The following is a 94,981-nucleotide window of genomic DNA, read 5'->3' as shown; positions in this document are numbered from 1 at the left end:
ATAGTATTTGGTGTCAGCTAAACTCACTTGTCTTTTTCGTGCTGTAGCCATGAGAGAATTGCCTATCTTTTAAGCTGAATTTAAAAGATAGGTGATGAATGAAAAACAGTCAATTTAGAATGGGTGTCCGTTTAAATTATTCCCAAGTGCGCACCGTTTTATACATGGCAATGATGTCAGCTATCCAATCTAACCCTGTTTTTAAATCAACCTATCAGCGATTAGTTACTGCTGGGAAACCGAAAAAAGTAGCGCTTATTGCGTGTGTCAGGAAGATGATTGTGATCTTAAATTCGATGCCCAGAGACGGTGTTATGTGGGAAGCGCCAAAAACTTAAAATTAGCTATTGACGCCATAGTCTCTTGTTAGTTGCTCGGGTTCACTCTCGATTTTCTTAAACTTGCTGTGTGATAATAACCACCACCGTATGAGCGTCCTAGGTATAAAAACAGGACACACGTACTGATGCTAATACCAACAACAACCACGTAAAACCAATCAACTGGCTTAGCGAAAGAAAATTCGGGAAGTGAGTAGATTAGCAAAGCACACCATAACACTGTCACATATAAGCTAATTAATTGATTTATCTTTGAAACCGACAGTGGAGAAGGTCCGGTTAATAAATTTCGAACTTTATCAGCTTTAGTCCCATCAGGGTTCCTTGATAATACCACTTTGTACAAAGGGCCTGTGACTTCATCTTCTAATACATCAACGTGTTTTTCCCAGTTCTCTTGCCAATATTTGCTTCCTCGATTCACGCAAAACCATGCAAAGGAAAAGACGACACCAAGACAACTCAAAATTACTGACATGTCAGCTTTATTTACCGAAGATGACGATTGTATAGCTATAAAACCAGCAAATGTCGCCGCAATAAATGCCCAAAAATAAGTTGCCCGTTTCCAATAGAGATCAATTTCAAATTTTCGTATATCTAAAGCTTGAGCTAATGCCTGCTGCTCTTTCCCTTCAAACAATTGCTTGTGTCTATCTGGGCTTAAAGTCTCTGTTGTACTGTTATTAGACAAAATTCACCTTTCTAATTCGATATTAAAGTAGAGCAACTAACGAGCCTGTAGAATTACTCGTTTTAATTTATTTTTTATTGATGCCTCAACCATAGCCGAGTTCCTATTTTAGTTCAATCGTTTAGAGGCTTTTCACTTTGATTTTCATTATGTGCTTTGAGGTGGATTTTATCGATCTTAACAGCGGGCCTTTGTGGCTTTATTTTGGTTAAAATGGCTCTACTCTTCTTAATGTATCCTGTTTTGTAGCTTTTCTATATTGTGTACCAGACAATACAGCTGCCATTGCGCGTTCACTTTCGTTTGTCCTCGTAAGATCAGTTTATTCATCCCTTTATTCACTGTGATATTTCGCTTTTTACCTAAAGGAAAACAGGCTCGATACACCCCAAACTTATACCATTTTTTATAATAAGTTGTTGTCTTTGGGGCTGTCTATTTTGACTTTCATTTTATCCATGTAGCTTCGCTTTTTACGCGAGTCATTATTTTTAAACTGCACTTGTCTGCCTGTTTTTATCGGCGGTTTTCGCATACATTGTTGTTGCAGGGGGCAGACTTTACAATCTTTTAAGTAACCGCAGAATCGTGTGTATTGTTGATGATGACTTTTTACATTTATGCCGCTTCGCCACATCTCGTTACCTGCGGGGCAGCGGCAGGTTTGAGTTGTTTCATTATAATAAAAGTCGTCTGAGGTAAATAAACGGGGCTTGCCATTACGTCGCTTTAGTCGCCGTTTTTCTTGCTCCGTTTCGTATGTTTCGCTGGCTTTAAACAGCGGATTTCGTTTTCTAAACTGATTATCCGCAATATAGGTATCGAATCCACTTTGCGCCATAAATTCGAGATTTTCTTCGCTGTTAAACCCGCTGTCTGCGGTGAACTTAGTATGTTGTTTAGTTAACTGAGGGTTCTGACTAACCTGAGCCAATTGTTGTTTTAATTGTGCCACCGCAGGTTGTAAGGTTTGTTGCTCTCCTACTGAACCCCATACTTGTGCTTGCAGTATAATTTGGTGTTTATCATCATTAATCGCGATACCATTATAGCCTTGGATGGTGCCTTTTGAGGTCGTCATTTTTGCACTGTCTGGGTCGGTGATGTTGCTTTTGACTGGCTTGCCTTTGCTACCTGTTTTTTCTTGGTGTGTGGCAAGAAACTGTGTGATTTTATCGGCACTTTTATCTAGCTTTTCTTTTTGCTTTAAATCTTGATTAACCTGCTCTTTGCTTAGATTATCTTGTGATTGGTGCCGCTCGAGAATGCGTTTACTCGCGCGCTCTAATTTGGCTTTCTTACGCCCAAGCTCATCAAATGTACCGCTCATTATTCGTATCATCCTGATACTCACCCTTTCAGGGCCAGCTTCGCTGTTCAAATTTATTCCCGATAAATTTGTCTTTACTCGCATTGGACTTTAATTTACACCCATCAATGGCAAACATGTTACGGCCAATTAACCCTTCTTCATCACATATCATCAGCACTTGGGTAAACAAGGGTTCAATTTGCTCATGCATTTTTGCCACAAACGCCGCGATTGAGGTGTAATGCGGCTGCACATCGCCCGATACACTCATGAACAAAATATTGTTTTCACAGGCCTTGGCGATACGGCGACTACTGATCAACCCATGTGCATAACCGAGTAAAACTATCTTTAACATCACCGCTGGCGAATACGCCGCAGCGCCCGTTTTATCATTGTTATACCATACATCAAACCCCGATAAGTCGAGCTTATTTTCAACAATATAACAAAGCGCGTACTCAAATGTACCTGGCAAAATTTGCTCAGCGAAATTGATAGGAATGAATTTATTTTGGCAGGATAAGTCAGGCTTGTAGTTAGCCATAACAATTTACCGTGGGTGAATAATATCTATTAGATCACAGTAAAACAGTCGATTCAAGGCTAAAAAGCAAACAAGTCTATCAGTGTAAGATCAGTTCCTGAAACAAGTAATTCTACAGCCTCAACGCCTTACTAAACGGTGAAACATAGTAGGCTAAAATAAGTGAGGCACGAACAAAAAGCCAACTGTAATTTGTCCGACTTGAAAACCCTTGTTAGGCGACTAGTTAGTTACAAGCTCAATTCTTTCTTGAATGAAACTAGCTATTTTTTCTTCTGAAAATATATTGGCATCTAAATACCCATCAATAGATAAAACCCCGCTTACGTCAGCATCGTCAAAACGAATAAACATAATTCTATCGTTATCCTTACTTTTAATGATATCCCTTATTGATCGCCACTCTAAACCACACCATTCCTTTTCTGTGTATTCCTTACATAGAAAGACAACGACTAAATCAGAGTTATTTCTATATATATTTTGTAATAATGTATCCAAGTCTGGTTTAGCGAGCTGTGATTGATAATCAAAATCATAAAAAACTTGATCATTACCCAATGCGGATCTTAGTTGGTCGGCTACTTTAGCAACATACTTTCTTTTTTCACCAGGAAACGACAATGCCACTTTAAAATTTATATCTTCAACTTTTTTCATTGATTTATCTACTTTATCTACCTTAGGGTTTTCATACAAATCTTCCAGAGCCAACAAAGATAATGTAAAAGGATCTGGCTCTATTCTTGTTGCTCTTACTTTTTCAGGAGTTACCTTGGAAATATAGTAAAGAAGGTAATTTAACCAAATTGCTAACTCATTATTGTTTGTAGCCATAACTGGCTTAACTTTACCGGCAGTATTTGCTTTTTCAAACTCTTCTGATAGCTTGGATTTAATTAGGTCTGCTTCTTTAGCATTAAAAACACCTCCAGCCCTTTTAGCCATTCTTGCAAATAGGTTACAGGTTTCTCCTTCTACAACTGCAAAAGTTGAAAATTCGGCACCTTTTAATCCCCATTTAAAATCACTATTCTTCATATCCTGATATAACTGCTCTATATCGTCAGTATTATCTAAATTTCCATAATATTGCCAAAGCATAATAGTGTGATTTGGGGATTCGAATTTTCTAAATTCTGATGCAGTTTCTTGAGTGATATAAAATGTACTGAACTTAATATCATGGAATTTATCTGCTTCTCTTTCAAAAGCTGATATAAGGCGCTCTATTTCCTTTTTTTTCTTTCTAATTGACACCGAAACTCCTGTAATACAGCTTTGTTGCCTAACGAGCCTGTAGAATTACTCGTTTTAATTTATTTTTTATTGATGCCTCAACCATAGCCGAGTTCCTATTTTGATTCAATCGTTTAGTGACTTTCTACTTTGATTTTCATTATGTGCTTTGAGGGGGATTTTATCGGTCTTAACAGCGGGCTTTTGTGGCTTTATTTTGGTTAAAGTGGCCCTACTCTTCTTAAGGAATCAATGGGGTCGTAGTCGTTGATTTGCATATAAGAAACCGATAGAAACGGAAATAAATGGAGGCGTTGCTTGCCCCTCAATCACATTTTATACCTGTTTCATTTCATTCAATGTCATTCAATGTCATTCAATGTCATTCAGGGGGAGGAAATCTAAGTCGGACGACATCAAGTACGAACTGCTTTATACATGGCGATAATGTCAACAATACAATCTAACGCCGTTTTTAAATACACACTATGAGAAGTTAATCTCAGCCAAGAAACCAAAAGCTTACAAATAGCTATTAACGCCATAGTCTCTGATTACGGCTGTAACTCTAAAACCATGAGCTTTGCATTATGACCATAGCTTGGACAAATGACCGCATTAGGGATATTTATAAACCCAAACTTACTCCAGAAACCACCTGAATTTTGCACCGCGACCAATAGTATTTTATTAAACCCTTGTGCTTTGGCTATATCAACTAGGTTTGTCACCAACTTCTTTGCTACCCCTTTGCCTCTTGATTCTCTCGCTAAAGCTAGGTCGTGTAAGTACAAATTTGAACTAGCTGTTATAGCGCATTCTTCATGTAATTTAGGAGGTATTTCACTGGGCCACGGGTGTGCTAATAAGTAGGCAGAAATCGTGTCGCCTTCTTGATACACTGCACAAGTTGTGGGTGATAAAAGCCACTTACTTTTGAGAATATTGACATCTTCGGGCTCAATTTCTACATAAGCCTCTGCTTGAATTTTTAAAATATCAACCCAAGCGTTTTCAGTTATTGAATTAATAGACATACTTCTTCCTCTGAGATATAACACCGCCATCATCCGACAACCAGAGCCCTTTTCGGCCAAACTGGCACTTCCGCCAAGCACAAAAAGCGAGTCGGAAGGCGGTCAGTTTGATGGCTTTGCTATGGTTTTATTATGTACTTATTACGACAACCCAAGTATTGACAGTAACCCAAAAGCCAACAAAGTACACGCGATGAGTGATAGCAGTGACCCACTACGTACCATAATCTTAACCGTCAATTCGGTCGTCACGGTTGCTGAAAATCCCGCACCAGCAATTGGAAGGGCTTTACTTGCACCTGTTACAGATGCAACCGTTATTCCCAGCCAAATAAGTATGAATCCCAATGCTGATCCATACGCCACAAAGGCTTCTAAAAATAAAGGCAGCACAACCTGCGCCCAGATAAGACCAAAGATTGCCAGCGCCATCCCGCACTGAACCGCAGTCATATGACCAGAAAGCGCCATTCGGGAATTTTTTACTGTTGGTATCAACGCACCTTGTATTAAACCGACAAGGAAAAAGACGACGCCAATAAAGATGAGTTGTGCACCTATTTGTGTAAGTTCTATCATGATGTTCCTTATGGTCGCATAACGCTAGGTGCTGTGGCGCTAGGTGCTTTACAGACGTTGCCAATGTAAAGCGCGGAACTTTGTTCATATTGGCTTTTAAAGTTTTGTAAGGTATTCATTGTTAATCTCCATTGAAAAAACACATGGTAAACAACGAAATACTAAACTTCATTCACCTAGATTCATTTTTTAGTTTACTCAATGTCTGAGGAGCCACACCAAGATAAGAAGCTATATGATAAGACTTAACTTGTTTAAAAATAAAAGGGTACTCGTTAAGTAAACGATCATATCTTTGGGCAGCAGTCTCTGACATGAGAGAAAGAACACGTTTGTATGTTGCAGAATAATAGGTGTCATGTATCCATATTTTCGCTAAACGCTCCCATTTTTTTTCTTGTGATATAAACTTATTAAGCGCTTCCAGAGACGTTACATAAAAAACTGAATCTTCAAGAGTTTCAAAATTAAGCATTGACCCTGTTTTTTCAGAAAAGCTGACACTATCGTCCATAAAGTGGTTTAAACCATGTTTACTTTTTCCGCGAAAATAAAGTTGCCAAGTATGCTCTTTGCCATTCATGTCACTTAAATATGATCTGGCTAAGCCACTTTTAATAAACCATATCTCACTAAACACGTCACCTGCGTGATGTACAATCGTGCCTTTTTTGACATGTTTTATGTCAAATATTCCGCAGGCATAAGCCCACTCATCATCATTGACAGGAATATAATGCTCAATCATTTTTCTAAAATATTTCATAGAATTACAGTTATTGGGATTGATTTAGCCAAATGAGTTTTTAGTATCCATGCTGGTGATAAGCATGGCAAGTGTAAGTTTTGAAAAGCTATCATGTGCAACAATCTATGAGCTGAAGTAACACCACTTCCATCTTCTATAAACCCTAAGTGACAAGTAAAGCGTTTTTTTACCCCGTTAGGATTATTTTGTTTGACATACAAGGCGTGTCCACCACCAATAGAGCAGTAGTCGTTGATTCAAAATGAGTCCCGATGACCAAATTATCTTGAGCAATTTGGAACAGCGAAGCTGATTGACGAAAGGCAGGAAACCTGAATTCATATCAGTACTTTAGCAGACGACATGCCGTGCTTCACGCGAGGTATTAACTCACTAAAATTCCAGTAAAAAACAGTGAACCTTTTAGGGTACACCACAGCTAAATGTATTAATAAATATGCTCATAAATCGTAGGCAAAATATCGGAGCTATATGATTACACGCTGTATTTCAATTAATACATTGGTATTAATACAAATGTATTGAATCAATTGATTTACCTAGTCCTTTCTATAAAGTAGACAGCGCTGGTGCAGCTAGGCACCAGAAATTTAATTAATGTATGCTTAAAGGAGTTATGTTGTGAATTACATTAAAACAATGGTTCGTTCTGTATTATCTATTTCTGTTTTGACCGCATGTTTAAGTCAAGCAAGTGATTTGTCTTATACCTTTACAGATATTGGGTCGTTAGGTGGGCCACAAACCGCTGCATTTGACATCAATAACGCAGGGCAGATTGTAGGTTGGTCAACGCGAAGCAAACAAAAAGCGTGTGTCAAAATATCAGGCGATCCGGTGACATGTCGTTTTGCATTTGTTTATCAAGCTGGCATGATGACTGACTTAGGATCATCTCACCCAGATTCCATCGAAAGTACGGCTGTTGCCATTAATAAGCACGGTGACATCGTTGGCAATGAGCATTTTATCGGTAATATTAATGGGATGCGTCACTCAAGCTATCACGCTTTTTTTGTTGAGCAAGGCCAAGTTGTCCCTTTGCCATTTAGCTCAACCAAACAGTCACCTTCAAGTCAAGCGTTTGATATTAATGATCATGGCTATATTGTAGGTTGGATTGAAAACAATGATGATAAAGATGTCATGGTTGAGTGGCAAAATACACACAGTGACGCGCAAATAAAACACGAGCATAAAGCGTTTTTTCGCAGAGCCTCTGCCACCAATAATTTAGGTGATGTGGTTGGTATGGAATATGAACGCTATTCTTACAAACCAAATCGCGCCTTTATTCAAACAAGTAAAGGTGTGTCGTTATTATTAAAATCAGATTCTATTTGGACTGAAGCCAATGAGATCAACGATTATGGTATGATCGCAGGCGCTCAAGCCCCAAAAGCATTTAGACCTTCTCAAGCGACAATTTGGTATCCGTCGATCACCGGTGGTCTTGCAGCTCATGTGGTCGGTGGTATCGGCGACAGTGAACGAGAACTCTCTGCATTTAAAGATATAAACAAACGAGGAACAGCCGTTGGCATGTCATCAAACCCTGACCGAGGTTCATTGGCCATCGTGTATTATAAAGGCGAGCTCATCGATTTAAATACAGTCACAGATGTACCAGGAACATTACTTGAAGCCACGGCAATCAATGACCATGGTGACATTGTGGGCTTATACCGTGATGTAAATAATCACACGCGTGGCTTTGTCCTTAAGCAACGATGATCACTTCATTTAGTTAGGCCATAAATATAGGCTAACTGACGAATTTGCTATACACCTTCATATTATAAAAGTATGGAGGTGTTATAAAAGATACACCGTCAATCCTGTATAATTTTGCAACTGCTAAATAAGGTATGATCTAAACTCTTTGCTTAGCCAGATGATTAATAATTAACCTCAGGTTGGGATAAGGGTTTTGGAATAGGAAATATTTTGTAAACAAACTTACGTACAATCCAATGATGATATTTTATTCAATATCAAGGCGCTTTTATGCAGTAATAGCGGGCTATTACAAATGAAAGCAACGCCGAGAGTGAGAAAAATAGCTTTATTGGGCAAATTCGCTCATCCAGAGCTGAGGTTAATTAGTAACACTCAGCCTGTGTTACCTTTTTTAACGCCTCTAAATCTACCCCGATGTTTTGTAAAACCCTGATTGCCGTTCCATACTGCATAGATAATACCACTTCAATCACGTGTATACTCTTAAGCGGTGTCTTCCTCATTTTGTTATTCTCGTAGAGTTTTTTCATAACCATTTGGCCTGAAGGCTTAGTATCATATAATGCAATGCTAGGGTTAGTCTCTTTGGGCATATCACTTGCAAGGTTTATCGCTTCGCTCTCAACCCCCATACTCGCTAACACACTATTATGTTGCGCTTTCAATGCTTCTTTTACATCAATATGATTAACGCCTAGTTTTGCCAATACTTTTTGCGCTGAGCCATCTTGTAAATCTAAGCTCGCCAACAAAAAATGTTCTGCCCCCGGTTTGCTTTCTCCATACTGTTGTGCATATTGCTCAGCGCCTAGACATAATTGACTGATCGTTTTCATATCTTGAATTTTCATTTTTATATTTCTAAAAAAAGAACTGATCATGCTACGTCTCCTTTTTATTGATAAATGCGGCATGGCGTTTGTGTGCCGCTTGCCGCGTTATATCAAGTGCTTGTGCTATTTGCGCCCATGTCCAGCCCTGCGCTACCGCCTCTTCTACAGCTCGTCGTTCGAGCTGATCGGCAAGTAACCGCAAAGACGTTACGGCAGCCAGTGCCTCTTCAGGGTTGTTTGGGTTAGGAAGTGATTTTATATCTGTCATGTGTCAAATTTAATTGACAAGCAGTATTTTGTCAAATTTAATTGACAAAATACATAGAAAGAATACTGATTGTTATGCAACAGCGATTCATTTGCAGCGAAAGCATTGTTGATATTGACAATTTCATGAGAGTCACTTTTATGGCTTGTGACTTCATTGGCGGTTGTGCTACTTATATAAAGGCAGTAAGTAGCAACGATTTTTAATAATGACATTAAGGGAATTTACGTACTAACTCCCATCTGCTATCACTCTGATCTCCCTTTGCCTACTCATTGAATTGTGTGTACAAGAGCCGCGCGATGGCATTCGATTGAACGTCGCTACAGGTTCATTACCAATGGCTATTTCAACTTCAAAGTGAAATGGCTGGGTATTTTCTGGTGCGTAATTTTCTTTTGAGAAAAAATAGCAAGGATCGCCACCGGCTCCCCAACGCACTCCTTTTTTTATTAAATAGGACGCGCCAGGTATATCTGTCCATTGACGTCCAGGCTGCAAATATTGGTATCTCTGCCTAACCTCTATCGTTCTGCCCATCATCAGTGGTCGTCTCACTATATAATCGGGATTAAAGGTTGAATGATCGTCCCGGATCACTGTGCCCTGAGAGCCATTTGGTGGCTGTACAAAGCTTTGCTGAACGCGACTTAATAATTGATTAAAGGGTGGATCATACGCTCTTGCTGTTGGATACCATATATGTTCACGCGTTAGGCAATGATTGAAGGTGTTATCATCCCCATTGGTACTTTCAAAACTAAATTGATGTTTAAACATATATCGGGCGTTATCAATACGAGTCATACCGTGAGTCTGATGACGAAATTGCCACCATTGTAATTCAAAACCAGAAAATCGCATTGTGTAGTTTGTCGGTCGAGCATAACTATCGATATTTAATAACGTCCCTATGTACATCAAAGCTAGCCGATATCTTTGTAATTTATCCACAGGTAAAATGTGAATTTGCGCTTCAATATTCATTGCGGTGCGGTTATTGATATTGCGTATATCAGGGCTATTTTGCGCATTACCCCCTAGCAGTATGATGATGTTGTTCAGTGAAGAGACTGATTGTCGAAAGCCTCCATGCGCTCCCTCAACCAATGTCATAAAGTTTCTCATTGAAATACTTGGCATAATTAGCTGTCCATAATTCAGTAGCCCACAAATGTGAAGCCGATCACATTTGTTACAATAATTTAACTTACAAACTAAATGAGAATAAAATATGAAGCAACTAAAATAGTTTTAAAAAAACCTAAATAGCGTGAAATTCCTACACAACTTAATAAGAAAAGTAAAAATATTTATCAATCACAATAAAATTTATGTGCTTTGTCCTTTTTTCATTAACATAGCCACTTTTTCAATGCCATGCGCTGGAGTCCACGTTTTAAAGACTATAAAACCCTGTTTACGATATAAATTAATGGCTGGCGTATTCACTGCAGCCGTTTCTACAATGGCTTCAGGTCGCTGATATGTACTAATAATAAAATTCAGTAACTTATGAGCAATGCCTTTGCGGAAAAAGTGGGGGGAAACCGTTAAACTCTCAATGTTTAATAACGTGTCGGTTACCGAAATTTCAATCACAGCGGCAAGCACATTGGCTTCAAAATAACCATAAAATAACGTCGTTGCCGATTCTATGTTTTGTACACTACGAGACAGTGGCGGGAAATGTATCGTGCCAATCAGCGCCGCTTCAATTTTATAAGAATCTTGAAAAACACCGTATATTTGGCTCGCGACTGAGTGTTGTGAATTATTAAGCTGTTCTATCATTAAATTTCATGAACCTTCTAATCTGGGCTGCTTTACCTCTGTATTCCAACCTGACGCTACTCTTAATTTAAACAAAGTGATAAAACGCCATCGTTAGTATACAGTCCTTCATTTTTAACTTAAGTGATATTAACGGGATCCAAAGCTGTATTCCTCAAACCCCTTTGTCAAAATATGACCTTGATACAAACATGGCAGTGATGAAAACAAAAAAGCATAGCTTGCACTATGCTTTTTATCATACAACTCACTGGAAAAATGGTACGCTGCTTATAAGCGAATACCACCATCAATTTCTATCACACGGCCTGTGAAAAAGTCATTTTCAATAATGTACTTCGCAGTATGCGCAATTTCTTGCGCCTCACCAAGTCGACCGACAGGCTTCATTTTAACCAGTCGCTCTTTCGCTTCTGGTTTCATCGCATCAGTCATTTGCGTACGAATAACGCCTGGAGCAATTGCACCTACACGTATACCAAAACGGCCCAGTTCTTTTGCCCACGTTGTAGTCAATGCTACTACGCCAGTTTTAGCGGCAGAATAGTTAGTTTGGCCCATATTACCGGCACGTGCCACACTCGACATATTAACGATCACACCACCTTCACCACCTTCAACCATTTTCACTGCCGCTTCTCGACCACACAAGAAAACACCCGTCAGGTTCACATCAATCACTGATTGAAATTGCGATAAAGACATTTTATCAATAATCTTGCCTTCTTTTGCTTTAAGTAATAAACCGTCACGTAAAATGCCAGCATTATTAATTAAAACGTCAATACGACCAAAATCATTTGCGATACTGTTAAATACGTTTTCAACATCCGCTTCAACACTGACATTGGCCACGTAAGTGCTAACCGTTGTACCTAACTTGCTTAACTCAGCAGATGCCGACGCCAAAACGTCATCTTGCATATCGATCAATGCCAAATTTGCGCCTAGCTCAGCCATTTGTGTGGCCATCGCAAACCCTAAGCCTTGCGCACCACCTGTGATCACTACCGTTTTATCTCTAATATCCATAATGAATCTTATTTTTCGCTAAAAAGTTTAAAAATCGCGCTAAAATCTTCTGAGCCTTTGCCTTGATTTTGCATCAAGTTGTACAAATTCTTCGCAAGTGCGCCCATCGGCGTTGCCGAATTGGTCTGTTGTGCAGCTTGCTGTGCTAAGCCTAAGTCTTTAGCCATTAAGTCAACCATAAAGCCCGGCTTATAATCATTAGAGCTCGGGGCATTCTCAAGTACATCTGGACATGGATTATATAATTCTAATGTCCAATTTCGACCAGAACTGTTGAGCATGATCTCACTCAATACTTTGGGGTCTAAACCATGATCAATCCCCATCTGCAATGCTTCACTGGTCCCTGCCATTAATATACTTAGCAGCATATTATTACAGATCTTCGCGACTTGACCCGCGCCAATTTCACCCGCATGAAAAATATTTTTACCCATATCAGGGAGCACTTTATTGGCGCCATCAAAATCGTTTTGGCTACCACCAACAATAAAGGTCAGTGTCCCAGCCGCAGCACCTGCGACTCCGCCCGACACTGGTGCATCAACAAAACTCACGTCAGCATCACCCAGTGCCTTACCTACAAACTGCGCAGATTCCGCGTCTATGGTTGAACAATCGATAACCAGTGTGTCGGTGCTTAAATGATTAATTAACCCATTCTCACCACAATAAATAGCGCGCACATGCTTGCCAGCAGGCAACATACTGATCACATAATCTGCACCATCACATACCTGTGTTACATCACTTGCTGTGGACGCGCCTTGCTCCGCAAGATGTGCCATTGCATCATCACTTAAATCAAATACCGTTACCGTATGTCCTGCTTTTACTAAATTGCAGGCCATTGGGCCACCCATGTTTCCTAAGCCAATAAATCCAATCTTTGCCATGTTGTTCTGCTCCCTACATATTTGCTAACGGGTGTGCGTCGTCACTCCAACGCGCGCTCGTAAATGCTGATACAGTCTCATCTGATACTGAACTTATTGCATCAAACTGCCATTGTGGCGCACCATCTTTATCAATGAGTAATGCGCGAACTCCTTCTTGAAACTCACCCGCTTCACCCGCTTGTACAGACATACCCAGCTCAAGTAAAAAACATTCTTTTAAAGATTTGCCTTTACCAAGCTTGAGCTGCTCACTCACCAACACCGCACTTAATGGTGAGCCATGTTTTAACGACTTTTGCGCTCGACTTAACCATTTATTATCATCGCTTGGAATTGATAAAATATAGTCAACTTGCGCTTGCAGATCATGACAATTATTCACGTGCGAAATTTGCTCTATATTCGCCTGAATCTCACTTTTTGGGGGCTCACCTGAAATGTTAGTCAATTCGGTTAGCATATTTGTTAGCATGTTATGGTTTGAACTGGTAGTTGTTCCCCACTCTATTCCCAATAAGCCAGCCAATAACTCACCATACTTTTCAGCATCAATAAAGTGATCTGCCAAACCAACAAATTGTGCATCAGCAGCATTGATCGATGCACCCGTTAGTCCTAAAAACAACCCAACACCTTCTGGCATTTTATTCAAAAAGTAGCTACCGCCGACATCTGGGTATAAGCCTATGGTGATCTCCGGCATTGCAATGCGTGCTGTTTCAGTCACTACCCTATGACTTGCGCCTGCCATTAACCCTAATCCACCACCCATGGTGATGCCATTGCCCCACAATAAAATTGGTTTTTCATAAGTATGAATTTGGTAATCTAAGCGGTACTCTTCGCTGAAAAATGTTTCAATGTAAGTATTTTTATCATTGGCAGCCATTGCATTATAAAGGCTCACCACATCACCGCCGGCGCAGAATGCTTTCTCTCCTTCGCCTTTCATAACAACCATAGCTATTTGGTCATCTTGTGCCCAAACATCTAATTGCTTCGCTAACAAACGGATCATGTCTAAATTAAGTGCATTTAAAGCTTTCGGTACGTTCAGCGTCGCGAAGGCCACTTGCATACCATTGTCGCTTTGCGCGAGTTCAAATACAACGGGCGCATCAGCTTGGTTTAATAACTGCAGCTTTGCCATTAGCCATTCACCCAATTTGCTTTACGCTTTTCTAAAAATGCATTAACGCCTTCTTTTTGATCTTGCGTATCAAATAAAGTAACAAATAACTCTCGTTCTAACGGTAACGCACTATTAATGCTCCCTGTACGCCCTTTTTGGATCAATGCTTTACATGCTGTCACAGCAACAGGGCTCTGATCAGCTACTTTGGTAGCCAAAGCAATGGCAGCTTCTAAAGACGTACCTGTCGCCACAACTTCTTCTAATAACCCTATCTCAAGTGCTTTGTCTGCTTTAAGGCGCTCGCCACATAAAATCATGCGTTTTGCCCAGCCTTCACCCACTAACCACGACAGGTTTTGTGTGCCACCTGCACAAGGTAATAAACCCACTTTCGCTTCTGGCAATGCCATTTGTGCTTGCTCTTCACCAATGCGAATATCACATGCCAGTGCGACTTCTAAACCACCACCCATTGCAAATCCGTTAATCGCGGCAATCGATACCCCCCTAAAGTCACTCAAAGTTTCAAAAGCTTCGCCGAATACACGAGACATATCCGCCGCAACACCTTTGTCACCACTTGCAAACACATTTAAATCAGCGCCTGCTGAGAAAAACTTCTCACCTTCACCTGTAATAACCAGCGCGTAAATATCTTTGTCTTGATTAAGATCTATAACCAGTTCTTTTAAGCCCACTAATGTGTCACGAGTCCAAGTGTTCGCTGGGGGATTGCTCATCGTGATTACGGCTGTATTACCTTGCTTTTCAAGTTTAAGTTGTGCTGTCATGGGAACTCCTTACAATACGCTCGCAGCGCCTTGGGCTAAAATTCGGCGTGCTATAATGACACGCATGATTTCATTAGTACCTTCGAGAATTTGGTGTACACGAACATCACGTACGTGTCGCTCTAGTGGGTATTCTTTTATATAACCATAACCACCATGGATCTGTAATGCATCATCACACACTTTAAAGCCAACATCAGTTGCAAAGCGTTTTGCCATGGCACAGTATGTGGTTTTTTCACTATCATTAGTGTCTAACTTAAAGGCTGCCAAACGTACCATTTGACGCGCAGCGACAAGCTCGGTATTCATATCAGCAATCTTAAATTGCAATGCTTGAAATGCTGCTAACGGCTTACCGAACTGTTCTCGTTCTTGCATATATTCTTTTGCCGTATTCAATGCTTGTTGTGCAGTACCAATGGAACAGGTCGCAATATTGATACGCCCACCATCTAAGCCTTGCATAGCGAATGTAAACCCTTCCCCTTCTTGACCGAGTAAATAGCTCGCAGGAATACGTACATTTTCAAAGCTAACTAATCGAGTAGGTTGCGCATTCCAGCCCATTTTCTCTTCGGCTTTACCATATTCAACACCAGCTGCATCAGCAGGTACTAAAAATGCAGAAATGCCTTTAGGACCGGCTTCACCAGTGCGAGCCATTACCACCAACACATCGGTTTCGCCCGCACCTGAGATAAACATTTTTGAACCATTGAGTACGTATTCATCACCGTCTAACACTGCTTTAGTTTTAAGTGATGCCGCATCTGAACCAGCTCCTGGTTCTGTCAAACAATATGATGCCAGTAACTCACCCATTACTAATTGGTCAATGAAAGTGTCTTTTACGGTATCAGTGCCGAAACTGGCAATCATCCAAGTTGCCATATTATGAATGGTTAGCATCGCCGTTGTGGCGGTACAGCCCATAGCCAGTTGTTCAAAAATAATACTAGAGTCTAAACGTGATAAGCCTAAACCACCTGCGTCTTCTGGGGTGTATAAACCACAAAAGCCCAGTTCGCCGGCTTTTTTGATAACTTCTTTTGGAAATATATGTTCGCGATCCCATAATGCTGCATTGGGTGCGAGTTCACTCATTGCAAATTGGTGGGCGGTTTCGGCGAATGCCTGTTGATCTTCGTTCAGATTAAAGTCCATAGAGACCTCTTTTGTTGTCTAATGCAAGCCCACCTAACGTAGGCTTGATTGTTTTAATTATTGATGCGCTAACCTGAAATCAGGTTAGGCTACTACTTAGTTTCTGCAACTCTATGTGGTTACTTGTTTGATAACTAAATAAATTATTTAAGGTTAATACTCATATTCGGACCAGATACAGCGCCATCTTCAAACCAGCGAGATGTTATGGTTTTAGTTTCAGTGTAAAAACGTACACCTTGTTTGCCATAGGTATGTTGGTCACCATAGAAAGACCCTTTCCAACCGGTGAATGAGAAAAATGGCAATGGCACAGGGATCGGTACATTGATACCCACTTGACCAACTTCAATATGATGCTGGAACTTACGTGCTGCTGCACCACTTGATGTAAATAATGAGGTACCGTTACCATATGGGCTATTGTTGATCAGTTCGATCGCTTCTTCTAATGTATCTACAAACATACACGCGAGCACAGGACCAAATATTTCTTCTTTATATAAGTCCATCTCAGGTGTTACATCAGTAAATAAGGTTGGACCAACCCAGTTGCCATTTTCATAGCCTTCAACGGTAAAATCTGAACCGTCAAGTAAACACGTCGCACCTTGTTGTTTTGCCCCCTCAATGAGAGATAAAATACGTGCTTTTGCCGCGCCGGTTGTTTGTGGACCATATGCAGCTTCAGGATCATTCCACACACCCGGGCGTACTTTGGTAAACGCTTCTTTTAAATCAGCAACCCACTCTTTAGAATCACCCACAAAGACCGCAACTGAAATACCCATACAACGTTGCCCTGCAGCGCCAACAGACGAACCAACCAAATTATTGATCAGCTGCTCTTTTTTAGAGTCTGGCATGATCACCATATGGTTTTTAGCGCCTACACATGCTTGAACACGTTTTAAGTTTTGCGTGCCTTTTGAGTAAATATATTGACCTACACCACACGACCCAACAAATGAAATAGCGCGTACTTCTGGTGCTTCTAAAATTTGATCTACTTGCGCTTTGGTGCCATGTACAACTTGAAGTACCCCTTTAGGTGCTCCTGCCTCTTCAAACAGTTCAACCAAACGCATCGGCGTGAGTGGATCTTGTTCTGATGGTTTTAAAATAAACGTGTTACCACACACGATTGCAAGCGGAAACATCCACAATGGGATCATTGCTGGGAAATTAAATGGGGTAATACCTGCACACACACCCAATGGTTGCATATAAGAGTAGGTATCAATATTACGTGCAACGTTACCAACCGTTTCACCCATCATCATAGAAGGTGCATTTGCAGCTTGTTCTACAACTTCAATACCACGCCATACGTCACCTTTGGCATCTTCAAAAGTTTTGCCTAACTCATGACAAATAATCGTCGCTATTTCATCATGATGCTCTTTAAGTAACGCAGCATAACGCATCATCACCCGCGCACGTTCCGAAATAGGCACTTCTTTCCACGTTTTAAAGGTTTCCTGTGCTGAGGTAATTGCAGCTTGAACTTCCGCCTCGGTAGCACACGGAACTTTTGCCAATACTTCTTGATTGGCAGGGTTAACTACGTCAATCCAAGTGTCAGATGATGATTGTGAAAATTCGCCGTTGATGTATAAAGGTACTTGGTGCATGACGCACTCCTCCCCAGAGTAAATGAGATAAGGCACCGCTGGTTAGTAATATTTTTTATACCAGTTATTCGATGCCCGAATTTTTTAAATTAATGTCAAGTAAGCGTTACACTTCGACTGCCAATGCAACCGCCTCACCGCCACCAATACACAAAGAAGCAATACCTTTTGATAAGCCTCTATTACGTAGTGCGTGAATAAGTGTCACTAAGATACGTGCACCACTTGCGCCAATTGGGTGACCCAGTGCACATGCACCGCCATTCACGTTTACTTTGTTGGTGTCTAAGCCCATTTCATTGATAGCAAGCATAGTAACCATCGCAAACGCTTCGTTAATTTCCCAAAGGTCGACGTCTGTTTTGCTCCAGCCGGTGCGTTCAAGTAACGTATTCATTGCACCAACGGGGGCTAATGTAAATTCTTCAGGTGCTTGTGAATGTGTTGCATGTGCCGCAATTTTACACAAAGGCGTTAAACCTTGACGTTGGGCTTCTGACTCACTCATTAAAATTAATGCCGCTGCACCATCCGAAATGGATGATGAATTCGCCGCGGTAATGGTGCCGTCTTTTTTAAATGCAGGGCGTAAGCTTGGGATCTTGTCAGGGCGTGCATTGCCTGGTTGCTCATCAATGCTAATTTCAACGTCGCCCTTGCGAGTGCTAATGATGTGCGCTGCAACTTCCGCGCTAAAGCTACCGTTTTCAATTGCTGCGTTGGCTTTACTTAATGAACCCAATGCAAATTCATCCATATGCTCACGCGTAATACCATATTGGTCAGCGGTATCTTGCGCAAAACAGCCCATCGCTTTGTTATCGTAGGCATCTTCTAAGCCATCTGACATCATGTGATCTTTAATTTCACCATGTCCCATGCGCATGCCACCACGGGCCTTCGGGATAAAATACGGTGAATTTGTCATGCTCTCCATGCCACCGGCAATTGCAGAGGAAATGCTGCCAGCTTTAATTAAATCATGAGCTAGCATGGCTGCTTTTAAACCTGAGCCACACACTTTGTTGATTGTTGTTGCGCCTGTTGAACGCGCAAGTCCGCCGTGCAACATTGCTTGACGTGCTGGTGCTTGACCTAATCCTGCTGGCAGTACACATCCCATGATAACTTCATCAATAGATGCATCTGACAAACCCGTTTCAGACATCACACTTTTAATCGCAGTTGCGCCCAGTTCGGTGGCACTTGCACCAGATAAAGCGCCCATAAAGCCACCCATAGGGGTACGTTTTGCGGCTACGATGACAACAGCATCATTACTCATTTTTTGCTCCTATTCACAAGCGATTTAGCTTGAACAATAAATTTTATGTTTCGAGCATACATAATATTTACGTTTACGCCAACGTAAATCTAAAATCAAACAAACTTCGTTGGCCTAATTTGTAAAGTTATGCTGCACACAATCCTTGCCAAACACGTAATTTCCTTATTGCAGCCTCGCTTTTCATATCTAGAATGGCTATTTACAACTGCGACCAAAGTATGATTTAAATGTTCAGCTTTACCTTTACGTAAACTTCACTTATATTGGTCTAATCAGTCACAGAAGTAAATGTGTAAACACCATGCAAGATAACAATAACGAACCTACTTTTTCTATTAGTGATTTAGCTAAGGAATTTGACATTACCACGCGAAGTATTCGCTTTTATGAAGATCAAGGATTACTTTCTCCTGAACGCCATGGACAGACTCGAATTTATTCCAAACGTGACAAAGTTCGTCTCAAGCTCATTCTGCGTGGCAAACGTTTAGGATTTACGCTAGCCGAAACAGGTCGTTTGTTTGAGCTATACGACGCAGATAAGTCTAGCGCAAAACAGTTAGTTACCATGTTGAATTTAATTGAAGAGAAAAAAGCCGATTTAAGTCAACAGATGGACGATATAAAAGTTGTATTGATGGAATTAGTGACCGCAGAACGTCGCTGCCGCGATACCTTAGGTAATTTAGAAGAATAACTCTCACAGGATTATTATTATGAGCACCGTATCTTTATACAAAGAAATGAATTTTGGATTAGGCGAAACTGCGGACATGATCCGCGATCATGTGAATGGCTTTGCTACCGCTGAAATTGCCCCCTTGGCTGAGAAAACAGACTTAGACAACAGCTTCCCAAATCAGCTTTGGCCTCAGTTTGGCGAAATGGGACTGTTAGGTATCACCGTGCCAGAAGAATTCGGTGGTGCAGGCATGGGTTATCTTGAGCATGTTATTGCAATGGAAGAGATCAGCCGAGCGAGTGCATCAATTGGTCTTAGTTACGGCGCGCATTCGAATCTCTGTGTGAACCAAATTAATCGTAATGGTAATGATGCCCAAAAACGCAAATACCTACCTAAGCTAATCAGTGGTGAGCACATTGGCGCATTGGCGATGAGTGAACCTAACGCCGGTTCAGATGTTGTTTCAATGAAATTGAAAGCACAAAAGAAAGGCGATAAATATATCCTCAATGGTAATAAGATGTGGATCACCAATGGACCTGATGCAGATGTATTGGTGATATATGCAAAAACAGACTTAGACGCCGGTTCAAAAGGCATTACCGCATTCTTAGTAGAAAAAGATTTCCCCGGTTTCTCAACTGCGCAAAAGCTTGATAAATTGGGCATGCGTGGCTCAAACACCTGTGAGTTAGTTTTTGAAGATTGTGAAGTGCCTGAAGAAAATATTTTAGGTGGCTTAAACGAAGGCGTAAAGGTGCTTATGAGTGGCCTAGATTACGAACGCGTGGTATTAGCTGCCGGCCCATTAGGCATTATGCAAGCCTGTATGGATATCGTCACGCCTTACATTCACGAGCGTAAGCAATTTAATAAATCAATTGGTGAGTTTCAGCTTATTCAAGGCAAGGTCGCTGATATGTATACACAAATGAATGCAGCGCGTTCATATGTATATACCGTTGCACGCTCATGTGATCGTGGCGAAACCACGCGTAAAGACGCTGCGGGTGCAATTTTATATGCCGCAGAGCTTGCGACAAAAATGGCACTCGATGCCATACAAATTCTCGGTGGAAATGGGTATATCAATGAATATGCAACAGGCCGGCTACTACGCGATGCTAAATTATACGAAATTGGGGCCGGGACATCTGAAATTCGCCGCATGCTAATTGGTCGCGAATTATTCACTGAAAGCCGTTAAGGATATAATTATGACTGTACTTAACTCTTCTGTTAATCCCCACGACAGTCAGTTTAAAGCGAACAGCGATGCGATGGCATCGCTGGTTAAAGATTTAAACGACAAAGTCAGCATTCTTTCTCAAGGTGGCGGTGATGCCCTTATTGCACGCCACCAAGGTCGTGGTAAGTTATTTGTACGCGACCGAATTGATACACTTATTGATGAAGGTTCGCCATTTTTAGAGATTTCCCAATTCGCAGCCTTTGGCGTGTACGAGCAAGATATTCCATGTGCAGGCGTTGTGGCTGGTATCGGTCGAGTTAAAGGCGTCGAATGTATGATTGTCGCCAACGATGCGACTGTAAAAGGCGGAACCTATTTTCCAATAACGGTGAAAAAACATTTACGTGCACAAGAAATCGCCGAACGTTGTCACTTACCTTGTATTTATTTGGTTGACTCAGGTGGTGCAAATTTACCCGAACAAGATGAGGTATTCCCAGACAAGTTACATTTCGGCCGAATTTTCTATAATCAAGCACGTATGTCAGCAAAAGGGATCCCACAAATTGCAGTGGTTATGGGCCTATGTACAGCTGGTGGCGCATATGTACCAGCAATGGCTGATGAAAGTATTATCGTAAAAGAACAAGGGACCATCTTCTTAGCGGGCCCACCTTTAGTAAAAGCGGCCACCGGCGAAGAAGTCAGCGCGGAAGATTTAGGTGGCGCTGATGTGCACTGTAAAACTTCTGGTGTGGCAGATCATTATGCAGAAAATGATGAGCATGCACTTTCGATTGCACGTCAATGTATCCAACGTACTAACCACCAGCGACCAACAAAGCCCATTTTGAAAGATGTGAAACCACCTCGCTATGATATTCGCGAGGTATACGGCATAGTTGGTACTGACCTGAAAAAGCCATTTGATGTACGAGAAGTCATTGCACGCGTAGTTGATGATTCACAATTTGATGAATTTAAACGTTATTTTGGAGAAACCCTCGTCACTGGCTTCGCGCAAATATACGGGCACCCTGTTGGCATCGTCGCAAACAACGGCATTTTATTTTCGGAGTCAGCACAAAAAGGCGCCCACTTTATTCAGCTATGTGCACAACGCGATATCCCCCTGCTATTTTTGCAAAACATCACTGGGTTCATGGTAGGTCAAAAATATGAGGCTGAAGGTATCGCCAAACACGGTGCTAAAATGGTAACTGCGGTATCTTGTGCAGATGTGCCAAAATTCACGGTATTGATCGGGGGCTCATATGGCGCAGGTAACTATGGTATGTGTGGCAGAGCTTACGAGCCAACGATGATGTGGATGTGGCCCAATGCCCGTATTTCAGTCATGGGTGGAGAACAAGCGGCAGGCGTACTAACCCAAGTTCGCCAAGATGGTTTAGCCCGTAAAGGTCAAAGTATGAACGACCATGAAGTTGCTGAGTTTAAAAAACCCATTATCGAGCAGTACGAAAAACAAGGCCATCCTTATTACGCCAGTGCACGCTTGTGGGACGATGGCATTATCGACCCTGCTGATACACGCACTGTGTTAGGTTTGGCACTCGATGCTGCGGCTAACGCGCCAAGCAAAGAATCTAAGTTCGGTATTTTCAGAATGTAACGGGAGCACACTATGTCTGTCACTTTAACCATAACAAAAACAAAAGTGGCGATTTTAGAATTAAGTCGCCCTGAAAAACATAATGCGTTCGATGATGCTGTGATAGCCGAGCTCATTAAGTGTATTGAGCATGCGAACTCGTTAGATATTCGTGCTTTAGTCTTAAAAACTGACGGAAAACACTTTTCTGCTGGTGCTGACCTTGGTTGGATGAAATCAATGGCTGGCAATAACTTTGATGAAAACGTGGCGGATTCAAAGCAGCTTGCAAAACTTATGTCGGTATTGGCCAATTGCCCACACCCAACGCTTTGCCTTGTGCAAGGCGCAGCATTTGGTGGCGCACTTGGGTTAATTGCTTGCTGCGACATTGCGGTCGCTACTGAAAACGCGAAATTCTGTCTAAGCGAAGTAAAGCTTGGCTTGATCCCAGCTGTTATTAGCCCTTATGTGATCAAAGCAATTGGTGAGCGCCAAGCCAGACGTTACTTCCTCACTGCTGAAGTATTCACGGCAAATACTGCCCTTGATCTAGGACTTATACACGAAATTAGCGATGACTTAGTCCATAGCCAAGCTCAGTTCATAGAGCTTCTGTTAAATAATGGCCCAAGTGCAGTTCGCTCTGCCAAGACACTTATCAATGAAGTGGCAGGTAATCCAATTGACGAGACGCTCATTCATCATACCGCTCAGCGTATCGCACAAATAAGAGTTAGCCCTGAAGGGCAAGAAGGCCTCAGCGCTTTTTTTGATAAGCGTGCGCCAAACTGGCAACACGCCGCTAAACAGTAAGGGATCACCATGCTTAAAAAAATCCTTATCGCCAACCGAGGCGAAATCGCATGTAGAATTATAAAAACAGCGAAACGTCTTGGTTTAAAAACCGTAGCGGTGTATTCCGATGCCGACGAAAATGCACTTCATGTGCGCTCTGCCGATGAGGCATATCATATCGGCCCAGCTCCAAGTAAAAATTCTTATTTAGTGGCTGAAAAAATACTCGATGTTGCTAAACAAGCAAACGCAGACTGCATTCACCCAGGATATGGTTTCTTATCAGAGAATGATCAATTTGCGAATGCGTGCGAACAAGCTGACATTGTGTTTATTGGTCCATTAGCAAGCTCTATTGAAGCTATGGGTTCTAAAACCCGTGCCAAAGAGATTATGGCACAAGCCAATGTACCGTTAGTGCCCGGCTATTACGGCCAAAAACAAGCCACCGATTTTTTAGCCAGTGAAGCAAATAAAATTGGCTACCCTGTTTTAATTAAAGCCGCCTACGGTGGAGGTGGTAAGGGCATGCGCGTGGTTCGACAAGCCCAAGAATTTATTAGTGCATTAGAGGGAGCACAACGTGAGGCACTTGCTGGGTTTGGTAATGACTTGGTGTTACTTGAACGTTATGTAGACACCCCACGTCACGTTGAAGTACAAGTGTTTGCTGACAATCACGGTAACTGTGTATACCTTGGAGACAGAGATTGTTCTTTACAACGTCGTCACCAGAAAGTCATTGAAGAAGCGCCTGCGCCCGGTTTGAGTGATGAATTACGTCAAGCAATGGGAGAAGCCGCGGTACGATGTGCCCAAGCAATCAATTACCGAGGTGCTGGAACAGTCGAATTTCTGCTGTGTGGCGACGAATTCTTCTTCATGGAAATGAACACACGTTTGCAAGTAGAACACCCCGTAACAGAAATGGTGACTGGCCTCGATTTAGTCGAATGGCAAATTCGCGTTGCCAACAATCAAGCATTACCACTACAACAAGAGCAAGTGACTTTAACTGGTCATAGTTTTGAAGCGCGTATTTACGCTGAAGATCCAACTGAAAACTTTATGCCCTACTCCGGCACCTTAACACATTTGACTTTTCCACAATTAAATGAGGGTCTGCGAGTTGATACAGGTGTCGTGGCTGGCAGTGAAATTAGTTCTTTCTATGATCCTATGATTGCCAAACTCATCGTTCATGCACCCGATCGCTCAATCGCATTACTTAAATTGCATCACGCTTTAGAAGAAGTTCATTTGGCTGGCGTGAAAAGTAACATTGCATTTTTACATCATTTATCGGGTCATCCAACATTTACAGCTGGCGCACCAGATACACACTTTATAGACAGTCAAACTGACACACTCACACAACAGGAATTGCCTGAAACTGAGTTACTTGCGCTAGCTGCCCTAGCCTACACAAAACATAAAAATGCAAGTAATGCAGCAACACCATGGCAATCAGAAACTGCATTTAGATTGAATCAACGTAATAGTATGAAGGCCCCCTTTACTGAGCATAATGTCTCCGTGACGCTTAACGACTCACATCATACATTGCATATCGATGATGACATATTAGCCGGCTCAGCAACTTTGCTAAACAATCAGCTAACTGCACAAATTAATGGTAAGCAATATACTGCCAGCGTATTAATTACCGAGGATGCAATTACGGTAATGTATGGTGCGATTGCACACCGATTTGAGCTCAAATCTAAGCATTTTATTAGTGAACACGAACATGAAGCAGCACCTTTAGCCGCACCACTTAATGGGACCGTTGTAAAACATTTACAAAAAGTGGGTAGCCAAGTTGAAAAAGGCGACCCTGTGGTTATCATCGAAGCCATGAAGATGGAATACACTCTGAACGCACCTTTTACAGGAACGTTGAGTAGTTATTGTTTTGATGAAGGCGAACTTGTCAGTCATGGTGCAATGCTTGCCATTGTTGACGCTGTGGAGGGTTAAGTGATGCCATATCCAGCACACGTAAAAATTGTAGAAGTAGGCGCACGAGACGGACTACAAAATGAATCAACTGTTTCAAGCGAAGATAAAATACAACTCATCAACGCATTGAGTGTCGCAGGGCTCAAACATATTGAAGCTGGTGCGTTTGTATCGCCAAAATGGGTACCGCAAATGGCTGACTCTCTGGATGTCATTAACGGCGTGTCTGTTGCTCCAGATGTCGTGCTAAGCGCATTAACACCGAATTTGCGAGGAGCACAAGCCGCACTCTCAGCCAATGTTAAAGAGTTTGCAATATTCACTGCAGCAAGCGAAACTTTCACACAAAAAAACATTAACTGCTCTATTGAGCAAAGCATTGAGCGCTTTAAAGATGTGGTCCAACTAGCACAACAACATGGGATCAAAGTGCGTGGTTATGTAAGTTGTGTGCTTGGATGCCCTTATGAAGGCGATATTGAGCCTGAAGCTGTTTTAAAGGTTTGTAAACAATTGTTGGCTCTTGGGTGCTATGAAATTAGCTTAGGTGATACTGTCGGCGTGGGTACCCCAAACAAGGTTAGATCAGTGATTTCTTTATTGCTGCAACATATCCCCATAGACAAGCTGGCCGTGCACTTTCACGATACTTATGGCCAAGCTTTAGCGAACATTCACAGTGCCCTTGAATTAGGTATTGCCACCATCGATAGTGCTGTTGCCGGTTTAGGTGGGTGTCCTTATGCACAAGGTGCGTCAGGAAATGTTGCCACAGAGGATGTAATTTACTTACTGCAAGGGCTTGGCATTGACCCCCAAATTGATTTAGAAAGGCTAGCAAAAGCTGGATGGGCAATTTGTGACGCACTCAATAAGTCACCTGTAAGTAAGGTTTCTTTAGCATTACAAGCAAAATGCGCATCGTAATAACAACCCAGTGTTGATACACACTAATGCTAATTTTAGTATGTGTGTCACACTGAAGATAAAACAACAATGAGGAGTGGGCTAATGGCCGGTTTCGATAAAGTAGTGACAAGCTACGCCGAAGCGATGGAAGGCATCAAAGATGGTGATACCATCATTGCAGGCGGTTTTGGACTGTGTGGGATCCCTGAAGGTTTAATTAATGAAATTAAACGCAAGCAAACCAAAGAACTTACTGTTGTGTCAAATAACTGCGGCGTTGATGATTTTGGTTTGGGTATTTTACTACACGATCGTCAAATTAAAAAAATTGTTGCATCATATGTTGGCGAGAATGCTTTGTTTGAACAACAATTGCTTGACGGCATTATTGACGTGGAACTTACTCCACAAGGAACCTTGGCCGAGAAGATGCGTGCAGGCGGAGCCGGTATTCCAGGTTTTTATACTGCTACTGGCTATGGCACACCGGTTGCTGAAGGTAAGGAAGTCAAAGAATTTAATGGTCGCCCATACATCCTTGAAGAATCAATAACCGGCGAGTTTGCGATTATCAAAGCTTGGAAAGCCGATCGTTATGGTAACTTGGTATTTCGCCATACAGCCATGAACTTCAATCCAATGGCTGCCACTGCAGGTAAAATGACCGTGGTTGAAGTTGAAGAAATTGTTGAACCCGGTGAATTACAACCAAGTGAAATTCATACCCCTGGTATCTATGTAAATCGCGTAATCAAAGGTAACTTTGAAAAACGCATTGAACGTGTCACGACGAGTAAGTAAGGAGAATTAAAATGGCTTTATCACGTGAACAAGTTGCAATGCGTGTTGCGCAAGAGTTGAAAGATGGCTACTACGTCAATCTAGGAATTGGGATTCCTACCCTAGTCGCTAATTTTGTGCCTGCCGGCATCGAAGTTATGTTGCAGTCAGAAAACGGGCTTTTAGGTATGGGACCGTACCCAAATGAAGACCAAGTTGACGCAGATATGATCAATGCGGGTAAAGAAACCGTGACAGCTGCGACAGGTGCGGCTATTTTTAATAGTGCTGAAAGTTTTGCCATGATACGTGGTGGTCATGTAGACTTGACGGTTCTAGGTGCATTTGAAGTAGATCAACAAGGCAATATTGCGTCTTGGATGATCCCGAAAAAGTTAATCAAAGGCATGGGGGGTGCAATGGACCTTGTTGCAGGCGCACAAAATATTATTGTGACAATGACCCATGCCAGTAAGCACGGCGACTCTAAGTTACTAGAAGCATGTACACTTCCCCTAACTGGAGTGAATTGCGTTAAGAAAATAGTGACTGATTTAGCCGTACTTGAAGTGAAAGATGGCGCGTTTTATTTATTAGAACGTGCGCCAAATGTAAGTGTTGACGAAATTATTAGTAAAACAGCTGGTAAGCTCATCGTTGAAGGTGACATCCCAGAAATGCAGTTTACGGATTAATTGTCATATTACATAGTAGTTTAAAATGTACCGACCTCATTCCCAGTGCTTAGGCACTGAGTTACCCAAAACCCCTCGTTAGAGGGGTTTTTTTTATCTTTAGTATCGAGCCCTAACTGCTTTTAATTGGTAAAGAACCAACGTAAAAAAGTCATATAGCGAAGGGAGAAGCACCGCTAAAAACCACTCATTGGGCGGCAACAAAATCTAACACTGTTGCATTTATGCAATAACGGTCTGTACCATTTGGCCCTTCATTTGCAAATACATGCCCCAAATGAATTCCGCTTGATTTCGAACGTATTTCCGTGCGCGTCATACCAAAACTTGTATCTTCATGATAAGTCACACTGCCCTTAACTGGATATTTAAACGATAGCCAACCAGTACCTGAATTAAAACGATCTTTGGTATCAAACAACGATGCACCACTTAACTTATCAATAAACATCCCTTCTGGGGTGTTTTTGAAAATATCGTATTCTTTGCAAAATGGACGTTGTGTTCCCTTTTGAAACGCGACTGAGTACGCTTCACTGTCCCCTAGTTTAAAAGCACCTAATGCTTTGTAAAAGCGAGTTTTATCCATAAACCCTTGATGACCAAATACTTCTTTACCATTCTCAAGAAACAAAATTGTTGGGGTCGCCCATGTTGCTGACTTTATTTCTAAGTTATGTAGTTCATCTGCATATCTAAAGTGTAAGCGGACATCGCCTTGATAATCATTGAGAACTGTCTTTTTTAACTTTTCACAGTATGGGCAATAGTTTTTCGAATCGATAACAACAATGTGCTTACCAGATAATAAAACATCATTGTTTTTCTCTTGCGTATTTACTGGTTTGAAAACAACGCCTGTTGAATGATCAGGGCAATACCCATTAGGATTTTTAACAAGGTAATTCTGATGATACTCTTCAGCCGGATAAAACTTTTTTAGCGGCTTTATAATGGTTTTAATGTCGCCATAACCTTTCGCTGATAACAGTATTTGATACTGCGCTTTTAAATCAAAAGCAATATCCCGCTGAGTTTGTTCACTGAATAAAATAGTAGAACGATATTGCGTGCCAATATCATTGCCTTGGCGATTCTTTTGCGTTGGGTCATGACTTTCAAAATAGCGCTGTAATAAAGTATCGGTAGTCAAAATATTTGCGTTATATGTGACTTTTACTACTTCAGCAAAATTACGTTCATCAAAGCGCCGGCTGCGTTTAATGATCTCTTGATAACTGGCTTTGAAACCCGTGCCATCTGCGTACCCTGACTCAGCGTCAATGACGCCGCGCATTGCTTCATACCGTTTCTCTGCCCCCCAAAAACAACCAGACCCTAAAACAAGTGTTTTAACATGCATACTGGCTTGCTCTGGCTTGGGCATCGGCATATCAGTGGCATTCACGTTCAATGAACTGACCACAACCACAGCCGTCAAAAGCGTTCTTTTCAAACTATTCGACATGTAATATGTACCCTTATTTGTTTCGCGTTTGGCTACCCTCTCCAATACGCTTTATATTATTACTATGCTTGAATAGACCTTCTGACGGCGTTTTTGATTTCAGTTAATGCAATAAATTTATACTACGAAGTAATAAAAACAAACCATACTAAACGCTCATACTGCTTAAAGGTTGGTGGTAATTTAACTGTAATAACTGGCGATTCAACGACTATTAGTTACTACCTTTACTTTTTTCAGGTAAAAGCTATTTTGATTTTTTACTTAGGATTTATCATGAAACTATCTTTTTCTTTGAGTGCTCTATCATTCGCTGTATTAAGCTCAGCAAGTGCTTTTGCTGCTGACTTTAATTTTACATCTCATTTAGTTAAAGGTGATGCACTTGTCGTTTTTCAAAATTCAGATGGTAATGCCAATCTTAAGTTTTTAGATAGCAACACACGAAAGCAATTAGAGCGTGCAACAAAAGCTGATGCATTTACAGGTGAGTATGGTAAAACCGTTGAAGTTATTGCGCCTATTGATAGTAAGTACAGTCGTATACTCATTGTTGGTCTTGGTAAGAAAGAGACATTAACCAACGCCAAAATGGCTAAGCTAGGTGGTAACATCCATGCGAAATTAGAGTCGAAAAAAGTAGTCTCTGCTTCACTCGCACTCGCATCTATCGGCAACGGTAAAGACAATAGCGAATTGGCTGCACAATTCGCCCACGGCGCAAACTTGCGTGACTATACGTTCGAAGTTTATAAAAAAGAGCCACAAACATTTAATGTTAGCTATAACATTCATGTCGCTAACGATACACGTACTCGTGAACAATATCAGCAGCTTGCGCACGTTGAGCAAGGTGTTTTTTTAGCCCGAGATTTAACTTCTGAAGTGGCAACAGAAATGACCCCAGTTGATTTTGCTAAAGCGGCAAAAGATCTAGAGCAATATGGTGTTAAAGTAACTATTTTAAAGCCTGCACAATTGAAAGAGCTTGGAATGGGTGCCCTCGAAGGGGTTGGTCGAGGTAGTAAAGAAGGTGCACGCCTAGTCGTTGCACATTATGAAGGCAACTCAGACACACCAATTGCACTTATCGGCAAAGGAATAACGTTTGACTCTGGTGGTTACAGCATAAAAAAAGGTGCCTCAATAGCTCGAATGAAATCCGATATGGCAGGTGCAGCAGCTGTACTGGGTACCATTAAAGCAATGGCACTAAATAAAGCAGACATGAACGTTGTCGCTGTTATGGGCATGGCAGCAAACATGGTATCACAATATGCCATCGCGCCTGGGGATGTATTACGTACAGCTGAAGGGTTAAGTGTTGAAGTGGTCAATACAGACGCAGAAGGGCGCCTCGTATTAAGCGATGCCATGTGGTATGCCCGTAAGCACTTCAAGCCAGAGATAATGGTTGATGTTGCCACCTTAACTGGATCAAAGATTCGTGCTGTCGGGAATCGATATTCAGCAATTTTCTCAGATGATGATCAGCTGATAAATGAATTTACACTCGCTGGCAAGCAGGTTAACGAACAAGTTTGGCGCTTACCCCTAGGTTACAAAGATACCCTGTCTTCTGATATTGCCGACTTTAAAAATATTGGTTCTAGTGGCCCTGGAGCAACAACCGCAGCGACTTTCTTGCAACAGTTTGCAGGTGAAACACGTTGGGTTCATATCGACATTGCAGGTAATGCACTCTCTAGCTCAGCAAAAGGAGAAATTCCTCTAGGTGGAACAGGTTATGGCGTACGTTTATTAAGTGAGTGGCTGTTAAAAACACAATAGAGCGATACATCAAACGATGTGAATTAACACTCTGAGTTAAAAAAGCCATGCATTGTGTGGCTTTTTTGTATCTGCAAGTAACAAATTCGATATACTATCGACAATAATAACAATGATATGGAAACGCAATGACTGATAAGCATTGTTACCTGCTTGGGGAGCATACAATTGTATTTACACTTACTACCCAAAGCCCTGCCCGTAATGCGCAACGCCGTTTATTTGCACTGACAGCAAAATTATTGCAAAGTGACGCATTTTTTGAAGTGGTACCCGCTAAGGCTTCAGTCACTGTCTACCTCAAAAACCCGCAAGATCACCCTCTTTGGATAGCAAAGATCAATGCCCTATGGGACGAGTGTGAAGTGACCAGCTATACACCGACCACTCACACGTTAACTGTAAAGTATGGCCGCAATTTTGGCCCTGATCTGACCGCATTGGCAAATACGTTACAAATAACTGAAAAACAAATTGTCGAACTTCATTCATCCATACTGTACCAAGTTGAGTTTATAGGGTTTTTACCTGGTTTTGCGTACTTGGGGACACTCCCGAAAGCGTTACAATTACCGCGGAAAGAAACCCCTAGAACTCATGTACCTAAAGGTTCTGTGGCTATAGCACAAGAACTCACCGCCGTTTATCCCAGTGCTTCTCCTGGTGGATGGCACTTATTGGGGCAATGCGATACTCCCTTGTTTGACCCTCTGCGCGCACAGCCTAGTGTGCTCATGCCTGGAGACCAAGTTAAGTTCATGCCGTCAAAGGAAGGATTATGTTAAACATCATTAAGTCTGGCGTGTTGTCCTCAATTCAAGACTTAGGCCGTGTAGGTTATAGGCATCTAGGTGTGAGTCAATGCGGTGCACTCGACCCAATTGCATTCCAGCTAGCAAATTTACTTGTCAACAATGCACAAAATACTCCCGTGATTGAAATAACCATTGGCCTCGCTCAATTTCAATTCACCGCGCCTGTTAATTTCGCCATAACTGGGGGAGACTTATCAGCCAAATTGAATGGTCAGCCTTTATATTCAGGGTGGCGTTATTTCGCCAATACTGACGACACTCTCACTTTTTCAACCAGTAAAAGTGCTCAAAGAGCTTATTTAGCTATTCAAGGCGGTATCGAAATTTCCGAAGTACTCGGTGCCAAATCTACCGATATACAAGCAAATTTTGGCGGATTTAATGGTAGAGCTTTAAATGCCAATGACCAACTTACTTTTACGCCTTGCCCTACGCCGCTTTCTCGCATAGGCGCACAACAGCCAGCATACACCAATGAGGTAAGAGTACTTAAAGGGCCTCACTGTGATAAGCTGCCAGACGGTGCTTTTGAGCATTTATTGACAACCGCTTGGTATGTCAGTGAGCTAAATAACCGTATGGGTTCCCGACTTACAGCAAAAAATACCGTACAACACAACACAACGATAGCCAGCCAAGGGGTACATCCTGGCGTGATCCAACTGCCACCAAACGGAGAGCCTATAGTGCTGTTGAATGACTGTCAAACTACAGGGGGGTATCCAATTATCGCCACCGTAATTAACGCCGACCTTCGTTTATTTAGTCAATTAGGTACACAACAAACAGTCCAATTTGTGCAATCTACTGTTTCACAAGCATATAGTGCAAGTGAAAAGCAATCAGCTCACTTAGCGCAATTTACGCTAGCAAAAAATAATAAATAGAGTGATAAATATGACAGACTTAAACCTATTACCACTAAGTGGAATCGCAATCGTAGTGCTAGGCTTTGCACTGCGATTTAACCCGCTACTGGTGGTCACCGCCGCAGGTATCGTCACCGGTTGGGCGGTCGATATGAACTTCTTGGCACTGATTGAAACGTTTGGTGAGAAATTCATGAATTCTCGTCAACTTGCAAGTTTTCTCCTGATTTTACCTGTGATCGCATTGCTTGAACGCTATGGTTTGCAACAACGTGCACAAAGCTGGATTGCGAGTATAAAAAGTGCAACGACTGCACGCATTTTATCCGTCTATTTCGTAGTACGAGAATGCTCTTCTGCGCTAGGCTTACTGAGTCTAGCGGGACAACCTCAAACGGTTAGGCCCTTATTAGCACCGATGGCATTAGGCGCTGCGACAAACCTACATGGCGAATTACCTAAAGAAGTCAAAGATATGATCAGTGCACATGCGGCCGCATGTGATAATATTGCTATGTTTTTTGGAGAAGATATCTTCATCGCTTTTGGCGCGGTGTTACTCATGGATGCTTTCCTAAAAGAAAATGGTATTACTGGTATTGAACCGCTCCATATTGGCTTATGGGCCATTCCCACAGCAATCGCCGCTTTACTCGTTCATTTATTTAGATTGGCTAGGCTCGAAGCAAAAATTAGTCGTGAGATTGCTTTTTATAAGAATCAACCTCAGACTAGGTTAACGGAGGAGCTATCATGAGTGCTCCGTCAAATGTTGTAAATACACCTCCCGCTATCATATCAATCGAAAACATATATTTACTTATTGGCTTTGTTGTTATGTTTTTAGTAATGAGAACGTTACAAGATAAAGGCCATCCGAAAAAATACAGTACCGCACTCTTTTGGCTATTATTTGGTAATGTGTTTTTATTTGGTGATCTTTCAATTTCACTGCTTGGTAAAGCCATTACTTATCAGTGGGTTGGTGTGAGTGTTATGGTCATTGCACTACTCGCTGGGTTTGGGCGTGTATCGATGGGCACTTATGACACACCATCAGATGAGGCTAAATCACATAGTGCAGAAACAATTGGCAATAAACTATTTATGCCAGCAGTTATGATCCCTATCGTCACCGTCATTTGTACCTTACTTCTCGGAGACTTAAATATCGATGGCTGGTACATATTCGACCAGCGTCATCTTACATTAGCTTCTTTAACCCTAGCGTGTGGTGTTGCCTTGTTAATTGGCTGGAAATTTACTTCTGGCAGCCCAATACGCGCACTCACTGAATCTCGTCGATTAGTAGATTCTATCGGGTGGGCTGCTATTTTACCGCAAATGTTAGCGATGCTCGGTGGTGTATTCATAGTGGCTCAAACTGGCACCGCCATCCAAGATCTCGTCACGTTATTTATTTCACCCGATAACCGCTTCATGTTAGTTGTTTTGTATTGTGTTGGTATGGCGTTATTTACCATGATCATGGGTAATGCTTTTGCTGCATTTCCGGTCATGACAGCAGGCATTGCCGTGCCTTTCTTAATTCAAGGGCATGGTGCCTCTGCCGCACCACTCGTTGCAATTGGTATGTATTCAGGTTATTGCGGCACACTAATGACACCAATGGCTGCAAATTTCAATATTGTCCCTGCCGCATTGTTAGATTTAAAAGATAAATATCAAGTTATCAAGGTGCAAATCCCAACCGCATTAACTTTGCTCGCAATTAATATTTTACTAATGTATGGAGTAATATTTAATGACTAACTCACACAAACCTTGTGTTCTTATCACTGGCTTCGCTCCTTTTGGCGGTGAGTTAATTAATCCTTCATGGCTAGCGGTACAAGCGTTAGAAGGAATCGCTATTGACGGGTTAACTATCCGCACCAAAGAGCTCCCATGTGAATTCGATACATCTTTAGATGTACTACGTGGTGCAATTAATAAATATTCTCCACAGTTAGTATTATGTGTCGGTCAGGCCGGGGGGCGAGCCGACATATCACTAGAACGAATTGCAATTAATGTGAACGATGCCCGTATTGCAGATAACGCGGGTAATCAGCCAATTGATACACCTGTCATTCCACTGGGGCCCGCCGCCTATTTCACCAACTTACCAATTAAGCGTATTTTACTTGCCCTGCACAAATCGGATATTCCCGCCGCCGTTTCAAATACTGCTGGGACATATGTATGTAATCATGTGATGTATGGATTAATGCATGAAATTACGCTGCACCACTACAATATAAAAGGTGGCTTTATACATATCCCCTATTTACCATCCCAAGCAGTGCATCACAATGGTGCATCAAGCATGGCTCAAGAAACGGTCATGTCAGCAATTAAAGTCATTATTGCGGCCGCGATCAGCAATGAGTCTGATTTAAAAGTTGCAGCTGGCACAACGCACTAAACCACCTTCCATATTGGTGCAATATCCTCATTTATTGCACCAATATAGTCATTAAACTCCCTTTAAAAAACCCACTTAACTGTGTGACTTCTCTATGTATTTCTGGTAAATCTATAATAAGGAAAACACGGTATTAAACCGTCGTTCTTCATCAACAAAATAAATAATTAGCACTTTAGCTAACCAACGCAGGAATGAGGTATTTTATGTGTTCTATTTTTGGGGTATTAGAATTAAAATCTGATCCAATACAATTACGAGGTCAAGCAATAGAGATGTCAAAAACGCTCCGACATCGAGGCCCTGATTGGTCTGGTGTATATGCGACAGATAAAGCAATATTGGTACACGAGCGGTTAGCTATTGTCGGCGTATCAAGTGGGGCACAGCCACTATATAACCCCGAAAAAACCAACATACTTGCAGTCAATGGAGAAATATATAACCATAAAGAACTCGCTCAAAGCCTCACCACTGATTTTTCTTTTCAAACTGAATCTGACTGCGAAATTATTCTCGCGCTATATAAACAAAAAGGCCCGGAATTTTTGGATGACTTGAACGGTATTTTTGCATTTTGTTTATATGACGAAACGCAAGACAGTTATTTAATAGGCCGAGATCACATTGGTATTATCCCTCTTTATACGGGCCGAGATCAGCATGGTAACTTTTACGTTGCCAGTGAAATGAAAGCACTAACACCGATTTGCACCTCAATAGAGGAATTTCCTCCTGGGCATTACTTATATTCTAAAGAAGGAACGTTACGCCCTTACTATCAACGTGATTGGCAATCTTATGACGCCGTAAAAACTAATTCAGCGAACCCGTTGGATGTTAAAAATGCACTAGAAGCGGCAGTAAAACGCCAACTCATGTGTGACGTTCCGTATGGAGTGTTATTGTCTGGCGGCTTAGATTCATCCGTTATTTCGGCAATTACTCAAAAGTTTGCAGCTAAACGTATAGAAGACAATGATGCATCTGATGCATGGTGGCCAAAGTTGCACTCCTTTTCTATTGGTTTAGCTGGGTCACCTGACCTTGCTGCTGCACAAGTTGTGGCCGATGAAATAGGCACTGTCCACCACCCTATAGTTTTTACGGTCCAACAAGGTATTGATGCATTAAGAGAAGTTGTTTATCACTTAGAAACTTATGATGTCACCACAATTAGGGCATCAACGCCGATGTATTTAATGTCTAGACAAATAAAAGCAATGGGTATAAAAATGGTACTTTCTGGCGAAGGCGCTGATGAATTATTTGGCGGCTACCTTTATTTCCACAAAGCCCCGAATGCAAAAGAGTTTCATGAAGAACTGAATCGAAAAGTATCTAAGTTACACATGTTTGATTGCCTTCGGGCTAATAAATCCATGGCCGCTTGGGGTGTAGAAGCGCGAGTGCCTTTCTTAGACAAAGAGTTTGTTGATATCGCGATGCGCAGTAACCCCGACTATAAAATGTGTAAAGATGGTCGTATTGAAAAGCATATTCTACGCGAAGCGTTTGATGGTTACTTACCTGACAGCGTACTTTGGAGACAAAAAGAGCAATTCTCTGATGGAGTTGGATATAGTTGGATCGATTCATTAAAAGCCCATGTCAACGATCAGGTATCAGATCAAGACTTAGCCAATGCTAAATACCGCTTTCCAATCAATACTCCAGACAGTAAAGAGGCTTACTTTTACCGAGTAATATTTGAAGAACATTTCCCGGGCGATGCTGCCGCAAATTGTGTACCTCATGGTAAATCAGTTGCATGTTCAACACCAGAAGCGCTTGCATGGGATGCTTCATTTCAAAACAATGCAGATCCATCTGGTCGTGCTGCCAATGTGCATAACGAAGCTTATGAATAAACGCGAATACCTATAAATATTAAAAAGGGCCTAAGGCCCTTTTTAATATAATCTTTTCGCTCGATAAAGTCAGACTAGATAAACTTCTTAATAATAAAATCAACCTTCACGCGTTTAGCTTGACCAAGTAACTTTCGAACCGGTAATGGATAATCATTTAATGATTCAATATCATCTGGGCCAGTAAGCAAACGACATTTATCTAAAATTGCCTGTTTTTCTTGCTCAATACCCGGTAATACCTGTTTTTGCGGGTCTTCAATCAAAATGCCATTTTCAATATCAAGCCCCCAAGCTCTAGGGTTCAAATTATGCCCACTTAGCAAATGTGTATGATTATCTTTGCAAATTCCCTTTAAATGGAATGAGTTTACCCCATCTTTCCACAAATAGACTTTTAATTGACCCGAAGTAATGTGACGCTTTTGGCTTTTGAGAAACTTCTGTAAAATCGTCTCATATAAATAAGGTAAAGCACCAATTCGGCTAAAGGGTTGTTCTGGGCAAATATAAAAGTCATTTGCCGTTTTATCACCCACCACCACTGTTACCTGCTTTCCTTGCTTTAATAATCGCCTGAGTGAACGTAAAAGAGGCGCCGGAAAGTTAAAATAGGGTGTGTATAAAATAAGCTCCTGTTCTGTTGTATCAAATAGGTTTTTAATTAAACGATTAAGCTTATTTGTACGACGACCAAACCCTAAAAACGCACGAATGTTAAGACCATTTTGATTGCTTGCTTCAGACAAATCATATTTGGCTTTTTTCAATTCTCGCATTAATTTTTTTTGTGCTAATTTGATATCACTAAATATAGGCAGTGGTCGACTATCTATTCTAGGTACACCCTCACTGCTGATCAAATATCGATCTGTAAAATCACAGAAACTATCGGCAAGTTGAGACTGATTTATTAAAAAATAACGATCTAAGCGATATTTTGAATCTTTGTGTAAATACACATCATTTAGACTTGCACCGCTGTACATAACGGTGTCATCCATTACAAACCCTTTTAAGTGCAAAACACCAAAAAGTTCTTTTGCTTTAACAGGCACGCCATATACTTTGACATTACTTTGCAAGTCACTCAATGCTTGGCAATATAAACTCGCATTGCCATCTGATTTTTGTGCGCCAATCAATCCGCGCTGTGCACGATGAAAATCGACTAATACATTGACTTTGAGATCTGGATTTGCAAGGGATGCATCATGTAGTGCAGTTAAGATCTCTCTCCCTGCTTCATCATCTTGAAGATAAAGTGCCGTGATATAAATACGACGCTGTGCACCCTTTATCAACTGTAACAATTGCCCATGATACTGCTTTGCATCTGTCAGAATTTGAATGTTTTTAGCCTCTAATTCAAACCCTGGAGTTTCCTGCCAAAAAGCCATAAATACCTATAGTTGAGAGTCAATCCAAGCGGACTAACGAAATATACTTCTTTAAAACATATCAAAAAAAACCTACTTGGTCATGAATAAGCGTTCATTTTCGTGCCAATGGCGCAAAAAACGCTCAAGTACAGTATTTTTGACATCTTCCTGATTTATCAAAAAATGAAATGTTGATTTTATTTTACATCTTGCTTGAATTTCTTAGAATCAACCTCATTCAATCAGAGTATATAACATTTTAGGAAATCATAATGAGTGATGGTAAACATTGTAAACTGCTTATTTTAGGATCTGGCCCAGCGGGCTATACCGCGGCAGTTTATGCGGCACGTGCAAATTTAAACCCAGTGCTGATCACAGGCATGCAACAAGGTGGACAATTAACCACGACAACAGAAGTTGAAAACTGGCCTGGTGATGCACATGGTCTGACTGGTCCTGCATTAATGGATCGCATGAAAGAGCACGCTGAACGATTTGAGACTGAAATAATTTTTGATCATATTAACAAAGTAGATGTTTCAAAACGTCCATTCACTTTAACAGGTGATCAAGGTACCTACACTTGTGATGCATTGATCATTGCCACTGGCGCATCGGCAAAATATCTAGGTCTTGAGTCTGAAACCGCTTTCCAAGGTCGTGGTGTATCCGCTTGTGCGACCTGTGATGGTTTCTTCTACAAAGGCCAAAAAGTGGCGGTTGTTGGTGGCGGTAATACCGCTGTTGAAGAAGCGCTTTACCTATCAAATATTGCAGATGAAGTACATGTTATTCACCGTCGCGATTCATTTCGTAGCGAAAAGATCCTTGCAGACCGTTTAATGGATAAAGCTAAAAATGGTAACGTTACACTGCACTTAAACCGTAACCTAGATGAAGTACTCGGCGATGACATGGGCGTAACAGGCATTCGTATCAAAGAAACAAATTCAGAAAAAACGGAAGATCTTGACCTAGCAGGTGTCTTTATTGCAATAGGTCATAAGCCAAACACCGATATGTTTGAAGGACAATTGGAAATGAAGGATGGTTACTTGGTTGTCCAGTCTGGATTACACGGTAATGCTACTCAGACGAGCGTTGAAGGTGTTTTCGCAGCTGGTGATGTATCTGACCATATTTACCGCCAAGCAATCACATCAGCCGGTACAGGCTGTATGGCTGCATTAGATGCTGAGCGTTACTTAGATAATCTATAAGTTACATTGAGTGGGGGCCTCTCCCCCATTTGATTTTTTTTGAATTTGCGTTATTTTATTTCCAATTTTACAATTACCGTAATTCGTAACTTTTACTATGACGCAGCAAATTATTCATTTATCCAGTGATAACTGTCAGTTTCCCCCATGTAACCTAGCACTCACAAATCCAGATGGCTTATTGGCCGTAGGTGGGTGTCTCTCATTAACTCGACTTCGCACAGCCTATAGCAAAGGAATTTTCCCATGGTTCAATGAACGAGAGCCAATTATGTGGTGGTCGCCAAGTGAGCGTGGCGTCATTGAGTTAGATGAGTTTCATATTAGTAAATCACTGCGAAAAGCGATGCGTCGAATAAAACCTAAGGTTACAATTAATCGCGCTTTTTCTGATGTTATTACAGCATGCCGTACTCAGCGTCTAAACAGTGAAGGGACTTGGATAAATAGCCAAATACTTCAAGCGTATATGGATGCGCATCACGCCGGTTTTGCACATAGCCTTGAGCTATGGAATGAAGAACACCTGATTGGTGGCTTATATGGCATTATGCAATCTGGCGTATTCTGCGGTGAATCCATGTTTTTTAATCAACCTAACGCTTCAAAACTCGCTATGTGGGCATTGGTTAATTGGTTGAAGCGACACAATGCGCATTTCATTGACTGCCAGTTAGAGAATCCTTATTTAAACACGCTCGGTGCAAAAGTTATCCCACGGACTGAATTTTTGACTAAACTTAACAAAGCAAACGCGTTCGATATGCCTGCCAACATGTGGCTAACACAAACCTTGGAAAACATATATGACTGAACACTTTCCATCAAAAATTGGTTTAAGTCAGCAATTTAGTTGTAGTTATTTACCTGAGCAGCAAGAACAATTACTCGTTATTTTAGATCACAATTGTTATACACCAGAGCGTTTTGAAGGTTTATTAGAATTAGGGTTCCGACGCAGTGGTGACCAAATATATCGCCCGCACTGCCCCAAATGTAATGCATGTCAATCACTGCGACTGCCCACCTATGATTTTATGCAATCTAAGTCACAAAAACGTAAGTGGAACAAACTAAATAATGAATTTAGTATTGTAGAAAGTCATGAAGAACGTCCTAACTACTACCCACTGTACGAAAAGTATATTTCACTACGGCATCAAGATGGCAGCATGTTTCCACCTAACCATTTACAATATGAAAGTTTTTTGTTCTGCCGTTGGTTACCCATCACTTTCATTGAGCTTTGGCACTTTGATAAACTGGTCGCGGTTGCCGTAACCGATACGATGCCAAATTCTCTCTCTGCCATTTACACTTTTTTTGATCCTGATTACGAATCATATAGCCTTGGAACTGTCATGATATTAGCGCAGATAGATTATGCGCAGAGGGCGAAAAAGCAATATCTCTATTTAGGGTACCAAATTGATAGCTGCAAAAAGATGAAATACAAGTCGCACTATAAACCTGCACAACGTTTTATCAATGATATTTGGGTTAACAGCGATACCAACACGACGAAAAAGACAGCAAAGAAATAACCCGTTCATTATCGCTATTCGTTAAATTTCGTACCAAAAAAGTCATTTTACTACTTTAATCGGCATCATAGGCTAATAAAATAACAATTTTTTGACCCTTTCCTTTACTTATTGCAAGCTTTTGGGCAAAATCTCCTGCGTTTAAATATTCAAAGAGGTGTTACGCTACACATGGCGAAAGAAGACGTAATTGAAATGCAAGGCACAGTCCTTGATACTTTACCAAATACAATGTTCCGCGTTGAGTTAGAAAATGGTCACGTGGTTGTTGCTCATATTTCTGGAAAAATGCGCAAGAACTACATCCGTATTCTTACAGGTGACAAAGTAACGGTTGAAATGACCCCTTACGACCTAACCAAAGGACGCATTGTCTTCCGTGCTCGTTAATCGAACCGTGTAGAACTGTTCTTGGAACAGGTTGTAATACGTCGCTCATAGACGTGTTTAATCAACCTACTCAATGGTTGTTATAAAAAGTCTATTGAGCAGGGCTTATATAGCCCAAAACAAAAAGCCTAGCATTGCTAGGCTTTTTGACATTAGTTACATAATGAATGCTTATGCAGAAACAAGCGCGTTTTCATAAGTAAATGCAATTTTGTTATCCTTAATACACACTTTAACTGATCCGCCATCGACTAACTCACCAAATAGTATTTCGTTAGCCAAAGGCTTTTTAAGCTGCTCTTGAATAACACGTGCCATTGGACGTGCCCCCATCGCCTTATCGTAGCCTAAATCTGCCAACCAAGACCGTGCTGCCGATGTGAGCTCTAAGTTCACAGACTTACGATCAAGCTGCGCCTGTAACTCAACAATAAACTTATCGACTACTTGTAACGTCACTTCTTTATCAAGATGATTAAACCAAATAATATTATCTAAACGATTTCTAAACTCTGGTGTAAACACTTTATTGATTTCAGATAACGCATCATGCGAGTGATCTTGTTCCTGAAAACCAATAGACTGACGAACGGTTTCCTGAACACCAGCATTAGTTGTCATAACTAATACAACATTTCTAAAATCCGCTTTTCGGCCGTTGTTATCTGTCAACGTACCGTGATCCATAACTTGAAGTAAGATGTTGTAGATATCCGGGTGAGCTTTTTCTATTTCATCTAGTAAAACCACTGAATGAGGATGCTTTATCACAGCATCAGTTAACAATCCGCCTTGTTCATAGCCTACATAACCAGGAGGCGCACCAATTAATCGGCTCACAGCATGGCGTTCAGAATACTCTGACATATCGAAGCGTATAAATTCGACCCCCATACATTTGCCGAGCTGCTTCGTCACTTCTGTTTTACCAACTCCGGTTGGTCCCGCGAACAAAAACGAGCCTATTGGCTTATCTTCATTTGCAAGTCCTGAACGAGACAATCTAATCGCTGACGTAAGTGCATCGATTGACTGGTCTTGTCCAAAAACCAACATTTTCAAATTGCGGTCCAAGTTTTTGAGGGTGTCTTTGTCGCTTGAAGAAACACTTTGCTGTGGGATCCTCGCAATTTTTGACACAATCATTTCAATATCAGATACACCAATGGTCTTTTTACGGCGTGACACAGGAAGTAAACGTTGATTCGCTCCCGCCTCATCAATAACATCAATTGCTTTATCTGGTAGCTGGCGTTCATTTATATACTTTGCACTTAACTCAGCGGCAGCGCGCAGCGCTTTTTGTGTATAACGAATGCCATGATGTTCTTCATAACGCTCTTTCAGCCCATATAGAATTTTTGTTGTATCTGCCACACTTGGTTCCACAACATCAATTTTTTGGAAACGGCGAACCAATGCTCTGTCTTTTTCAAAGATATTTTTAAACTCGTTGTATGTTGTCGAACCCATACAGCGCAATTGGCCACTCGATAACAGCGGTTTAATTAAATTAGAGGCATCCATGACTCCGCCAGATGCTGCACCCGCCCCTATTATTGTGTGAATTTCATCAATGAATAAAATAGCATGAGGTTTTGCTTGCAACTCTTTCAGTAGTGCTTTGAAACGTTTTTCAAAGTCTCCTCGGTATTTCGTACCCGCTAACAAAGCCCCCATGTCTAACGAATAAACAACTGCATCCTCAATAACATCTGGCACTTGGTTGTTTACAATTCGATATGCCAACCCTTCAGCTATCGCTGTTTTACCAACACCAGCTTCACCCACAAGCAAAGGGTTATTCTTTTTACGACGACATAGCACCTGAACCGTTCGTTCGACTTCTTCATCACGGCCCACTAATGGGTCGATCTGACCAGCTTGCGCCATTACATTAAGATTCGCAGTGAAGTTTTCTAATTTAGATTTCTCTTCATTTTGGATGTCATTTGATTCTTCATGTATTTCTTCATGATCGTCATGATCCGACTCATCATCGTCTGACTTAGCGATACCATGGGATATAAAGTTAACAATATCTAACCGACTAATATCACTTTTCTTAAGCAAATATACAGCTTGACTCTCTTGCTCTGAAAAAATAGCCACAAGTACATTTACACCTGTAACTTCACTACGCCCTGACGATTGAACATGGAACACAGCACGCTGTAACACTCGCTGAAACCCAAGTGTAGGCTGAGTCTCTCTATCTTCTTCTAAATCTGGTAAGACCGGCGTTGTCTCATCTATAAACTCTGACAGCTCTCGCTTTAGAGTCTCAGTATTAACACCACAGGCGCCTAACGCTTCTCCTGCAGATGGATTATCAATAAGCGCCAAAAGTAAGTGCTCTACTGTCATAAATTCATGACGGCGTGTACGAGCTTCACGAAATGCGGCGTTTAAGGTTATTTCTAGATCTTTGTTTAGCATTGGCAACCCCCAAACGAGAATTAAAAAGGTTATTCTTGCTCACAACTACAAAGCAACGGGTGTTCATTGTCGCGAGCGTAACGATTGACCTGCTCAGCCTTTGTGTGCGCTATATCGGCAGGATATATTCCACATACAGCCTTCCCTTCGTGATGAATTTGTAACATCACATCAGTTGCTCTTTCGCTATCCATATTAAAAAATGTCACTAAAATTTCGATTACAAAATCCATTGGAGTGTAATCGTCATTGTTTAAAATGACCTTGTACTTACGCGGAGGGCTAAGCTTTTGCTTCTCACTTTCACGTACCGTGTCTATAACACCTGAATCTTTTGTCCCACTCATAATTAAATATAGTCTTGTCTTGGTAACTCAAGCAAACTTGAATTAGAAAATAAATAAAATGTTAAAAAAAATAGTAAATAACTTGACTGACTGCCTATTTAAACTACAGTCGTACTAGATTGCTTTATATGGGCAGTCTAGCAAATTATAAAGTTTAGATTAACTAAATTTAGTCACTTATAGAAGGATGTAGAAGTATGGCTTGCGGAAAAGTCAAGTGGTTCAATAACGCCAAAGGGTTTGGTTTCATCGTAGAAGACGGCAGCGAGGAAGATATCTTTGCCCATTACTCGACGATTGTAATGGATGGATACAAAACACTTAAAGCTGGTCAAGGTGTAACATTCGAGCTGCAAGAAGGCCCGAAAGGGTTACACGCTACCAACATCGCGCCAAGCGGTGAATTGTTAGTGTAACAGCAGCGATGACTATATAAAGCGAGTCGCATTCGCTGCTCGCTTCATTTTCTAAAACTTCCTTATATTTTTTCATTCTGGAACTTTAATTTTTTGAATTAGCCCCAATATGTAATGATTGATACAATTGCTACGTCTATTAGGTGGGTTAGATATTATTATTTTACCTAAAGTAAAAATATCTAACAAACTTGCTATACCCTTTTGCCTTAGGCAACATAGCGTTCCCTTTGCATTGTTGAATGGCTTTTAGAGGCCACAAATTCTAGGAATGATGATGACATCAAAAATTATTTACACTAAAACAGATGAAGCTCCAGCTTTAGCAACTTACTCTTTACTCCCTATTATTCAGGCGTACACTAACGTAGCCGGTGTAGAAGTCGAGACTCGAGATATTTCATTAGCTGGCCGTATCATTGCTAATTTCCCTGACTTTTTAACTGAAGAGCAACGTATCGGTGATGCACTTGCTGAACTTGGTGAGCTGGCTAAAACGCCTGAAGCAAATATCATCAAACTGCCTAACATCAGTGCATCTGTACCACAATTACACGCAACCATTAAAGAACTTCAAGCAAAAGGCTATGCACTTCCTGATTACCCAGCTGAGCCACAAGATGAAAAGCAAGCTGCGATTAAAGCAACTTACGATAAAATCAAAGGCAGCGCAGTAAACCCAGTACTTCGTGAAGGTAACTCTGACCGCCGCGCACCAGCATCAGTAAAAGCATATGCACGTAAAAACCCACACTCAATGGGCGCATGGGCTAAAGATTCACAGTCTTATGTTGCAAGCATGACTGATGGCGATTTCTTCGGTTCAGAGCAGTCAACTACGGTTGAGCAAGCCACCAATGTGCGCATTGAGCATATTGCAAGTAATGGTGATGTAACTACGCTTAAAGCAAGCACTGCATTGTTAGCAGGCGAAATTATTGATGCTTCGCGTATGAGTGTTTCTGCATTGCAAGACTTCCTTGCCGCGGAGATTGCATCAGCAAAAGATAAAGGCGTACTATTCTCATTGCATATGAAAGCAACAATGATGAAAGTATCTGATCCAATCATTTTTGGCCATGCTGTTAAAGTATTCTATAAAGACGTATTCACTAAGCATGCTGCACTATTTGCAGAGCTAGGTGTTGACGTAAACAACGGTTTAGGTGATGTATATACAAAAATACAACAACTAGATGACGCAAAACGTGCTGAAGTAGAAGCTGATATCGCAGCCGTATATGAAAGTAGCCCAAGCATTGCAATGGTTGATTCCGATCGTGGTATCACAAACCTACACGTCCCAAGTGACGTGATCATTGATGCGTCAATGCCAGCAGCTATTCGTACAAGCGGTCAAATGTGGAACACAGCAGGTAAGCAGCAAGATACCAGCTTTGTTATTCCTGACCGTTGTTATTCTGGCGTTTACCAAGCAACTATCGACTTCTGTAAAGAACACGGTGCGTTTGATCCTCGTACAATGGGTACTATCCCGAACGTGGGCCTAATGGCACAAAAAGCAGAAGAGTATGGTTCTCATGATAAAACATTTGAAGCACCATCAGCAGGTACAATTCGCGTTGTAGATGCAAATGATACCGTGCTACTTCAACATGATGTTGAGCAAGGCGATATCTGGCGCATGTGTCAGGTAAAAGATGCACCAATTAAAGATTGGGTTAAACTTGCTGTAAACCGTGCTCGCGCAACCGGTGTTCCAGCTGTATTCTGGTTAGATGCAAACCGAGCTCACGACGCTCAGCTTATTGAAAAAGTAAACACATACCTTGCAGATCATGACACTGCTGGTTTAGAGCTGCTGATCAAAGCACCTGTTGCAGCAACAGAGTACTCTTTAGCGCGCATGAAAGAAGGAAAAGATACCATTTCAGTTACAGGTAACGTACTACGTGACTACTTGACTGATTTATTCCCAATTCTTGAGCTAGGTACCAGCGCAAAAATGCTGTCTATCGTGCCACTAATGAATGGTGGTGGCCTATTTGAAACTGGCGCGGGTGGTTCAGCACCTAAGCATGTGCAACAATTTGAAAAAGAAAACCATTTACGTTGGGACTCGTTAGGTGAGTTTTTAGCGCTAGCGGCGTCACTTGAGCACCTGAGTCAAACTACTGGTAATGCCAAAGCACAAGTACTTGCTGATACGCTTGATCAAGCAACAGGCAAATTCTTAGATGAAAATAAATCACCTTCTCGCCGTGTAAATGAGCTGGATAACCGAGGTAGTCATTTCTTCTTGTCACTTTATTGGGCTCAGTCTTTGGCGGCTCAAACAACTGATACTGAACTTCAAACTACATTCGCTGCTTACGCTGAAACACTAACAGCACAGGCACAAACAATTGTTGACGAGCTAAACAATGCTCAAGGCGTGGCTAAAGACGTTGGCGGTTACTTCCAGCCTAATGACGATATTGCCTATGCAGCAATGCGTCCGAGCAAAACATTTAACGATATCTTGGCAACCCTTGTATAATTGTTAATGTTTCTAATTTAAAGGGTAGCCATTGCTACCCTTTTTCTTTAATAGACTACACGCCTTCAACAAGTCATATTTTACCTGTAAAAATTAAATCTGCGACCAAAGTCACAAAATGTGGGCACTCTTGCACGTCAATTGATATAATCTTGCTCCTCGACTTTCACGCTCGGTTATAACATGGTATACAAAGCACGTTCATCTTCTCGAAACACACCAAAATCCTCACGACCAAGTCACCGAAAAACAACAAAACCAAGTATTGCGCCAGAAGATGTCAAAATTGTTTTGTTCAATAAGCCGTTCGATGTGTTGTGTCAGTTCACTGATGATCAAAACCGTGAAACACTTGCACAATATGTGAAAGAGAAAGGAGTGTATGCTGCTGGCCGACTGGATAGAGATAGCGAAGGGTTATTGCTACTCACAAATTGTGGTAAATTACAGCACAAGCTCACCGACCCAAAGAAAAAAACCGACAAAACATACTGGGTTCAAGTTGAAGGAGTTCCTGAGCAAAAAGATATTGATGCGTTATGTTCTGGCGTCGAGCTCAAAGATGGTTTAACACGCCCTGCGAAAGTAAAAATAATTCCCGAACCGAGTATTTGGCCACGTAACCCACCAATAAGAGAACGAGCAAATATCCCAACGACTTGGTTAAGCGTCACCATTAATGAGGGAAAGAATAGGCAAGTTCGCAGAATGACCGCACATATTGGCCACCCAACACTACGACTAATTCGCTCCCAGATCGGTAAATTTACGCTCGATGGATTAAAAAACGGCCAATATAAAGTACTAAATAACCGATGATATTCATCTCGACTTTTAGCCACACACATTTGCGTGCTATAATCACGGCCTTTAAAAATCACATAGATTTACAGCAAAAATTATGAGCGATAATAGTCACATTAAAGTCATCGTTGGTATGTCCGGCGGTGTTGATTCTTCAGTTTCAGCTTACCTCTTAAAAGAACAGGGCTACCAAGTAGAAGGCCTATTCATGAAAAACTGGGAAGAAGATGATAATGATGAATATTGCGCTGCTGCTGAAGACTTAAAAGATGCCCAAGCAGTATGTGATAAGTTAAATATTGAACTCCACACTGTTAATTTTGCCGCAGAGTATTGGGACAATGTATTTGAATACTTCCTCGCTGAATATAAAGCAGGCCGTACACCAAATCCTGATATTATGTGTAACAAAGAAATTAAATTTAAAGCCTTTTTAGAGTTTGCCGCACAAGCACTTGGTGCCGATTATATTGCCACAGGGCATTATGTACAGCGTGAAGAACGTGACGGTAAATTTGTTATGTGTCGTGGACTCGATGATAACAAAGATCAAAGCTACTTCTTATACACATTAAGTCATGAACATATCGCACAAACCCTTTTTCCGGTCGGCGAAATAGAAAAACCAGAAGTGCGCCGCATTGCTGAAGAACAAGATTTAATTACCCATGACAAAAAAGACAGTACCGGTATTTGCTTCATTGGTGAGCGCAAGTTTAAAGACTTTTTGCAAAAATTCTTACCAGCACAACCGGGTAAGATAGAAGACACGGATGGACTAACCGTCGGCGATCATGAAGGTCTTATGTACCATACCCTTGGTCAACGAAAAGGCTTATTAATTGGCGGCATGAAAGAAGGTAACGGTGAGCCATGGTATGTGGTAGATAAAGACATTGAACGCAACGTTTTAGTGGTTGGCCAAGGTAAAGACCACCCTCGCCTATTCAGCAACGGTTTAAATGCTGACCAGTTACATTGGGTCGATAGAGTTGGCCCACAAGGCACACTACGCTGCACGGTAAAAACTCGCTACCGCCAAACCGATATTGCATGTACCTTACTCGTTGGTCAAGATGGGTTGGCGCGTGTGTTATTCGACGCGCCTCAAAAAGCTGTCACACCAGGCCAATCAGCCGTTTTCTACTTAAATGACGTATGCTTAGGTGGCGGCATTATAGACTCGGTGATTAAATAATGGCAGCAGAATATGTCATGCCGCTTGCGGCTATGTGTCAAATTACCAAGCTAGTTCAAAAGGTCTCTAAATATGGACAGTTTGCTGAAACAGATGTTGCAAGCTTTTTAAAAAGTATTGTAAATCTTTCCCCAGAAAAACCTTCCGATGTCTATGAAGACAGCTTTGCTCTGAAGTCTGGTTTACGGACTTTGGTTGAGCAATTAACCCCAGCTGGTGAAAAAGACGTTGAAATGGTCAAATATGTTGGTGGGCTAATGCAATTAGAAAGAGCGCTTGCTAATAACCCTCAAGCGCTAAGTGAGCTGGCTCGTCGTTTAAAAGATGTAGAGCGTCAATTACAACACTTTGAAGTGTGTGATAGTACTATCATCGCCGCATTTGCTGACATATATAGTGAAGTATTGAGTCCGTTAGGACAAAAAATTCAAATCTTTGGCAAACCAGAGATTTTGAAGCAACCTGGCACTCAACAAAAAATTAGAGCGCTGCTCCTTGCAGGGATCCGCAGCGCAGTACTTTGGCGACAACTAGGTGGCAAACGCCGTCAGTTTTTCTTTGGTAAAAAGAAAATTATCGCAGAAGCACAAAATAGAATTTAAATATCGTTCAAAACCAATTAGTTTAGGAGAAATTATGGAGCTTTCAGCGTTAACCGCTATCTCTCCAGTAGATGGTCGCTACGGCAGTAAAACTGCTGAGCTTAGAAGCATCTTCAGTGAGTTTGGCTTAATTAAATACCGTGTAACGGTTGAAGTACGCTGGTTGCAAGCTTTAGCGAAAGCTGAAGGCATTGCAGAAGTGCCTGCATTTAGTGATGAAGCAAATGCGCTTCTAGACAGCATAGTGACCAATTTTAGTGAAGCCGATGCTGCACGCGTAAAAGAAATTGAAAGCACAACGAACCACGATGTTAAAGCCGTTGAGTATTTACTAAAAGAAAAAGTTGCTAATAACGCTGAGTTACACGCTGTAAACGAATTCATTCATTTCGCTTGTACCTCTGAAGATATCAACAATCTATCTCACGGCCTAATGCTAACAGAAGCGCGTGATGAAGTATTGTTACCTTATTGCGACAAATTGCTTGCTGCAATCAAAGAAAAAGCGATTGAATACCGCTCAATTCCAATGATGACTCGTACGCATGGCCAACCTGCGTCTCCATCAACTATGGGTAAAGAGTTTGCAAACGTGTATGTACGCTTACAACGTCAGCGTAATCAAATTGCGGCAGTTTCTATTCTTGGTAAAGCCAATGGTGCTGTAGGTAACTACAACGCACACCTAAGTGCATACCCTGACTATAACTGGCATCAACATGCAGAACAGTTTGTGACAAGCCTCGGTTTGACTTGGAATGCATTCACAACTCAAATTGAACCGCATGACTATATTGCCGAGCTTTTTGATGCAGTAGCCCGCTTTAACACGATTTTACTCGATTTTGATCGTGATGCATGGGGTTACATAGCACTAAATCACTTTAAGCAGAAAACCATTGCTGGTGAAATTGGTTCATCAACTATGCCGCATAAAGTAAACCCAATTGACTTCGAAAACTCAGAAGGTAACTTAGGACTAGCTAATGCGATTTTCTCGCACCTAGCACAAAAGTTACCTGTGTCTCGCTGGCAACGTGACTTAACGGATTCTACCGTGTTACGTAACCTAGGTGTCGGTATGGGTTATACGCTCATTGCATACCAAGCCACCCTTAAAGGTGTGAGCAAGCTTGAAGTAAACGCTGATCGTTTACTCGAAGAGCTAGACCAAAACTGGGAGCTACTTGCAGAGCCAATTCAAACTGTGATGCGTAAATACGGTATTGAAAAGCCATATGAAAAGCTAAAAGAACTGACCCGTGGTAAGCGTGTTAATCAAGAGATCATGGCTGAGTTTATAGACGGTTTGGAACTGCCTGATCACGCTAAAGCTGAAATGAAATTAATGACACCAGCAAACTACATTGGTCGTGCTGAAGCATTTATCGACGAACTAGTATAACTCGCTCGTAAGTTAAATTTTAAAGCGAAAGAGCTCCTCTTTCGCTTTTTTTATGGAATAACCATGTACGAATTGACAATAAACCAATTAAGCCAAGCTGAGTTTCTCTCACAATATTGGCAAAAACGTCCTTTACTGATCAAAGGTGGCTTTACTGAATTTGAAGACCCTATCGAGCCTGAAGAGCTTGCGGGGCTTGCGATGGAAGAAAGTATAGAGTCACGTTTAATCACTAATCATAATAACGATTGGCAATCGTTCCATGGGCCATTCGAAGATTTTGCTAAACTTACAGACCAGCATAGCACGTTACTTGTTCAAGCCGTTGATCATTGGCACCCAGTTGCTGCGCAACTACTTGAACCGTTTCGCTTTATACCTAACTGGCGCATAGATGATTTAATGGTCAGCTACTCTACACCTCACGGTGGTGTGGGACCACACTTAGATCAATATGACGTGTTTATAATTCAAGGACAAGGGAAACGCCACTGGCGTGTAGGTTTACCTGATACAAGCCTAAAGCAATTTGCACAAAACAAAAGCCTACTTCAAGTTGAGCAGTTTAATGCCACTATTGATGCTGTGTTAGAGCCCGGCGATATTTTATATATACCACCAGGATGTCCCCATGAAGGCTATGCGGTAGAAAATGCACTTAACTACTCTGTTGGTTTTAGAGCACCGGACCAGAAAGATTTTTTATCCGGCTTTGCCGACCACCTCATTGACTCTGAAACTGGAAATACGCGGTATTCCGATCCTATGTTGTCTCTTCGTGATTCAAAGGGTGAATTGAGTTCACAAGAAGTAGCCGGTATTCAGGCACTTATGCAAGATGCCCTGAACGACCCTGACCAGCTAAAACATTGGCTTGGTGCTATGCTCAGCCAACCTAAGCATGATATGGACTTGGCACCACTTGACCCCCCCCTACAACACACAGAGCTGGAAAGTTACATTACACCGAATGACATAATAGAACGTGCTGGTGGCGTCAGAGCAATTTATCAAAAACTAGCTCACTCTATCGTTTTAAGTGTTAACGGAGAAACCTTTAACCTAGCACTAAAGCACTTAGAGGCAATTAAGTTACTGACTGATTTTCCTTGCTTTTCAGCTTCTATGTTGGAAGAATCATTAAATTGCATTGAATTTGCACAAATGTTAACTAAACTAATAAATGAGGGAACGTATTTCTTACAAGAAGATGACTGATCTCGTATTACCTTACTGTATACGGATCACAGGTTTCCCCTGCTTTTTTAAGTTTAACTTATTCATCATTATGAATAAGTGTGGCTGTTTGCACTTAGTTAGCAGGTTAAAGCCATGGTTTTGTGCTTTGCGGAGGAATCATGAATTACCACGTCGACAGAGTCAATTGGCAACAAACTCAAAAACAGTTAAAGCAAATAAGAGAGCGTGTCTTTGTCTATGAATTCCATATGCCTATGGAAGTCGAATTTGATGGATTAGACTCACATTCAGAACATGTAATAATCAGCGATGAAAAACATGAACCCGTTGGCACTGGCCGGTTGTGTCCTGACGGACTGATCAGCCGTATTGCAGTGATACAGGCCCATCGAAATCGCTCTGCGTACAGCTCTCTCCTTAACTTCCTTGTGTACATCGCAAAAGAGAGAGGTTTAAATGATATCTTTGTGAATTGTATACTGCAAGAAGTGCCCAACTTCATTGAAAATGGGTTTTTAAAGCAAGGTTGTGTTTTTATGGAAGCAGGGATCCCAAGACAAAAGCTCAAGTGCCCTATTTCTTCATTTAAAACGGACCCTTTTACGATGCTTCATTAGCCCATAATTGGTCATTATCGGCCACATCATATAAGCCATGGGCACGGCTAATTAGCAAGTTTGCAAACTCAACTTGAGATGGATCGTGCCCAGCATTCGCCATTATTGAATCCGCTTTTATTTGCCATTGGTATGAAAAGTGTTTCATCACCGCACGTGCCGACGTCGCAGCTGTTACTTCAACATGATCTGTAGGTAACCTGCCCGTGATCACCCAATATGTTTTACCATTTTGTGCTTTCATTTTCCATACGGCACACAGTGGTGCTAAAAAGCGACTGTCTTTGTCTATAACAGCATTGGGAATAATACCTTTTTCGGCTAGATGTTTTTGGGCATTTTGAAAACACTCTCTTTGCCATTGAATTTCTCTTTGTTGTTTTTGTTCTTTTGTTAGCTCAGGTTGCTGCTGTTCACTCATATTATTACTTCTTAATACTAATTTAATGACATTAATGTAAGGGTTTGCCTAGCTACTTGCAACCAAAATGGTGCCATATATTTATCAGAGTTTCACTTTTGACAATATTTATACGCCACAAAACCTAGTTTTCAGTAAATAACCTGAGCCAAAACGAGGCTAAAATCATAATAAGTACGTTATATTCAGCATATAGCAGCATTATATTGGTTCTTATCCCAATTCACATTAATGCGTTAAATTAAATACACAATCGCCAGCATCATAGTATCGGACATTTATGTCATCAAAACGGATAGCAGCTTTTGGTTTATAACCATACAAATAGCTCAAAGTGGCCTCGCTTTCAAAGCACTATTCAGTAGCGTTACCATCTACTAGCTTGTCGGTATATGAGTAAACTTATCAGCACGTAATCCAAACCTTAACAAGCCTACTAGTATCACTAACCGCTTGAACACAGAATATAGCAAACTCAAAATTCCCATTCATTCGTTAGCAATACCGTCAGAAATAAGCATCTTCTGCTTGTTTTTAATTCTATTGTCGCGCCAATAAAAACGTAACATATACCCGAGGCAGCATGCCATAAAATCACCTCCAAAGGCAGTGTTTATACGAGCTCGTAGCAGCTGAGTTATAAGTAAACTCCTCAGCCTAATCCACGCTTTAGCCGTTGCCTAATACAGAGGCAGGTGCTGTTTTAGTTGCTTGCCAAGCGGGATAAACACTCGCCAGTAATGCCAAAATAAAAGTTACTCCTAACGTGACTAAAATATCAGACCAAATCAATTTAGACGGTAAAAATTCAACAAAATAGACCCCTGCCAACGGGTTATTATCAGTTTGAGTGAATATGGCATTGAATAAGTCAGGCAGATTAATCGCCAGTAATACCCCTAAGATAGTGCCAAACAGGGCACCAATTACTGCATAGCCAACTCCTTGTAAGGCAAATGTTGCAAATATCGTTCGATCTTTGGCGCCCATCGTTTTAAGTATCGCTATACTTGCTTGTTTTTCTTTCACTTCCATCACCATTGAGGAAACAATATTAAAACTCGCAACCGCAATAATCAAAAATACCACCAAAAAAACGATGGTGCGTACCATTTGAATATCTTGATATAAGCTCCCTTGGGTTCTAAACCAGCTATTCACATACACTAAATCAGGCAAACTACTACCAGCCGCCATGGCTATTTGATGTGCATTGAACACGTCTTGTACTTTCGCCCTTAGCCCTGTTGTTTGGTTCGGTTCCAAACCCAATGCGCTCTGTAAATCAGCCAAATTGACCAATGCAATAGATTCATCGATTGGACCACCCATTTTAACCAACCCAATAAGCGTGACACCAATACGCTTTGGTGCTGAAAGTGGCTGCTCTGCCTGTTTATTGGCGACCAGTAACGTTACTTTATCGCCAAGTGTCAAATTCAAGCTCGCTGCAATACGACTACCTAAAATCAGCGTGCCCGCAGCTAATTCATCTAAGTTACGTCCCTCAATATAACGCGATACTGAGGAAACCTTTGCATGAATATTCGGCTCCACACCTTTGACTTTTGCGGCTTTAAGTTGCCCTTTAAATTGCACCATAGCCGTTAAGTTGATTTCAGGCGCCGCAGCCGAAATAGCCTGATGCTGATTTAATAACTCGACTTTAGCGTGCCAATCATTAATGGGATCATAGGGTGCTTCGTAACTAACATGGGGCACAACAGACAATAATCGTTCTTCTAGTTGTTGTTCAAAGCCGTTGATAACCGACAATGCAATGATCAGTACCGCAACCCCCAGCATCACACCTAACGTTGATGCTTTACTTAACAAACTAACAAACCCAGTTTTTCGCTTAGATTGACGAAACCGCTTACTTAAATAAAGACTAAGCATGCTTAACTCCGGGTTTAACCGCAGCCTCTGACAGTACTCCATCATCCAGCTGTACACTTCGGCCTAACTTTGCCGCTAATTCCAAATCATGCGTCACCACCACAAAACTGGTTTGTAATTCACGATTCAATTGTGATAAAAGCTCGTATATTTTCATCGCGTTATGCTTGTCTAAATTGCCAGTGGGCTCATCCGCTAATACTAAAGCCGGTTTAGTCACTAAAGCACGTGCAATCGCAACCCGTTGGCGCTCACCACCTGAGAGTTCCGATGGTTTATGATCCGCCCTGTGCGCTAGTCCTACCTTATCTAGCATCTCATTTGCGCTGAGTTGTGCTTGTTGCTTTTTTATCCCTTGGATCAGAAGCGGCATCGCCACATTTTCTAACGCAGTAAATTCCATCAGTAAATGATGAAACTGATAAATAAAACCTAAATATTGATTTCTAAATTCAGCTTGATTGTTGCGAGATAAGGCAGCTACTTCTTGCCCCTTAATTTTCACGTTGCCACTTGATGCTTTATCTAAAGTACCCAAAATATGTAAAAGTGTACTTTTACCAGACCCAGAGCTGCCCACAATTGCCAACATTTCACCTTGTGTCACTGATAAGTTAACGCCTTTTAAAACCTCAACTTGATTTTTCCCATCTTGATACGACTTACCCAACTGCTTACATTCAATTACCAAATTACTCATATCTCAAAACCTCAGCGGGTAATACGTTAGCTGCTTTTTTAGCAGGATATAGCGTTGCAATAAAGCTCATTGTAACGCTGGCGGTCGCCATTGAAATCAGTCCTATTGGCGAAAATAATACCGGAAGCTTAGCGCCACCTAATAAAGACAAGCCTAAAATATCCAACACTTCGTTGATATTACTTGCAACTATCAGTCCCAAGATCAAACCAATTACAGTCCCTACTAAACCATTATAAAGGCCTTGTACCATAAAGACTCTCCCAATCATGTTGGGTGTAAATCCAAGCGTTTGCAATATTGCAACTTCTCCTTGTTTCTCTCGAACCATCATAGATAGCGCTGATAATATATTAAATACTGCGACAATGACGATTAAGCCCAATAACATTGACATGACGCGTTTTTCCATCGCAACAGCTGCAAACAAAGCCCCTTGCTGAGTCTGCCAATCATCCTTTTCATACCGGCTCAATAAGTCCGTAACTGAAGCATAAAAAGGTACTAATGCAAATGCATCTTTTAACGTGATGCTTATATCCATGTCACTGTTATCGGCTCGCCTCATCAATCGCCTCAAGCTTTTGCCATCTGAAAATGCCAAATGCATATCAGCTTCACTTTTTGAATTATATAAAGCGGCTACTGTAAATAAACGCTGCATCGGCACTCGACCTAATGGCGTATAACTGGTTACTTCGGGTAAAATTACCCGAACCTTGTCGCCGACACCAATACCAAGCTTATTCGCCAAATATCGACTCAGCACCAATTGATACTTTTTTTTATCGAGTGTTTGTAATTTACCCAATTCAATATGCTTACTTACTGCATTATCATATCCGCTAAATAGTCCCTGTAATCTAACTCCCATTAATTCTTGGTTGGTTTGTAAAATCACATCAGACGTAATATAGGGTTGCGCACGCTCTACCATTGCATGTGTGTTTAATCGCGATAAGACTTGTTCTATTTGTGCATTCTCAGCATTATCTGCTTTTAATTGCACATGAGGAATGAGATCTAACATTGCACTTTTTAACGACTGCTCAAAACCATTCATAACTGAGCTAACCGTGATCAGAGACATTAAACCTAACGCAATTCCTGCGATAGAAAAAAAAGAAATGAAAGAAATGAAAGCATTTCCCTTCGCTGCTTTGGCATATCTTAACCCAACAAATAGGCTAACTGGTTGAAACATGGTTGATTATGTCTACATTCAAGGCTAATAGTAAGCGATACTACCACAAAGCAATATGGCTTGGGTACGCGGCAAATTGTAAAAAAATATTGAAGTTCTGATAGTTAAAGGGACAATTTAGTGTAAAATGCGTGAAATCTCGCGGTATGGAAGTCCAATGTTGTCTTTATCTCGATTTAAGCACATGAATTTAAAGGGAGATTTATTCGGTGGTGTAACCACTGCGATAATTTCTCTACCTCTGGCCCTAGCATTTGGTGTTGCCTCAGGTGCTGGCGCTGAAGCCGGTATGTGGGGAGCGATCCTCGTAGGCCTATTTGCTGCCTTATTTGGCGGCTCCACTTCTTTGATCTCAGAACCAACAGGTCCGATGACGGTTATTATGACCGCGGTGCTCACAACCATGATGGCCACCTATCCTGAAAATGGCTTGGCAATGGGTTTCACTGTGGTCATGATGGCTGGCGCATTTCAAATACTGCTCGGTACGCTCAAACTTGGTAAGTATGTAACATTAATGCCCTATAGTGTTATTTCAGGATTCATGTCAGGTATTGGCGTAATACTTATCATCTTACAACTAGCGCCATTATTAGGCCATAAAGCGCCTATGGGCGGTGTGATTGGCACCCTTGAAGCACTTCCAAGTTTACTGTTAGATTTACATTTTTCTGAATTGTTTCTCGGTATCCTAACCTTAGGGATTCTGTTTTACTTACCGCAGAAATACCGTCAGTATGTACCTGCTCAACTGGTAGCCCTCGTTGCTATTACTTTAGTCTCGATTATCTTATTTGATACTGAAAGTATCCGTAGAATTGGCGAAATCCCCAGTGGACTACCCTCTATCGTTTGGCCAACTTTTACCGCCGACTTGTTTACTGAGATGGTGATTGATGCGTTGGTCTTAGGTACATTGGGGTGCATTGATACCCTATTAACCGCCGTTATTGGCGATAGCTTAACGCGTACCGAACACGACTCAGATAAAGAACTTCGCGGTCAAGGTATTGCAAATATGATATCCGGTTTGTGTGGTGCACTCCCAGGCGCAGGCGCAACCATGGGCACCGTCGTTAATGTACAAGTTGGCGCACGTTCTCCACTGGCTGGGATTTTTCGTGCGTTAATTTTAATGGCTGTTGTCTTTGTTGCTGGTAGTTTAACCGAACCCATTCCGATGGCCGTACTCGCAGGTATTGCCGTGTACGTTGGTTTCAATATCTTAGATTGGAGCTTTATCCAACGTGCCCACAAACTTAGTCTAATGCAAATGGCTATTATGTACGGTGTCATGCTATTGACCGTTTTCGTTGACTTAATTGTCGCAGTTGGTCTCGGTGTGTTTATATCAAACATTCTGGTGATCGAGCGCTTAAGTCAAGTACAAGCCGAGCAAGTGAAAGCCATTAGTGATACCGACGACGATGTGCCAATGACTGAACTAGAGCGCAACTTATTTGAACAAGCCAAAGGACAATTGCTCTATTTTTATCTCTCTGGCCCCATGATTTTTAGTGTCTCTAAAGCGATTGCACGCCAACATCGTGATATCAACAAATACCAGGCTATGGTACTTGATTTAAGTGATGTTGCGATGCTTGATGTCACCGTAAGCTTAGCACTTGAGAATGCAATTAAGGATGCACTCGATGCCAATTGTAAAGTCTTTATTTTCTCACCAAACAAAGAGACTTGCGATCGCCTTCATCGATTTAACATTCGTGAAAAACTCGGTAGCGATGCTTTTTGTGATAGCCGTGAAGATGCGCTCAATCAAGCCCTCTCTGCGATGGAGTTTGCGGGTCAAAATGTGCAGCCAAATAATCCAGCAGCAAGCGTAAGCTAGTCGGCATATATTGTCTGGGCGGATAAACCGCCCAGATCCCTTCACGCTTTGGTTTAAAGTTTGGTAATATCTCTATCAGCTGCTTGTTTTCTAATGCTTTTTCGACATAGTAATGTGGCAGCTGGACTAACCCTAAATCTTTACACGCAGCATCGAGCAAAGCCCAACCACTATTACAGCTCAACGGTCCGCTGACTTTAATATTTCGCTCTTTATTCTTATCAAAAAAACGCCAATAACTGCTATTTCCCACTAAACAAGCATGTTCCGCCAATTCATTCAAGCTATGCGGTTGCCCATGATGATTCAAATACTCAGGTGACGCACAAACTAACGTATTTCGCCACGAAAGCCGCCTTGCTTTCAAGCTTGAGTCTTTCAAATGACCCAAACGAATTGCAATATCAAAGCCCATAGCCACTAAGTCTAGTTGCTCATTCGACAGTAACATTTCCACTTTTACCTTAGGGTAACTTGTCATAAAGTCATGAACAATCGGCATTATATAGTGTTCACCATACATTACAGGCGCGGTCAGTTTAAGTGTGCCTGTTGGTTGCTGGTCTCTTTGGCGCAGTGCCAATGTGGCATCATCATATGCATGCTGTAAATGTCTCGCATGCGTTAGAAACACTTCACCCTCTTGCGTTAATGCCAATTTTCGAGTTGTTCTTGTCAGTAGCTGATGATCTAATTGCTGCTCTAGCTCTTTTACCCGTCGACTCACTTGTGCAACCGAAGTATCTAGGATCTTGGCCGCCTGTGTAAATGAACCACTTGTTGCAACCGCAACGAATTCATCAATACCAATCCATCTATCCATTATTACAAATCTGTAAAAGTATTTTTTATAATTAAAGATTATCAAAAATAATAAAGTAATTATACTGTTTACAAAATCAATGTAGATGGAAGTAATTATGTCTGAGTTTATAAAATCTAAAGCCGCTATTGCCTGGGGTCCGGGTCAACCACTGAGTATCGAAGAAGTGGATGTTATGATGCCTAAAAAAGGGGAAGTATTGGTTAAAATTATGGCTACGGGTGTATGTCATACTGACGCATTCACCTTATCAGGTGAAGATCCTGAAGGCATATTCCCAGCCATTCTAGGGCATGAAGGTGCGGGCATTGTCGAAGCCGTTGGTGAAGGTGTAACCAGTGTTGCGATTGGCGACCATGTTATCCCTCTATACACGCCAGAATGTGGTGAATGTAAGTTCTGTACCTCTGGTAAAACTAACTTATGCCAGCAAATCCGTGAAACGCAAGGTAAGGGCCTAATGCCTGATGGAACAACCCGCTTTTTTAAAGATGGTGAACCAATTTACCATTATATGGGCACATCCACCTTCTCTGAATTTACGGTATTGCCTGAAATTTCATTAGCAAAAGTAAACCCAGAAGCGCCATTAGAAGAAATCTGCTTGCTTGGATGTGGTGTAACCACAGGTATGGGTGCGGTTATGAACACCGCCAAAGTACAAAATGGCGACACCGTTGCTATTTTTGGCTTAGGTGGCATTGGCTTATCAGCCATCATTGGCGCAACAATGGCTGGGGCTAAACGTATCATTGGTGTTGATATCAATGAAGATAAATTTGAGCTGGCAACCAAACTTGGCGCAACCGATCTTATCAATCCTAAAAACTACGATAAACCAATTCAAGATGTAATCGTAGAAATGACGGATGGTGGCGTTGATTTCTCGTTTGAATGTATTGGTAATGTAGATGTGATGCGCTCAGCACTAGAGTGTTGCCATAAAGGTTGGGGCGAATCTGTTGTTATTGGTGTTGCAGGAGCTGGCAAAGAAATTTCTACTCGCCCATTTCAACTTGTTACTGGCCGAGTATGGCGCGGCAGCGCATTCGGTGGCGTTAAAGGCCGTTCAGAGTTACCTGAAATAGTCGAACGCTACATGGCTGGTGAATTTAAACTGAATGATTTTATCACTCACACCATGAAACTTGAAGGGATCAACGATGCATTTGATTTAATGCATGAAGGCAAAAGCATTCGTTCAGTCATCCACTTTTAGAGGGATAAGTTATGGAACTAGTCGCCAGCAATAAAGTCGTTGGCGGCTGGCATAAGCGATATCGCCACGCCAGCCAAACAACGCAATGTGATATGACCTTTGCCATATTTTTGCCAGAAACTGCGAACTCTGGTAAACAGCTCCCCGTTTTATATTGGTTATCAGGATTAACCTGCACCGATGAAAACTTTATGCAAAAAGCGGGGGCGTTTAAAGTTGCCAATGAGCTCGGTATCGCTATTGTCGCGCCAGATACCAGCCCTAGAGGCGAAAGTGTGCCAGATGACGAACATACGGCCTACGATTTTGGGTTAGGTGCGGGATTTTATCTGAATGCTACACAGCCTCCTTATCATACCCATTACCAAATGTATGATTATGTGGTTAAAGAACTCCCTAACCTCATTGAAAATCATTTCCCAGTCAGTAAAGCGCGCGCAATTAGCGGCCATTCAATGGGCGGCCATGGAGCATTAACATTAGGGCTTAAGAACGCAACGCGTTACAGCAGTATTTCAGCTTTTAGCCCGATAGTTCACCCTTCAGTGTGCCCTTGGGGCATCAAAGCGCTGTCCGGTTATTTGGGAGATGATAAAACTCACTGGCAAAACCACGATGCGGTTTTACTCATAAAGAATAAGCAATATGCGCGCCCTCTCCCCATGTTAGTCAGTCAGGGGACCGCCGATAACTTTTTAGATGAACAATTACAGCCTTGGCATTTGCAAAAAGTGGCCACAGAGCAAAATTACCCTCTGCAACTAGAAATGTGTGACGGGTATGATCATAGTTATTTCTTTATTGCCAGTTATATTGAAAAACACCTAAAATTTCACGCTAAACACTTTTAATAAAAACCAAGAGTAAGAGCATTTGTCATCAATGCTCTTATTTTTAGAATCTATCATTACGCCACGCCTGCCCTCTTAATATTTTTTATTAATATCTGTGCTATTATATAAGTCCTTTTACCTTAAAGCTTTTTGCTTCTTTAGACTCTACAAACTCGCAACAGAGTCTGTCAGTAATACACATGGGGAACACTATGTCCGAACATGGCGTCAAAGCAAAGTTGAATCCACCGGTTTTCTACTGCGCGTCTGGTTTGATCATTTTCTTGGTCATCTTTACGGCATTTATGCCAAAAACCGCAGATACCTTATTTCAATCTTTACAAGCCAGTATTGTCCATACTGCCAGCTGGTTTTACGTTCTTACTGTCGCCATTATTCTTATTACAGTGGCGTACTTGGGGTTATCTAGGTTTGGCAACATCAAACTTGGGCCCGATCACTCAACCCCTGATTACAGTCATACAACCTGGTTTGCCATGCTATTTTCAGCCGGTATGGGGATTGGTCTGATGTTCTTCGGCGTTGCTGAACCTGTTATGCACTTCCTCTCTCCTCCAGTGGCGGAGTCTGGCAGTGTCGAAGCGGCGAGAGAAGCAATGAAAATAACCTTCTTTCACTGGGGTCTGCACGCATGGGCAATTTACGCCATTGTGGCACTGATCCTCGCGTTCTTTAGCTACCGACATGGCTTACCACTGACGCTTCGTTCGGCACTTTATCCTCTGATCGGCGATAAGATCTATGGCCCAATTGGTCATGCGGTCGATATTTTTGCTGTAATTGGCACTGTATTTGGGGTTGCAACTTCTCTGGGTTACGGTGTTCTACAAGTCAATTCCGGTCTAAATTACTTATTTGATGTGCCTGTGGGCTTGACAACTCAGGTTGTCTTAATTGCCGTAGTGACTGGTTTAGCCATTTTGTCAGTTACCACGGGTCTAGATAAAGGGATCCGTCGTTTATCAGAACTCAATATGGGTTTAGCTGTGCTCATGTTGCTATTTGTGCTCATACTGGGCCCTACTATTTATTTACTACAGGCATTTGTCCAAAATGTAGGCGCCTATACAGCTGACATAGTGCGTAACACCTTTAATTTGTTCGCTTATGAAAAAACTGAGTGGCTAGGTGGCTGGACAATCTTATATTGGGGTTGGTGGATGTCTTGGGCACCCTTTGTGGGACTTTTTATTGCCCGGGTGTCTCGCGGTCGAACTATCCGTGAATTTGCCATGGGTGTGCTCTTCATTCCAACAGGCTTCACGCTCATGTGGATGACCTTTTTTGGTAACTCAGCCATTGATTTAATAATAAATAAAGGCGTGACAAGTTTAGGCGATGCCGTTTCAAAAGACGTAGCCGTCTCTATTTTTGTATTTCTTGAACAATTTCCCATGTCAGGAGTACTTTCATTTGTCGCAACGTTAATGGTGATTATATTCTTCGTAACGTCATCTGACTCTGGTTCAATGGTTGTAGATATGCTGTGTTCAAACGGTAACGACAATACGCCTATTTGGCAGAGAATTTATTGGGCTGGTGGTGAAGGCGTTGTTGCTGCAGTACTGTTAATTGCCGGGGGTCTTGGTGCATTGCAAACAATGACAATCGCCAGTGCTCTGCCCTTCGCTGTCATTCTACTTATTGCCACATGGGGCTTAATTAAAGCACTCAGAGTTGATGTCGCCAAACGTGAAAGTTTACAGCTTAACATTGCTCAGCTAACACCTGCTAACGGTAATACCGCAACCAGTTGGCAAGAGCGATTAGGTAACATCGTAGATTTTCCAAGTAAGCCCAACGTTAACAAGTTTATCAATAATGCTGCTTTAGCGGCCATTAACTCCGTGGCAAGTGAGTTAAAACAACATAATATTGAAACGCAAATAGAACAAGATGAAAAGCTTGGCCGAATTAGCTTATTAGTACTACTTGGCGAAGAGCTTGATTTCAAATATGAAGTACGTAGAAGATCGTCAGATAAACCAAGCTACGTTGAGGAAGATGATGATGATAGCGAAGATAAATATTATCGTGCCGAAGTACACTTACGTGAAGGTGGGCAAGACTACGATATTATGGGTTGGTCAAAAGAGGCCGTTATTAACGACATTTTAGATCAGTACCATAAACATATGCATTTTTTACATACCGTACGTTAACGCGCATGAACTTTAATAAGCAAAAAGGCGCTCATTGTGAGCGCCCTGCTTTGCTTAACATAGTTCTTCAAAGGTTACTTTAAATCACCATATTGATTATTTACATTGAGCTTCACTGCCTTACTAAAGCCCGGAAGTGTTAATTCATTAGCTTCTATCTTGAGTGCTGTTTCATCCAGCATACCATTGCCGAACTTATAAATAAGTTCGTATTGACCTAAATCAGCAGCTTGTTGATACTGAACTTGCTGTGCGTGTGTTTGCGTTACTTTATCGCTATAACGCTCCCAAGTACTTTTATCATAACGTTTACTTAACAGCTTTTTAGTCTGAGTCGGCGAAAATATGGTTGCAGTGGCATTATTACCACCAAACCCTTTTGAATTAACAAATGCAATGTCCATGGGATCACACTCATAATGGGCGGTGCGAATATCTAAGTGCTTAGCGTGCACATCATCAGCTACTTTACTGATTGTGGTAATTCCCGGCATAATATTATGACTGAAGACTCCTAATGCCATCGCTAATTGGTCACCACTTGCTGGGGCTATTGTATGGCCAACGAACGCTTTTGGTGCAGCCAGCTTCCAACCATTAATAGAAAATGCTTCAGCAACCTTATGGTAAATCATAGACTCAGTCACACGGTTTTGTGGGGTACTTGAACCATGCGCTAAAATAAAGCTGCGCTCTCGCAATGCTTCTGGTCCAGCTATTTGCTCTGCCAACGCGACCGATTTTGCCATCGTAATATAATTGCCAGGCCCTGGAGCCGTAATGGATTTTTTTACACCGTCTGCATTAACGAATACATCAACAACCGATCCCATTATGTCTGCGCCCAATTCAAGCGCCAACGCATCATCCATTAAAATAACAACTTGTGCACCTTCTCCAATCGTAAAGCCGCAATTATCTCCAAATGGGCGACTGGTTCTACGATGGTCAGCAGTATCTGTATTATCAAGTTTACGTAAGCCTTCTTCATTCGCCAACGCGCCCATCGTACCAAAGCCTTCAATAACTTCAGGGGTCAGCGCGCATTCAACACTGGCTACCACTGCAACTCGAGTACGCCCTGCTTGAATATCATTAACCGCAGCACGCAAATTATATAAAAATGTTGCACAGGCACCTGACGCTGTAAATGTGGTACCCACACTACCGGTTACATACGCATTAATAAAATCAGTCGACATTGTATTTAAACCCAGTGCCAACTGTTTAGTACTAACACGCTCTCCTTTCATACGGCTGCGAACCAAGCCACCAAACCCTTCATCATTCATTTGTCCGGCGATCGACCCCGAATACGTGCCGACCTTGTCTGGCTCAACACTATTCATAACTGTTTGCCAATCTAATCCTGTTGAGCGAATTGCATCTGTCGCTGCAAAAATGGTCGCCTGTAATCCTCGCGGTTGATAACGACTGTTGTACATAATTGCTGGATCGAACCCTGTCGGAAATTGACCTGCTGCTTTAATAGGGTTGTCTCGATAGCTATCATGCTTAACATCGAGTTGATCAGGCACGACCACATTTGCAGTCTTTTTGTCTATTTCAGTCACTTGCCATGACGTTGGAATTGGATTTGGTAAGTCTTTAATGCGGCACGTAAAACGTAAACCTTCGTCGCTATTAACTTTAATTGCCAATTTTTGCTGCCAATGGGTCGCATCAACATCAAAATGGTTTTTTTCTATTTTTCGAATCAACGTGCCAGCTTTAATTTGTTCACCGAGTACTCTCTCGATATCGGCAACGGCTATTACCTCACCATCAGGCGTTACAAGTTGGTCATTTTCATATTTTACTAGGTTCATCAAAGTCGCCAAACCTAAAAAGGTCTCTTGACGGGCTTTTTGGCCTAATTTATCTAAAACAATACGTCTGAACCCTTGATGGAAAGATGTTCGGCCTGCAGCGTTGATACCGCCCATGCCTACAATAATTGGTAATGCTGTCATGATATTCTTGTCTTAATAACCGCTAATAACTTGATTCTAGTTGGAAGAGAATAAAAAATTTTATAATATAAGCCAAATAACGTGCAATACTCGCCAAACTTAAGTGGTCAGTCCAGATGAAACAGTCAATAAATATCGCATTTACACTATATGAACATATGTTGTTCACAAGTGTCACACTTCCAGCCGAAATGCTCCGAGCTGGAGAAGCCTATGCTAAGCGGCATTTAGGCCCCAAATTTAGACCTTTAAAACTCAATTGGCTTGCGCAACACGACACAGCAATTGAAAATAATTTAGGAATGCAGCTCAGTCCAAATGGTGATTTAAACATGCTGGCTGAGCAAGATTATGTCATCGTGCCAAGTATTTGGCGTAACCCAAGACCCGTACTTAGGCGCCATAATGACATTGCAATACAACTGGCATCAACATGGCAACAAGGTGGAACCATTATTGGCGTTGGTACCGGAGTATGCTTTTTAGCTGAATCTGGACTGTTGAACAACCACCCAGCGACGACTCACTGGCATTACGCAACGCAATTTGAACGTAACTACCCACTAGTTAACTTAAAACCCGATTTTTTCATTACACAGTCTGAACGTATATACACCGTTGCCAGCCTAAATGCATTAGCAGATGTGATTGTTCATTTAATTTCACAGCTCTATGGTGTGGCTGCAGCCAACCACGTACAACAAAACTTCTCTCATGAAATTCGCAAGCCTTATGAAGAACAACGCTATTTAGAAGGTGCCGTTGATAAACATCCTGATGAACAAATCGCAGCCATTCAATTTTGGCTGAAACACAATTTCGCCAGCGATATACTTCTGGCCGACGTAGCCAAACAATTTGATATGAGTTACAGAACCTTTAATCGTCGCTTTAAAGCAGCCACAGGGCAAACGGCTGCTGATTATTTACAAGTACTACGATTAGAAAATGCCAAAGAGCTGCTTGCCAATAGCAATCTTTCAATTCAAGACGTTGCAATCTCTGTTGGATTTAATGCGCAAGGGCTATTAACACGTGTGTTCAAAGCTCGACTTCAGCAAACACCAAGCGAATACAGAAAAATAGTCAGAAAAAAATTGTTCTTCTAACCGATAAGCACTCCTTTTTAGGTCAACGTACGATCACAAGATTGAATTCATGTGCTTATTACTTCAAGAACATACCCTTGGTATAGCGTGTTGCTCATGTCTTTCTTACCGAATGCATTTTTGACTGTTTGCAGCTCAAAAGTGCAAGGGTAATACGTCGGCGTGTACCGCCTGTTATTTTTCGAAGTAATCATCGTTATATATAGCTCACTTAATTACAACGTGAATAGGAAGGAAACCATGAAGCGGTTAACAATAGCACTCGCTATTTTGAGTCTGATCAGTACATTCAATATCTGGGCAACCCCATCGGAAAGAGCCATTTACAACCCATATATTGACTTTGAGTGGGGCAATTGCCCCACTCAATTTAAAAGTTACGACAATAGAAACTTATGTAGTTTGGCTGAAGTCCCCTTAGACTGGGAAGCGCCCAATGCTAAAAAAATAGATATTCTAGTATCTAAATACCCTGCAAAATCTGGTAATAGCCAAGGTCAAATTTGGTTTTTACAAGGCGGGCCTGGTGCCTCAGCAAGTTTTTACGTTAAAGAGTTTGAAACTAACCTCAACCATTTCACCCAAGACTACGACTTATATGTCATTGAGCATCGTGGTGTTGGGTGGTCAACACACTTAGCGTGCACAACTCCACCCTCCGCTGATTACGCGGCGTATTCACAAGCCTGCTTTAACGATCTCCATCAGCAATGGGGTGAAGGCCTTTACAAATTCACCACGACCTCTGCTGCAAAAGATCTTGATTATGTGATCTCCAAAAGTAAAACGATTGATTGGCTGCCCAGTTACGTTTATGGCGCTTCATACGGTACGTTGTGGGCACAAAGGTTTAGTCAAATCGCACCAACAGGCGCACAGGGGATCATTTTAGACTCAGTCGTACCGAGTGAAAAATTTGGTCTTGATTCATGGGATGAAAACTTCAATGATATTTTCGCCGATATGTTTACATATTGCCAAAGTGACGACTTTTGTCGCTCACAATTAAGTCTCAATTCACTCGATGAGCTCAAAACGTTAGTCAACAAAGTTTATTCAGGTCAACACTGCCCCGCGACAAATTTTAAGCGCTTTGAACTGCAAGCTATATCCCTGATTGCATTAAGTCGCTCTGTTGAGCAAATACTCATCCCGATGTATCACAGACTAGCTCGATGTAACACGAACGACGTGATTGCACTCAATAACCTACATCGCTTTATGTTTACAGGTACAGGCAAGCAATTTATTGAATTGGCTGCCAAAGACCCATTTGACTCTTCCCCAATCGTATCGAAACTTATTGTACAAAATGAAATCAACTACAACGAACGTGATATTCATACAAAGCTTGAATATTGTAAGGATGCGATTTCATGTATTCCAGAATATATTCTTTACCAAAGACATATTGATAAACAAGTATGGGGAAATCGCTATATCGACCCCTATGCCTACCAGCCAACACAGCACTATATGCCGACACTGGTGCTCAATGGTGATTTAGACCCACAAACGCCTCATTACTATATACCCATTGTCCAAAGTGCGTTTACCAGCGGTAATCAGCGCTATGTTGAATTACCAGAAACAGAGCATGGGGTGATCTTTGTATCACATAGCACCAAAGAAAATGCCAATACTTGTGGTGTAGATATTATGCAAAGCTTTATCAATCACTTGTGGTCACAACCAGACACCAGTTGTATCAAAGACCTACAAGGCTTAAATTTTAAAGCGTCACAATTTGAAAGCCAAGTCATCTTTGGCAGCTCAGAGGCATTTAACGGTAACGCTATCACGCAATCATTACATGATTTAAACGTATTAAAAAACAGTAACCCGAATATCTATATACAAGCACGCGATACATTTTTACGACTGGCCGATTTTTAATTAAATCAATCAACTTACCTTTATGGGCTCTTCTCATTATCGGATCAGATGAGCTCAATCAGCTACATGACCTTATAAGTCTTCAGCAATCACTTTATAGCGTACTAAAAATCCTCTGTAACACTTTTTTCAGAAATCATAACACCCGTTGAAACTTAACTAGGATATAATCATGCCGCGTTTAAACCATACTATTGAACTAACTGGCAGCATATGTACGAAACTATTAAATTAAATCTGAACAATCTAAAAAACAACAAAATATTTGAGCTCACCGTTGTTGCAGTGATCATCATTTCCGCACTAGAGATTGGCGCAAAAACTTTTTCATTACCCAATACTGCAATTTCAATCACCCATGTACTCGATATTTTTATCACCCTCTTTTTTCTTTTCGAGATCTCTGTCCGCTTTATTGCTGATGACGATAAAAAGCGCTTTTTCAAAAAAGGCTGGAATGTTTTTGATACTCTGGTCGTTGCCATCAGCTTAGTGCCTATCAACGACAGCGAAATGGCCTTATTGGCAAGGTTGATCAGAGTATTCCGCGTACTCAGAATGGTTTCTGTGGTCCCCGAGCTAAGAATTCTTATAAATTCATTGATAAAAGCACTGCCACAATTAGGGTATGTGATCTTATTGATGTTCATCATTTTCTACATATACGCAGCAATTGGTAGCTTTATATTCAATGACATAAACCCTAAGTTATGGGGCGATATAGCGATATCTATGTTAACGCTGTTCAGAATAATGACATTCGAAGACTGGACTGATATTCAGTATGAAACAATGGAAGTCTATCCAATGTCTTGGGTATTTTATTTATCATTTATCTTCTTTACCGCATTTGCATTTTTGAATATGGTCATCGGCATTGTGGTCAATGTAATGGAAGATGAACGTGCAAAAATGCGCCAAGAAAAAGAGTCAGCTAAAAATATCCCCACCATTGAAGACCTGCACAGTGAAATTCAGGAGTTGAAAAAGCTGATCCAGCAGCAATCCGAAAATCGCAAAGATACGTAGATAAACGAATGCAAAGAGCGCAGGTGTACACCTCGCTCTTTTTGCAATCGTAGCTTGAGAGCAAATTTCCGCCATCATCATAAAAATGTACTGTTTAACTCGCCATACTACCTTTAGGGTGATTTCCCCTATTAGCAGCTTGCCTTATTTGCGTTGCTAGTGGTTTTTCAAAGAATCGATATGATACATACGCCGCACAAATACTTAATACTAAAGACACCAGTAATTTCATTTCCACCGATAACGTAAATTGATCCACCTTTACAATAATAGGCATATGCAATAAATATAATGAGTAAGATATTTTCCCCAAAAAATCCCCCAATTTATTTGCTAACAATATATTGTTATTCGGAACCAAAAAGACAATACAAAAAAACACCGTGCTCATCACAAACAAAACTTCATAGCTCAGCCACATTCTTCTTTTTGCATCAGAAGAAACAAATGAAAACTCAGGATACATAAGTGGAATCAGGCCTAGAACCAGTATAAAACCATGCTTTCTTAAATAGTCTGGAACCTTAAAGGAGTGATAATGCATGCCGAAAATCACTCCTACGAAAAAGTAAGGTAAGGATCTCAATACATTAAAGATATTATAAGGAATCTCATAGATCTCACCATACAACCTTGGAAAGTTGGTAAGAAATAATAAAACCATTACACCAACAATAGATGCATAAATATATCCACTTCTTTGTTTCGCGAAAAACCAAAAGATCAAAAAAATAAAATAAAACTGAATTTCAGCGGGTATTGACCAAAATACACTTTCACCATAGACCAAGAGCAAATGGCCTACTAGCGAATTGAAGTCCGGTATATGGTATAAACTATCATTACCAGATACCGTTAGAAAATACGCGCTAAGGACAACCACAAAATAGAGCGGTAATACCCGCGCAAAGCGTGCGAATAAATAGTGCTTTATGTTTGACTTTGTAAAAGCTTTATTTAAATACAAATAAGACATCAAAAAGCCACTAAGTAAAAAAAACAGCATGACACCATATGCACCAGCGCCACCACCTAAAGCCCCATCAAGCCAATGCGTTATATCACTAAAGTGAGTAAAAAAAACAATCAGTGCCGCGAGTCCTCGAAGCGTATTTAATTTCCTGATCTCCATATCTGATACCTTCAAACGACTTTAATTTGCGACAGTGAATCCACTTGGATATGGGTTTGAAAATAATATTTTTCAGTAAGCTTACCATTCGATACAAAGTATATTTTCACCCGTTTTGCCTCTCCAGTAACTAATATGGTTTTATTAATAAAGTAGCTTTCAGGGTGAGCACCAAATTTCGCAATAAAGTCACGTATGACTTTTGGGTGAAGTGACACAGAGATATTTCTTCTGTCTCGATAATCTAATTCAGTATTTAAATAAGTCGTGCGATGTTGCGTTCCCGATGCTTTTATAGGGAGCTGAAATGTCCCTTTTAGCCCATCTGGTGTGTTTCCTTCACTCAAAGCTATAATGTCCATCACATTGGTAAAGTACACATTTTTAGAAACATTAGGCGTGCTGCATGCACTGAGAAAAAAAACAGCGATAAATAGTAAATACTTCAATTGTATAATTTCCTTATTAGTATATTTAATGAGCACAACAAAGCCCATTCTCACATTGATTTTTAACACCCCAATATTAATTCATTTATGATTTATAATCAAAAAGTTAGATTAAAAAGCAGCACTCATAAAAAATAAAGGCACATTTATGTGCCCTTATTTACTTATTTTGTGACACGGCATAATTCTACACTGGGTGCGCCCTTAAACGGGCCGAGAAGCTAATCATTTTTTCCGTCAATAGGTAATTTACCGGCACCAAAATTAAGGTAATGAGTGTGGCGAAAATAATGCCGAACCCAAGAGATACCGCCATGGGTATTAAAAACTGAGCTTGTGTTTGCTGCTCGAATAATAGCGGCATCAAACCACAAAAAGTGGTGATACTGGTCAACATAACAGGTCTAAACCGAGCGGCGCCCGCATTCAGTACCGCAGTCATTGTATCAAGTCCTCGCTGACGTTGCTTATTGATGTAATCCACCAGTACCAATGAATCATTCACGACAACGCCTATCAGTGCCAACATACCTAATAAACTCATAATCGTTAGCTCCATTCCCATGATCCAATGACCTACCACCGCGCCTATCATGCCGAAAGGGATGACACTCATTACAATAAGAGGCTGCAAGTAAGATTTAAATGGGATAGCCAACAGCGTGTAAATTACAAAAAATACAAACAGTAACGCCCAGCCTAATGAGCTAAACGACTCTCGCTGCTCTTTTGCTTCGCCTTCTAATGAATGACTGACACCTGGGTACTGGAGCACCAATTGATCTAAGTACACTTTCAGTTCCTCTTGCAGCACGGTCATATTGGTATTTTCTTTTTCAATGTCTGCCGTCACGTTCACGGTTCTATATCTGTCGATTCTATAAATGCTTGAAGGGCTTTGCCCCGGCGTTAGCTTGGCGATATGGCTAAGCGGAACAGTTTGTCCATTTGGTGTATTAATGAGAATATCATTGAGGGTGGTTAAGTTACTGCGCTCAGTTAAGGGTAACCTCACCATCACGCGCACATCATCTCGACCACGCTGAATTCGCTGTACCTGTGCACCAAAAAATGCACTTCGGATCTGGCGTGACACATCTGTGCGAGTTAACCCAAGCGCTTTCCCCTGTTCAGTCAAATCAATTTGTAACTCTTCTTTACCATCGCTCAAGCTGTCAACAATATCGAACACTGTGGGATAAGTATTGAGATTTTCCTTCACTTTATTTGCCGCTTCTTTCAACACAATTAAAGAAGTCCCCGTTAACTGAACGTCAATTGGATCACTTGAACGACCAATCTCAGCTCTAAATGTCAAGCTTTCTGCCCCTGGGATTTGACCGATGAGCTGCCGCCATTCGCTGACTAATGCGCGTGAGCCAATATTCAATGCACGTGTCTCTGGTGGTGTGATCTCAAAACGTACTCTACCCACATTACCAGCGCCGCCGCGTCCCCCTGTGGTTGCCAAAATATGCGTTATTACACTCTCCCCGGTCTCAGGATCTCTATATTTATCTTTTAATATCTGCGCCTTATCAGACATTAAATCAATATATTTTGCCGTTACTTCAAAGGGGGTTCCCGTTGGCAAGGTCAAATTTGCCCTGACGGTTTCACTGGGGATCCGCGGGAAAAATATAAACTTAGTCCAACCACTGCTGATCAGCGCAATAATAATGAAAAAGACCCCAATAAAGGCGCTTAATGTTACGCCTTTATTGGAGACCGCGCGCTTTAAAAGCGGGTGGTAATACTTTAAGATTCCACGTTCAAACCCATCTGCAAAATTTTGTTGAAATTGACTAAAGCGACTTACTTTTCCCTTTTCTTTTCTTAACTTAAGATATTTCAGATGAGCAGGTAAAACAAACTTAGATTCAACCAAAGACATCAACAAGACGGGAATAACCACAACAGGAATTTGCGCAAACAAAGCACCTCTTGCTCCGTCAATAAAAGCCAACGGTAAAAATGCCGCCACGGTGGTTAAAATACCAAAAGTCACCGGAGTGGCCACCTCAGTCGTACCACGGATGGCGGCTTGCTCACCTGATTCAGCACTATTAAGGTGGGTATAAATATTTTCTCCGGTTACAATTGCATCGTCTACGACGATACCTAACACCAGAATAAATCCAAATAAACTCATTATATTCAGTGTGATACCAAAGAATGGCATCGCTAAGAAAGCCCCCATAAAAGACACCGGTATACCAATAAAAACCCAAAAAGCAATCGCAGGTCTCAAGAACAAGGTTAATAAAGCCAATACCAAAATCCCACCTTGCATTGCATTAGAGGTCAAAGTTGAGATACGATTTTTCACAATGGTAGAATCATCATCCCAATAGCTTAACTCATAGCCATAAGGCAAAGTATCTTGACGGCTTTCAATATAAGCCTTTATTTTATCCGCGACTTCAATGGCACTTTGCTGGCCAATTCTATATACCTCAATAAATGCAGCTTGTTTACCATTAAAGCGTGTTCTGACTGGTGTTTCTTCAAAATCATCGAAAATGGTAGCAATATCATCTAAACGTATCACTGAGCCATCTGCATTGGTTTTAATGGCTATTTGGGCAAATTCGTCTTTACGATACGCTTGTCCTTTCGAACGCAATAAAATATCTCCCCCCGATGACTTCAAATTACCGGCCGATACATCTGCACTAGAACTCGCGATCAGGTTAGAAACCTGATTTATGGTTAAATTGTATTGGCGGAGTTTGTCTTGGCTGACTTCAATGGCAATTTCATAGTCTCTCACACCATCCAGTTCTATTTGTGTCACGCCATCAATACGCAACAAATCATCTCTGACTTGCTCAGCAAACTCTCGAGTTTCTTTCTCGCTATAGTCTCCCGAAACCGTTACCGTAATAACGTCTCGCTTGCGTTGTGCCAACGAGATCACCGGTTTCTCCGCATCTGCGGGAAAGGTATTTATCGCATCTACTCGACTTTTTATATCTGCCAACATGTCTCTGGCATCGTAGCCGGTATCCACTTCTATTGTAACGGACGCAGAGCCTTCTGCTGAGCGACTCGATATTTTTTTAATACCCTCTAAGTCTTGTACAGCTTCTTCAATACGAATAGCAACGCCCTGTTCAACATCTTCAGGGGTGGCGCCACGAAGCGACATATTGACACTAATTCGATCCGTTTCAAATGAAGGAAACACCTCTAATGGTATTTGTGTTGAGACTGAGAACAACCCTCCAAGCAAAACTGAAATCATCAGCAAATTAGCCGCCACATGATTTCGTGTAAACCATGCAATCATAAGTCAGCTCCTAGTGCGTTGTTTCGTCGCTCTTGTCTATCACCCTTTGTTTTGCGCTTATCAGCAATATGAGGTTCACTGTTATCATTAATAACCACCACTTTGGTCCCTGAACTCACTTGACCAAGCGGCGTCGTTACCAAACGCATGCCTGCGTCTAAACCCGATTTTACAATGGCGATGTCTTTATTTTGCCAAGCTAACTGAACGTCCTTTCTCATCAGTAAGTTATCGTTATTTAACACATACACATAACTGCCCTGATAAATGGCATTATTGGGGATTATAATTACATTACTGAGGGTTTTTCCGGTGATTTGCGCATTAACATACTGACCAATTTTAATCGAAAATCCAGCCATTTTGTCCACTGAATAGGGGTCATCAATTTGAGCAACAACATACAATTGTTGAGATTGCTCACTGATAGCCCCTTCCGTTCTGATTATTTGCCCATGCCATTGCTGGGTGCCTACCAGATCTGAGGTCAAGGTCACTTGGGTTTCGAGCCCATTATGGGTGCCCTCTCTAGAGCGTTCTGGTAAATTAATAAACGCCAAATCACGGTTATTAATTGGTAGTCTTATTTCAACATAGTCTATGGCATAAATTTCAGCTATTTGGCCATTACTAGACACAACCTGACCTAAATCGACTTTTTTCGATAATACTCGGCCTGAGAATGGCGCTACAACAGATGTACGCTCCAAAGCCAACTGCGCTTTTTCCAATTTAGCCTGTGCCGACAGTACATTAGCGTGTTGTGCTGCCAATTGTGGCTTACGTAAAACCAACTCACTGGCTTGACTACCATTACCTAAACGCAGCCAATCTTCCTTCGCTTGCTCACTGCGTGCCTGTTCTTCTAATAGAGCCTGCTCTGCACTTAGCAAAGTCGCCTGTGATATTTTTACTTCTGCTTGGTAATCTCTATCGTCAATACGCAGCAACACATCTCCTTTTTCAAAGAACCCACCATCTCTAAAACGATCGTTTATGTAACTCACTTCACCTGAGACTTGCGCAACCAACATACTCTGAGTTCTCGGTTTTACAACGCCATAACTGGCAATGTTCAAGGTAAACTCGCTAGATTGAAGTTGTTCAATTTCAACCAACATCTGCGCTTGAGGTTTGCTTTTTGAACGACTATTCTTTGGTGGGTTATTAACAATCAACATAATTGCGGCAACCGATATAACCAATACTGCGACTGGCAATAAAATGCGTTTTCTCTTATTCATTGACTGTGCCTTTTACCTGTCCTGATTGAAAATCGCCGCCAAGTGCTAAGTGTAGCTCTACGCGATTTTTAATGATTTGATTCTTAATTGAGATAAGTCCACTTTGCGCTTCAAATGAGCGTTTTTGAGCATCTAATACGGTTGTATACGACACTAAGCCTTTTTGATATTGCGCGAAAGATAATTGCTCAGCTAACTTGGCATTTGTTGCTGCAGCAGAGGTATTTTCGTATTGGCGTTGCAATGACTGTTCATTGGTGATGCCATTTTCTACCTGTTCAAAAGCGTGATGAAGTGCTTCTAGATAAGATAATTCTGTTACCTGTAATTCAATTCGCGCCTTTTCTTCATTGGCGGCCAATTTTCCCGCATTAAATAACGGCGCTGTAATACCAGATAATAACGACCACCCCACACTAGAAGACGACAATAAATCAGCCAAGTCATCACTACTCGTCCCGTATTTCGCGGTTAAATTAAGACTTGGAAAGCGCTGTTTATGAGCGTACGCAAGCGCAGCATCTTGCGCTAGCAGTTGATGCCAACTTGCACGCAGCTCAGGTTTACGACGAATAAGCTCTGAAGGTAAACCCAATAGTAATGCCGAATCTATGACCGGCAACGTTGCTTCTACTTCAATAAGACCTGCGGGATAATGCCCCAATAAACGCTCTAATTCGCGTTTTTTTTGCACACTTAACGCACTTTGACTGGCTAACTTGGCTTTTTCATTACTCTGCTCATTCCGTGTTAAATACACATCTAAAGCATTATTTAAGCCTTGTTTGTAACCATTCTCAATAATATCTAAGTTTTGCTTCGCCAACTCCACTCTCTCTTGTAGCAACGAGAGCTGACCTTGAGATTCAATGACCGAGAACCATGCTATAACAACTTTGGCGACTAAGTCATAGGTATGCTGAGATAAAGTTTCTTGCTGTGCTAACAACGACAAATTATCTCTGCGTTCGCCAGCAGAGAGTTTACCCCATACATCTAATTCATAACGCAGTGTTAAGTCTAATGCGTGACTATTTCCAGTGGTACCTGACGAGGCATTTTTCCGGCGGCTACTATCCAAAGACATATCGAGAGAGGGCCACAAAGCACTACCTGAGACAATAAGCTGCTGCTTTGCTGATTCGACCGCCAGCTGTTGCTGCTTGAGTACGCGATTATTTTCTATGGCGATGTCAACTAACTGATGCAAATGTGATGTTGAGAACTGTTCCAGCCAGTTTAAATCAACTGGTTGTAAAGTTTGTGGGTACTGCCATGCACTCGGAATTACCAAATTTTGCTGATAATCGGGAGAAATATCAAACGTACTCGTACACCCAGTTAACACTATTGCTACCGCGACACTGACTGCGGTTATTTTTAGCATTATAATTCTTTCCTGTTAGTTTATAAGACGCTAATTAGTTATTTCTAGTGTAATTTGCTTAATCGTCAAGTCTCAACAAACTTTACAAAGACTTACATTCAATATTGCTCAACTTAGACTATTCTCTCGCTGTAAAAAGCATACGATTTGACCTGATTATTCTAAGTGTTCAGGGAAAAATACAAGCACTTTTAGTGCCGTTTAGTTATGAATACGATATACAACAAAGGGAAACTGGCTGGTAAAAATAACCATAAGAAACAATCGATATGATGCTATAAACACCACTTTCAAATAACTGACAGCAGAACAGCTGTAATAAACGACGTTATGTATAGTAAGAATACAAACTAAACTCGGCACAAGCTTGGGGTTAAAGTTACTGTACATTGGGTAATATACGTACTTTAACCACAATCACGCTAACTCATGCTTAGTCACATAATACCTCATAGCCCCTATTAAATTTAGGTGCTACAAGCTCTAATACAGGTTAACCTTCAGCTTTACTCACAATTACGGAAAACGCTTTACCATCCATATTTATACTTGCTTCTTTGCCAAGCTCAACCTCTAAAGACGGTGACATCTGTTTTCCACCAAGCTCTAACTCGCTGACTATACTAACCGTGGAGTCATCAATCGGTGTTACCGTTAGTGAAAAACGATACAGTTCACTGACTGAAATTGACCCTGTTTCATTTGAATCCACAATTAACGTCGGTGCACCAATTAAGTGCTTATCGTTATAGATTTTTGTATTTACGACGAAGCGCTCACTGGCATTTGCAATAGACACAAAACCCAATAGCGTCACTAGTCCAATTAGTTTTTTCATTATTATCTCCATAAATGCTGTTAACCACTGCGATAAAGCTCACAACTGTGGTGTTGCCTCTCAAAACAATAGGCCATTACTTATAAAATGTATCGACATGCATAAACATCACATAGCGCGTCATATAATCAAGCCATAACCGTTACTTGGTTGAGCCATATCACAGTACTTTATTAAACCCGCTGTATAATAAAACACCCCGTACAATTAATATATACCAGCCTATTATTTTGTTTACATTTTTGTTGCAATACCTTGCACCACGGCGCCTAGCCCAGTATGAAATACCCCTTCGACTACATTACGTTCCAACTCTACGAGTAAATTAAAGTTTAATGATGGCAATTCATCGCTCAGTGATTGCGCCGATTGCATTGTATCCACTGAAGTTCCACCACCAGTACCAAACCTCACTTGTTCTGGCCTGTAAGCCTCAATCAAGAATACCCCTTGGTTTTTAAGTCCATGCTGTACTTGTTTGTACAGTGTTTTTCGCAGTAATGATGGCAAGGGGAAAAATATCGAAATAATGCCATCCCAATGTGCTTGCCCTAAGTCATACTCGTTCAAGTCAGCATGAATAAACTCCACCTCTGCCCCTTGCTCTTTTGCCAACTTCTTACCTTTATTTAGACCCACTAATGAAGAATCTACCGCCGTAACTGAATAACCCTGCTTAGCTAAGAAAACGGCATTTCGACCTTCTCCTTCACCTAAACTTAAAATTCTTCCTTTTGGCAATGCGCTAACATGTTTTTTTAAAAAATAGTTCGGCTTTGTTCCATAGGCGTATTCTTGTGAATTATAACGTTCATCCCACATCGTATTTTTCCTCTTCGGTGTTCACATTTAATGATATAGTGAATGCTAATACTTCAAGTCGACTTGAAGTCAAGAGGAAAGGTTATGGATATAGGTAGAGTTGCAAAAGCGTCTGGACTGCCCACGTCAACATTACGCTTTTATGAAGAGAAAGGCCTTATAGAGTCAATTGGTCGAAATGGCTTAAGAAGGGTGTTTTCGCCTAAGGTAATTAATACACTCGCACTCATTTCATTGGGCCGTAATGTTGGCTTATCACTTGATGAAATAGGTGCAATGTTACACCCAAAAGGCGTGCACATTGACAGGCCTCTACTGTTATCAAAAGCGGATGAATTAGATAAAAAAATTACAGAAATGACAGCGATGAGAGACGGTCTTCGACATGCCGCCGCTTGCCAAGCACCAAGTCATGCTGAGTGTCCAAAATTTCTTCGGCTACTTAACATTGCTGGTAAAAAACGAGATCGGCCTAAGAGGCCATTTTAAAGTATGTGCTAGGTGCTAGCACATGTGCCGATAATCTCATTTTACATTAATTCATCTTTATCACTGCTGGGTGTTTCTCTGATGCATATTCGTGATAAATGTCATCAAGGTAACTACTTAATTCTGTCTGTTGAAGCTCAGGAGGAAGAACAACATCATAAACACGTACCCGTAGACTTGTATCGGATTCATGATACAGCTGCCATTCTTGCCCACACCTAAGCACTGACATATGCTTGCCAAATACATTGAACTTAATGGCCATCTCCTTACCCTTTCACTCCGTTAATTTGATTCATGCACGTACCAACATCTGAGCTGACCCCATAAGCCGGCCATATAATTTGCGGTGAGCGCCATCGTGATACTAAATAGGCTTTTTCTGCTCTATACCTAACACATTGATTACAAGAAAGTGCTTAATGATAATTTTATAACTCATTTGATTAAGTATGTATATACAGTGCAACTGCCAAACATATTCAACCTATTATTTACATAAAATAAAACCCCTCCTCCGCTTTTGTTTTTTTGCCCATTGATATTCGCCTTTTTGAACAAAAAGAATAAAACCCAAAATTTCAGCTACCGTGAATGGCGGAGTAACACGACCTGAACGCCTAAAAAATCAAATGAATCAACTGCTAAAATTAACAGTCTCGCTGGTACTCGTTTGTTGTAATGGCCTGTAATACAAATAATCACTTTAAGCATCTACATTCACTTGAGCAATATGAACTTGGGTAAACACCCCCAACAACAGCCCAATAGCCACTGAGAAAATTCCTGACCATCGACCAAAGGAATATAGATTAAGTAAGTTAAATGAGGTGAATAAATGCGCCATGAAGCAACAACCCTATTACCAACGGAGCTAGGCACTTTTAGTGTCAGAATCTATCGGAACAAGCAAAATCAAGAAGTCACAGCTATTTGTGCCGGCGATATCAACGGCCAAAAAGATTTGCCAGTTCGTGTTCATTCAGCCTGCTTTACAGCTGAAGCCCTCGGTTCGCTGAAGTGTGATTGTAAACAACAACTTGATTTTGCACTGGACTATATTGCCAAAAACGGGGGCGTTGTATTGTACTTACCGCAAGAAGGCCGTGGTATTGGTCTGAGTAATAAGATCCGTGCGTACGCACTACAAGAAAAAGGTCACAATACCATAGAAGCAAACCGCATACTTGGCTTACCGATAGACAGTCGAACCTATGAAGATGCCCGAGACATCCTCAATCACCTCAATGTCATTTCGATTCGGCTACTGACCAACAACCCATTGAAGTTGAAAAACCTCAGTGAACTTGGCATCACTGTATCAGGTCGAATTCCCATCGTCTGTGAAGCCAATTTTCACTCAGCGGCATATCTAGAAACCAAACAACAACACATGGGCCACCTCATAAAAACAGAGCAACACAGCGCAAGCTCAGTATCAGATAATAAGTCCGCCACTGACCGCCCTTTTATTCACGTGAATTTTGCTATTGATAGCCAAGCTTGCACCGCGGGTAACAATGGTGAATCTATTTCCATCTCATGCCCGAAAGACTGGCAACGGGTTCATGAGTTAAGAGAAAAATATTGTGCTGTCGCTGTTGGCGCAAAAACTTGGCTAAACGATACGCCAAAACTAACAGCTCGACACAATATTTTAGGCAGAGAGCCAATAAAACAACCCGCTAGGATCATTTTTTCCGGCCAACATTACTGCCCCTTAAACAACGAACAAAACGAGAGAAAAACCTATATTATCGGCCATGTCAAAAACACACTGACCACTGAACATACTTTGATCACGGCGTTAGATCACCAACTCGCTCACCCATTGGCACAACTCAATGAACACGGCATTCAGTCAATCCTAGTTGAAGGGGGGCTACAGCTTGTTAATTCCTTTATCAAGCAAGGTGTGGTCGATTTACTCACCATTTATGTACGCACAGTCTGTATTACAAGTGCGATTAGAGCTGCCACCGAAGTACTTCCAGGGCTCGCTGCCGATGAAATAACAGCCTGCTCGTACGGTGAAGGGATCTTATTATCAGCGTCTATGTCACAGTCACTCCATACCCAAACAGAATACGGGGTGGCCATATAATGAATGAGCTAATCTTTGCACTACTCAATCAGGAATCACAGCAAGCTAAATATGACCAGAAAAAGCTAAGAGCGCTGACCCTCGCTTGGTCACGCTATGGCTATCATGGCAATGTGATAGAACACAACAATATTGATCAGCTCCTTACAGAAGCCGCTCACACTTCTGCACGTTATTGCTTGATACAACATGTTGGTCATGTTATCGATGAGCAATGGTATTTATCTCATTGGCGCCAAGAGGGTTTCTATCAAGGTATACAACGTATAATCAGCGGTCCCAATTTTCTCGTCGCCGGAGAGCCCATTATCACTGAGCACGACACCTGTGGTCTAAATACTGATTGTCTACTCGTGAACTTAGCGTGCTATCGACAACTGGCACACCCTAAATTTGGCGATACTGAAGCAAAAAACCATTGCATCACCCATCATGCCGGGTGGCACTTTATTCAAGCCAGTTTCGAGCACAACTTACCCTTGATCCGATTTGGTGAGTCCATTAATAACTGCCGATTTGATCTAGCCAAAGAATCACAGAACAATCAATTTGGCCAACTAATAGGTCTGCCCGTTGATAAAATTGACGATACCAAAGGCCTTTCTCGAGCTCAAACTGAGTTTATACAGCGGATCAAAAAGCAGCTAAACAATGCCCAAAAAGGCGCTTTCTTATTTAATATTGAATCTTATCAAGATCTGGTTCAAACAAATAATAATCCCCTTGATGCGGTATTTAGTGTCGCTGCTGGCTTTAAACCTTATCGCATATTGTTTACACAAGGATTTCATGAAAACACACACGTTGTGCTATTTGACTACAGCTTAAAAGCTCTAGAAATTCGCCGCTACATTATTGAGCATTGGGATGGAAACAACTTTCCTGATTTTGTTCGTCAGTTATTTAAACACTTTCCGGAACCAGAGGTATTTTATCAGCTCTGGTACGGCGCAACGCCCAGTACTCTAGACTGGCATGATATGGAATCTCTCTGGCAGCAGGAATTAGAGAAATGGGGCGGTCCAGAAGCATTCCAGACACATTGGCAGCAGTGTCGCCAGTTACCACATCAATATTTACATTGTGATTTATTGCAAGATAGACAAAATTTGCTGAAAGCATTGAGTGAGTATAACGCCAGTTATATTTGGTGGAGTAATGCGTTTTTTACCATTTACAGTCATTGGCACTATAGCGCAGCAGAGCGCAAGGCACATTATTTGGACTGGATAACTGAATTGTCAAACACCGCACCTAATTGCCAAATTAATGGTGCTGACCACAATAATATCGCTGTAAATAGCCTAAGTGCACAACAATATTTTCAAGTGTTTAATCAGCACCAATATGATCAATTAACCCCTCAGAAACATCACCACATTGAGATGCTATTTTAGCAAGGAATTATATATGGAAACGACATCATTTGTACGCCACCGAGGCCCTATTACCTGTGCAGCACAGATCCCTAATAGCACCAAAATTATCACATCAGGGTATGACAGTGCTGTTGCTCTTTTCGATATAAACAGTGCGCAAGTGAATTTGTTAGGGTATCACGCGCACTTGGTTAATCGAGTGACCGTCAATCAAACCGGCAGTTACGCGGTCACTGCCTCATCAGACTATAACTTATACCTTTGGGACCTTAATAAACAGGAACTCGCTTTGGTGCTCAAAGGACATGACGATGATGTAGAAGACTTTGTTTTTATTAGCGATGAGCTCGGTGCCTCTGTATCACGAGATTGGCGCATCATTATTTGGGACCTGACCCAAGGTGCCATTAAACGTATTATTCTCGGCCATGAAAAAGATGTACTGTCAATTAGTTACCTAAACGGCAAACTCTACACGTCGGGTGATGATATGACTTTGCGAATTTGGGATGTAGAAACGGGTGAGGCGCTAGCAAAAATAGGGCCTTTTGACACTGAAACTGACACCTGTGCAATAGATGCGTTACATAATCGGGTGGTATTGGGTTGTGATGATGGTGTCATCCGAATTTTTAATATCAATGATAATCAACTAATTGCAGAAATTCCGGGGCACCATTCAGCCATTAAAAAAGTCGCGGTGTCACCCGAAAATGGGGATATTCTTTCCGCCGCCTACGATCAACAGATCTTAATTTGGGATCACACAACGTTTCACCAAAAACAAAAACTGGCCAGCCACCCAGCCCTATGGGAGCGCTCTTTTAATTGGTCTACAGACGGTAAAAATATCGTCGCGGGTACTTTTGATGGCACCGTAATAGTATGGAATGCGCACTCAGGAGAGTGCATTCATGAGTTGGGTGAAAACTCACAATCACCAGGTAACCCTTGCTTTAACGATCTGGCTTCTAAAAATGACCAGCAGCTTGTCATGGTCAGTGATGACGGCGTGGTCCGTATTGGCGTGTTAGATGAACATAACGCCAGTTGGCAAGCCAAACAGCTTCCAGAACTCGGTAGAGTTTTAATGAATGCCGTGGCTTTTTGCCCAACCAGACAAAATGTCATTACTGGGGCACATAATCAACATTTATACCTGTTTCAGCAAAACGCAGAAAACCTCAAGCAAACCTCATGTATTGCGCTCAATGAAGGCCCTGTTAACAGCATTCGAACTTCACACTTAACCGCTCATCAAGGTGAAATTTTTGTAGCTTGCTACAGCGGGACGCTTGCTCATTTAAGTCATGATGGGGAGTTACTCAATAAGATCCCCGCACATGATAATGCAATTAAAGCGTTGGCACTTCATCCAACTCGTGCCATTGGGGTTAGCTGTTGTGCCGAAGGCACTCTCATGAGCTGGGACTTTAATGGCAAATTGTTAAAAGAATATAAAGGTCATACTGCTATCATTGATGATGTTGACATAGACCCTTCTGGTCAATTTATTGCTAGCACAGGGCGAGATTTTACTCTAAAAATACATGGTATCGACGATGGTATTTTATATCACACCATACATTTAGGGCGACGCTCGCCTAAATCATTGTGTTTCATTTCTCCAGAAGTGGTTATTGTCACTAACTACTGGGGAGAGTTATTGCGCGTTTCATTAAAAGATGGCGCTATTATCAGAGAAACAATCGCCCAAAACGGGATCAGTTCTATCATTAAGCATGGCAAGCATTATGCTGTATCGTCTTATGATGGCGCGATTTATCTCATTGAGCCACAAAAACTCAAGGTACTAAATTCGTTACGCTCGATGACACAACAAGTGGAGGCACCCGCCTTTGCGTGATTATAAGACACCACATTGCCGCTTTATCATATTAGCCGCGCCTCGCAGCGGCAGTAATATGTTAAGTAGCATGCTTAACTCACATCCCTCAGTATTATGCCACCACGAATTGTATAACCCTGAGGGAATTCATTACGCATTGTCACTCAGAGACACCGAGTTCAGCTTAGCCATCAACCAACAACAGCGAGATAAAGATCCACTCGGTTTCCTTGCACGAACTTGGGCACATGCTCAAGGTATGCCTTGCGTCGGGTTTAAGATGACGCATAAACAAAATCAGCAGGTGTTTGATTATGCGTTAAATGATCCAAGTATCAAAAAAATCGTCTTGCATCGTAACAATCAAGTAAAAGTCCATGTCTCGAAATTGATTGCTGAAAAAAATGGCATATGGGAAAGCTATGGTCTGCAAGAGCACGCCCCAACAGTACGCACTTTGCCGATTGGAAATACCAGTACGCAAGTAACCGTAGAATTAACCAAGCTAGAGCAAGACATCGCGATGAATCGAGCATTTTATCAAGAAATAACAGACCGCTTGACGCAGTCAAAACAGCCTTATCTTAAATTAGAATATGAAACCCTCACACAGCAAGACACCCTAGAAAAACTGTTTTATTTTTTAGCAATAGCGCCTCATGCATTAACAACGCGCAGCCAGAAACAAAACCCAACGGATCTGAAACACAATATCGACAACTTTTCAGCACTATTACGTCAAGTCCAAGATGATGAACTATATCGTCAACTCACAGATAACATCACTTAACAGGAGTTTACCTTGCACCCACAAGCCACAAAAATCAAAATAGTCATTCTCGATATTGACGGTGTTATGACAAATGGCCAAGTAGGCTACGGCGCTAACAACGCTATCAAGTTTTTTGATTCCAAAGACGATCATATGATCAGAATGACCATCAGAGAAGGTTTGCCCGTTGCGATCATTTCCGGTCGTAATGATCAAGCAAACCGTAACCACGCTGACGAGCTCGGTATATCGCCTTGCTACTTTGGCGAAAAAGTAAAGCTGAATGCATTTAATACCCTCCTGAATGACCTCAACTTAACCGCCGAACAATGTGTGTACATAGGCGATGATGTCATGGACATTCCGTTGCTAAAAAGATGTGGTATAGGCGTTGCGGTGGCCGATGCCAGTGACGAAGCCAAACAATACGCAGATATCATCAGCCAAAACCGCGGCGGTCACGGTGCTGTCCGTGAAATACTCGTGCAATTACTCAAAGCACAAAATCGCTGGGATAGCGCTATGGCAAGGTATTTAGACTAATAATGATCGTTTCAGTTATAAAACACCATAAATAGAAATTGGGGCCTTATTCCGATGAGTTATCAAAAGTTTGTTATTATCTCCTATCTTCGCTCTGGGACACATTTACTACGTACCGCATTAGAGTCGCACCCTCATATCGTTTGTCAAACGGAAGTGTTTAATTCCGATAACCCTAACTTACCCTACTCGTTAAGCCTGTCTTCACAGCAAGTATTGGATGATTGGGTATATAATAAGATCCCTACTCAAACGAGCCATGTTGGTTTTGTATTGCAAGCCTACCACCCTTTTTCCTTAAAAGCGTTTCCGGGTATTAAAGCCAATGCACGATGGAATGATATTTGGACTATTCTCAAAGAAATCCCTGATTTGAAGGTGATTCATTTACGTCGAGAAAATTTGCTACGACGGCATTTATCCCATGTTCGAGCCCGAGATAGCCAGCAATGGCACAATTGGGACGCACGGCAATTACAACATATCAGTTTACTAGAAGCCCCACCTAACGCGCATATTGATCAATATAAAAAACCAAGCACTTCTTTAACATTGGATGAAAATAGACTGCATCAAGACTTTACCGAAGTTAATGAGTGGCACCAACGTGCCGAATTACACTTTGGGGATCATCATACTTGTGATGTGCTTTACGAGTCGCTGCAACATAACTTTCAAAATGAATGCGCGCGTGTCCTAAAGTTTTTAGGGGCAAGCCCTTACACACTTTCTGGAGGTGTACGTAAACTAGAAAATAGACCATTATCTGAATGCATAACAAACTATCACATACTTAAAAACACATTCGCAGGCAGCCCATGGCAACATTACTTCGAAGATTAAACTCTTAATAACTTAATAGACTAAGACGATAAAAAACCACGGTAGCTTGGTCTACCGTGGTTTATGGTATCACTGCAATCACTTTTCAACATTAAGTGGAGTGATGCTGCTAAATATATGGCTCACATCAAATGCTTCTTGTGGTGGTGTTGAGGTAGACGGTAAGGTAACGCCATGACAACCAAAGCAGTTAATTGGCTTAAAGCTCACCGGTGATGTTGATGACGCCTGATGGAATGTTTCCATTGTGGTGTTGGCTAATGACAACGAGCCACGTAACTCGTCGCTGCTACCATTTTTTGGGATCTCACCTCTTGCCGTCCAGATACTCCCTACTTGGAAGTAATTGGCACGCACGTCTCCCACACCTTTCAGCCAAGGTAAAATAGAGTGGTTCAGCGAGATCAAATCTGTGTTGTTACTCACTATCTCTTTGTCTTTATTGTTTGGCTCACTTCCCCAAGGGTCTTGACGAATAACATTGTTTTCTTGGATTTTGCTATCATTAATAGCAACAATATCACCAACATTGCAGGTTTTTGCGATTACACAGTTCGTTTTACTACCAGCAACAACTTGATACTCATTCACTTTGGTGGTCGACTTAGTATTACTTTTTGTAAAGGTCCACTTTCCTTCTGAATCAAACTCATGTTCAACACGCTTACCTTTATTATTGGTGTAATAGAAGTCTTGATCAGGTACATTGTCTAAATGTTCAAATGTGGCCCATACCATTTCAGGGTGGCCATTCACTGTACCCACAACATGCATGCCCACTAGCGCTAGCTTTTTACTGACAGCAGAATCTGCTTGCAAGGCCCATTTGGTATCACTGACTTTTTTATACCAAGGCACCATAGCATCTATGACTAAATACTGACTGGCATCAACGGTGCTAGCATCAACCCAAGAAGTTTTGATCTCCATCACCAACGCTTCACCATCTTTAAAAGAGCGCCCAGCAAAATCTTCAACTCGGCGCAGCCCCTGAATTGTGTTGGGGAATTCGGTTGCAATGTCAGTCCCTTTAAATGCGCCGGCTTGTTCACCTGTGCGGTAATAAGCAAACACATCATTGACGTTAATGCCATAATAAGTGAGTGAATCTTGCTGTGAAATAAGAACCCCTGAGCCACCCGCTTGCCCCGTACTATCAATCGGATCGTCATCTTTTAAGGTGCGTATATTAAAGTTGTTATTCAATGTATCAACTGAATTGCTGAGCATTTTAAAGCCACTACCTGAGTGAATAACATCATAGAAGCTAGGGCCATCAAATACATAAGCATTGCCCACTGGCGATGACAGCCACAAAAACATTTGTGCACCCCATTTGTAAAAATCACAACGGGAGTTACCATCAAAATCAGCAAACACCGGGTCTAAACTATTCGCAGGCCACACCATACCCCCTTTTGTAATATCACCTTGTGCGAACCATTTATTTAAGGTTGTTTCAGACACCGTGCAGGTTTCTTGTGCATCGGTGGGAATTTGAGTTTCAGCCTGACTCACTGCGCTTCCTACTAACAAACTTGTGTAAATAAGGCCCAGTGACGGTTTAAAGAATTTTCTAGCCATTAACTTTCTCCATGAATATTAACACTATTTCAAAGCTACTTTGCTGGTAACGAAAAATCAGTTTCAACGGTTGATTTTCCTTTGTGTGGTTATCTGAGATCAAATAGATAGGAAGTCACAATACATATGCAGGTGTCGGAGCTAGGTAAATCAGAACGACAATATGTGTTCGATAGTGGATTAGTTTCCCTACATCGACAATGCACTTGCCAAATTGCTTAGCTTCCAAATCATATTAAAATCTCTAAATAAGCATAAGCGCTAGAGTTGGAAAAAAGTATTACAGGCAATTACAGGGGTAAACTGAGTGAATTTACTAGAAACTTCGGCTGTGCAGCTCCACTCACAAATAGAAAGAAGAAATCAACATGAGGGGCGGCATGTTGAGAAAATACAATCAAACACGAAAATATCACTGTAAGCGCCATCGATAAATTGATGGCTCTCATGCCCATTAACCGCTTTTTATCGTCACCTTAAAATGTTGCTGGTCGTTGATATCTGGTTCTTCAAAATACTGAGTAACGTGATGAAACATGGCTTCAGTATCAAAAGCAGCCCGAGCGGGTTGTTCAATACGCCTTTGTGCTATGTGCTTTAAACAGGTTTCATCGCTGACTTTTAAATATATAAGCTCGGCTTTTGCACCCACTTCTGAAGTCAGCGTGTTAAACCATGCACGTTGCTTTTTAGTATTGCCTGGAAAATCCATGACTACATTTGTGCCAGTGCTTAATATATTTTGCACATGTTGTTTTACTAAAGGTCTCAATCGCCCCGAGAAGCTAATATAATCTTCAAATGAATTAATTTGGCTCGGATATAGTATTGATAACCACTCATCTTCACTAATAAGTACTGCATTGTGGGCTGAGGCAACGATTTTAGATTGAGTTGATTTTCCAGCTCCCATTTTAGCGCAGAAAAATATCACTGTTCCTCTGTGTGTCATAAGACCCCCCTGCTACGTAGCATAAAATAGTGTACCTTAAACTACGTTTTTTATTGATTGACCTTATTGCTAGTATTACTTGCCCCAATTACAGTCGACGCCCATATAACGCAGAACGCTAAATACTTCATACTTCTCCCTGTTTTAATCTGTAATGAGTAATGCTTCAATAAACAAAACAGCTCACCCAGAAGCGTTATACACAATCATAAAGACTTCACTTTTTGGCTGCTATCGTGTGATACATATATTGAAGCCCAACTTGAATCCGCTCAGACTTTTCTCATAAACTTGCCCATTGCCGCTTTAACCCTATGAGGTGTACAACACCAAAAAACAAACAAATAATAGAACTCCACATCCAAAACTCAGGCGAACGCCCCATTGGAGAAGTCATGAAGAAAAACCCTGCCACCCCTCGAGCTAAATAAACCATTGTGATCAATATAAGCGCTAAGCGAATTAAAGGCAGCTTGAAAATAACACCTGCCGCAGAAAATGCGTACAACGACCACGTAGAAAGAACGAATACTATTCCGCTCGTGATTAAGGTTGGCTGAATACTTCCTTGTTCAGAAAGAAGCGCCATTTGTTCCCCTGCACCAAAGAAACGATACCAAGTTGCACCAAAATAGATACAACCTAAATGCAAGAGCGCTGCAATCGCACTCAATGTGCCAGCAGCGATTAAAAACATATTCATATCTTAAAAACCTCCCTGTAATTTAATGAACCAGTGCAACTACCCGCACTCATATGGCCTTAATTTATGGATTCACCATATCGGAGTTCCTATTTTTATTCAATTGTTTAACTATTTCTTGATAGTGACTATCAAATCTCAAAATTAAAACTAGGCCTCAAATTAAAGCATGACGGCACATAATGATCACTTTTATTATCTGTTTAATATTATGACGCAAGGCATTTGATCCCTTTTCAGCCATATTTTATGTATGAGATTTTAGTGATTTATAATGAATAACCTTGCTTGGAAAACAGTTAATTAACATTGAATGCCTGTTGACAGACTTAAGGCTTCTATATGCTATGCATCATTTTTCAACAACCTGTACAAGGTATCCATACGTTTATTTATCCGCCTACTTTCATGGAATATTTCAGCTGAAGTGCCAAAAATCAGCAGAAGTAATACATATGAAACCGGTTGGTCTATAACCTCAGGGAATAACCAAACGACAAAGAACAACGATATAATTGTACTCAGCAACCTCAAAACGCTGCCTCGTAAACTGGGTCTAAGGTTGTTAAATTCGTCCTCTAAAGCGAGCTTTTTATTGAGCTTATCCAACTTTATTTGCGCTTCAACTCCATGTTTATCCATACCTAACAATCCTTCAATACTTACAACATCATGATTACATGAAAAAATACAGTTAGTTAGAGTAAATGACGAAAGAAGAAAAGCCAACTGTATTTTGTTATTGTTTGATTTATTGTGCCACTACAATGCGGCCCAAAAAGCACGCCTTCTTAGAAAGATTACGGTCTGTAAATTATTTATAGCAACGGCTCAACACGAACATGAGTAGATGTATTTCGGGCACAAAAGCAGCTAGATATAAATACTAACCACGCAATTGTGATGTAATAGACGCTTGAACTGATTTTTCATATTCATTATCGCTAACCAAATCGAGACACAACTCCTTGGTACAATAAGAAACAAACTTTATCGGTTTATTGTCAGGGTTTTTAGCCGTTAGCTCATAGAGCGTATAAGACTTAAACTGACTTTTATTTACGACAACATCAGTTGAACTCTTCTTAAAATCAGCCACTAAATCTATATTATTTAAACGAAAATTATAAAAATACATACGCTGAAAAGAATCTTTACAGGCATACAAAATTGAAAAATCCTGCGCAACTAAATCTGCCATTGCTTTACAGCTTGAATCTAAAGTCAAAGGATCTGGCAGTATTTTTACAACAACGCCTCTCTCCTCTTTAGCTGATAGATTAAAAGCTATGAACAGTAGTGCTATGGTGAAAACTATGGTGAAAACTTTCATTGAACCTGCCTTGTATTTATAATCCTCAATAAGGGGAAATCTACTAACGATAAATCTATAGTTTCTAAAATGTTGAACGCAGTGAAAACGAGAGTGTAATTTAACTGCTTTATAGCCTTATTCGCCAAGCCATTTAAATTTGGCATCTTTAATTATTTTATTAAATTCAGCCTGAGTGATTTTACCATCAGCTAAATCCTCTTCTGCGGGCCAAGCAACCTTCTGATATTCGTATTCTATAGCAGCAAGAACATAACCCAACTTTCTTTCAGTAATCCTGTTCTGATGGAAATGTTGCATCGCGAGTTTTTTATTCCATGACTCACCTGCTGGAGGTTGTGGCAAAGTAAAATCAAGGGTAAGGAGCCTTTCGTCTGATATATTGAAACCTTTTGCTATTGACTCTTTGGCGCATTCGTAAAGCATATAATCAATAGAATCTTGAAGGCCATAAAAATGCCAATCAAAACCAGCATTGCATCCACCTACGATTTTTCCCTCTTGGTCTGTAATATCTATGACTCTTTCGGCGCAACCTGAAAGGAAAAATAAGACTACAGTTATCTTTAACAAATTTCGATACATCAATAAGCTCTTATAAACACATAACGAGCCAGTAGGATTACTCGTTTTAATATATTTTTATTTATGTCTCAACTTTAGCTAAACTTCTACTTTCATTCAATAATTTAGCATCTAAAAACCTATAAAAAGTCCTGTCCATAGCAATTAAATGGCCGTTACACAGAACCTGTTACAGGCTCGTTATGTTCGACTTTTTACGAAGCGACTCATTGCGTTTAATACTTCTAAACTGTTTAATTTATTAGCTGGTTTATCTAAGTTTGCAATTTTATTTGCTACATTACTAGGCTTATCGGATTTAATGAACTCAACATAATTAGAACTTACACCACGCATAGCTTCAAAGTATTCAGATTGTGGCTCAATAAGATGCAAATGTTTATCAAAATGTCTTCTAGAACGTGTTAGATCAGACTCCTTTCTTTTACTCAGCTCAGAATGCGATGAATTAAGTACAATATATTTATTTGGAAATTCGATATCGCCCCTCTGAATTTTACAGTGGTAAAAATCAAACACCTCATTTAATGGTTGAAGGCCGTCATTAGCAAATATCCAGTTATACCAAACAGGTTGGAATGGATCTCCATCTAATACTGCAATACCTCCTTTTTTTGATACTTCTCGTGCCAATTTCCACCTATCTATTTGGCGCTCAAAATACCAAGTACTTGATTCGTTTGTCGACCTTTTAAAAAGTTCATTTACTTCAGCGACTCTTATATAGCCAAATTTCTGTTCTAATAACCTACTCACTGTAGTTTTGCCTACGGCACTCGCGCCTTCAAGGCAGATAATACTCATGAACTCTCCGAAGAACATAACGAGCCTGTAGAATTACTCGTTTAAATTTATTTTCTTGAGGTATCAACCTTAGCTAGATTTCTATTTTTATTCAATTATTTAGTGACTTTCTAGAGTGTTATTCATTATTTTATTTGAGCGCTGTTTTATAGGTCTTTTGAGGCTGGTTTCCGTGGCTTTATTTTAATTAAAAAGATCCTACTCTTTTAAGGTACCCTGTTTTGTCGCTTTTTCTATATTATGCACCAAGCAATACAACTGCCGTAGCGCGTTTACTCTCGATTACCACCGTAAAGTCCGTTTACTCATATCTGTGTTGAGCGTAATATTTCGCTTATTACCTTAAGGAGAGCAGGCTCGATGTACTCAACTGATGAGCACTCCTATGTAAAAAGCACTTTTCGCCCCATTGGGCTATCTATTTTAGCCTTCATTTTAAAACAACACGTGCCGACATATTTTCATTAGAGTTTTTCACATGCATTACTGTTGCAGTAGGTCTATTTGATAGTCTTTTAAATAACCACGGACTTGTGTATATTTTCGACTATGACTTTTTACATTAACGCCGCTTCACCAGCCTAATCATGGTTATATCGTTGGCCATAACAATTTACCGAGGGTGAATGCTCTCTAATTAATCACAGTAACATGCGCGTTCAAGTTTAAAAAAGAACAACCTAGAATGCCGAGAACCAATTCCTTAAAGAATTCGTTCTACAGCCTCATAGCCATAAGCGGTGAGTGATTGTTGACTAAAATGGGAGGATTACCGAGCCAACCGTTACGAATCTGACTTTAAGGCTCTGTTGTCAATACAAAGGTAGGCTTTACAACTTCAATTGAAAAAACTTTTCCACTAGAGGGAGTTTGTTTTAATAAAAGGTTCAAATGGCAGTGCAATGATTGAATACGCTCAAAAAATCAATAAAAATTAAAGAATTAAAAGGTCTACTAAAGTTGACCTGTAATACACTTTAAGCGTTTGATTTAAGCCTATTGAAGACGTAACCCAATAATTTTCCGGCTTTGCCGAAAGTAATTTAATTGATGCACCTTTTATTGTATAATGTATACAATAAAAACTGTATCCGTTAAATAAGAGGAAATATGATGGAAACAAATAATACAGATTGGCGATATACGGTTATGCCGGCCGTGTTTACTTGGCTTAAAGAGTCAGAAAACGGTGCCCTTGAAATTGACTTTGATGCAACACAAAAATACGCAGCAGATATTTTAAAAGTTCAGGGAAAAGGCGGAAGCCGAATGGGTGGACTTGTCGGCTCTGGTACCCTAGGTGAGAATAGCTACCTAAGCTCTGAACAGCGTCTTTCTTTACTTAAAGCCCTTTCTGATATAGCTAAAGAGTTCAATGTGCCATTAATCAGTGGAGCAGCGGCAGAAACTAAAGAAGAGATTGCCAAAATAGTTAAAGAACTCGCAACAGTTGGCGTAGATACCGTGATGGTCATGCCGCCAAAGACTAAAGAAGTGCCTTCTGATGAAGAAATGTATGCATACTATGCACTTTCTGCAACGGCTGCAAAAGAAGCGGGCGTAACAATTATGCCTTATAACAACCCTGATGCAGCGGGCTATCATGCAATTTCAACTGACCTTCTAAAAAGGCTTGCTGCTCTGCCTGAGGTAACTGCGCTTAAAATATCGACGACAGACGTTTCAGTAATTGAAACA

General features: G+C 41.2%; 88 protein-coding genes and 2 pseudogenes. 45 read left to right on the top strand and 45 right to left on the bottom strand.

Going from position 1 to position 94,981, the window contains the following annotated elements:
• Positions 1–143: 143 nt before the first annotated feature.
• A pseudogene (locus tag J8M01_RS20165) lies at positions 144–338 on the top strand (IS110 family transposase); the annotation flags it as partial.
• A gap of 28 nt (positions 339–366) precedes the next feature.
• On the opposite strand, the gene J8M01_RS20160 reads toward J8M01_RS20165, so the two are convergent.
• From J8M01_RS20160 to J8M01_RS24390, 5 genes are all read right to left on the bottom strand, one after another.
• Positions 367–1,035, bottom strand: coding sequence for a hypothetical protein (locus tag J8M01_RS20160; RefSeq protein ID WP_211059118.1), 669 nt, complete (start codon positions 1,033–1,035; stop codon positions 367–369).
• A 228-nt stretch (positions 1,036–1,263) separates the two neighbouring features.
• Positions 1,264–1,365 carry a transposase gene (locus J8M01_RS24255; protein WP_211059117.1) on the bottom strand — a complete coding sequence of 34 codons (102 nt, stop codon included), beginning with the start codon at positions 1,363–1,365 and terminating at the stop codon, positions 1,264–1,266.
• 76 nt (positions 1,366–1,441) lie between these two features.
• Complete coding sequence (locus J8M01_RS20150; protein ID WP_282100537.1) at positions 1,442–2,365, bottom strand: transposase; 924 nt, start codon at positions 2,363–2,365, stop codon at positions 1,442–1,444.
• Positions 2,366–2,393: 28 nt separating this feature from the next.
• Complete coding sequence (locus J8M01_RS20145; protein WP_247671206.1) at positions 2,394–2,894, bottom strand: transposase; 501 nt, start codon at positions 2,892–2,894, stop codon at positions 2,394–2,396.
• 222 nt (positions 2,895–3,116) lie between these two features.
• Complete coding sequence (locus tag J8M01_RS24390; protein WP_348772768.1) at positions 3,117–4,154, bottom strand: TIR domain-containing protein; 1,038 nt, start codon at positions 4,152–4,154, stop codon at positions 3,117–3,119.
• Positions 4,155–4,541: 387 nt separating this feature from the next.
• On the opposite strand from J8M01_RS24390, the pseudogene J8M01_RS20135 reads away from it, so the two are divergent.
• A pseudogene (locus J8M01_RS20135) lies at positions 4,542–4,653 on the top strand (IS110 family transposase); the annotation flags it as partial.
• 34 nt (positions 4,654–4,687) lie between these two features.
• Here the strand turns inward: J8M01_RS20135 and J8M01_RS20130 are convergent.
• The 3 genes from J8M01_RS20130 to J8M01_RS20120 all read right to left on the bottom strand — a co-directional run bounded on the left by J8M01_RS20130 (position 4,688) and on the right by J8M01_RS20120 (position 6,515).
• A complete protein-coding gene (locus J8M01_RS20130) occupies positions 4,688–5,170 on the bottom strand; it encodes a GNAT family N-acetyltransferase (protein WP_211059116.1) in 483 nt (160 codons plus the stop codon).
• Positions 5,171–5,311: 141 nt separating this feature from the next.
• Positions 5,312–5,749 carry a hydrogenase gene (locus J8M01_RS20125; protein WP_211059115.1) on the bottom strand — a complete coding sequence of 146 codons (438 nt, stop codon included), beginning with the start codon at positions 5,747–5,749 and terminating at the stop codon, positions 5,312–5,314.
• A gap of 172 nt (positions 5,750–5,921) precedes the next feature.
• Positions 5,922–6,515, bottom strand: coding sequence for a Crp/Fnr family transcriptional regulator (locus tag J8M01_RS20120; RefSeq protein ID WP_211059114.1), 594 nt, complete (start codon positions 6,513–6,515; stop codon positions 5,922–5,924).
• A gap of 624 nt (positions 6,516–7,139) precedes the next feature.
• Here J8M01_RS20120 and J8M01_RS20115 point away from each other — a divergent pair.
• Positions 7,140–8,252 carry a DUF3466 family protein gene (locus J8M01_RS20115; RefSeq protein ID WP_210997206.1) on the top strand — a complete coding sequence of 371 codons (1,113 nt, stop codon included), beginning with the start codon at positions 7,140–7,142 and terminating at the stop codon, positions 8,250–8,252.
• Between the two features lie 368 nt (positions 8,253–8,620).
• On the opposite strand, the gene J8M01_RS20110 is transcribed toward J8M01_RS20115, so the two are convergent.
• The 11 genes from J8M01_RS20110 to J8M01_RS20060 form a co-directional block, all read right to left on the bottom strand.
• Positions 8,621–9,139, bottom strand: coding sequence for a Clp protease N-terminal domain-containing protein (locus tag J8M01_RS20110; protein ID WP_211059113.1), 519 nt, complete (start codon positions 9,137–9,139; stop codon positions 8,621–8,623).
• A gap of 1 nt (position 9,140) precedes the next feature.
• Complete coding sequence (locus tag J8M01_RS20105; protein ID WP_192507705.1) at positions 9,141–9,359, bottom strand: helix-turn-helix domain-containing protein; 219 nt, start codon at positions 9,357–9,359, stop codon at positions 9,141–9,143.
• A gap of 231 nt (positions 9,360–9,590) precedes the next feature.
• Entirely contained in the window at positions 9,591–10,502 is a 912-nt protein-coding gene (locus J8M01_RS20100; protein WP_211059112.1) for a hypothetical protein, read from the bottom strand.
• Between the two features lie 189 nt (positions 10,503–10,691).
• On the bottom strand, positions 10,692–11,153 hold the full coding sequence (locus J8M01_RS20095; protein ID WP_211059111.1) for a GNAT family N-acetyltransferase: 462 nt from the start codon (positions 11,151–11,153) through the stop codon (positions 10,692–10,694).
• Positions 11,154–11,423: 270 nt separating this feature from the next.
• Entirely contained in the window at positions 11,424–12,185 is a 762-nt protein-coding gene (locus tag J8M01_RS20090; RefSeq protein ID WP_211059110.1) for an SDR family oxidoreductase, read from the bottom strand.
• Positions 12,186–12,193: 8 nt separating this feature from the next.
• Positions 12,194–13,081: a 3-hydroxyisobutyrate dehydrogenase gene (gene mmsB, locus J8M01_RS20085; protein WP_210997195.1), complete on the bottom strand. Its 888-nt coding sequence runs from the start codon at positions 13,079–13,081 to the stop codon at positions 12,194–12,196.
• 13 nt (positions 13,082–13,094) lie between these two features.
• The gene (locus tag J8M01_RS20080; protein ID WP_211059109.1) at positions 13,095–14,234 is read right to left on the bottom strand and encodes an enoyl-CoA hydratase/isomerase family protein; all 1,140 of its coding nucleotides are present in this window, start codon (positions 14,232–14,234) and stop codon (positions 13,095–13,097) included.
• Entirely contained in the window at positions 14,234–15,010 is a 777-nt protein-coding gene (locus tag J8M01_RS20075) for an enoyl-CoA hydratase (protein ID WP_211059108.1), read from the bottom strand. Before J8M01_RS20075 ends, J8M01_RS20080 begins: the two co-directional genes overlap by 1 nt.
• A gap of 9 nt (positions 15,011–15,019) precedes the next feature.
• Positions 15,020–16,177, bottom strand: coding sequence for an acyl-CoA dehydrogenase family protein (locus tag J8M01_RS20070; RefSeq protein WP_192507712.1), 1,158 nt, complete (start codon positions 16,175–16,177; stop codon positions 15,020–15,022).
• 143 nt (positions 16,178–16,320) lie between these two features.
• Positions 16,321–17,811 carry a CoA-acylating methylmalonate-semialdehyde dehydrogenase gene (locus J8M01_RS20065; RefSeq protein WP_192507713.1) on the bottom strand — a complete coding sequence of 497 codons (1,491 nt, stop codon included), beginning with the start codon at positions 17,809–17,811 and terminating at the stop codon, positions 16,321–16,323.
• A 106-nt stretch (positions 17,812–17,917) separates the two neighbouring features.
• Positions 17,918–19,096, bottom strand: coding sequence for an acetyl-CoA C-acyltransferase (locus J8M01_RS20060; protein WP_192507714.1), 1,179 nt, complete (start codon positions 19,094–19,096; stop codon positions 17,918–17,920).
• Positions 19,097–19,400: 304 nt separating this feature from the next.
• Here J8M01_RS20060 and J8M01_RS20055 point away from each other — a divergent pair, with 304 nt between their 5' ends.
• From J8M01_RS20055 to J8M01_RS20020, 8 genes are all read left to right on the top strand, one after another.
• Positions 19,401–19,796, top strand: coding sequence for a MerR family DNA-binding transcriptional regulator (locus tag J8M01_RS20055; RefSeq protein WP_010363179.1), 396 nt, complete (start codon positions 19,401–19,403; stop codon positions 19,794–19,796).
• A gap of 19 nt (positions 19,797–19,815) precedes the next feature.
• Positions 19,816–20,991, top strand: a complete 1,176-nt coding sequence (locus J8M01_RS20050) for an isovaleryl-CoA dehydrogenase (protein ID WP_211059107.1) — start codon at positions 19,816–19,818, stop codon at positions 20,989–20,991.
• Between the two features lie 10 nt (positions 20,992–21,001).
• On the top strand, positions 21,002–22,609 hold the full coding sequence (locus tag J8M01_RS20045; RefSeq protein WP_211049590.1) for a carboxyl transferase domain-containing protein: 1,608 nt from the start codon (positions 21,002–21,004) through the stop codon (positions 22,607–22,609).
• A gap of 12 nt (positions 22,610–22,621) precedes the next feature.
• Entirely contained in the window at positions 22,622–23,404 is a 783-nt protein-coding gene (locus J8M01_RS20040) for an enoyl-CoA hydratase/isomerase family protein (RefSeq protein WP_192507717.1), read from the top strand.
• Positions 23,405–23,413: 9 nt separating this feature from the next.
• Positions 23,414–25,366 carry an acetyl/propionyl/methylcrotonyl-CoA carboxylase subunit alpha gene (locus J8M01_RS20035; RefSeq protein WP_211059106.1) on the top strand — a complete coding sequence of 651 codons (1,953 nt, stop codon included), beginning with the start codon at positions 23,414–23,416 and terminating at the stop codon, positions 25,364–25,366.
• Positions 25,367–26,275, top strand: a complete 909-nt coding sequence (locus tag J8M01_RS20030) for a hydroxymethylglutaryl-CoA lyase (protein ID WP_348772767.1) — start codon at positions 25,367–25,369, stop codon at positions 26,273–26,275.
• A gap of 84 nt (positions 26,276–26,359) precedes the next feature.
• Entirely contained in the window at positions 26,360–27,058 is a 699-nt protein-coding gene (locus J8M01_RS20025; protein ID WP_192507720.1) for a CoA transferase subunit A, read from the top strand.
• An 11-nt stretch (positions 27,059–27,069) separates the two neighbouring features.
• Complete coding sequence (locus tag J8M01_RS20020) at positions 27,070–27,732, top strand: 3-oxoacid CoA-transferase subunit B (protein WP_192507721.1); 663 nt, start codon at positions 27,070–27,072, stop codon at positions 27,730–27,732.
• 187 nt (positions 27,733–27,919) lie between these two features.
• Here the strand turns inward: J8M01_RS20020 and msrA are convergent, their stop codons facing one another.
• Positions 27,920–29,125, bottom strand: coding sequence for a peptide-methionine (S)-S-oxide reductase MsrA (msrA, locus tag J8M01_RS20015; RefSeq protein ID WP_247671207.1), 1,206 nt, complete (start codon positions 29,123–29,125; stop codon positions 27,920–27,922).
• Positions 29,126–29,476: 351 nt separating this feature from the next.
• Here msrA and J8M01_RS20010 point away from each other — a divergent pair, with 351 nt between their 5' ends.
• The 7 genes from J8M01_RS20010 to asnB all read left to right on the top strand — a co-directional run bounded on the left by J8M01_RS20010 (position 29,477) and on the right by asnB (position 36,974).
• Entirely contained in the window at positions 29,477–30,991 is a 1,515-nt protein-coding gene (locus tag J8M01_RS20010) for a leucyl aminopeptidase (RefSeq protein WP_211059103.1), read from the top strand.
• A gap of 128 nt (positions 30,992–31,119) precedes the next feature.
• The gene (gene pxpB, locus J8M01_RS20005; RefSeq protein ID WP_211059102.1) at positions 31,120–31,776 is read left to right on the top strand and encodes a 5-oxoprolinase subunit PxpB; all 657 of its coding nucleotides are present in this window, start codon (positions 31,120–31,122) and stop codon (positions 31,774–31,776) included.
• Entirely contained in the window at positions 31,770–32,693 is a 924-nt protein-coding gene (locus J8M01_RS20000) for a biotin-dependent carboxyltransferase family protein (RefSeq protein ID WP_211059101.1), read from the top strand. Before pxpB ends, J8M01_RS20000 begins: the two co-directional genes overlap by 7 nt.
• Before the next feature lie 10 nt (positions 32,694–32,703).
• Positions 32,704–33,432: a DUF969 domain-containing protein gene (locus J8M01_RS19995; protein ID WP_211059100.1), complete on the top strand. Its 729-nt coding sequence runs from the start codon at positions 32,704–32,706 to the stop codon at positions 33,430–33,432.
• On the top strand, positions 33,429–34,448 hold the full coding sequence (locus tag J8M01_RS19990; RefSeq protein ID WP_210997180.1) for a DUF979 domain-containing protein: 1,020 nt from the start codon (positions 33,429–33,431) through the stop codon (positions 34,446–34,448). Before J8M01_RS19995 ends, J8M01_RS19990 begins: the two co-directional genes overlap by 4 nt.
• The gene (gene pcp / locus J8M01_RS19985) at positions 34,441–35,103 is read left to right on the top strand and encodes a pyroglutamyl-peptidase I (protein ID WP_210997179.1); all 663 of its coding nucleotides are present in this window, start codon (positions 34,441–34,443) and stop codon (positions 35,101–35,103) included. The genes J8M01_RS19990 and pcp overlap by 8 nt, the downstream gene beginning before the upstream one ends.
• A gap of 206 nt (positions 35,104–35,309) precedes the next feature.
• Positions 35,310–36,974, top strand: coding sequence for an asparagine synthase B (gene asnB, locus J8M01_RS19980; protein WP_211049621.1), 1,665 nt, complete (start codon positions 35,310–35,312; stop codon positions 36,972–36,974).
• A 74-nt stretch (positions 36,975–37,048) separates the two neighbouring features.
• Here asnB and pssA read toward each other — a convergent pair whose 3' ends face one another.
• A complete protein-coding gene (gene pssA / locus J8M01_RS19975) occupies positions 37,049–38,374 on the bottom strand; it encodes a CDP-diacylglycerol--serine O-phosphatidyltransferase (protein ID WP_211059099.1) in 1,326 nt (441 codons plus the stop codon).
• 254 nt (positions 38,375–38,628) lie between these two features.
• Between pssA and trxB the strand changes: the two genes are divergently transcribed.
• The 4 genes from trxB (at position 38,629) to infA (ending at position 41,513) form a co-directional block, all read left to right on the top strand.
• A complete protein-coding gene (trxB, locus tag J8M01_RS19970; protein ID WP_192507731.1) occupies positions 38,629–39,579 on the top strand; it encodes a thioredoxin-disulfide reductase in 951 nt (316 codons plus the stop codon).
• A gap of 97 nt (positions 39,580–39,676) precedes the next feature.
• Positions 39,677–40,393 (top strand): leucyl/phenylalanyl-tRNA--protein transferase, encoded by a 717-nt coding sequence (aat, locus tag J8M01_RS19965; RefSeq protein WP_192507732.1) that lies wholly within the window; start codon positions 39,677–39,679, stop codon positions 40,391–40,393.
• The gene (locus J8M01_RS19960; protein ID WP_192507733.1) at positions 40,386–41,123 is read left to right on the top strand and encodes an arginyltransferase; all 738 of its coding nucleotides are present in this window, start codon (positions 40,386–40,388) and stop codon (positions 41,121–41,123) included. The genes aat and J8M01_RS19960 overlap by 8 nt, the downstream gene beginning before the upstream one ends.
• A gap of 171 nt (positions 41,124–41,294) precedes the next feature.
• The gene (gene infA, locus J8M01_RS19955) at positions 41,295–41,513 is read left to right on the top strand and encodes a translation initiation factor IF-1 (protein ID WP_058029687.1); all 219 of its coding nucleotides are present in this window, start codon (positions 41,295–41,297) and stop codon (positions 41,511–41,513) included.
• 171 nt (positions 41,514–41,684) lie between these two features.
• Here the strand turns inward: infA and clpA are convergent, their stop codons facing one another.
• Entirely contained in the window at positions 41,685–43,952 is a 2,268-nt protein-coding gene (gene clpA / locus J8M01_RS19950; protein ID WP_210997174.1) for an ATP-dependent Clp protease ATP-binding subunit ClpA, read from the bottom strand.
• 29 nt (positions 43,953–43,981) lie between these two features.
• Positions 43,982–44,299: an ATP-dependent Clp protease adapter ClpS gene (gene clpS / locus J8M01_RS19945; protein ID WP_192507735.1), complete on the bottom strand. Its 318-nt coding sequence runs from the start codon at positions 44,297–44,299 to the stop codon at positions 43,982–43,984.
• A gap of 197 nt (positions 44,300–44,496) precedes the next feature.
• On the opposite strand from clpS, the gene cspD reads away from it, so the two are divergent.
• From cspD to J8M01_RS19905, 8 genes are all read left to right on the top strand, one after another.
• On the top strand, positions 44,497–44,715 hold the full coding sequence (gene cspD / locus J8M01_RS19940; RefSeq protein ID WP_010363137.1) for a cold shock domain-containing protein CspD: 219 nt from the start codon (positions 44,497–44,499) through the stop codon (positions 44,713–44,715).
• Positions 44,716–44,992: 277 nt separating this feature from the next.
• Positions 44,993–47,215: an NADP-dependent isocitrate dehydrogenase gene (locus tag J8M01_RS19935; RefSeq protein WP_211059098.1), complete on the top strand. Its 2,223-nt coding sequence runs from the start codon at positions 44,993–44,995 to the stop codon at positions 47,213–47,215.
• A gap of 183 nt (positions 47,216–47,398) precedes the next feature.
• Complete coding sequence (locus J8M01_RS19930; RefSeq protein ID WP_211059097.1) at positions 47,399–48,034, top strand: pseudouridine synthase; 636 nt, start codon at positions 47,399–47,401, stop codon at positions 48,032–48,034.
• Between the two features lie 82 nt (positions 48,035–48,116).
• Entirely contained in the window at positions 48,117–49,217 is a 1,101-nt protein-coding gene (mnmA, locus tag J8M01_RS19925) for a tRNA 2-thiouridine(34) synthase MnmA (RefSeq protein ID WP_192507738.1), read from the top strand.
• The gene (gene hflD / locus J8M01_RS19920; protein ID WP_192507739.1) at positions 49,217–49,819 is read left to right on the top strand and encodes a high frequency lysogenization protein HflD; all 603 of its coding nucleotides are present in this window, start codon (positions 49,217–49,219) and stop codon (positions 49,817–49,819) included. The genes mnmA and hflD overlap by 1 nt, the downstream gene beginning before the upstream one ends.
• A gap of 34 nt (positions 49,820–49,853) precedes the next feature.
• Positions 49,854–51,224, top strand: a complete 1,371-nt coding sequence (gene purB, locus J8M01_RS19915) for an adenylosuccinate lyase (protein WP_211059096.1) — start codon at positions 49,854–49,856, stop codon at positions 51,222–51,224.
• A gap of 63 nt (positions 51,225–51,287) precedes the next feature.
• Positions 51,288–52,442, top strand: a complete 1,155-nt coding sequence (locus J8M01_RS19910) for a cupin domain-containing protein (RefSeq protein ID WP_211059095.1) — start codon at positions 51,288–51,290, stop codon at positions 52,440–52,442.
• Positions 52,443–52,582: 140 nt separating this feature from the next.
• Positions 52,583–53,041, top strand: coding sequence for a GNAT family N-acetyltransferase (locus J8M01_RS19905; protein WP_211049651.1), 459 nt, complete (start codon positions 52,583–52,585; stop codon positions 53,039–53,041).
• Here J8M01_RS19905 and J8M01_RS19900 read toward each other — a convergent pair.
• The 4 genes from J8M01_RS19900 to J8M01_RS19885 all read right to left on the bottom strand — a co-directional run bounded on the left by J8M01_RS19900 (position 53,025) and on the right by J8M01_RS19885 (position 57,265).
• The gene (locus J8M01_RS19900; RefSeq protein ID WP_192507743.1) at positions 53,025–53,462 is read right to left on the bottom strand and encodes a DUF4826 family protein; all 438 of its coding nucleotides are present in this window, start codon (positions 53,460–53,462) and stop codon (positions 53,025–53,027) included. The two genes, J8M01_RS19905 and J8M01_RS19900, sit on opposite strands and share 17 nt — an antisense overlap.
• A gap of 669 nt (positions 53,463–54,131) precedes the next feature.
• Positions 54,132–55,361, bottom strand: coding sequence for a lipoprotein-releasing ABC transporter permease subunit (locus J8M01_RS19895; protein WP_211059094.1), 1,230 nt, complete (start codon positions 55,359–55,361; stop codon positions 54,132–54,134).
• Positions 55,354–56,061 carry a lipoprotein-releasing ABC transporter ATP-binding protein LolD gene (lolD, locus tag J8M01_RS19890; protein WP_210997168.1) on the bottom strand — a complete coding sequence of 236 codons (708 nt, stop codon included), beginning with the start codon at positions 56,059–56,061 and terminating at the stop codon, positions 55,354–55,356. Before lolD ends, J8M01_RS19895 begins: the two co-directional genes overlap by 8 nt.
• Positions 56,054–57,265, bottom strand: coding sequence for a lipoprotein-releasing ABC transporter permease subunit (locus tag J8M01_RS19885; RefSeq protein ID WP_211059093.1), 1,212 nt, complete (start codon positions 57,263–57,265; stop codon positions 56,054–56,056). The genes lolD and J8M01_RS19885 overlap by 8 nt, the downstream gene beginning before the upstream one ends.
• Before the next feature lie 157 nt (positions 57,266–57,422).
• On the opposite strand from J8M01_RS19885, the gene J8M01_RS19880 reads away from it, so the two are divergent.
• Positions 57,423–59,114: a SulP family inorganic anion transporter gene (locus J8M01_RS19880; RefSeq protein WP_192508557.1), complete on the top strand. Its 1,692-nt coding sequence runs from the start codon at positions 57,423–57,425 to the stop codon at positions 59,112–59,114.
• Here the strand turns inward: J8M01_RS19880 and J8M01_RS19875 are convergent.
• Positions 59,038–59,937, bottom strand: coding sequence for a LysR family transcriptional regulator (locus J8M01_RS19875; RefSeq protein ID WP_211059092.1), 900 nt, complete (start codon positions 59,935–59,937; stop codon positions 59,038–59,040). The two genes, J8M01_RS19880 and J8M01_RS19875, sit on opposite strands and share 77 nt — an antisense overlap.
• 97 nt (positions 59,938–60,034) lie before the next feature.
• Between J8M01_RS19875 and J8M01_RS19870 the strand changes: the two genes are divergently transcribed.
• From J8M01_RS19870 to betT, 3 genes are all read left to right on the top strand, one after another.
• A complete protein-coding gene (locus tag J8M01_RS19870; RefSeq protein WP_192507748.1) occupies positions 60,035–61,156 on the top strand; it encodes an S-(hydroxymethyl)glutathione dehydrogenase/class III alcohol dehydrogenase in 1,122 nt (373 codons plus the stop codon).
• Between the two features lie 11 nt (positions 61,157–61,167).
• A complete protein-coding gene (gene fghA, locus J8M01_RS19865; protein ID WP_211059091.1) occupies positions 61,168–62,007 on the top strand; it encodes an S-formylglutathione hydrolase in 840 nt (279 codons plus the stop codon).
• 194 nt (positions 62,008–62,201) lie between these two features.
• Entirely contained in the window at positions 62,202–64,172 is a 1,971-nt protein-coding gene (betT, locus tag J8M01_RS19860; protein WP_211059090.1) for a choline BCCT transporter BetT, read from the top strand.
• Between the two features lie 74 nt (positions 64,173–64,246).
• Here betT and J8M01_RS19855 read toward each other — a convergent pair whose 3' ends face one another.
• Positions 64,247–66,145 carry a beta-ketoacyl synthase gene (locus J8M01_RS19855; protein ID WP_211059089.1) on the bottom strand — a complete coding sequence of 633 codons (1,899 nt, stop codon included), beginning with the start codon at positions 66,143–66,145 and terminating at the stop codon, positions 64,247–64,249.
• 116 nt (positions 66,146–66,261) lie between these two features.
• Here J8M01_RS19855 and J8M01_RS19850 point away from each other — a divergent pair, with 116 nt between their 5' ends.
• From J8M01_RS19850 to J8M01_RS19840, 3 genes are all read left to right on the top strand, one after another.
• Positions 66,262–67,254: a helix-turn-helix domain-containing protein gene (locus J8M01_RS19850; protein ID WP_211059088.1), complete on the top strand. Its 993-nt coding sequence runs from the start codon at positions 66,262–66,264 to the stop codon at positions 67,252–67,254.
• Positions 67,255–67,494: 240 nt separating this feature from the next.
• Positions 67,495–69,150: an alpha/beta fold hydrolase gene (locus tag J8M01_RS19845; RefSeq protein ID WP_211059087.1), complete on the top strand. Its 1,656-nt coding sequence runs from the start codon at positions 67,495–67,497 to the stop codon at positions 69,148–69,150.
• 213 nt (positions 69,151–69,363) lie between these two features.
• A complete protein-coding gene (locus J8M01_RS19840) occupies positions 69,364–70,179 on the top strand; it encodes an ion transporter (protein WP_192507754.1) in 816 nt (271 codons plus the stop codon).
• A gap of 94 nt (positions 70,180–70,273) precedes the next feature.
• Here J8M01_RS19840 and J8M01_RS19835 read toward each other — a convergent pair whose 3' ends face one another.
• The 7 genes from J8M01_RS19835 to J8M01_RS19805 form a co-directional block, all read right to left on the bottom strand.
• Positions 70,274–71,311: an acyltransferase gene (locus J8M01_RS19835; protein ID WP_211059086.1), complete on the bottom strand. Its 1,038-nt coding sequence runs from the start codon at positions 71,309–71,311 to the stop codon at positions 70,274–70,276.
• A gap of 11 nt (positions 71,312–71,322) precedes the next feature.
• On the bottom strand, positions 71,323–71,760 hold the full coding sequence (locus J8M01_RS19830) for a hypothetical protein (RefSeq protein ID WP_211059085.1): 438 nt from the start codon (positions 71,758–71,760) through the stop codon (positions 71,323–71,325).
• A 187-nt stretch (positions 71,761–71,947) separates the two neighbouring features.
• The gene (locus J8M01_RS19825; RefSeq protein ID WP_211059084.1) at positions 71,948–75,052 is read right to left on the bottom strand and encodes an efflux RND transporter permease subunit; all 3,105 of its coding nucleotides are present in this window, start codon (positions 75,050–75,052) and stop codon (positions 71,948–71,950) included.
• Positions 75,049–76,296 (bottom strand): efflux RND transporter periplasmic adaptor subunit, encoded by a 1,248-nt coding sequence (locus J8M01_RS19820; protein WP_211059083.1) that lies wholly within the window; start codon positions 76,294–76,296, stop codon positions 75,049–75,051. Before J8M01_RS19820 ends, J8M01_RS19825 begins: the two co-directional genes overlap by 4 nt.
• Positions 76,289–77,683: a TolC family protein gene (locus tag J8M01_RS19815; protein WP_210997155.1), complete on the bottom strand. Its 1,395-nt coding sequence runs from the start codon at positions 77,681–77,683 to the stop codon at positions 76,289–76,291. Before J8M01_RS19815 ends, J8M01_RS19820 begins: the two co-directional genes overlap by 8 nt.
• A 493-nt stretch (positions 77,684–78,176) precedes the next feature.
• Complete coding sequence (locus J8M01_RS19810; protein ID WP_211059082.1) at positions 78,177–78,521, bottom strand: hypothetical protein; 345 nt, start codon at positions 78,519–78,521, stop codon at positions 78,177–78,179.
• A 234-nt stretch (positions 78,522–78,755) separates the two neighbouring features.
• The gene (locus J8M01_RS19805) at positions 78,756–79,343 is read right to left on the bottom strand and encodes a class I SAM-dependent methyltransferase (RefSeq protein ID WP_211059081.1); all 588 of its coding nucleotides are present in this window, start codon (positions 79,341–79,343) and stop codon (positions 78,756–78,758) included.
• Positions 79,344–79,427: 84 nt separating this feature from the next.
• On the opposite strand from J8M01_RS19805, the gene J8M01_RS19800 reads away from it, so the two are divergent.
• Positions 79,428–79,832 (top strand): helix-turn-helix domain-containing protein, encoded by a 405-nt coding sequence (locus J8M01_RS19800; protein WP_211059080.1) that lies wholly within the window; start codon positions 79,428–79,430, stop codon positions 79,830–79,832.
• Positions 79,833–79,878: 46 nt separating this feature from the next.
• On the opposite strand, the gene J8M01_RS19795 is transcribed toward J8M01_RS19800, so the two are convergent.
• Positions 79,879–80,097, bottom strand: coding sequence for a hypothetical protein (locus J8M01_RS19795; RefSeq protein ID WP_211059079.1), 219 nt, complete (start codon positions 80,095–80,097; stop codon positions 79,879–79,881).
• Between the two features lie 441 nt (positions 80,098–80,538).
• The gene (locus J8M01_RS19790; RefSeq protein ID WP_211059078.1) at positions 80,539–80,679 is read right to left on the bottom strand and encodes a hypothetical protein; all 141 of its coding nucleotides are present in this window, start codon (positions 80,677–80,679) and stop codon (positions 80,539–80,541) included.
• Between J8M01_RS19790 and ribA the strand changes: the two genes are divergently transcribed.
• The 6 genes from ribA to J8M01_RS19760 are packed head-to-tail and all read left to right on the top strand — an operon-like array spanning position 80,671 to position 87,322.
• Positions 80,671–81,936, top strand: coding sequence for a GTP cyclohydrolase II RibA (ribA, locus tag J8M01_RS19785; protein ID WP_211059077.1), 1,266 nt, complete (start codon positions 80,671–80,673; stop codon positions 81,934–81,936). The genes J8M01_RS19790 and ribA overlap by 9 nt on opposite strands.
• Positions 81,936–83,333: a hypothetical protein gene (locus J8M01_RS19780; protein ID WP_211059076.1), complete on the top strand. Its 1,398-nt coding sequence runs from the start codon at positions 81,936–81,938 to the stop codon at positions 83,331–83,333. Before ribA ends, J8M01_RS19780 begins: the two co-directional genes overlap by 1 nt.
• 13 nt (positions 83,334–83,346) lie before the next feature.
• A complete protein-coding gene (locus J8M01_RS19775; protein WP_211059075.1) occupies positions 83,347–85,182 on the top strand; it encodes a WD40 repeat domain-containing protein in 1,836 nt (611 codons plus the stop codon).
• Entirely contained in the window at positions 85,175–85,954 is a 780-nt protein-coding gene (locus J8M01_RS19770) for a hypothetical protein (RefSeq protein WP_211059074.1), read from the top strand. Before J8M01_RS19775 ends, J8M01_RS19770 begins: the two co-directional genes overlap by 8 nt.
• Positions 85,955–85,966: 12 nt before the next feature.
• Positions 85,967–86,479 (top strand): HAD hydrolase family protein, encoded by a 513-nt coding sequence (locus J8M01_RS19765; protein WP_211059073.1) that lies wholly within the window; start codon positions 85,967–85,969, stop codon positions 86,477–86,479.
• Between the two features lie 54 nt (positions 86,480–86,533).
• Positions 86,534–87,322 (top strand): sulfotransferase, encoded by a 789-nt coding sequence (locus J8M01_RS19760; protein ID WP_211059072.1) that lies wholly within the window; start codon positions 86,534–86,536, stop codon positions 87,320–87,322.
• 78 nt (positions 87,323–87,400) lie between these two features.
• On the opposite strand, the gene J8M01_RS19755 is transcribed toward J8M01_RS19760, so the two are convergent.
• The 7 genes from J8M01_RS19755 to J8M01_RS19725 all read right to left on the bottom strand — a co-directional run bounded on the left by J8M01_RS19755 (position 87,401) and on the right by J8M01_RS19725 (position 93,283).
• Complete coding sequence (locus tag J8M01_RS19755; RefSeq protein WP_211059071.1) at positions 87,401–88,906, bottom strand: hypothetical protein; 1,506 nt, start codon at positions 88,904–88,906, stop codon at positions 87,401–87,403.
• 454 nt (positions 88,907–89,360) lie between these two features.
• The gene (locus J8M01_RS19750; protein WP_211059070.1) at positions 89,361–89,858 is read right to left on the bottom strand and encodes an ATP-binding protein; all 498 of its coding nucleotides are present in this window, start codon (positions 89,856–89,858) and stop codon (positions 89,361–89,363) included.
• Positions 89,859–90,141: 283 nt separating this feature from the next.
• Positions 90,142–90,561, bottom strand: a complete 420-nt coding sequence (locus J8M01_RS19745; protein WP_211059069.1) for a hypothetical protein — start codon at positions 90,559–90,561, stop codon at positions 90,142–90,144.
• Positions 90,562–90,906: 345 nt separating this feature from the next.
• A complete protein-coding gene (locus tag J8M01_RS19740) occupies positions 90,907–91,203 on the bottom strand; it encodes a hypothetical protein (RefSeq protein ID WP_211059068.1) in 297 nt (98 codons plus the stop codon).
• A gap of 244 nt (positions 91,204–91,447) precedes the next feature.
• Positions 91,448–91,894 carry a hypothetical protein gene (locus tag J8M01_RS19735; RefSeq protein WP_211059067.1) on the bottom strand — a complete coding sequence of 149 codons (447 nt, stop codon included), beginning with the start codon at positions 91,892–91,894 and terminating at the stop codon, positions 91,448–91,450.
• 117 nt (positions 91,895–92,011) lie between these two features.
• Complete coding sequence (locus tag J8M01_RS19730; protein WP_211059066.1) at positions 92,012–92,479, bottom strand: hypothetical protein; 468 nt, start codon at positions 92,477–92,479, stop codon at positions 92,012–92,014.
• A gap of 180 nt (positions 92,480–92,659) precedes the next feature.
• On the bottom strand, positions 92,660–93,283 hold the full coding sequence (locus J8M01_RS19725; RefSeq protein WP_211059065.1) for an AAA family ATPase: 624 nt from the start codon (positions 93,281–93,283) through the stop codon (positions 92,660–92,662).
• A 1,113-nt stretch (positions 93,284–94,396) separates the two neighbouring features.
• Between J8M01_RS19725 and J8M01_RS19720 the strand changes: the two genes are divergently transcribed.
• The coding region (locus J8M01_RS19720) for a dihydrodipicolinate synthase family protein (protein ID WP_211059119.1) at positions 94,397–94,981 on the top strand (585 nt) is incomplete at its 3' end.

Source organism: Pseudoalteromonas sp. MMG005 (assembly GCF_018101015.1).
GTDB classification, from domain to species: domain Bacteria; phylum Pseudomonadota; class Gammaproteobacteria; order Enterobacterales; family Alteromonadaceae; genus Pseudoalteromonas; species Pseudoalteromonas aurantia.
This window is presented reverse-complemented; position numbering and strand designations above follow the sequence as displayed.

Excerpts from the sequence above, each read along its gene's own strand:
- J8M01_RS24255 (WP_211059117.1), bottom strand. The coding sequence starts at position 1,365 with ATGAATAAACTGATCTTACGAGGACAAACGAAAGTGAACGCGCAATGG.
- J8M01_RS20150 (WP_282100537.1), bottom strand. The coding sequence starts at position 2,365 with ATGAGCGGTACATTTGATGAGCTTGGGCGTAAGAAAGCCAAATTAGAG.
- J8M01_RS20145 (WP_247671206.1), bottom strand. The coding sequence starts at position 2,894 with ATGGCTAACTACAAGCCTGACTTATCCTGCCAAAATAAATTCATTCCT.
- J8M01_RS20130 (WP_211059116.1), bottom strand. The coding sequence starts at position 5,170 with ATGTCTATTAATTCAATAACTGAAAACGCTTGGGTTGATATTTTAAAA.
- J8M01_RS20125 (WP_211059115.1), bottom strand. The coding sequence starts at position 5,749 with ATGATAGAACTTACACAAATAGGTGCACAACTCATCTTTATTGGCGTC.
- J8M01_RS20120 (WP_211059114.1), bottom strand. The coding sequence starts at position 6,515 with ATGAAATATTTTAGAAAAATGATTGAGCATTATATTCCTGTCAATGAT.
- J8M01_RS20110 (WP_211059113.1), bottom strand. The coding sequence starts at position 9,139 with ATGATCAGTTCTTTTTTTAGAAATATAAAAATGAAAATTCAAGATATG.
- J8M01_RS20105 (WP_192507705.1), bottom strand. The coding sequence starts at position 9,359 with ATGACAGATATAAAATCACTTCCTAACCCAAACAACCCTGAAGAGGCA.
- J8M01_RS20100 (WP_211059112.1), bottom strand. The coding sequence starts at position 10,502 with ATGCCAAGTATTTCAATGAGAAACTTTATGACATTGGTTGAGGGAGCG.
- J8M01_RS20095 (WP_211059111.1), bottom strand. The coding sequence starts at position 11,153 with ATGATAGAACAGCTTAATAATTCACAACACTCAGTCGCGAGCCAAATA.
- J8M01_RS20090 (WP_211059110.1), bottom strand. The coding sequence starts at position 12,185 with ATGGATATTAGAGATAAAACGGTAGTGATCACAGGTGGTGCGCAAGGC.
- mmsB (WP_210997195.1), bottom strand. The coding sequence starts at position 13,081 with ATGGCAAAGATTGGATTTATTGGCTTAGGAAACATGGGTGGCCCAATG.
- J8M01_RS20080 (WP_211059109.1), bottom strand. The coding sequence starts at position 14,234 with ATGGCAAAGCTGCAGTTATTAAACCAAGCTGATGCGCCCGTTGTATTT.
- J8M01_RS20075 (WP_211059108.1), bottom strand. The coding sequence starts at position 15,010 with ATGACAGCACAACTTAAACTTGAAAAGCAAGGTAATACAGCCGTAATC.
- J8M01_RS20070 (WP_192507712.1), bottom strand. The coding sequence starts at position 16,177 with ATGGACTTTAATCTGAACGAAGATCAACAGGCATTCGCCGAAACCGCC.
- J8M01_RS20065 (WP_192507713.1), bottom strand. The coding sequence starts at position 17,811 with ATGCACCAAGTACCTTTATACATCAACGGCGAATTTTCACAATCATCA.
- J8M01_RS20060 (WP_192507714.1), bottom strand. The coding sequence starts at position 19,096 with ATGAGTAATGATGCTGTTGTCATCGTAGCCGCAAAACGTACCCCTATG.
- J8M01_RS20055 (WP_010363179.1), top strand. The coding sequence starts at position 19,401 with ATGCAAGATAACAATAACGAACCTACTTTTTCTATTAGTGATTTAGCT.
- J8M01_RS20050 (WP_211059107.1), top strand. The coding sequence starts at position 19,816 with ATGAGCACCGTATCTTTATACAAAGAAATGAATTTTGGATTAGGCGAA.
- J8M01_RS20045 (WP_211049590.1), top strand. The coding sequence starts at position 21,002 with ATGACTGTACTTAACTCTTCTGTTAATCCCCACGACAGTCAGTTTAAA.
- J8M01_RS20040 (WP_192507717.1), top strand. The coding sequence starts at position 22,622 with ATGTCTGTCACTTTAACCATAACAAAAACAAAAGTGGCGATTTTAGAA.
- J8M01_RS20035 (WP_211059106.1), top strand. The coding sequence starts at position 23,414 with ATGCTTAAAAAAATCCTTATCGCCAACCGAGGCGAAATCGCATGTAGA.
- J8M01_RS20025 (WP_192507720.1), top strand. The coding sequence starts at position 26,360 with ATGGCCGGTTTCGATAAAGTAGTGACAAGCTACGCCGAAGCGATGGAA.
- J8M01_RS20020 (WP_192507721.1), top strand. The coding sequence starts at position 27,070 with ATGGCTTTATCACGTGAACAAGTTGCAATGCGTGTTGCGCAAGAGTTG.
- msrA (WP_247671207.1), bottom strand. The coding sequence starts at position 29,125 with ATGCCGATGCCCAAGCCAGAGCAAGCCAGTATGCATGTTAAAACACTT.
- J8M01_RS20010 (WP_211059103.1), top strand. The coding sequence starts at position 29,477 with ATGAAACTATCTTTTTCTTTGAGTGCTCTATCATTCGCTGTATTAAGC.
- pxpB (WP_211059102.1), top strand. The coding sequence starts at position 31,120 with ATGACTGATAAGCATTGTTACCTGCTTGGGGAGCATACAATTGTATTT.
- J8M01_RS20000 (WP_211059101.1), top strand. The coding sequence starts at position 31,770 with ATGTTAAACATCATTAAGTCTGGCGTGTTGTCCTCAATTCAAGACTTA.
- J8M01_RS19995 (WP_211059100.1), top strand. The coding sequence starts at position 32,704 with ATGACAGACTTAAACCTATTACCACTAAGTGGAATCGCAATCGTAGTG.
- J8M01_RS19990 (WP_210997180.1), top strand. The coding sequence starts at position 33,429 with ATGAGTGCTCCGTCAAATGTTGTAAATACACCTCCCGCTATCATATCA.
- pcp (WP_210997179.1), top strand. The coding sequence starts at position 34,441 with ATGACTAACTCACACAAACCTTGTGTTCTTATCACTGGCTTCGCTCCT.
- asnB (WP_211049621.1), top strand. The coding sequence starts at position 35,310 with ATGTGTTCTATTTTTGGGGTATTAGAATTAAAATCTGATCCAATACAA.
- pssA (WP_211059099.1), bottom strand. The coding sequence starts at position 38,374 with ATGGCTTTTTGGCAGGAAACTCCAGGGTTTGAATTAGAGGCTAAAAAC.
- trxB (WP_192507731.1), top strand. The coding sequence starts at position 38,629 with ATGAGTGATGGTAAACATTGTAAACTGCTTATTTTAGGATCTGGCCCA.
- aat (WP_192507732.1), top strand. The coding sequence starts at position 39,677 with ATGACGCAGCAAATTATTCATTTATCCAGTGATAACTGTCAGTTTCCC.
- J8M01_RS19960 (WP_192507733.1), top strand. The coding sequence starts at position 40,386 with ATGACTGAACACTTTCCATCAAAAATTGGTTTAAGTCAGCAATTTAGT.
- infA (WP_058029687.1), top strand. The coding sequence starts at position 41,295 with ATGGCGAAAGAAGACGTAATTGAAATGCAAGGCACAGTCCTTGATACT.
- clpA (WP_210997174.1), bottom strand. The coding sequence starts at position 43,952 with ATGCTAAACAAAGATCTAGAAATAACCTTAAACGCCGCATTTCGTGAA.
- clpS (WP_192507735.1), bottom strand. The coding sequence starts at position 44,299 with ATGAGTGGGACAAAAGATTCAGGTGTTATAGACACGGTACGTGAAAGT.
- cspD (WP_010363137.1), top strand. The coding sequence starts at position 44,497 with ATGGCTTGCGGAAAAGTCAAGTGGTTCAATAACGCCAAAGGGTTTGGT.
- J8M01_RS19935 (WP_211059098.1), top strand. The coding sequence starts at position 44,993 with ATGACATCAAAAATTATTTACACTAAAACAGATGAAGCTCCAGCTTTA.
- J8M01_RS19930 (WP_211059097.1), top strand. The coding sequence starts at position 47,399 with ATGGTATACAAAGCACGTTCATCTTCTCGAAACACACCAAAATCCTCA.
- mnmA (WP_192507738.1), top strand. The coding sequence starts at position 48,117 with ATGAGCGATAATAGTCACATTAAAGTCATCGTTGGTATGTCCGGCGGT.
- hflD (WP_192507739.1), top strand. The coding sequence starts at position 49,217 with ATGGCAGCAGAATATGTCATGCCGCTTGCGGCTATGTGTCAAATTACC.
- purB (WP_211059096.1), top strand. The coding sequence starts at position 49,854 with ATGGAGCTTTCAGCGTTAACCGCTATCTCTCCAGTAGATGGTCGCTAC.
- J8M01_RS19910 (WP_211059095.1), top strand. The coding sequence starts at position 51,288 with ATGTACGAATTGACAATAAACCAATTAAGCCAAGCTGAGTTTCTCTCA.
- J8M01_RS19905 (WP_211049651.1), top strand. The coding sequence starts at position 52,583 with ATGAATTACCACGTCGACAGAGTCAATTGGCAACAAACTCAAAAACAG.
- J8M01_RS19900 (WP_192507743.1), bottom strand. The coding sequence starts at position 53,462 with ATGAGTGAACAGCAGCAACCTGAGCTAACAAAAGAACAAAAACAACAA.
- J8M01_RS19895 (WP_211059094.1), bottom strand. The coding sequence starts at position 55,361 with ATGCTTAGTCTTTATTTAAGTAAGCGGTTTCGTCAATCTAAGCGAAAA.
- lolD (WP_210997168.1), bottom strand. The coding sequence starts at position 56,061 with ATGAGTAATTTGGTAATTGAATGTAAGCAGTTGGGTAAGTCGTATCAA.
- J8M01_RS19885 (WP_211059093.1), bottom strand. The coding sequence starts at position 57,265 with ATGTTTCAACCAGTTAGCCTATTTGTTGGGTTAAGATATGCCAAAGCA.
- J8M01_RS19880 (WP_192508557.1), top strand. The coding sequence starts at position 57,423 with ATGTTGTCTTTATCTCGATTTAAGCACATGAATTTAAAGGGAGATTTA.
- J8M01_RS19875 (WP_211059092.1), bottom strand. The coding sequence starts at position 59,937 with ATGGATAGATGGATTGGTATTGATGAATTCGTTGCGGTTGCAACAAGT.
- J8M01_RS19870 (WP_192507748.1), top strand. The coding sequence starts at position 60,035 with ATGTCTGAGTTTATAAAATCTAAAGCCGCTATTGCCTGGGGTCCGGGT.
- fghA (WP_211059091.1), top strand. The coding sequence starts at position 61,168 with ATGGAACTAGTCGCCAGCAATAAAGTCGTTGGCGGCTGGCATAAGCGA.
- betT (WP_211059090.1), top strand. The coding sequence starts at position 62,202 with ATGTCCGAACATGGCGTCAAAGCAAAGTTGAATCCACCGGTTTTCTAC.
- J8M01_RS19855 (WP_211059089.1), bottom strand. The coding sequence starts at position 66,145 with ATGACAGCATTACCAATTATTGTAGGCATGGGCGGTATCAACGCTGCA.
- J8M01_RS19850 (WP_211059088.1), top strand. The coding sequence starts at position 66,262 with ATGAAACAGTCAATAAATATCGCATTTACACTATATGAACATATGTTG.
- J8M01_RS19845 (WP_211059087.1), top strand. The coding sequence starts at position 67,495 with ATGAAGCGGTTAACAATAGCACTCGCTATTTTGAGTCTGATCAGTACA.
- J8M01_RS19840 (WP_192507754.1), top strand. The coding sequence starts at position 69,364 with ATGTACGAAACTATTAAATTAAATCTGAACAATCTAAAAAACAACAAA.
- J8M01_RS19835 (WP_211059086.1), bottom strand. The coding sequence starts at position 71,311 with ATGGAGATCAGGAAATTAAATACGCTTCGAGGACTCGCGGCACTGATT.
- J8M01_RS19825 (WP_211059084.1), bottom strand. The coding sequence starts at position 75,052 with ATGATTGCATGGTTTACACGAAATCATGTGGCGGCTAATTTGCTGATG.
- J8M01_RS19820 (WP_211059083.1), bottom strand. The coding sequence starts at position 76,296 with ATGAATAAGAGAAAACGCATTTTATTGCCAGTCGCAGTATTGGTTATA.
- J8M01_RS19815 (WP_210997155.1), bottom strand. The coding sequence starts at position 77,683 with ATGCTAAAAATAACCGCAGTCAGTGTCGCGGTAGCAATAGTGTTAACT.
- J8M01_RS19810 (WP_211059082.1), bottom strand. The coding sequence starts at position 78,521 with ATGAAAAAACTAATTGGACTAGTGACGCTATTGGGTTTTGTGTCTATT.
- J8M01_RS19805 (WP_211059081.1), bottom strand. The coding sequence starts at position 79,343 with ATGTGGGATGAACGTTATAATTCACAAGAATACGCCTATGGAACAAAG.
- J8M01_RS19800 (WP_211059080.1), top strand. The coding sequence starts at position 79,428 with ATGGATATAGGTAGAGTTGCAAAAGCGTCTGGACTGCCCACGTCAACA.
- J8M01_RS19795 (WP_211059079.1), bottom strand. The coding sequence starts at position 80,097 with ATGGCCATTAAGTTCAATGTATTTGGCAAGCATATGTCAGTGCTTAGG.
- ribA (WP_211059077.1), top strand. The coding sequence starts at position 80,671 with ATGCGCCATGAAGCAACAACCCTATTACCAACGGAGCTAGGCACTTTT.
- J8M01_RS19790 (WP_211059078.1), bottom strand. The coding sequence starts at position 80,679 with ATGGCGCATTTATTCACCTCATTTAACTTACTTAATCTATATTCCTTT.
- J8M01_RS19780 (WP_211059076.1), top strand. The coding sequence starts at position 81,936 with ATGAATGAGCTAATCTTTGCACTACTCAATCAGGAATCACAGCAAGCT.
- J8M01_RS19775 (WP_211059075.1), top strand. The coding sequence starts at position 83,347 with ATGGAAACGACATCATTTGTACGCCACCGAGGCCCTATTACCTGTGCA.
- J8M01_RS19760 (WP_211059072.1), top strand. The coding sequence starts at position 86,534 with ATGAGTTATCAAAAGTTTGTTATTATCTCCTATCTTCGCTCTGGGACA.
- J8M01_RS19755 (WP_211059071.1), bottom strand. The coding sequence starts at position 88,906 with ATGGCTAGAAAATTCTTTAAACCGTCACTGGGCCTTATTTACACAAGT.
- J8M01_RS19750 (WP_211059070.1), bottom strand. The coding sequence starts at position 89,858 with ATGACACACAGAGGAACAGTGATATTTTTCTGCGCTAAAATGGGAGCT.
- J8M01_RS19745 (WP_211059069.1), bottom strand. The coding sequence starts at position 90,561 with ATGAATATGTTTTTAATCGCTGCTGGCACATTGAGTGCGATTGCAGCG.
- J8M01_RS19740 (WP_211059068.1), bottom strand. The coding sequence starts at position 91,203 with ATGGATAAACATGGAGTTGAAGCGCAAATAAAGTTGGATAAGCTCAAT.
- J8M01_RS19735 (WP_211059067.1), bottom strand. The coding sequence starts at position 91,894 with ATGAAAGTTTTCACCATAGTTTTCACCATAGCACTACTGTTCATAGCT.
- J8M01_RS19730 (WP_211059066.1), bottom strand. The coding sequence starts at position 92,479 with ATGTATCGAAATTTGTTAAAGATAACTGTAGTCTTATTTTTCCTTTCA.
- J8M01_RS19725 (WP_211059065.1), bottom strand. The coding sequence starts at position 93,283 with ATGAGTATTATCTGCCTTGAAGGCGCGAGTGCCGTAGGCAAAACTACA.